The 110,861-nt window shown below is 63.4% G+C and carries 118 protein-coding genes, 2 tRNA genes and 1 pseudogene (2 of these 121 running past the window's edge); 64 read left to right on the top strand and 57 right to left on the bottom strand.

Annotated features, from left to right (window positions below; all coding sequences use genetic code 11):
* Together LZ538_RS08040 and LZ538_RS08035 are read left to right on the top strand one after the other, a co-directional pair.
* Positions 1-458, top strand: the 3' end of a protein-coding gene (locus LZ538_RS08040) for an NAD-glutamate dehydrogenase (protein ID WP_249831467.1). 4,180 nt of this gene lie to the left of the window's left edge; 458 of the gene's 4,638 nt are visible here — the last part of the coding sequence; its start codon lies beyond the left edge, outside the window; it ends in the stop codon at positions 456-458.
* A 2-nt stretch (positions 459-460) separates the two neighbouring features.
* Positions 461-1,321, top strand: coding sequence for an ATP-grasp domain-containing protein (locus tag LZ538_RS08035; RefSeq protein WP_249831466.1), 861 nt, complete (start codon positions 461-463; stop codon positions 1,319-1,321).
* Here LZ538_RS08035 and LZ538_RS08030 read toward each other — a convergent pair.
* The 5 genes from LZ538_RS08030 to LZ538_RS08010 are packed head-to-tail and all read right to left on the bottom strand — an operon-like array spanning position 1,295 to position 7,134.
* A complete protein-coding gene (locus tag LZ538_RS08030) occupies positions 1,295-1,534 on the bottom strand; it encodes a ribbon-helix-helix domain-containing protein (RefSeq protein ID WP_249831465.1) in 240 nt (79 codons plus the stop codon). The genes LZ538_RS08035 and LZ538_RS08030 overlap by 27 nt on opposite strands.
* Positions 1,534-2,256, bottom strand: a complete 723-nt coding sequence (gene phbB / locus LZ538_RS08025; protein WP_249831464.1) for an acetoacetyl-CoA reductase — start codon at positions 2,254-2,256, stop codon at positions 1,534-1,536. Before phbB ends, LZ538_RS08030 begins: the two co-directional genes overlap by 1 nt.
* 32 nt (positions 2,257-2,288) lie before the next feature.
* Entirely contained in the window at positions 2,289-3,296 is a 1,008-nt protein-coding gene (gene hemH, locus LZ538_RS08020) for a ferrochelatase (protein ID WP_249831463.1), read from the bottom strand.
* Positions 3,293-5,473 carry a molybdopterin cofactor-binding domain-containing protein gene (locus LZ538_RS08015; RefSeq protein ID WP_249831462.1) on the bottom strand — a complete coding sequence of 727 codons (2,181 nt, stop codon included), beginning with the start codon at positions 5,471-5,473 and terminating at the stop codon, positions 3,293-3,295. Before LZ538_RS08015 ends, hemH begins: the two co-directional genes overlap by 4 nt.
* The gene (locus LZ538_RS08010; protein ID WP_249831461.1) at positions 5,470-7,134 is read right to left on the bottom strand and encodes a class I adenylate-forming enzyme family protein; all 1,665 of its coding nucleotides are present in this window, start codon (positions 7,132-7,134) and stop codon (positions 5,470-5,472) included. The genes LZ538_RS08015 and LZ538_RS08010 overlap by 4 nt, the downstream gene beginning before the upstream one ends.
* Before the next feature lie 34 nt (positions 7,135-7,168).
* Here LZ538_RS08010 and lgt point away from each other — a divergent pair, with 34 nt between their 5' ends.
* The 5 genes from lgt (at position 7,169) to LZ538_RS07985 (ending at position 11,748) form a co-directional block, all read left to right on the top strand.
* Positions 7,169-8,077 (top strand): prolipoprotein diacylglyceryl transferase, encoded by a 909-nt coding sequence (gene lgt / locus LZ538_RS08005; RefSeq protein ID WP_347402748.1) that lies wholly within the window; start codon positions 7,169-7,171, stop codon positions 8,075-8,077.
* A complete protein-coding gene (locus LZ538_RS08000; protein WP_347402747.1) occupies positions 8,074-9,051 on the top strand; it encodes a class I SAM-dependent methyltransferase in 978 nt (325 codons plus the stop codon). The genes lgt and LZ538_RS08000 overlap by 4 nt, the downstream gene beginning before the upstream one ends.
* Complete coding sequence (locus tag LZ538_RS07995; RefSeq protein WP_249831459.1) at positions 9,048-9,557, top strand: GNAT family N-acetyltransferase; 510 nt, start codon at positions 9,048-9,050, stop codon at positions 9,555-9,557. The genes LZ538_RS08000 and LZ538_RS07995 overlap by 4 nt, the downstream gene beginning before the upstream one ends.
* On the top strand, positions 9,554-10,318 hold the full coding sequence (pgeF, locus tag LZ538_RS07990) for a peptidoglycan editing factor PgeF (protein ID WP_249831458.1): 765 nt from the start codon (positions 9,554-9,556) through the stop codon (positions 10,316-10,318). Before LZ538_RS07995 ends, pgeF begins: the two co-directional genes overlap by 4 nt.
* 137 nt (positions 10,319-10,455) lie before the next feature.
* A complete protein-coding gene (locus LZ538_RS07985; RefSeq protein ID WP_249831600.1) occupies positions 10,456-11,748 on the top strand; it encodes a cystathionine gamma-synthase family protein in 1,293 nt (430 codons plus the stop codon).
* A gap of 3 nt (positions 11,749-11,751) precedes the next feature.
* Here LZ538_RS07985 and LZ538_RS07980 read toward each other — a convergent pair whose 3' ends face one another.
* The 4 genes from LZ538_RS07980 to LZ538_RS07965 all read right to left on the bottom strand — a co-directional run bounded on the left by LZ538_RS07980 (position 11,752) and on the right by LZ538_RS07965 (position 15,165).
* Positions 11,752-12,429, bottom strand: coding sequence for a class I SAM-dependent methyltransferase (locus LZ538_RS07980; RefSeq protein WP_249831457.1), 678 nt, complete (start codon positions 12,427-12,429; stop codon positions 11,752-11,754).
* 95 nt (positions 12,430-12,524) lie between these two features.
* Positions 12,525-14,354, bottom strand: a complete 1,830-nt coding sequence (locus tag LZ538_RS07975; protein ID WP_249831456.1) for an SGNH/GDSL hydrolase family protein — start codon at positions 14,352-14,354, stop codon at positions 12,525-12,527.
* A gap of 146 nt (positions 14,355-14,500) precedes the next feature.
* Positions 14,501-14,941 (bottom strand): DUF2165 family protein, encoded by a 441-nt coding sequence (locus LZ538_RS07970; RefSeq protein WP_249831455.1) that lies wholly within the window; start codon positions 14,939-14,941, stop codon positions 14,501-14,503.
* The gene (locus LZ538_RS07965; protein WP_249831454.1) at positions 14,938-15,165 is read right to left on the bottom strand and encodes a cupredoxin domain-containing protein; all 228 of its coding nucleotides are present in this window, start codon (positions 15,163-15,165) and stop codon (positions 14,938-14,940) included. Before LZ538_RS07965 ends, LZ538_RS07970 begins: the two co-directional genes overlap by 4 nt.
* Before the next feature lie 309 nt (positions 15,166-15,474).
* Here LZ538_RS07965 and LZ538_RS07960 point away from each other — a divergent pair, with 309 nt between their 5' ends.
* Both LZ538_RS07960 and LZ538_RS07955 read left to right on the top strand, forming a co-directional pair.
* Positions 15,475-15,918: a hypothetical protein gene (locus LZ538_RS07960; RefSeq protein ID WP_249831453.1), complete on the top strand. Its 444-nt coding sequence runs from the start codon at positions 15,475-15,477 to the stop codon at positions 15,916-15,918.
* Between the two features lie 218 nt (positions 15,919-16,136).
* The gene (locus LZ538_RS07955) at positions 16,137-16,400 is read left to right on the top strand and encodes a hypothetical protein (RefSeq protein WP_249831452.1); all 264 of its coding nucleotides are present in this window, start codon (positions 16,137-16,139) and stop codon (positions 16,398-16,400) included.
* 533 nt (positions 16,401-16,933) lie between these two features.
* Here the strand turns inward: LZ538_RS07955 and LZ538_RS07950 are convergent.
* The 8 genes from LZ538_RS07950 to LZ538_RS07920 all read right to left on the bottom strand — a co-directional run bounded on the left by LZ538_RS07950 (position 16,934) and on the right by LZ538_RS07920 (position 22,240).
* Positions 16,934-17,917 carry a fatty acid desaturase gene (locus tag LZ538_RS07950; RefSeq protein WP_249831451.1) on the bottom strand — a complete coding sequence of 328 codons (984 nt, stop codon included), beginning with the start codon at positions 17,915-17,917 and terminating at the stop codon, positions 16,934-16,936.
* 41 nt (positions 17,918-17,958) lie between these two features.
* Positions 17,959-18,222, bottom strand: a complete 264-nt coding sequence (gene infA / locus LZ538_RS07945) for a translation initiation factor IF-1 (RefSeq protein WP_249831450.1) — start codon at positions 18,220-18,222, stop codon at positions 17,959-17,961.
* A 283-nt stretch (positions 18,223-18,505) separates the two neighbouring features.
* Positions 18,506-18,772 (bottom strand): hypothetical protein, encoded by a 267-nt coding sequence (locus LZ538_RS07940; protein WP_249831449.1) that lies wholly within the window; start codon positions 18,770-18,772, stop codon positions 18,506-18,508.
* A gap of 13 nt (positions 18,773-18,785) precedes the next feature.
* Positions 18,786-19,028, bottom strand: a complete 243-nt coding sequence (locus LZ538_RS07935; RefSeq protein WP_249831448.1) for a cold-shock protein — start codon at positions 19,026-19,028, stop codon at positions 18,786-18,788.
* Positions 19,029-19,413: 385 nt separating this feature from the next.
* Positions 19,414-19,548, bottom strand: coding sequence for a hypothetical protein (locus tag LZ538_RS13265; protein WP_283937663.1), 135 nt, complete (start codon positions 19,546-19,548; stop codon positions 19,414-19,416).
* 141 nt (positions 19,549-19,689) lie between these two features.
* Complete coding sequence (locus tag LZ538_RS07930) at positions 19,690-20,361, bottom strand: HAD family hydrolase (RefSeq protein ID WP_249831447.1); 672 nt, start codon at positions 20,359-20,361, stop codon at positions 19,690-19,692.
* On the bottom strand, positions 20,358-21,122 hold the full coding sequence (locus LZ538_RS07925) for an NTP transferase domain-containing protein (RefSeq protein ID WP_249831446.1): 765 nt from the start codon (positions 21,120-21,122) through the stop codon (positions 20,358-20,360). The genes LZ538_RS07930 and LZ538_RS07925 overlap by 4 nt, the downstream gene beginning before the upstream one ends.
* Entirely contained in the window at positions 21,119-22,240 is a 1,122-nt protein-coding gene (locus LZ538_RS07920) for a CDP-alcohol phosphatidyltransferase family protein (protein ID WP_249831445.1), read from the bottom strand. Before LZ538_RS07920 ends, LZ538_RS07925 begins: the two co-directional genes overlap by 4 nt.
* 93 nt (positions 22,241-22,333) lie before the next feature.
* On the opposite strand from LZ538_RS07920, the gene LZ538_RS07915 reads away from it, so the two are divergent.
* The 4 genes from LZ538_RS07915 to LZ538_RS07900 are packed head-to-tail and all read left to right on the top strand — an operon-like array spanning position 22,334 to position 25,792.
* On the top strand, positions 22,334-23,437 hold the full coding sequence (locus LZ538_RS07915; protein ID WP_249831444.1) for an ABC transporter permease: 1,104 nt from the start codon (positions 22,334-22,336) through the stop codon (positions 23,435-23,437).
* Positions 23,434-24,237, top strand: a complete 804-nt coding sequence (locus LZ538_RS07910; RefSeq protein ID WP_249831443.1) for an ABC transporter ATP-binding protein — start codon at positions 23,434-23,436, stop codon at positions 24,235-24,237. Before LZ538_RS07915 ends, LZ538_RS07910 begins: the two co-directional genes overlap by 4 nt.
* Entirely contained in the window at positions 24,237-25,190 is a 954-nt protein-coding gene (locus tag LZ538_RS07905) for an MlaD family protein (RefSeq protein ID WP_249831442.1), read from the top strand. Before LZ538_RS07910 ends, LZ538_RS07905 begins: the two co-directional genes overlap by 1 nt.
* Entirely contained in the window at positions 25,187-25,792 is a 606-nt protein-coding gene (locus tag LZ538_RS07900; protein ID WP_249831441.1) for an ABC-type transport auxiliary lipoprotein family protein, read from the top strand. The genes LZ538_RS07905 and LZ538_RS07900 overlap by 4 nt, the downstream gene beginning before the upstream one ends.
* A 2-nt stretch (positions 25,793-25,794) precedes the next feature.
* Here LZ538_RS07900 and pepN read toward each other — a convergent pair whose 3' ends face one another.
* Positions 25,795-28,419, bottom strand: coding sequence for an aminopeptidase N (gene pepN, locus LZ538_RS07895; RefSeq protein ID WP_249831440.1), 2,625 nt, complete (start codon positions 28,417-28,419; stop codon positions 25,795-25,797).
* Between the two features lie 155 nt (positions 28,420-28,574).
* Between pepN and LZ538_RS07890 the strand changes: the two genes are divergently transcribed.
* From LZ538_RS07890 to LZ538_RS07880, 3 genes are read left to right on the top strand one after another with little or no spacing between them, the layout of a single operon-like run.
* On the top strand, positions 28,575-28,835 hold the full coding sequence (locus LZ538_RS07890) for a DUF2171 domain-containing protein (RefSeq protein WP_249831439.1): 261 nt from the start codon (positions 28,575-28,577) through the stop codon (positions 28,833-28,835).
* Position 28,836: 1 nt separating this feature from the next.
* On the top strand, positions 28,837-29,160 hold the full coding sequence (locus LZ538_RS07885) for a hypothetical protein (protein WP_249831438.1): 324 nt from the start codon (positions 28,837-28,839) through the stop codon (positions 29,158-29,160).
* Between the two features lie 44 nt (positions 29,161-29,204).
* Complete coding sequence (locus tag LZ538_RS07880; RefSeq protein WP_249831437.1) at positions 29,205-29,639, top strand: hypothetical protein; 435 nt, start codon at positions 29,205-29,207, stop codon at positions 29,637-29,639.
* On the opposite strand, the gene LZ538_RS07875 is transcribed toward LZ538_RS07880, so the two are convergent.
* Together LZ538_RS07875 and LZ538_RS07870 are read right to left on the bottom strand one after the other, a co-directional pair.
* The gene (locus LZ538_RS07875) at positions 29,623-30,063 is read right to left on the bottom strand and encodes a DUF4112 domain-containing protein (RefSeq protein WP_249831436.1); all 441 of its coding nucleotides are present in this window, start codon (positions 30,061-30,063) and stop codon (positions 29,623-29,625) included. The genes LZ538_RS07880 and LZ538_RS07875 overlap by 17 nt on opposite strands.
* A 1-nt stretch (position 30,064) precedes the next feature.
* Positions 30,065-31,543: an ABC transporter substrate-binding protein gene (locus LZ538_RS07870; protein ID WP_249831435.1), complete on the bottom strand. Its 1,479-nt coding sequence runs from the start codon at positions 31,541-31,543 to the stop codon at positions 30,065-30,067.
* Positions 31,544-31,646: 103 nt separating this feature from the next.
* Here LZ538_RS07870 and LZ538_RS07865 point away from each other — a divergent pair, with 103 nt between their 5' ends.
* From LZ538_RS07865 to LZ538_RS07855, 3 genes are all read left to right on the top strand, one after another.
* Positions 31,647-33,617, top strand: a complete 1,971-nt coding sequence (locus LZ538_RS07865) for a transglycosylase domain-containing protein (protein WP_249831434.1) — start codon at positions 31,647-31,649, stop codon at positions 33,615-33,617.
* A 148-nt stretch (positions 33,618-33,765) separates the two neighbouring features.
* Entirely contained in the window at positions 33,766-33,924 is a 159-nt protein-coding gene (locus tag LZ538_RS07860; RefSeq protein ID WP_249831433.1) for a Flp family type IVb pilin, read from the top strand.
* A 284-nt stretch (positions 33,925-34,208) separates the two neighbouring features.
* The gene (locus LZ538_RS07855) at positions 34,209-34,457 is read left to right on the top strand and encodes a hypothetical protein (protein WP_249831432.1); all 249 of its coding nucleotides are present in this window, start codon (positions 34,209-34,211) and stop codon (positions 34,455-34,457) included.
* A gap of 37 nt (positions 34,458-34,494) precedes the next feature.
* Here LZ538_RS07855 and LZ538_RS07850 read toward each other — a convergent pair whose 3' ends face one another.
* From LZ538_RS07850 to LZ538_RS07830, 5 genes are all read right to left on the bottom strand, one after another.
* On the bottom strand, positions 34,495-35,337 hold the full coding sequence (locus LZ538_RS07850) for a hypothetical protein (RefSeq protein WP_249831431.1): 843 nt from the start codon (positions 35,335-35,337) through the stop codon (positions 34,495-34,497).
* 4 nt (positions 35,338-35,341) lie between these two features.
* Positions 35,342-36,052, bottom strand: a complete 711-nt coding sequence (locus LZ538_RS07845; protein WP_249831430.1) for a C39 family peptidase — start codon at positions 36,050-36,052, stop codon at positions 35,342-35,344.
* Positions 36,053-36,126: 74 nt separating this feature from the next.
* Complete coding sequence (locus LZ538_RS07840) at positions 36,127-37,185, bottom strand: hypothetical protein (protein ID WP_249831429.1); 1,059 nt, start codon at positions 37,183-37,185, stop codon at positions 36,127-36,129.
* Positions 37,186-37,222: 37 nt separating this feature from the next.
* Positions 37,223-37,810 (bottom strand): hypothetical protein, encoded by a 588-nt coding sequence (locus LZ538_RS07835; protein WP_249831428.1) that lies wholly within the window; start codon positions 37,808-37,810, stop codon positions 37,223-37,225.
* Positions 37,807-38,175 (bottom strand): hypothetical protein, encoded by a 369-nt coding sequence (locus tag LZ538_RS07830; protein WP_249831427.1) that lies wholly within the window; start codon positions 38,173-38,175, stop codon positions 37,807-37,809. The genes LZ538_RS07835 and LZ538_RS07830 overlap by 4 nt, the downstream gene beginning before the upstream one ends.
* Positions 38,176-38,543: 368 nt before the next feature.
* On the opposite strand from LZ538_RS07830, the gene LZ538_RS07825 reads away from it, so the two are divergent.
* On the top strand, positions 38,544-38,843 hold the full coding sequence (locus LZ538_RS07825; protein ID WP_249831426.1) for a helix-turn-helix domain-containing protein: 300 nt from the start codon (positions 38,544-38,546) through the stop codon (positions 38,841-38,843).
* A gap of 145 nt (positions 38,844-38,988) precedes the next feature.
* On the top strand, positions 38,989-40,191 hold the full coding sequence (locus LZ538_RS07820; RefSeq protein ID WP_249831425.1) for a transporter family protein: 1,203 nt from the start codon (positions 38,989-38,991) through the stop codon (positions 40,189-40,191).
* Between the two features lie 167 nt (positions 40,192-40,358).
* On the opposite strand, the gene LZ538_RS07815 is transcribed toward LZ538_RS07820, so the two are convergent.
* Together LZ538_RS07815 and LZ538_RS13420 are read right to left on the bottom strand one after the other, a co-directional pair.
* Positions 40,359-41,357 carry a hypothetical protein gene (locus tag LZ538_RS07815; protein WP_249831424.1) on the bottom strand — a complete coding sequence of 333 codons (999 nt, stop codon included), beginning with the start codon at positions 41,355-41,357 and terminating at the stop codon, positions 40,359-40,361.
* A gap of 123 nt (positions 41,358-41,480) precedes the next feature.
* Positions 41,481-41,546: pseudogene (locus LZ538_RS13420) on the bottom strand (SEC-C metal-binding domain-containing protein); the annotation flags it as partial.
* 123 nt (positions 41,547-41,669) lie between these two features.
* On the opposite strand from LZ538_RS13420, the gene LZ538_RS07810 reads away from it, so the two are divergent.
* The 3 genes from LZ538_RS07810 (at position 41,670) to LZ538_RS07800 (ending at position 43,251) form a co-directional block, all read left to right on the top strand.
* Positions 41,670-41,885, top strand: a complete 216-nt coding sequence (locus LZ538_RS07810; protein ID WP_249831423.1) for a hypothetical protein — start codon at positions 41,670-41,672, stop codon at positions 41,883-41,885.
* A 38-nt stretch (positions 41,886-41,923) separates the two neighbouring features.
* The gene (locus tag LZ538_RS07805) at positions 41,924-42,382 is read left to right on the top strand and encodes a hypothetical protein (protein ID WP_249831422.1); all 459 of its coding nucleotides are present in this window, start codon (positions 41,924-41,926) and stop codon (positions 42,380-42,382) included.
* A gap of 200 nt (positions 42,383-42,582) precedes the next feature.
* A complete protein-coding gene (locus tag LZ538_RS07800; RefSeq protein WP_249831421.1) occupies positions 42,583-43,251 on the top strand; it encodes a recombinase family protein in 669 nt (222 codons plus the stop codon).
* A gap of 340 nt (positions 43,252-43,591) precedes the next feature.
* Here LZ538_RS07800 and LZ538_RS13260 read toward each other — a convergent pair whose 3' ends face one another.
* From LZ538_RS13260 to LZ538_RS07765, 8 genes are all read right to left on the bottom strand, one after another.
* The gene (locus LZ538_RS13260) at positions 43,592-43,813 is read right to left on the bottom strand and encodes a GDCCVxC domain-containing (seleno)protein (RefSeq protein WP_283937662.1); all 222 of its coding nucleotides are present in this window, start codon (positions 43,811-43,813) and stop codon (positions 43,592-43,594) included.
* A gap of 330 nt (positions 43,814-44,143) precedes the next feature.
* Entirely contained in the window at positions 44,144-44,833 is a 690-nt protein-coding gene (locus tag LZ538_RS07795; protein ID WP_283937661.1) for an aquaporin, read from the bottom strand.
* Positions 44,823-45,332: an arsenate reductase ArsC gene (locus LZ538_RS07790; RefSeq protein ID WP_249831420.1), complete on the bottom strand. Its 510-nt coding sequence runs from the start codon at positions 45,330-45,332 to the stop codon at positions 44,823-44,825. The genes LZ538_RS07795 and LZ538_RS07790 overlap by 11 nt, the downstream gene beginning before the upstream one ends.
* Positions 45,329-45,778 carry an ArsI/CadI family heavy metal resistance metalloenzyme gene (locus LZ538_RS07785; RefSeq protein ID WP_249831419.1) on the bottom strand — a complete coding sequence of 150 codons (450 nt, stop codon included), beginning with the start codon at positions 45,776-45,778 and terminating at the stop codon, positions 45,329-45,331. Before LZ538_RS07785 ends, LZ538_RS07790 begins: the two co-directional genes overlap by 4 nt.
* Complete coding sequence (locus LZ538_RS07780) at positions 45,775-46,113, bottom strand: ArsR/SmtB family transcription factor (RefSeq protein ID WP_249831418.1); 339 nt, start codon at positions 46,111-46,113, stop codon at positions 45,775-45,777. The genes LZ538_RS07785 and LZ538_RS07780 overlap by 4 nt, the downstream gene beginning before the upstream one ends.
* Positions 46,114-46,768: 655 nt before the next feature.
* The gene (locus LZ538_RS07775; RefSeq protein WP_249831417.1) at positions 46,769-48,313 is read right to left on the bottom strand and encodes a site-specific integrase; all 1,545 of its coding nucleotides are present in this window, start codon (positions 48,311-48,313) and stop codon (positions 46,769-46,771) included.
* Positions 48,314-48,408: 95 nt separating this feature from the next.
* A tRNA-Ala gene (locus LZ538_RS07770) sits at positions 48,409-48,484 on the bottom strand.
* 68 nt (positions 48,485-48,552) lie between these two features.
* Positions 48,553-48,873 carry a TIGR02300 family protein gene (locus LZ538_RS07765; protein WP_249831416.1) on the bottom strand — a complete coding sequence of 107 codons (321 nt, stop codon included), beginning with the start codon at positions 48,871-48,873 and terminating at the stop codon, positions 48,553-48,555.
* 147 nt (positions 48,874-49,020) lie between these two features.
* Between LZ538_RS07765 and cmk the strand changes: the two genes are divergently transcribed.
* Entirely contained in the window at positions 49,021-49,647 is a 627-nt protein-coding gene (cmk, locus tag LZ538_RS07760; RefSeq protein WP_249831598.1) for a (d)CMP kinase, read from the top strand.
* Here the strand turns inward: cmk and LZ538_RS07755 are convergent.
* Both LZ538_RS07755 and LZ538_RS07750 read right to left on the bottom strand, forming a co-directional pair.
* Positions 49,644-50,951, bottom strand: coding sequence for a L,D-transpeptidase family protein (locus tag LZ538_RS07755; protein WP_249831415.1), 1,308 nt, complete (start codon positions 50,949-50,951; stop codon positions 49,644-49,646). The two genes, cmk and LZ538_RS07755, sit on opposite strands and share 4 nt — an antisense overlap.
* Positions 50,952-51,052: 101 nt before the next feature.
* Positions 51,053-51,619: a CAP domain-containing protein gene (locus tag LZ538_RS07750; protein ID WP_249831414.1), complete on the bottom strand. Its 567-nt coding sequence runs from the start codon at positions 51,617-51,619 to the stop codon at positions 51,053-51,055.
* Between the two features lie 149 nt (positions 51,620-51,768).
* Between LZ538_RS07750 and LZ538_RS07745 the strand changes: the two genes are divergently transcribed.
* Positions 51,769-53,367, top strand: a complete 1,599-nt coding sequence (locus tag LZ538_RS07745; protein ID WP_249831413.1) for a putative bifunctional diguanylate cyclase/phosphodiesterase — start codon at positions 51,769-51,771, stop codon at positions 53,365-53,367.
* A 205-nt stretch (positions 53,368-53,572) separates the two neighbouring features.
* Here LZ538_RS07745 and LZ538_RS07740 read toward each other — a convergent pair.
* From LZ538_RS07740 to LZ538_RS07730, 3 genes are all read right to left on the bottom strand, one after another.
* Positions 53,573-53,659: transfer RNA gene (locus LZ538_RS07740), tRNA-Leu, on the bottom strand.
* A gap of 54 nt (positions 53,660-53,713) precedes the next feature.
* A complete protein-coding gene (locus LZ538_RS07735) occupies positions 53,714-53,950 on the bottom strand; it encodes a helix-turn-helix domain-containing protein (RefSeq protein WP_249831412.1) in 237 nt (78 codons plus the stop codon).
* On the bottom strand, positions 53,950-54,459 hold the full coding sequence (locus LZ538_RS07730; RefSeq protein WP_249831411.1) for a hypothetical protein: 510 nt from the start codon (positions 54,457-54,459) through the stop codon (positions 53,950-53,952). Before LZ538_RS07730 ends, LZ538_RS07735 begins: the two co-directional genes overlap by 1 nt.
* 59 nt (positions 54,460-54,518) lie before the next feature.
* Between LZ538_RS07730 and LZ538_RS07725 the strand changes: the two genes are divergently transcribed.
* From LZ538_RS07725 to LZ538_RS07705, 5 genes are all read left to right on the top strand, one after another.
* Positions 54,519-55,709 (top strand): retropepsin-like aspartic protease, encoded by a 1,191-nt coding sequence (locus LZ538_RS07725; RefSeq protein ID WP_249831410.1) that lies wholly within the window; start codon positions 54,519-54,521, stop codon positions 55,707-55,709.
* 57 nt (positions 55,710-55,766) lie between these two features.
* Positions 55,767-56,723: a complex I NDUFA9 subunit family protein gene (locus tag LZ538_RS07720; RefSeq protein ID WP_249831409.1), complete on the top strand. Its 957-nt coding sequence runs from the start codon at positions 55,767-55,769 to the stop codon at positions 56,721-56,723.
* A 4-nt stretch (positions 56,724-56,727) separates the two neighbouring features.
* Positions 56,728-57,540 carry an undecaprenyl-diphosphate phosphatase gene (locus LZ538_RS07715; protein ID WP_249831408.1) on the top strand — a complete coding sequence of 271 codons (813 nt, stop codon included), beginning with the start codon at positions 56,728-56,730 and terminating at the stop codon, positions 57,538-57,540.
* Positions 57,541-57,610: 70 nt separating this feature from the next.
* A complete protein-coding gene (locus LZ538_RS07710) occupies positions 57,611-58,054 on the top strand; it encodes a hypothetical protein (protein ID WP_249831407.1) in 444 nt (147 codons plus the stop codon).
* Between the two features lie 33 nt (positions 58,055-58,087).
* The gene (locus LZ538_RS07705) at positions 58,088-58,759 is read left to right on the top strand and encodes a glutathione S-transferase family protein (RefSeq protein WP_249831406.1); all 672 of its coding nucleotides are present in this window, start codon (positions 58,088-58,090) and stop codon (positions 58,757-58,759) included.
* 2 nt (positions 58,760-58,761) lie between these two features.
* Here LZ538_RS07705 and LZ538_RS07700 read toward each other — a convergent pair whose 3' ends face one another.
* Together LZ538_RS07700 and ubiG are read right to left on the bottom strand one after the other, a co-directional pair.
* Positions 58,762-59,799, bottom strand: coding sequence for a rod shape-determining protein (locus LZ538_RS07700; RefSeq protein WP_249831405.1), 1,038 nt, complete (start codon positions 59,797-59,799; stop codon positions 58,762-58,764).
* 132 nt (positions 59,800-59,931) lie between these two features.
* On the bottom strand, positions 59,932-60,651 hold the full coding sequence (ubiG, locus tag LZ538_RS07695) for a bifunctional 2-polyprenyl-6-hydroxyphenol methylase/3-demethylubiquinol 3-O-methyltransferase UbiG (protein WP_249831404.1): 720 nt from the start codon (positions 60,649-60,651) through the stop codon (positions 59,932-59,934).
* Positions 60,652-60,693: 42 nt separating this feature from the next.
* Between ubiG and LZ538_RS07690 the strand changes: the two genes are divergently transcribed.
* The 8 genes from LZ538_RS07690 to LZ538_RS07655 all read left to right on the top strand — a co-directional run bounded on the left by LZ538_RS07690 (position 60,694) and on the right by LZ538_RS07655 (position 71,129).
* The gene (locus LZ538_RS07690; RefSeq protein ID WP_249831403.1) at positions 60,694-61,926 is read left to right on the top strand and encodes an aspartate kinase; all 1,233 of its coding nucleotides are present in this window, start codon (positions 60,694-60,696) and stop codon (positions 61,924-61,926) included.
* Positions 61,923-62,981 (top strand): NAD(P)H-dependent flavin oxidoreductase, encoded by a 1,059-nt coding sequence (locus LZ538_RS07685; RefSeq protein ID WP_249831402.1) that lies wholly within the window; start codon positions 61,923-61,925, stop codon positions 62,979-62,981. Before LZ538_RS07690 ends, LZ538_RS07685 begins: the two co-directional genes overlap by 4 nt.
* A gap of 59 nt (positions 62,982-63,040) precedes the next feature.
* Positions 63,041-65,308, top strand: coding sequence for a phosphoenolpyruvate--protein phosphotransferase (ptsP, locus tag LZ538_RS07680; RefSeq protein ID WP_249831401.1), 2,268 nt, complete (start codon positions 63,041-63,043; stop codon positions 65,306-65,308).
* Between the two features lie 65 nt (positions 65,309-65,373).
* Positions 65,374-66,201, top strand: coding sequence for a helix-turn-helix domain-containing protein (locus LZ538_RS07675; protein WP_249831400.1), 828 nt, complete (start codon positions 65,374-65,376; stop codon positions 66,199-66,201).
* 67 nt (positions 66,202-66,268) lie between these two features.
* Positions 66,269-67,183: a tetratricopeptide repeat protein gene (locus LZ538_RS07670; RefSeq protein ID WP_249831399.1), complete on the top strand. Its 915-nt coding sequence runs from the start codon at positions 66,269-66,271 to the stop codon at positions 67,181-67,183.
* A 17-nt stretch (positions 67,184-67,200) separates the two neighbouring features.
* On the top strand, positions 67,201-68,196 hold the full coding sequence (gene tilS / locus LZ538_RS07665) for a tRNA lysidine(34) synthetase TilS (protein ID WP_249831398.1): 996 nt from the start codon (positions 67,201-67,203) through the stop codon (positions 68,194-68,196).
* Positions 68,197-68,245: 49 nt separating this feature from the next.
* Positions 68,246-68,470, top strand: a complete 225-nt coding sequence (locus tag LZ538_RS07660; protein WP_249831397.1) for a hypothetical protein — start codon at positions 68,246-68,248, stop codon at positions 68,468-68,470.
* A gap of 61 nt (positions 68,471-68,531) precedes the next feature.
* Positions 68,532-71,129 (top strand): AMP-binding protein, encoded by a 2,598-nt coding sequence (locus LZ538_RS07655; RefSeq protein ID WP_249831396.1) that lies wholly within the window; start codon positions 68,532-68,534, stop codon positions 71,127-71,129.
* On the opposite strand, the gene LZ538_RS07650 is transcribed toward LZ538_RS07655, so the two are convergent.
* From LZ538_RS07650 to LZ538_RS07635, 4 genes are all read right to left on the bottom strand, one after another.
* Positions 71,126-72,337, bottom strand: coding sequence for a threonine synthase (locus tag LZ538_RS07650; RefSeq protein ID WP_249831395.1), 1,212 nt, complete (start codon positions 72,335-72,337; stop codon positions 71,126-71,128). The two genes, LZ538_RS07655 and LZ538_RS07650, sit on opposite strands and share 4 nt — an antisense overlap.
* A complete protein-coding gene (locus LZ538_RS07645; protein ID WP_249831394.1) occupies positions 72,330-73,448 on the bottom strand; it encodes an NAD(P)/FAD-dependent oxidoreductase in 1,119 nt (372 codons plus the stop codon). Before LZ538_RS07645 ends, LZ538_RS07650 begins: the two co-directional genes overlap by 8 nt.
* 63 nt (positions 73,449-73,511) lie before the next feature.
* A complete protein-coding gene (locus LZ538_RS07640; protein ID WP_249831393.1) occupies positions 73,512-73,970 on the bottom strand; it encodes a hypothetical protein in 459 nt (152 codons plus the stop codon).
* A gap of 20 nt (positions 73,971-73,990) precedes the next feature.
* On the bottom strand, positions 73,991-74,482 hold the full coding sequence (locus LZ538_RS07635) for a hypothetical protein (RefSeq protein WP_249831392.1): 492 nt from the start codon (positions 74,480-74,482) through the stop codon (positions 73,991-73,993).
* A 168-nt stretch (positions 74,483-74,650) separates the two neighbouring features.
* Here LZ538_RS07635 and LZ538_RS07630 point away from each other — a divergent pair, with 168 nt between their 5' ends.
* The 4 genes from LZ538_RS07630 to LZ538_RS07620 all read left to right on the top strand — a co-directional run bounded on the left by LZ538_RS07630 (position 74,651) and on the right by LZ538_RS07620 (position 76,685).
* The gene (locus LZ538_RS07630) at positions 74,651-75,694 is read left to right on the top strand and encodes a rod shape-determining protein (RefSeq protein ID WP_249831391.1); all 1,044 of its coding nucleotides are present in this window, start codon (positions 74,651-74,653) and stop codon (positions 75,692-75,694) included.
* A gap of 165 nt (positions 75,695-75,859) precedes the next feature.
* On the top strand, positions 75,860-75,991 hold the full coding sequence (locus tag LZ538_RS13255) for a hypothetical protein (protein WP_283937659.1): 132 nt from the start codon (positions 75,860-75,862) through the stop codon (positions 75,989-75,991).
* Positions 75,984-76,172: a hypothetical protein gene (locus LZ538_RS07625; RefSeq protein WP_249831390.1), complete on the top strand. Its 189-nt coding sequence runs from the start codon at positions 75,984-75,986 to the stop codon at positions 76,170-76,172. Before LZ538_RS13255 ends, LZ538_RS07625 begins: the two co-directional genes overlap by 8 nt.
* A 261-nt stretch (positions 76,173-76,433) precedes the next feature.
* On the top strand, positions 76,434-76,685 hold the full coding sequence (locus LZ538_RS07620; protein WP_249831389.1) for a hypothetical protein: 252 nt from the start codon (positions 76,434-76,436) through the stop codon (positions 76,683-76,685).
* A 31-nt stretch (positions 76,686-76,716) separates the two neighbouring features.
* On the opposite strand, the gene LZ538_RS07615 is transcribed toward LZ538_RS07620, so the two are convergent.
* Positions 76,717-77,685 carry a L,D-transpeptidase family protein gene (locus LZ538_RS07615; protein ID WP_249831388.1) on the bottom strand — a complete coding sequence of 323 codons (969 nt, stop codon included), beginning with the start codon at positions 77,683-77,685 and terminating at the stop codon, positions 76,717-76,719.
* A gap of 229 nt (positions 77,686-77,914) precedes the next feature.
* Between LZ538_RS07615 and LZ538_RS07610 the strand changes: the two genes are divergently transcribed.
* The 3 genes from LZ538_RS07610 to LZ538_RS07600 are packed head-to-tail and all read left to right on the top strand — an operon-like array spanning position 77,915 to position 78,828.
* Positions 77,915-78,292, top strand: a complete 378-nt coding sequence (locus LZ538_RS07610) for a hypothetical protein (protein WP_249831387.1) — start codon at positions 77,915-77,917, stop codon at positions 78,290-78,292.
* Positions 78,285-78,575 (top strand): DUF5985 family protein, encoded by a 291-nt coding sequence (locus LZ538_RS07605; RefSeq protein ID WP_249831386.1) that lies wholly within the window; start codon positions 78,285-78,287, stop codon positions 78,573-78,575. The genes LZ538_RS07610 and LZ538_RS07605 overlap by 8 nt, the downstream gene beginning before the upstream one ends.
* Entirely contained in the window at positions 78,556-78,828 is a 273-nt protein-coding gene (locus LZ538_RS07600; RefSeq protein WP_249831385.1) for a DUF5985 family protein, read from the top strand. The genes LZ538_RS07605 and LZ538_RS07600 overlap by 20 nt, the downstream gene beginning before the upstream one ends.
* A gap of 10 nt (positions 78,829-78,838) precedes the next feature.
* On the opposite strand, the gene LZ538_RS07595 is transcribed toward LZ538_RS07600, so the two are convergent.
* Positions 78,839-80,113 (bottom strand): cation:proton antiporter, encoded by a 1,275-nt coding sequence (locus tag LZ538_RS07595; protein ID WP_249831384.1) that lies wholly within the window; start codon positions 80,111-80,113, stop codon positions 78,839-78,841.
* A gap of 424 nt (positions 80,114-80,537) precedes the next feature.
* On the opposite strand from LZ538_RS07595, the gene ftsH reads away from it, so the two are divergent.
* Positions 80,538-82,490, top strand: coding sequence for an ATP-dependent zinc metalloprotease FtsH (gene ftsH, locus LZ538_RS07590; RefSeq protein WP_249831383.1), 1,953 nt, complete (start codon positions 80,538-80,540; stop codon positions 82,488-82,490).
* 62 nt (positions 82,491-82,552) lie between these two features.
* Positions 82,553-82,927 (top strand): hypothetical protein, encoded by a 375-nt coding sequence (locus LZ538_RS07585; protein WP_249831382.1) that lies wholly within the window; start codon positions 82,553-82,555, stop codon positions 82,925-82,927.
* A gap of 1 nt (position 82,928) precedes the next feature.
* Here the strand turns inward: LZ538_RS07585 and LZ538_RS07580 are convergent, their stop codons facing one another.
* A complete protein-coding gene (locus LZ538_RS07580) occupies positions 82,929-83,960 on the bottom strand; it encodes a DUF3667 domain-containing protein (protein ID WP_249831381.1) in 1,032 nt (343 codons plus the stop codon).
* Between the two features lie 57 nt (positions 83,961-84,017).
* Between LZ538_RS07580 and LZ538_RS07575 the strand changes: the two genes are divergently transcribed.
* The 9 genes from LZ538_RS07575 to LZ538_RS07535 are packed head-to-tail and all read left to right on the top strand — an operon-like array spanning position 84,018 to position 90,388.
* On the top strand, positions 84,018-84,677 hold the full coding sequence (locus LZ538_RS07575; protein ID WP_249831380.1) for a nicotinate-nucleotide adenylyltransferase: 660 nt from the start codon (positions 84,018-84,020) through the stop codon (positions 84,675-84,677).
* The gene (gene rsfS / locus LZ538_RS07570) at positions 84,658-85,041 is read left to right on the top strand and encodes a ribosome silencing factor (protein WP_249831379.1); all 384 of its coding nucleotides are present in this window, start codon (positions 84,658-84,660) and stop codon (positions 85,039-85,041) included. Before LZ538_RS07575 ends, rsfS begins: the two co-directional genes overlap by 20 nt.
* Positions 85,042-85,046: 5 nt before the next feature.
* Entirely contained in the window at positions 85,047-85,892 is an 846-nt protein-coding gene (locus LZ538_RS07565) for a serine hydrolase (RefSeq protein ID WP_249831378.1), read from the top strand.
* On the top strand, positions 85,893-86,315 hold the full coding sequence (locus tag LZ538_RS07560) for a 23S rRNA (pseudouridine(1915)-N(3))-methyltransferase RlmH (protein ID WP_249831377.1): 423 nt from the start codon (positions 85,893-85,895) through the stop codon (positions 86,313-86,315).
* Positions 86,316-86,318: 3 nt separating this feature from the next.
* On the top strand, positions 86,319-87,500 hold the full coding sequence (locus LZ538_RS07555; protein WP_249831376.1) for a murein hydrolase activator EnvC family protein: 1,182 nt from the start codon (positions 86,319-86,321) through the stop codon (positions 87,498-87,500).
* Positions 87,501-87,537: 37 nt separating this feature from the next.
* Positions 87,538-88,875: a S41 family peptidase gene (locus LZ538_RS07550; RefSeq protein ID WP_249831597.1), complete on the top strand. Its 1,338-nt coding sequence runs from the start codon at positions 87,538-87,540 to the stop codon at positions 88,873-88,875.
* A gap of 3 nt (positions 88,876-88,878) precedes the next feature.
* Positions 88,879-89,403, top strand: coding sequence for a disulfide bond formation protein B (locus LZ538_RS07545; protein WP_249831375.1), 525 nt, complete (start codon positions 88,879-88,881; stop codon positions 89,401-89,403).
* Positions 89,400-89,936, top strand: a complete 537-nt coding sequence (locus LZ538_RS07540; RefSeq protein WP_249831374.1) for a demethoxyubiquinone hydroxylase family protein — start codon at positions 89,400-89,402, stop codon at positions 89,934-89,936. Before LZ538_RS07545 ends, LZ538_RS07540 begins: the two co-directional genes overlap by 4 nt.
* Before the next feature lie 47 nt (positions 89,937-89,983).
* Positions 89,984-90,388, top strand: a complete 405-nt coding sequence (locus tag LZ538_RS07535) for a hypothetical protein (protein WP_249831373.1) — start codon at positions 89,984-89,986, stop codon at positions 90,386-90,388.
* Between the two features lie 3 nt (positions 90,389-90,391).
* Here the strand turns inward: LZ538_RS07535 and LZ538_RS07530 are convergent, their stop codons facing one another.
* Complete coding sequence (locus LZ538_RS07530) at positions 90,392-92,152, bottom strand: DUF885 domain-containing protein (protein WP_249831372.1); 1,761 nt, start codon at positions 92,150-92,152, stop codon at positions 90,392-90,394.
* Between the two features lie 11 nt (positions 92,153-92,163).
* Between LZ538_RS07530 and LZ538_RS07525 the strand changes: the two genes are divergently transcribed.
* The 5 genes from LZ538_RS07525 to LZ538_RS07505 all read left to right on the top strand — a co-directional run bounded on the left by LZ538_RS07525 (position 92,164) and on the right by LZ538_RS07505 (position 98,673).
* A complete protein-coding gene (locus LZ538_RS07525; RefSeq protein ID WP_249831371.1) occupies positions 92,164-93,699 on the top strand; it encodes a peptide MFS transporter in 1,536 nt (511 codons plus the stop codon).
* Positions 93,696-95,096, top strand: coding sequence for a peptide MFS transporter (locus LZ538_RS07520; RefSeq protein ID WP_249831370.1), 1,401 nt, complete (start codon positions 93,696-93,698; stop codon positions 95,094-95,096). Before LZ538_RS07525 ends, LZ538_RS07520 begins: the two co-directional genes overlap by 4 nt.
* Entirely contained in the window at positions 95,093-95,920 is an 828-nt protein-coding gene (locus tag LZ538_RS07515; protein ID WP_249831369.1) for a DUF1206 domain-containing protein, read from the top strand. The genes LZ538_RS07520 and LZ538_RS07515 overlap by 4 nt, the downstream gene beginning before the upstream one ends.
* A gap of 61 nt (positions 95,921-95,981) precedes the next feature.
* Positions 95,982-97,226, top strand: a complete 1,245-nt coding sequence (locus LZ538_RS07510) for a putative DNA modification/repair radical SAM protein (protein WP_249831368.1) — start codon at positions 95,982-95,984, stop codon at positions 97,224-97,226.
* Between the two features lie 19 nt (positions 97,227-97,245).
* Entirely contained in the window at positions 97,246-98,673 is a 1,428-nt protein-coding gene (locus LZ538_RS07505) for a UdgX family uracil-DNA binding protein (protein WP_249831367.1), read from the top strand.
* On the opposite strand, the gene LZ538_RS07500 is transcribed toward LZ538_RS07505, so the two are convergent.
* From LZ538_RS07500 to LZ538_RS07485, 4 genes are all read right to left on the bottom strand, one after another.
* Positions 98,670-100,763, bottom strand: a complete 2,094-nt coding sequence (locus LZ538_RS07500; protein WP_249831366.1) for a TonB-dependent receptor — start codon at positions 100,761-100,763, stop codon at positions 98,670-98,672. The genes LZ538_RS07505 and LZ538_RS07500 overlap by 4 nt on opposite strands.
* A gap of 110 nt (positions 100,764-100,873) precedes the next feature.
* Positions 100,874-104,290, bottom strand: a complete 3,417-nt coding sequence (locus LZ538_RS07495) for a chromosome segregation SMC family protein (protein ID WP_249831365.1) — start codon at positions 104,288-104,290, stop codon at positions 100,874-100,876.
* A 22-nt stretch (positions 104,291-104,312) separates the two neighbouring features.
* Entirely contained in the window at positions 104,313-105,065 is a 753-nt protein-coding gene (locus LZ538_RS07490) for a thioredoxin domain-containing protein (protein ID WP_249831364.1), read from the bottom strand.
* A gap of 5 nt (positions 105,066-105,070) precedes the next feature.
* Positions 105,071-105,604 (bottom strand): DUF721 domain-containing protein, encoded by a 534-nt coding sequence (locus LZ538_RS07485; RefSeq protein ID WP_249831363.1) that lies wholly within the window; start codon positions 105,602-105,604, stop codon positions 105,071-105,073.
* 45 nt (positions 105,605-105,649) lie between these two features.
* Between LZ538_RS07485 and LZ538_RS07480 the strand changes: the two genes are divergently transcribed.
* A complete protein-coding gene (locus LZ538_RS07480; protein WP_249831362.1) occupies positions 105,650-106,645 on the top strand; it encodes an A/G-specific adenine glycosylase in 996 nt (331 codons plus the stop codon).
* A gap of 73 nt (positions 106,646-106,718) precedes the next feature.
* Complete coding sequence (locus LZ538_RS07475; protein ID WP_249831361.1) at positions 106,719-107,384, top strand: c-type cytochrome; 666 nt, start codon at positions 106,719-106,721, stop codon at positions 107,382-107,384.
* A gap of 2 nt (positions 107,385-107,386) precedes the next feature.
* On the opposite strand, the gene LZ538_RS07470 is transcribed toward LZ538_RS07475, so the two are convergent.
* The 3 genes from LZ538_RS07470 to creD all read right to left on the bottom strand — a co-directional run.
* On the bottom strand, positions 107,387-108,289 hold the full coding sequence (locus LZ538_RS07470) for an LOG family protein (protein ID WP_249831360.1): 903 nt from the start codon (positions 108,287-108,289) through the stop codon (positions 107,387-107,389).
* Between the two features lie 58 nt (positions 108,290-108,347).
* Complete coding sequence (locus LZ538_RS07465) at positions 108,348-110,048, bottom strand: hypothetical protein (protein ID WP_249831359.1); 1,701 nt, start codon at positions 110,046-110,048, stop codon at positions 108,348-108,350.
* 100 nt (positions 110,049-110,148) lie between these two features.
* A protein-coding gene (gene creD / locus LZ538_RS07460) for a cell envelope integrity protein CreD (protein ID WP_249831358.1) crosses the window boundary here: on the bottom strand, positions 110,149-110,861 show its 3' portion. 697 nt of this gene lie beyond the right edge of the window; the window shows 713 of its 1,410 coding nt (coding positions 698-1,410); its start codon lies beyond the right edge, outside the window — the gene reads right to left on this strand; it ends in the stop codon at positions 110,149-110,151.

Raw genomic sequence — 110,861 nt, 5'->3', positions numbered from 1 at the left:
CGGCTCGCCGTGATCGCCTGCTTGCGATCGGTGCAAGCGAAGACATCGTGCGCAACCTGGTTCGGCTTTACGAGCTTGACGGCATCTTCGGCGTCGCCGCGCTTGCCGCCCGCCGCAAGACCGACGAGCTTGCGCTCACCCGGGCGTACACGCGTCTCGGTGAGGCTCTCGGCCTCGACTGGGCGCAGCAACAGGCCGCCCGCTTCACGCCTACGGACCAGTGGGAACGACTGCTTGCTGCTGGCCTCGAGCGCGACTTCGAGCAGTTGCGGCTGGAGTTCATGGCCCGGCACAAGAACGGGAGCCCCGACGTAGTCGTCGAAGAGTGGATCGAGAAGCAGCGGCCGCGGATCGAGCAATTCCGCCAGTTGGTCGCGCGTGCGCGGGCTGAGGGCCATGCGAGCGCCGCGATGCTCGGCCAGATCGCAAGCCAGGCTCGGATCCTTCTCGCCCGCTAGCTTTGCGAGTCCTGATCCTCGTTCCACCGGCTGATTATCACACCGAGTGGCGATGGGCGTTCGAGCCACAGGCACAGGCCATCGTGGATGCGGGGCTGACCGTGGAGCATATGCCCTGGACGGAGAGCCGCACCTTCGCCGGTTACGACCTGGTCCTGCCGCTCGTCGCCTGGGGTTATCATACGCGGTTCGCCGACTGGCTCGCGCTTTTGGACCGTTTCGATAGCGAGGGGGCACGGGTCGCAAATCCCGTAGAAATACTCCGCTGGAACAGCGACAAGGCCTATTTGTCGGAGCTCTGCGATAAAGGCATTCCGACCGTACCGAGCCTGGCTTTCGCCTCGCTCAGCGAGCAGGCGCTTGCGCTCGCTCGTGAGCAATTCTCATGCGCCGAGCTGGTGGTGAAGCCAACGGTGTCGGCAAGCGCCTTCGGCACCTTTCGGCTCGGCCCTGGCGACCCACTGCCCGAACAGGTGCGGGGATGGCGCATGCTCGTGCAGCCATGGCTCGACGCCATCACAGAGTCGGGCGAATATTCTCTGATCTACTTCGGCGGCTCATTCAGCCACGCGGTGAGCAAGGTGCCGATTGCCGGCGAATTCCGCGTGCAGCCCGAATATGGCGGGATCATCCAGAAATGCGATCCGCCGACGGGCTCGATGGAGCTTGCTGAGGCAGCGCTTCGGGAAGCGCCTGGTGCAACGACCTACGCGCGGGTCGACATCGTGGTCGGCAATGACGGAGACCTCCAGGTCATCGAGCTCGAGCTGATCGAGCCGGCATTGTTCCTGGATCGGGAACCGAAACCGTGCGCAGCTTTCGGCGCCGCGGTGCGCTCAGCCTGCGAATGCGCGGCCGAATAGCCACTGGCGAATTGCAGAGGTCAGGTTCGGCGGCCGCTCCGCTTCCAGCCGTGCCGCGTCGATTTCCGCGACAAGGGCATTGAGCGGAACTGCTCGCTCTTTCGCCGCCGCCTCAAGCGCGCGCCAGAAAGCAGGCTCAAGGCTGATTGACGTAGCGTGGCCGGCGATCAGGACGGAGCGTTTCCGCGGCGGAGCGTAGTCCGGCTCCGCCATCAGTACATGTGTTGGCCACCGTTGATCGACAGCGTCGACCCGGTGATGAAGCCTCCGTTCTCGTCAACCAGGAAGGCGACGCCGCGCGCGATCTCGTCGGCCTTGCCAAGCCTCCCGACGGGAATGCGCGCAACGATCTTCCCCAGCACTTCCTGAGGCACCGCCGCGACCATGTCGGTGTCGATGTACCCCGGGGCTATCGCGTTGACCGTCACGTTGTTGCGCGCGCCCTCCTGGGCCAGCGCCTTGGTGAAGCCGTGGATGCCGGACTTGGCTGCGGCGTAATTCACCTGGCCATATTGCCCGGCCTGGCCGTTGATCGATCCAATGTTGACGATTCGTCCGTATCCTCGCGATTGCATGCCTTCGAACACCGCTTTCGCCATGTTGAAGCAGCCGCCCAGGTTGGTGTCGATGACGTCCTGCCACTTCTGGTGATCCATGCGCTTCATCGTCGTGTCGCGGGTGATGCCGGCATTGTTGACGAGGACGTCGACGGGCCCAAGTTCCGCTTCGACTTGGCGCACGCCTTCCTGGCATGCGTCGAAATCCGACACGTCCCATTTGAACGCGCGGATCCCGGTCCGGTCGGTGAACTCTCGGGCGCGTTCGTCATTGCCGGCATAATTTGCCGCGACCTGCATCCCCATGTCCTTCAGAGCGACACTGATCGCTTCGCCAATGCCGCGCGTGCCGCCGGTGACGATCGCCACTCGAGCCATGCTTGTCCTCCTGTTGCTTGCGTGAAGCGCGCTTAGGTCTGCGGCAGCCAGCCTGCAAGTTCACGAACGATCAGACGTTCAAGCATGTCGATGCTTTCCGGCGAATCGTTGAGGCAATCGAGCAGCGCGAAATGCTCGCCTCCGGAGGCAATGAAGCTGTCGCGCCCGCGAATGCCGAGCTCTTCGAGCGTCTCGAGGCAATCGGCAGAAAAACCCGGCGCAGCGACGGCGATGCGAGTGGCACCATCGCGCGCATAATTCTTGAGCAGTTGGTCCGTTGCGGGCTCCAGCCATTTTGCCCGGCCGAATCGTGACTGGAACGCGACGTCGACAACGCGCCCGAGCGCTTCACTTATGAGCCGCGCGGTCTTCTGGCAGTGGCAATGGTAGGGATCGCCGCGCTCCAGCGTGCGCTGCGGCATTCCGTGGAAGCTCAGCAATAGGCGCTGCGGCTCGAAATCGAGCGCATCAATCTGCCGCTGCAAATTGGCGCGCAAGGCTTCGATGTAAAGCGCATCGTCGTAATATGGCGGGAGCGTCCGCAGCGCCGGTTGCTCTCGCATATCTGCGAGCACGGCGAACACCGCGTCGTTCGCGGTCGCGGTCGTCGCAGCGCAATATTGCGGGTAGAGCGGCACCGCGAGGATACGCTTACATCCCGCTTTTACCAGCTTGTGGATGCCGGCGGCGATCGCGGGATTGCCGTAGCGCATTGCGTGTTCGACATGAGCGCGACCGGCGAGCCGTTCGCGCATCGCGTGGGACTGGCGGCGTGCGATCGCGGCGAGCGGCGAGCCCTCGTTCGTCCAGACTTGGCTATAGGCGTGAGCGGATTTACGCGGCCGCGTGCGAAGGATGATTCCGTGCAGGATTGGCTTCCACGCAAGCTTGGGAATTTCGACCACGCGCGGGTCGCTGAGGAACTCAGCGAGATAGCGGCGCACCGCGCTCGCACTGGGCTCGTCCGGCGTGCCGAGGTTGATGAGCAGTACGCCGATCTTAGGTTCGAGCACCGGCGGATGATCGGCCGGCCTGCTCATGCAGCCGCCATCAGGTCGAACGGGAGATCGCGCAGCCGTTTGCCAGTGCCCGCGTGAATGGCGTTGGCGACTGCGGGCGCAAGCACCGTCGTTCCAAGGCCGCTGATGCCGCCCGGAGCTTCACTGCTCGGGATCAGCTGCACCCTGATTTCGGGGGTGTCGGCGATCCGCGGCAATCCGACACCACCCATGCGGCGAGAGCGCGGCATGCCGGCCACCCACTCGGGCGAAGCCGCCGTAGCCTGCGCCAGCGCCCAGATGAGTCCCGCCTCAATCTGCTGGGTTGCAATCGCGCTATTCACGACGCGGCCACAGTCCACCGCAGCGATGAGTTTGTGAACCTTGATGCGTTGCGCTTGGTCGATGCTCGCCGTCGCCACCAGGCCGATGTTCGAACCGAATGCGGCGCATCCTGCCATGCCCATCGTGCTGCCTGCTCCGCCGCCGTCCCAATTCGCGAGCCGCGCCGCCGCCTGCAGGCACCGCGCGAGGCGCCCATTGGCCCCGAGCAGTGACATTCGATAGGCGAGCGGCTCCATGCCTGCGCGGTGTGCCAGCTCGTCGATGAAGCTCTCGGTGAAGAAGCACATTTCCCGCTGCGGGCTTCCTCGCATGTAACCGGCGCGCAGAGGGAGGTCGGCCTTGATCGCCTGCACGCGCAAGTTCGTAATCGAATAAGGCGGAACGGCAGTGTCGAGCGCGGTCCGCCCGAGCTGCGCGGGAAGTTCGGAATCGGTGAGCCGCGCGAGGGCCGAACCAAAGCCGTCGGCTGTCGCCACGCGCATTTGCCAGGCAGTGGGGAGGCCGGCCTGGTCGAGAAGGGCGGTCATCCGTCCCATCGCTCCAGGCGAGACGGCATCGTGGTTCTGGCTCACCGATTGCGAGAGAGTGAGCTGGACTGGCCGGCCTGCCCGACGCGCGAGTTCAACCGCGATAGAGCCAATCTCATTCTCCATGGCGCGTCCGGCCGGATCGCCAACCGGAAGCGGGTAGAGGATTACATCTTTCGGAGACAGGTTCGCGTTGGCCGCGATTGAGGCGCGCATCAGGTCCGGTGCCTGGCAGCCCGCCCACAGCTCGATGGACCCGTTGACCGATCGTGCAGTAGCGCTGGCCGGCTCAAGTCCCAGATGCTGGCCCGGACCTACGTAGTAAGTGGCGGTGAGCGCGCGGGCGTCCCGCGTGGCTGCATCATAGCCGCCGCTCGAGAAATATTCGTGCGGGTCGCCGGAGCCCAGCGCATCGGCGAACAGATCGCGCAAGGGCACAGCTGTTTGCGCGCCAGAGAACACCGGGTCAGCCTGCTTGAGCGCCCGCTCTGCCCGGGACCAGGAATCCGCGACGACGGCTATCCACTGACTCGTCGCGGCAACGTGCCGCACGTCGGGCGCGCTCGCGGCTGCGTTGCGATCGAAACCGCGCAGTTCACTTCCAGGCGGCGCAAGCCTCGCCGAAGCATAGAGCAGACCTGGAAGACGGACGTCGCTCGCGAACCGGAGGCTTCCGTTCGCCTTGGCGGGCCCATCGATCCGCTTGAGCGGCCCCCCGAACAATCGCGGCCGCTTTGTTTGGCGCCGCGTTGCGCTCCGCGGCGGTGCGCGGCGCGCAGCCTCTTCAGCGACGTCTCCGAAGCCGATGGTCTGGGTCGCACTGACGATGAACCCGTCGGCTGCTTCGCATTCGGTTGGATCCACGTTCCACCGATCTGCGGCGGCCCCCACCAGCATCGTCCGAGCGACGGCCGCTGCCTCCCGCATTGGCTGCTCGAAAGCTCGCACCGACGTGGAACCGCCGGTGATACGCGTAAGTCCCTCCCTCTCGACAATGTGCGATCGCAGGACGCCCAGCCCGTCGAGCCAGCCTTCACCTTTGGCGAGCGGATTGCCATAGTCGCCGCTCAAGGGCGCCGGCTCGACACCCACCATCTCCCACGTCGCGCCCAGCTCATCCGCGACGATCTGGGACAGGGCTGTCCAAATGCCCTGGCCCGTCTCGGCTTGCGGGACGGCCACGGTGATTTTGCCGGTTCGCGCGATCTTGATGAAGTTTCCGAACGCTTGTTCGCCCTGTTCGACTGCGAGATCGCTGGAAAGCGTGCGCGGCCAGGTCGCAAAGGCGACCACGAGGCCAATCCCCACGCCTCCGCCAATCAGCACTGTTCTGCGGTCGATGCTCAATGCGCGTACTGCGCCTTCAGGGCGCGGCGGTCGATCTTGCCCGTCCCCAGCCGCGGAAGGGGCTCCGGCGACACGATGATCCGGTCCGGGACCTTGAAGCGGGCGATCCGTCCTTCGAGGAACTGCCGGAGGGTCTCCTCGCTGAGTTGGGCGCCGTCGCGCGGATAGACGATCGCGATCGGCACCTCGCCCAGGCGCTCGTCAGGCGCCCCGAATACCGAAACTTCGGCGACATCCGTGCAGGCGTAGCATTCGGCTTCCACTTCAGCGGCGGAGATGTTCTCGCCGCCGCGGATGATGATCTCCTTCTTGCGGTCGACGATGAACAGGTAGCCGTCCTCGTCGAGATATCCGACGTCGCCGGTTCTGACATATCCATCCGCGGTGAACAGCGCCCTGGTCGCCTCCGGGTTGCGCCAATAGCATTTGATGTTGATGGCACCGCGGATTGCGATTTCGCCAACCTGGCCGATCGGGAGATGCTCGTCGCTGGCGCCCAGAATGGCGGCCTCGATGTACGGAACCTGCGCGCGACCGGTCGAAGCCGGCTTCTCGGCATAATTGCCCCAGAAGTTGCTGAACCCCGCCGCGTTGGTCTCGGTCAACCCGTATCCGAGCGCCGGCTGAGCGTTCGGGAATTCGCTCTTGAGTCGTTCGACATGGCTGACTGGCCGCGGTGCCCCGCCGGCAGTGATGTCGCGCAGCGACGTCAGGTCGTATTTGTGCCGGTCGGGGTGGGTCATCAGCTCCAGGCTCATCGTCGGCACGCCGACGAAATAGGTGATCTTCTCTCTTTCGATCAGCCGGAGCGCCTCGCCCGCATCCCATTTAGGCATGATGACCATGCAGCGGCTGACTACGAAGCTGTTCAGCATCACCGGGACTTCGCCCGTGACGTGGAACAGCGGCACGCTGAGCAAGGTCCGCGGGGGCGAAGCCGGTGCATTGCCGTCTTCGGTGAGGACCCCAAGCAGCACCATCAGGCCAGTCGAATAAGCGTAGGTCGCGGTTGTCACCGCCCGATGCGTGGAAAGCGCGCCCTTCGATTCTCCGGTCGAGCCCGAGGTGAACAGGATCGTCGCGTCGTCTTCGGGAGCGATATCGGGCAGTTCGACTTCGTCTCCGCTGTTCAACAACTGGCCGAGTGCCTGCTCGATCGGCAGCTCAACGGGAAAGCTCATGATGTCGTAATCGCTGCAACGGGCCGCGATGCGCGTTCCGCGCGCCGCGTCCGCTAGGATCAGCCTCGGCTCGGTAAGGCGGATCGCGTGCTCCATTTCGTGCGCTTCCCACCAGCCGTTGAGCAAGGTGGCGATCGCTCCCGCCTTCACGATGCCCATATAGCCGATGACCCACGCCGGGCAGTTGCGCATGGCGATTCCCACCCGGTCGCCCTTCGCGATCCCGTGCGCGACGAGGCCTTTCGCCACCCGCTCAGAAATCTGATCGAGTTCGGCGAAGGTGAAGCGCTCATCGCCTGAAACCACCGCTTCCGCGTCTGCATTAAGCGCACAGAATGTCCGCAACAGCGAAGGGATCGTCGCCGGGAAATTGGTCACTATGGCCTGTCCGCGCTCGTCTTTGCCGATGACGAGGCGTCCGCCGGGAGCCGTCAGGGTCTCAAGAATCTCGTCGTAACGACGATCGAGTTCGCTCGGCACTGGCCCTCCTTTGCCCTTTGCGATCCCGCACCTTATGAGACGCTGTCCCATCAGGGGGAAGTCCTTGCAAGAAGCCACCAGTTCCCAGTTCGTCGCGTTTCCGGATCTTGGCTTGTCGCCGGTCGCGCTGTCCATCGGCCCATTCGACCTGCGCTGGTACAGCCTCGCCTACCTCGCCGGTATTTTCGTCGGCTATTGGTATCTCTTGAAGCTGATCGCCAAGCCCGGCTCCCCGATGGATCGCCGACACGCTGACGACCTCGTTTTCTACGCCGCGCTCGGCATCATCCTGGGCGGTCGTATCGGCTACGTGCTCTTCTACAATTTGGGCTACTACGTCCAACATCCGCTCGAGATCGTGAAGCTGTGGGACGGCGGCATGTCGTTTCATGGCGGCGTTGTCGGCACGTCGCTCGGGATCTTCTATCTCGCCCGCAAGGAGAAACTGTCGTGGTTGCGGATCCACGACTACGTTGCTTGTTGCGTTCCGTTCGGTCTCTTCTTCGGGCGCCTGGCTAATTTCGTGAACCAGGAATTGTGGGGCGCGCAGACTCAAGTTCCCTGGGCTGTCCGGTTCGTCGAAGTCACCCCTTATGGGAGCATCCTCGGTCCGCCGCGTCATCCGAGCCAGCTTTATGAGGCGATCCTCGAAGGGATCGTCCTGTTCGCAATCCTTGCCTGGATGTTCTGGAAGACGCAGGCGCGCTACGAGCCTGGCAAGCTCGTGGGCGCATTCCTCTTCTTCTACGGCCTGTTCCGCTTCGGCATCGAGTTCATCCGCGAATCCGATCAGCAGCTGATCGGCTTTGCGCAGGCGACCGGGCTGCACATGGGTCAGTGGCTTTCCTTGCCGATGATTCTCTGCGGGCTGTACCTGATGTTGACGGCGAAGCGTCGCCGCGTGCGCGTAGAGCCGACCTTGGGCACCGCCAGCGTCTCGTGACGCCGTTCGAGCGGGCGCTTCGCGATCGTATCCGGGCGGAGGGGCCGCTGAGCGTCGAGGCCTATATGGAGGCCTGCAACGCTTATTATTACGCAACGCGCGATCCGCTAGGTAGCCGAGGCGACTTCACCACCGCGCCCGAAATCAGCCAGATGTTCGGCGAATTGATCGGCGCTGCGCTTGCCGCGGCGTGGCAAGCGGCGGGCGCACCTTCGGACGCTGTTTATGTGGAACTGGGGCCCGGCCGCGGCACGCTCGCCGCGGACGCCCTGCGGGTGCTCAGGTCGGCCGGCTTCACCGGCGATGCGCATCTGGTCGAAACCAGTCCCATGCTGCGCAAGGCGCAGGCGGAGGCGGTTCAGGGCGCCCGCTGGCATGAGGCGATCGCCGACCTCCCCGAACGACCGTGGCTGCTCGTCGCCAACGAATTCCTGGACGCGTTGCCGATCCGGCAACTCGCTGGCGGCAAGGAGCGCCATGTCGTGGTCGCCGGCGGAGGGCTGGCGTTCGACCGGGACGGCGAGATCGACGAAGAATCGCCCGCGCGGGAAGCTGCCGCGGGCGACGTCGCACGGCACCTTGCGAGCCATGGCGGCCTGGCGCTGATCGTGGACTATGGCCACGCGCGCACCGCACCGGGCGATACGCTGCAGGCCGTTCGCGGGCATCGCTATGCTCCGGTTCTCGATCGGCCGGGTGAGCAGGATCTCACCAGCCATGTCGATTTCGAAGCGATCGGTCGATCGGCGGTGGATGCGGGCGCCGCCGTCACGCCCCTGGTCAGCCAAGGTGAATGGCTGAACCGGCTGGGTATTGGCGCGCGCGCGGCCTCGCTTGTCGATGCGAATCCCGAGCGCGCCGCGGAGCTCGCCGCCGCCGTGCAGCGGCTGACGGGAAAAAACGGGATGGGTGAGTTGTTCAAGGTTCTCGCCATTCATTGCCCGGACTGGCCGCAGCCGGCAGGGTTCGCATGATGATGCTGGACCGTGACGCTACGCTGGCCGACACAGCCGCGCTCGTGGGATTGTTCGAGCAGGTGTTCGACGAGACCTTCGCGCACCTTTATCGGCCCGAAGACCTCCAGGCATTCCTCGAAGAACATGGCGCAGAGCTTTGGCGCGAGCAGCTTCAGGACCCGTCATTTGCGATCCATGTCGTCGAGGAGGCGGGACTGCTCGCCGGCTATTCGAAGCTCGGTCCGCTGCGTCTCCCGGTGGAACCCCGCGCGCCGGCGATCGAGCTTAGCCAGCTCTATGTCGCCAAGGCCTGGCACGGGAGCAGCGTCGGCAGGACCTTGATGGATTGGACCATCGCCGAAGCGCGGCGCCGCGGCGCACGCGAACTCTATCTGTCCGTCTATACCGACAACCCGCGCGCCCGCCGTTTCTATGGGCGTTACGGATTCGAAGAGGTCGGTCCCTACAAGTTCATGGTCGGCGAGCAGGCCGATGACGACATCATCCTGAGGCTCGACCTGTGAACGTCGAGATCGTGCGCGCGACGTCGCTCGGCGCCCTTCCGCACGGCTTCTTCGGCCGCCGCGGCGGAGTATCGGCAGGCGAGGTCGCCGGACTGAATATAGGCTACGGCAGCAATGACGATCGCGCCGCCATCGCGGAAAATCGCCGTCGCGCCGTGGATGCGCTCCTGCCGGGCGCGAAGCTTGTCACCGTTCATCAGGTCCATTCGGCCGATGTCGTCTTCGCGAGCGCAGCCTGGCCGCAGGACGAACGCCCCCATGCGGATGCCATGGTGACGGACCGCCCGGGCCTGCTGCTCGGCATTTTGACGGCCGACTGTGCACCTGTCCTTCTCGCCGATGAGGAGGCGGGGATCATCGGCGCCGCCCACGCCGGCTGGCGCGGCGCACTCGGCGGCGTGACGGATGCAACGGTGGAAGCGATGGTGCGGCTAGGCGCCGATCGGAATGCGATCGCAGCGGCGGTCGGTCCCTGCATTGCAAAGGCTTCCTATGAGGTGGACGAAGCTTTCCGCGACCGCTTCCTGGCCAGCGACGAACTGAACGAGCGATTTTTCACGCGCGGTGAGAACTCCAAGGCGCACTTCGACCTCGCATCTTACGTCGTCCACCGGCTGCGGGCCGCAGGGGTCAACACCGTCGAGGCGCTACAGCTGGATACTTATGCCGCGGAAAATCGCTTTTACTCCTTCCGCCGCGCGACTCATCGCGGCGAGGCGGATTACGGGCGTCAGGTCTCGATGATCGCGCTTCCAGCCTGAAGCGAACGAGCCACAAGCCAGTCTTATCGATAAACGCCGCGCTGTTGATTGGCGCAAGTCGGCGGCAGGCGCTAATGCCCGCGCCGAAGAGGAGATGAAGCTTGTCCGAAGAGTTCGACGAAACCGAGTTTGACCCCATGCCGTCCAGCCGGCGGCCGCCGCGGCAAACGCCGACGACCATCGGAAACCACAAGCTCAAGCCTGCTACTTTGATGATGGGCTACGGGTTCGACCCCGCGCTTTCCGAAGGCTCGCTCAAGGCGCCGATATTCCTGACCTCGACCTTCGTGTTTGAAAAGGCCGCGGACGGGAAGCGCTTCTTCGAAGGGATTACCGGCAAGCGGCCCGGCGGTGGCACTGCCGAGGGCCTCGTCTACTCGCGCTTCAACGGGCCCAACCAGGAAATCCTCGAGGATCGCCTGCGGATTTGGGAAGACGCCGAATCCGCGCTGACCTTCTCCAGCGGCATGACGGCGATCGCGGTGCTGCTCCTCGCGCTGGTGCGACCTGGCGACGTCGTGATCCACTCCGGACCCCTCTATGCGGCGAGTGAGACCATCATCGACAAGATCCTCCCGCAATTCGGCGTGCACTTCGTCGACTTCCCGGCCGGCGCGACCCGCGAGGAGCTCGATGACGTGATGGCGCGCGCCAAGGCCAAGGGCCGCGTCGCGGTCATCTACCTCGAAAGTCCGGCCAACCCGACTAATCAGCTGGTCGACGTCGAGGCCGTACACGCAGCCCGGCAGGCCGCGTTCGGCGATCAGGATGAGCTTCCGCCCATCGCGATCGACAACACCTTCCTCGGACCATTGTGGGCGAAGCCGCTCGAACAGGGCGCGGACATCAGCGTTTACAGCCTCACCAAATATGCCGGCGGCCATAGCGACCTCGTCGCCGGCGCTTTGGTCGGCAAGAGGTCGGTGATCGACAAGGCGCGCATGATGCGCAACGTTATGGGCGGCATTTGCGACCCGAACACCGCCTGGATGCTTTTGCGCAGCCTGGAAACGCTGGAACTTCGGATGACCAAAGCAGGCGAGAGCGCTGCGAAAGTCTGCGCCTTCCTGCGAGACCACCCGAAGGTCGAGAAGATCGGCTACCTCGGCTTCCTCGAGGAAGGTTCCCGCCAGGCGGACATCTATCGCCGCCATTGCACCGGCGCCGGTTCCACTTTCTCGCTCTACCTTAAGGGCGGCGAGAAGGAGGCCTTCGCTTTCCTCGACAATCTCAGCATCGCGCATCTTGCGGTCAGCCTTGGCGGCACGGAGACGCTGGCTAGCGCGCCCGCCGCGATGACCCATTTGTCGGTCCCGGACGAGCGCAAAAAGCAGCTCGACATCACCGACAACCTGCTTCGCATCTCGATCGGCGTCGAAGACCCCGACGATCTTATCGCCGACTTCGCGAACGCGCTCGACGCGGTGTGAGCGTTACGGGGTTCGCGACAGCCAGAAGGCCATCCCCGGAAGCGGGAATTTCGGATTGTCGGGATTGAGGAAAGTAGGAAGCGCCCGCTCGAGCGCGAAGTGACCGGCGAAGATGCGGCGGACCCAGTCCGTGCGCAGCTCCATCTCTTCGAGGAGATCGCTTACGGGCCCTTCGCGAAAGGCCTTCATGAACAGCATCATCCTCGCGTCCGGCGCTGCGAGCGACGCAATGTTGCGGACATAATCGGCGACGAGATTCTCGGGGATCTGATGGAGGCAGCCGCGGTCGATGAGGATGTCGAATGTTCGGCCTGGCAGCGTCTGGGTGCACAAATCGGCTGCGATGAATTCGATGGGCCGCGAAAGGTCCGCGTGCCTTTTGGCGGCCTGATCCAGGGCCCCTTGCGCTATGTCGACGCCGGTCGCCTCGTATCCGCGCTCGGCGAACCAGGCGGCAATCTCGGCCGTGCCGCAGCCCAGGTCCAGCATGCGCCCGCTCTTGGGTAGCCAGCCAGAAGCCACCGCGTCGATCACCTCCGTGGGCGTCGGCCGATCGGCCCAGCGCGCGTCGGAGGCCGAGATCCAGCGATAATCCCACCGCGCTTTGAGCAATTGCGCGGCCTCTTCCTTATCCGAAGGCCAATCGCGGCGATTCACGAAGGACAGGTCGCTGTTGCTCACGGCTACGCCCAACCCAAGCGCGTCTTCATGGCGGAAACATCGCAGGGGCGACTCGTCTGCGCAATGGCCCGCTGCCTTTCGCAGGAGGGTCGGCCTCAGCTCACGACAAAGTCGGCGGAAGTAAGCTTCACGTTGGTGCCGTAAACCTCCGCGAACTGCACGGGCGCCTGTACGCCATTGCCGTCAGGGTCGTAGAACAGCTGATGGGTCACGGGGTTGTAGATGATCCGGTCGTCGGAATCGTGAGCTGCGGCACCGGTGTAAAATGCCCCTGCCGCCAGGTTCCCCGCAGGCAGAGCCGTGAAGACCTGGTCGTCCAGCCTGATGGTGTCGTGACGCGCGTTGTAATCCTGGATCCGGTCGACATTTCCCGCGCCGAGCGCGGATGAGAAATAGAAGGTGTCGGCGCCGCCTAGGCCCCACAGCTGGTCGGCGCCGCCTCGGCCATCGATGAGATTGCCTCCCGCGTTTCCGGTAACTGACTGGGCAAGCTCATTGCCGATCAGATTGATCGACGCCGTGCTGGCGGCGTTTGCAGCTGCCAGCGCCTCGATCGACGATCCGGCCGAAAGCGTATAGCTCACGGTCGACAGCAGCTGATCGGTGCCGCCGTTCGCGCCTTCGAGCACCAGAGTGCTGGCACTGGTCACCCGGTAGACATCGTCGTGAACCGACTGGTTCTGCGCCTGCACCGTGTAAGCGCCCGTGAGGCTCCCGACGCCCGACAGCTCGAGCGTGTAAGTGCCTGCTGCCCCGGTCGTGAATTGCAGATGGGAATCGAGCCCCACGCCGCCATCGTCATCGACCGACACCGAGCCGTCCGGCCCGACAATCCGCAGCTTCGGATCGGCAAGAACCTGGGAGCTTACGAGGCCCGGCAGCTTGCCGGAGCTAAGGCCGAGCATCTCGAACGTGTAACTGCTGTTCGCGGCAAGCGCGAAGCTGAGCTTGTCGACTTCGCCCACGGCCGAAATCGTGCCGGACAGCTTCATGTTCGGCGTGGCCAGCGGGAACGCTTCGCCCGCGCTTGTGCCATTGAGGCTGTCGAGCATGTAGGCGGCAGCCATGGCGTGGAGCTGCGCAGTCGGATGCACAGCGTCGAAGAAGACCAGAGAGCTGGTGTTTAGTGGATAGACTCCGCCGGGATAGAGCTGCGCCATTTCTCCCAGGACGCTTCCGGCCATTTCGGTGAAGCCGACAAAATGGAAGTTGGGCGAGTTGATCTGGCCGAGCCGGTCACGGATCAGGCCGTCGAGCAGCTCGGCATAATGGGTTGCGACGGCCCGCCGCTGAGCTTCATCGGGCGATCCGTTGTAATAAGGCTGGATCCCGATGTCCGGCACGCCGAGCGCCAACACGTTCTTGCCGCCCATCGCGATGACATCGTTGATCTCTTCGACCCACTCGTCCGCAGCATCCGTCAGGATCGCGATTGCGGTCGCTTCATCGACCCACGGCGCGCTCTTCGGGACCAGGTCGTGAACGTCGTTGGCCCCGAAGACGAAAAGGTGAAGCGCGTTGGGATCCGCGTGGCCGTCGACTGCGTCCCGGAACGCGTCGGTTTGGTCGTCCATGTCCGGAACCGCCTCGTCACCCTGGCGGATCTGCCCTCCGCCATAAGCGAAGTTGAGATTCTTGCCGCTCGGATCCGAGAAGAAACCGAAGGAAATGCCGAGGTAAGGATCGTCGTAGCCGAACGGGAAGACCGGCTTTGTCGGCATTCCAACGAACTTGTTGCTCAGCAGGTCGGCGAATGTGTAGCCGTCGGTGAAGCGGCCCTTGTAATACCCCTTGTCCGCGGTCGGCGCGCCGCTGGGCAGGTCCGTGAAGGGGAAATAGTCGTAGGTTTGTGCGAGTTTCAGCGCATTGCCCGCGTCGACGAGGCTGTCACCGAATACGTACACGCCAGAATACGCAACGCTCATCGCACTTCCCCCCGATCTCGAGTGCAAGGACCGAGTCGGGATGCTGACTCAAAAACCCATAATCTACAATATGTTAATTGGTTAACGCTGCCCGTGACCCGCCCCTCGGGACAGCTATTGTCCTCGCGCCCGACGGGCAACACTCCCTAGTCCGTAGTTCCCCATACGAAGAGGATTGTCAGTGCCGAGGTCGTGCCGAGCGCAAACGACTTCGCCAGCGCCACCCCGCCGCTGTCGGTGCCCCATTGGAAGAGACCGCCGCCGACCATCAGCGATAATGCGAACCACGAAAGAAGAGACAGGCCGCCGGCCCAGACCGCCGTCGTTTTCGCTTCCCTGAATTGCTCAGTCGAGCCGTTCCTGGCGGCGAATAGCTCCCACGCGCCTTTTAGCGCCGTCACTGCAAGCGCGAGTTGGCAGAGGGTGATCAGTGCGAACCCGGCCCAGCTTGCGGCCGGCGGAACGTTGGCGGCTCCGGCCGCATCCATCTGCTCGCGCATGGCGCCGATGCCGGCGAGATTTTGAAGCGTGTACATGAGGGCAGTCAGCCCGATCAGCGACACCAGCAGGCTTTTGAAAATCCTCATCCCCGTTGTCCTTCGCAAACCGTCACCGAGCGGGAGCGATACGAACCGGCTTCGTTCTGATCGGCAATCAGGAATGTCCGCCGCCGACCACTAGCCGAGCCGTTCCGGTCAACGATAATGCCCGTCATGTGCGGGTGCAGGGAACAGAAATAGCCGAATTGCCCCGCCTTGGCGAAGGTGAATGAGAAACGGTCGCCGGTATCGAGGACCTTCGACTTGAACACCCATCCTTGGAGACGACGGTATGCGGGTATAGGCCGTCTTGGCGGGCCACTGACGCGAGAGCTCCTCCAGCGTGCTAATGTCCGCAATGGGTGGAAAGCAGACACTAATCCAACTGGCGAAGCCTCTACGTACATAAATCACACCAAGTCCACGTTAAAATTCAGGTAAATAAAGTTAGGAGATCAACGTTAATTGGCGTAAGGCCCGTTACGAGGCGGCTTTGCAAAAACTTATCGGCGCTCCAGTCGATGTGACGGCTCGGTCCCTAGTTGCGAGGCGCTTATGCTGTCGCAGCACGGAGCAATCAAATGAGCAAGATAATATTAACCGCGCTTGGCGCGGCACTAATGCTTACGACGGCTATTCCCGCTTCAGCTCAGGAACTTCCATTAGTCGGTGGCGATTATTGGGACGTCGCCTCCATCAAAATCGACGACGGCCATTTCGCCGATTACGCAGATTTTCTGGTGAGCGATTCCCGCAAGCAGAACGAATACGCAAAATCTAAGGGCTGGATCAAAGCCTATTACATTTTGAGCAACAACAATAATCGCAAGGATGAACCGGATCTTTACTTGGTTACGGTGAGCGACCGTATTCCGACGCCGGCCGAACAAATCGCTCGCAACAAGGAAATGAACGCATATCTGCAGAGCGACGATCGCAAACAGATCGCCGGCAGTGGCCACCGCGCCACCTATCGTCACATCATGGGCGACATGCTGCTTCAGCAGATGGTGTTGGCACGCTAATCGCGTTTTCGCGGGGGCGCCGCTCGGATGGGCGCCTCCCCTTCATTCGCATCGACGCTCGGGTGGCGGAGATGGGTCGAACGCGGACCTTTGGCACAGATGCTGTTGGGCCTTGCGGAATCGCGCCCGAGTTACCATTTCGAATCCTAGCGCTACCGTCTTAATCGAGCATGTTGCGCATGAGAGAGTAGCAACTCCCGCTCATGAAGGAGTTCGCTATGCCGGAACCGTCTTTCCTGATATCAGACGAGCCCACCGAGTTGAGCATAAGTCTGCTCGTCGGCAGCCTTAAAGCCGACTCTGCGACGAAGGCCGTCAATCCTAAGAACTACGCTCATCGAGCGCGCGTGATCCGCCAACAGACGGAATTGCTGGCCAAGAAAGTAGCCGGCGATGTGGCTGAGAAGAACCAGCAGTCCGCCAAGATAATACGAAAGGCGTCCCGCGCCCCTGATCACCGCGAAGAGGGCGGACAAGGATAGGTGCGAGTTACTCGCGATCTTGGCAGACTGTTTGCCTGGATGGCTGCACTTTTCGGTCCTTTAAGACCCACGAAATTCGAACCGCTTTCCCAGCCGAAACGGAGGGTCGAGCCTCACTGGGCGTACGCGCAAGATACTGTCGAAGGCTGTTTGGAGCGAGCCGCTTCGGACATGCAGGAAGCCGGCAGCGCGGTTCCACACGAGCGGAAGCAGCTAAGAAGGGGCGCGGAGCGATGGTCGCTGCGCGCAGAGATGCTGGAGCGGCTGGCGAAAAGCTTCAGGAAGCGGGCGGCGCTGGACGAGGCTTCTAGGCAGTATCATCGCGATAAGGCGCGGCAAGGCCCTCCTCCAGTCTGAAGGGTCACCCGACTGGCGTTTTATCGGGGGATCGTTGGCGCTCCCGAATATGGCGAACTCCAATTCCGCGTGCCCGCTCCACGCTCGATAAGCGTCCGCAATGGGTCGAAAGCTGACGCTAGCAATCATGAAGCACATCAAGGTCACAAAGCAGTGATCGCGTAACCCAGGAACGGCTAAAGATCGCGAAATCCGACCAACAACCGGCGGCGCTCGTCCCACAGGGCCAACTGCCAGCAGCTCAAGCTCTGGCGCAGAGTGATGACCCTGGCGATCCCATCGAGTTCCGGAGCGGCGTCTAGACAGGCCTGAAGCCGGTAGTTCGGAACCCGGCTGCACAGATGATGTACATGATGCAGGCCGATGTTCCCGGAAAACCACTGAAGTAGCGGCGGAAGCTTGAAATATGAGCTGCCGCTCAGGGCAGCGACATGGAAGTCCCAGTTGCCGTCGCGCTCCCAATGCGCATCTTCGAACTGGTGCTGCACGAAGAACAGCCAGTTCCCAATCCACGAGGCAATGATCATAACGGGGAGATAAGTCCCGAAGACCGGGCGGGCGCCGAACAGGGCGCAGGCTAGGCCGATCGCTACGAGCAGCGCGAGATCCAGCGACAGGATGCTGCGGAGCGACTGACCGTTCTGCAACTCGTGACCCTTCGGAAATCGCTGGAGCAGGATGAAGTTGATCGGCGCACCGAGCATGACCATCACCAGCGGGTTCCGGAAGAGTCGGTAGGCGAGCTTCCTGAGAGATGACGAGGCCCGATATTCCGCAACGGTCAGCGTCCCCACGTCCCCCCGTCCGCGGCGATCGAGGTTGCCTGTGGAAGCATGGTGCGCGGCATGGTCGCGCTTCCAGCTGTAGTAGGGCGTGAGCGTCATGATGCTCAGCGCGCGGCCGACGAAATCATTGGCGGCTCGCGATCTGAAGTACGAGCTGTGACCGCAGTCATGTTGAATGATGAAGAGCCGGACGAGCAGTCCGGCCGCTGGGATCGCCAGCAGCAGGGTCAGCCAGTAAAGATCAATCGATGCCCACGCCATGACCGCAAGCAACGCGAAGAAGGGCATAGCGGTAGTGACCAGCTGAAAGATGCTTCGCTTGGTATCCGCGCCATAAGTGGTGAACCGGCGGGACAGCATCGGTCCGAGCCCCACTGCGCCCCGCGTTTCGTCAACGTCCCCTCGCTCCGACACGGTCACCGACGAAAGCTTCGCCGCCTCGGCCCTGTCGATGTGCCGGCAAGCTTCTCCCGATAAACGATCCGGCCCTTGGACAGATCGTACGGGGTCATTTCGACGTGAACGCGGTCGCCGACAATCGACCGAATGCGATAGCGGCGCATCTTGCCGGCGGTATAGGCGATAATCCGACACTGATTGTCGAGCATGACCCCGAACCGTCCGTCCGGCAGAATCTCGTCCACTACACCTTCGATGGTGAGCAATTCTTCTTTGGCCATGAGGCTATCATCCTTCTTCGACGAGGTGCCGCCCGATCGGCGAATGGCCATGGGCAGAAAGTCAGGGGCCGTACTGCTTGAGGCTTTGACGTACCATGGCATCGAGAGCTCGATCCTCCGCGGCGGAGTCGTCGCGTCGTTTCTGCGCTTCCCTGTCTTCGCGTGCGCTCCGCTGCTCGTCCGTTTCTGAGAGTCGTGGCTTTCGCATTAGGCCTCCGTAAGAAATGAACATCGAACAGATAGGCTGCCGGCACTCACCGCTGATGAGCGCCGGCACTCGCACTTACGTCTCGTTGGCGTTTCGATCGTACAGCGTCGAAAGCGCTGGAGCCGGGACGGGGGTGTTTCGGCGAACGAATGCCTCAGCCTCTCGCATGGTGCGAAAGGACCGACAGAGCTCGACGAGATGCGGACGTGTCAGGATGACCGTGTATTGCAATTCCGCTCCTGGTGCGCGCACAACGCGTCCCGAGCTGGAGCTCATGTGGCCGCCCTCAGCGGTGCTGATTTGCCCGCCCTCATTGTCCCAGGATTCCGTGTCGGCGTTCATGTAGGCCGCCGGACTAAGCGTCCGATGCCGGTTGCGCCTCAGTTGAGGCTTCCGCCAGCTTCAGATTCACGGCGCTCGTCTTGCCGCGCTTGTCCTGCTCAAGATCGTACGACAAGCGCTGGTTCTCGACGAGGCTCCGCATGCCTGCACGCTCGACAGCGGTGACGTGAACGAAGGCGTCATTGCCGCTCCCGTCCGGCTGGATGAAGCCGTAGCCCTTGCTTTCATTGAAAAATTTAACGGTGCCTGTCGGCATGTCATGATTCCTTCGTTGGGAAGCCGAGAGTCGGCGTCCTTCTGCGCTAGGAGTGCGAGATGGAAGGAATGAGGAGCCGCAAAGCGCCAAAGACCGTCAATTTGCGACTAGTAGCAAAGTATATATGGACGCAATCACCAAGAATTGTAAGGTCGCTTCAAAATAAAAGAATAGCGTCGAGAAAATCGTACCGATGTGCCGGATGAGCACATCGCGCGGATTTTCTGCCTGTAGGCCTACGCGGCTGAGAGACCAACTGTGCTCCCGCTTACTAAAATGGAGCGGCGCATGGATTTGAATTATCTGTATCATGGCCATCAGGTTTCGCTTTTCATGGCCGAGGACGCTGATTGCGAGCAGTCGCGCCGCGCTCACCGCGAGCTCGCTAACGGCCGGTCGCCAGCGCCTGGCTTGCCGGCTCAACGAACATCGTCGGCGGCATCATGCAAACTTGCGTGCGGCGCTGCAGAGCGCGCGCTGCCTGAGCGACGGACCTGTGCATCCGGACACGTTCGATCACTGGAATAGCCTCGTATGCGCCGCCAAGGCGGAACATGGGGCCATGGAGTCATTCAAGATTCGCACGCTCAAGAGTGACCTTCAGCGCGAAATAAACGCGCACCGATCACTCGGCTAATGGCGGCAATGGTCGAAAGCGGTCTTAGTTCCAGTCCACGACTTGCCAGCCACGCTGCTGCGCGAGCCTGCGCAATTTGCCGTGCGGGTTCACCGCAACCGCCTCGTCCGCCCATTCGAACGCGGGCTGGTCGGAAACATGGTCGGAATAGAAGCGCACGTGCCCGTGCACCCCTTTCAGCTCCGACTTTTCGACCCATTCGGCAATCATTCGAAGCTTTGCAGGACCATAACAATTGTCGCCTGCAATCTTCGCGTGAACGCGCTCGTCGAGCCCGATGATCGAGCCGGTGCCGATGACATCGTCGAAGCCGAGGCGCTCCGCGATCGCCTCGGCGTACAGGCGATAGGATGCGGTCGCGAGCACCAGCCGCCTGCCTTCCGCCTTGTCGCACGCAAGCGCCACGCGAGCGCCTGGACGGATGTTGGTTTGGGCCTGTCCGTCGGCGAAGCTGTCGACCAGAGGTTTCAGGTCGCGCGGATGGATGCGGTGGCCCAGCAGCAGGCGATGATTGATCTCCTTGAGCCGGGCACGGTCGATCAGGCGCCCGACGTAGGCGAGCATGGACAGCGCCACGAGCGGAAGGAAAAGCAGCCGCCATGGCGCCCGCCGCGTGGCGCAGTGCAGCAGGAACGGCGTGTAGGTCGCGTGCCGCGTGATGGTCCTGTCCATGTCGTAGATGGCGAGATTGCTCATGCGCGGCCCTCGATGATCGCTTCCGCCAGCGCATGATCGTCCGGCTTGTCGACATCGACGCCGGCGAGCGGGTTGCTGAGCCGGACGCTACCGACCTTCAGATTGAACCTGCGCCCGAGCCGCCCGAGCGCCTGGTCGACGGTGAGCAGCCTCAACGCGACGCCAAGCAAAGTGGGCAGGCCGAGCATCGAGACGATCCGCCAGCCTTTCTTGCGGTCCTGCTCCACCGAGCGCCAATATTCGATGACCGGCGCGACCCGGGGGGAGCGGAGCACGAAGAGGTTGGCGCCCGTGTAAGCCCCGCCGCGAAATTTCAGCCAGGTGCGCCTGGTGCCGGGGAGCCGCCGCAGCAGCGAGCTTTGCTCGACGAGGCCCACCGCGAGATCGCGGCCTTCGGCGCCGTCGCAGAATTCATCAACTGTGGCGGTATCGAGCAGGGCATGGTCGGCGGTCGTGACGAGCAGCGGCCATTGGGTTGACGGGTCCCAGCACAGGTCCAGCATCGTCGAGGCGATTGTCGCCGATGACGCGCGAACCTTCACACGCTCGTCGTCGGGCAAGGCCGCTTGTATAGCATCCGGCGCCTGCGTCAGGACCATGACCGAGCCGATCCGGTCGCTGTCCAGGAGCGCTCGTACGGGCCTCGACACCATCGGCTCCCCCGAAACCGGGATCAGGGCCTTGTAAGCCGCGCCATGGCGCTCGGCGAAAGCGTCGCGCCCCGGCCTTGAGCCCGCGAGCACGACGGCCGTGTAGGTCACGCTTCCAGCCAGGAATTGATCGGACGCCCGCGCGCGGCCTGCTCGGTCGCCTGCGCGAAACGCACCGCGTGGAAGATGAGGCTGATGATCGTCCACCAGGCGACCAGCACGAGCCCCGCGTCCGGCCTGGCGAAAAGCAACGCTCCGACCAGGATCACCATGTTGGGGTTTCGCCGCGCCGTGATCAGGCGGAACTTGCTGTCGATCGGTCGCCAGACATGGATGTGCATTCGGCCGAAGCGGCGCATGAACGCGCCCTCGATCACGCGCTGCGCGACATAGCCGCCGATGATCGCCCACAGCACCATCGTCGCATAGACGGGTGAAAGCGGGCGCCCGTATTCGGCGAGCCCGTGCGCCCAGGCCCACCACCAGAATGGCGGGTGGATGAGGTCGATCCCATGGTCGAACACATTCCCCCATTTCGAGGAGGCGCCGGTGCAGCGGGCAAGCTTCCCGTCGACCGTGTCGAGCACCATGAAGACGAAGCCGGAAGCGACCCCCCACCAATATTCGCCGCGCCAGAACAGAACGAAGGCGAGTACGCAGAAAATGGCGCCGATTGCGGTGACGAGATTGGGCGTCATCCCAGCCTGTGCCGCCCAGCGCGTCAGGTAGAATGCAGGCTTGCGCCACAGATATAGCGTCAGGACGTCTGTGACGCCCTTGTAGGCCGCGTCATAGGCTGCGCGTTCCACCGGCTCTGGGTCGTTCGGGTCGAGGGGGAGCACAAAAGGGCGGTCGCGCTTTCTGAGCTCCGCATAACTGAGCTGTGCGGTCTCGGCGTCGAGTTGCTCGTAGCCTGCAACCGGGTCGCCGGCTTCCAGCGCGGCAGCGATTGGGCCGGCGTCCTCCCCCGAAGGCACATGGGCCATCACCGGCTTTCCGGCGAGCGTCAGGACCGTTCGCGGACGCGACCGCAGCGCCTTCAGCCACGCGGGGTCCCAGGAATAAGCCAAGCTCGCGAGGAGGGCCGGTCGCCGATTGCCGGCTGCATCCGCGCACTCAAAACCGGCGTTCGTCGCAAGCCTGCAGGCGCGATCGCGGGCCTCGAGACCGAATGGACGCGCGGGGTTGGACCCGACAGGTACGAACAGGATCGACGCTTCATCAGCCATGTCCGGCGCATAATGGCGGCGAACGGGGCAGGGAAGGCCCGCTCTAGCGGCGTCTTGCCCACGGAGTTCATTTCGCGCACTACTTCGCGCGACATGGCCGACGTTAACGGGACCAGTGACGATCACCAGGGAGAGAGCGTGTACCGCGTCGCGGGCGCGCTCACGATCACGCGGGCGGCGACCACGCAGCGCGAAATCGACGCTCTTCCCGACCCGCTGACCATCGACCTTAGCGAAATCGACCGCATGGACACGGTCGGCGCATGGCTGGTCTATCGGGCCGTCCGCGATCGCGGCGCAAAAGTCGTTGGCGCCAGCCGGGACGAGGTGAGCTTGCTGCACCAGGTCTCGGAGTTCGACGTGCCGGCCAGGGTGAGGCCGGAGGAGAGCTCCAGCTTCACGCGCGTCCTGACCGAGCTTGGGGAGTGGGTCGCGGACGCGGGCTCGACCTTGCTCGGCCTCCTGGGATTCTTTGGCGCAACTCTGATCGGCTTCGCCAACCTGATCCGCCGTCCGAAGCGCTTCCGGGTCAATGCCGTCGTCCAGCGTTTCGACGTGGTCGGGGTTCGCGCGCTCGGCATCATCGGCCTGATGAGCTTCCTGATCGGCATCGTCATCGCGCAGCAGGGCTCGGTCCAGCTCGAGCAGTTCGGCGCCGAGGTCTACACGATCAACCTCATCGGCCGGATCACCGTGCGCGAGCTTGGCACGCTGATGACCGCGATCATGGTCGCCGGCCGCTCCGGGTCCGCTTTCGCGGCCCAGCTGGGGACGATGAAGATCACCGAGGAGATCGACGCGATGCGCACCATCGGCGTGTCCCCGATCGAAGCGCTTGTCATCCCACGGATGATCGCCGCCGTCATCATGATGCCGCTGCTTGCCTTCTGGGCGATGCTCATGGCCTTGCTCGGCGGCGGGATCTTCGTCTGGCTTTCGCTCGAAATCCCCCCGCTGACCTATGTCCAGCGACTTCAGGAGGTGACGCCGATCACCGACCTTTGGATCGGGCTCATCAAGGCGCCCGTGTTCGGCTTCATCATTGCGCTGGCCGGCTGCTTCCAGGGGATGCTCGTCCAGGGCAACAGCGAGGAAGTCGGGCTTCGCACCACGACCGCGGTCGTGCAGTCGATCTTTCTAGTGATCGTGCTCGATGCGGTCTTCGCCGTCTTCTTCAGCTCGATTGGATGGAGATGACGACAACTACCAAGAACAACGAACCGATCATCACGGTTCGCGGCCTGCGCAACACGTTCGGCGAGCAGGTCATCCATGAGAATCTCGACCTTGACGTGCGCCGCGGCGAAATCCTCGGCGTGGTCGGCGGTTCGGGCACCGGAAAATCGGTGCTGATGCGCTCCATCATCGGCCTTCAGACGCCCGATGACGGGGAGATCGAGGTTCTTGGCGAAAGCATGATCGGTCGGAGCGAGGACGAAGCCAAGAACATCCGCCGCCGCTGGGGAATCCTGTTTCAGAACGGCGCTTTGTTCTCGACCCTGACAGTAGCGGAGAATGTCGAGGTCCCGATCCGCGAATATTTCCCCTACATCCGTCCGCCGGTGATCGACGAGATTGCGTCATACAAGATCGCAATGAGCGGCCTGCCGGCGAATGCGGGGCCGAAATATCCATCCGAGCTGTCGGGCGGCATGAGGAAGCGCGCCGGCCTGGCCCGCGCCCTCGCGCTCGATCCGGAGCTGCTGTTCCTCGACGAGCCGACCGCCGGTCTCGACCCGATCGGCGCGGCGGCTTTCGACGAGCTGATTGCGTCGCTTCAGAAGAGGCTCGATCTGACCGTGTTCCTGATCACGCACGATCTCGACACGCTGATCACGATTTGCGACCGGGTTGCCGTGCTTGCGGACCGAAAGGTCATCGCAGTCGACACGATACCCAACCTCTTGGCTTTGGATCATCCTTGGATACAAGAGTATTTTAACGGACCGCGGGGGCGTACTGCGGCCTTGAGTCATAAAGAGGGGGCGGCCGCTTAGTGGAAACCCGGTCGAACTATGTGATGGTTGGCGCGGTCACGGTGGCGTTGCTCGCCGGCGTCCTCCTGTTCATCGTCTGGCTCGCGGGGCTCTCGAACAAGAGCACCAAATGCTACGACATCTACTTCAGCCAGGCCGTCGGCGGCCTCAACAAGGGGTCGAACGTGACCTTCTCGGGCGTTCCGGTCGGGCAGGTCGACAAGATTTCGCTCCTGCCTAACCGGCCGGAATTCGTCTGGGTCCGAATCAACGTCGACGAGCAGACACCGGTGCTCCAGGGGACGACCGCGCAGATCAAGGGCGTCGGTTTCACCGGCGTCAGCGAGATCCAGCTCGACGGCGCCGCGCGCGGAAGCCCGCCGATCCGCCAGGTCGGACCGCAGGGCTGCCCGGTGATCCCGTCCAGCTCGGGCGGTCTCGGCGCGTTGCTCAACAGCGCTCCGGAGCTGATCGATCGCATTCAGCGCCTCACCGAGCGACTGACGGAGCTGCTCAGCGACAAGAACCAGAATGCGATCTCCGACATTCTCGAGAACATCGATGCGACGACCGAGGTCCTCGCGCAGCGTGCCCCGGACCTTGCCGACGCGATCGCCGATACGCGGATCGCGGTCCGCAACGCCGGTGTCGCCGCGCAGCGCATCAGCGTCCTCACCGACAACACCAACCGGCTCGTCGTCGAGCAGGGCGGACCGGCGGCACAGGACCTGCGCAAGGCCATCGCTTCGGTCCAGCAGGCATCCGACAATCTCAATGCCATCATCAGCGATGCGCGGCCGGGCGTGCAGAATCTGTCCAAGTCGACGCTTCCGGAAGCCAATCGCCTTGTGCGCGAACTTCGAGAACTTTCGCAGTCGCTGCGCGGCGTCACCGATCGGGTGGAGCAGCAGGGGATCGGCGGTACGCTCGGACCCGAGAAGCTGCCCGACTACAAGCCAGGGAAAAGCAAATGAAGTCGCTGCTGCGTATCTTGGGGTCCATTGCAATGGCGACGACCGTCGGAGCTTGCTCGCTCAGCGGACTGCTTGGCGGCGGGGGAAAACCTCCGGCCTACATGCTGACGCTGACACCCGAGGCACCTGACCCCGGGGCGATCGTGCGAACGGCCAATGCCGGCCAGGCGGTCACCATCGCGGTTCCGCAAATCCCGAAGGAAATCCGCACGGTTCGCGTGCCAGTACAGGTTACGCCGACCGCAGTTCAGTATGTGCCGAACCTGCAATATATCGATACACCCGACAGGCTCTTTGCGGCGCTTGTCGCGGAGACCGTTCGCAGGACCACGAACCGCGTCGTTCTCGATCCAGCGCAAGCGGCGCTCGATCCGGGCCTGACCGTGACCGGCAGTCTTCAGCGATTCGGCTACGACTCTTCGTCCGGCCAGGTGGTCATCACTTATGACGCCTCACTTTCGACGCAGGGCGGATCGCATGTCGAAAGCCGTCGTTTCACGGCGACCGCCGCTGCTGACGGCACTGCCGACACCGTTGGCCCGGCGATCAATCGGGCGGCCAATCAGGTTGCCGGCGAAGTGGCGCGCTGGATCGGCGGCTGAACTCAGGCGAGCGACTTGCTCGCCTGTTCGTAAACGTCCTTCGATAGTCCGCGCGCACCGACGATCCGTTCGAGCGACTCGCGCATCAGCTCGCCTCGCTTGGGTTCGAACCGGCGCCAGCGGCCGAACGGCGGGATGAGGCGCGCTGCGACTTGCGGATTGAGCTTGTCCGCGTCGAGGATCATGTCCGTCAGGAAGCGATAGCCGCGGCCGTCCGGAGAATGGAACGCCCAATGGTTGTACCCGAACGTGCCCGCGAGCGCGCGGAGCCGATTGGGATTGCCGATCCGGAAATCGGGGTGATGGGCGAGCCGCTGCACCTCGTCGACCGTTTCGCGGCGCTGCGCCGCGGCTTGGAGCGCGAACCATTTGTCGAGCACAAGCGGGTCGTCGTGAAACCGATCGTAGAAGGCCGCCAGCGCCTGATCGCGCTCGGGCGCGTCGAGCGAAACCAGAGTTCCGAGCGCGGCCTGCCGGTCGGTCATATTATCCGCGGCCATGAATTGGCGGTGCGCGAGCGTCGCGCCGACCCGTTCGTCACCGGCCGCAATCAGGGCAAGTGCGACGTTCCGCAATCTGCGAACGCCCTTGGCCGCAGGCGAAAGATCGTGGCCCGGCGCGCCAGAGGTTCCGTAAGCTGATGCCAGATCGTCACGAAGCTCATTACCGATCGCGCGGCGGAGCGCTTCGCGCGATTCGTGCACTGCGTCGGGGTCGACCACGTCCAACCGGTCCGCGATCAGCGGTTCGGAAGGAAGCAGGATGGCCTCCGCCTTGAACGCCGCGTCCAGTGCGTCGGACCGCAGCGTGGCTCCCACCGCGCGCGTGACCGGCTCCAGGTCCGCCGCCGCGCCGGTCGCACTCGCGACCAGCGCGCACATCATCAACTCCTGCAGCGCTTCGTAGCGGCTGAACGGATCCGTATCGCACTGAGCAAGCCGCTCCAGCTCTCCGGGGCGGCGATCGACGGTCAGGACAATCGGCGCCGAGAAGCCACGATTGATCGACAGCAAAGGCGGTTCGGCGACGTTCGCGAATTCGATCGTCGCCTGCGCCTTTTCGAGGAGCACGAGCTGCTCGGCAGCGATTTCCGCGCAGCTGTCTTCACCGATCAGCGCCGTCCGTAGCGGGATCGGCATCGGCGCCTTGTCCGGCTGCCCGGGCGTCGGGTCTACCCGCTGCTCCAGATGCAATGTGGCCGCACGCGTTTGAGGGTCGTGCTGCAGCCGTGCCGAAACCTTGGGAGTGCCGGCCTGCGAATACCAGATCTTGAACGCCGACAGATCGACGCCGCTGCCATCCTCGAGCGCCTTCACGAAATCGTCGCACGTGGCTGCCTCGCCGTCGTGCCGATCGAAATAGAGATCCGTGCCGGCCCGGAACTTCTCCGCGCCCAGCACGGTCGCCATCATCCGGATCAACTCGGCACCCTTGTTGTAGACGGTCGCCGTGTAGAAGTTCGAAATCTCTATGTAGCTGTCGGGCCGGACCGCGTGCGCCAAGGGGCCCGCATCTTCCGGGAACTGCGCCGCCCGAAGCACGCGCACGTCATCGATCCGCTTGACCGGAGCGCTTCCGATGTCGGCGGAAAAGCTCTGGTCGCGGAAGACGGTGAAGCCTTCCTTGAGGCTAAGCTGGAACCAGTCGCGGCACGTGATCCGATCGCCGGACCAGTTGTGGAAATATTCGTGCGCTACGACGCGGGAGATGTTGTCGAAGTCTGCGTCCGTAGCGGTTTCCTGGTCGGCGAGAACATAGGCCGAGTTGAAGATGTTGAGGCCCTTGTTCTCCATCGCCCCCATGTTGAAGTCGGCGACGGCGACGATGTTGAACAGGTCGAGGTCATATTCGCGGCCGTAAACCTTCTCGTCCCACGCCATGGCGAGCTTCAGGCTCTCCATTGCGTGCGCGGTCTTCGGCAGGTCGGCCTCGCGCACCCAGATATTCAGCGCGACCTTGCGGCCGCTCATGGTCGTGAAGCTGTCGCTGTTCGCCTTGAGGTCGCCGGCGACGAGGGCGAAGAGATAGCTCGGCTTGGGGAAGGGATCCTCCCATTGCGCCCAATGCCGCCCATCACCTTCCTCGCCCGCGGCGATGTTGTTCCCATTCGACAGCAGGATCGGGAAGCGGTCTTTGTCCGCCTCCATCCTTACGCGATATCTGGAAAGGACATCCGGACGGTCGGGGAAGAAGGTTATCCGGCGGAAGCCCTCCGCTTCGCATTGCGTGCAAAGGATTCCCCCCGACGCATAGAGGCCCATCAACTTGGTGTTCGCCGCCGGAGCGATCTCCACTTCCGTCTCGACCATCGCTCGCGAGCCCGGAAGGTCCAGGACCAGTTGCTTTCCATCCAGCCCCGGTTCGACTTCCCGTCCGTCGACGCGAGCGGAAATGAGCGTCAGCTCATCGCCGTCGAGCCGGAGCGGCCGGTCGTGGTCGCCGTTGCGAACAATCTCAAGGCTCGCGCGGACCCTGGTGCGCTGGGGATCCAGATCGAAGTCGAGACTGATCTCCGGCACGAGCCAGTCGGGCGGACGATAGTCCTCGCGCCTGGTCGCGACATGGGTCGGGGAGGGCGGCGCCTCCGGAGGGGTGAGGACTTCGGGAGTAGCGCGGACATCAGCCATAAAGCCGGGCACTAGCACGAACGCACGGCCTAACAACCCGACATGCGGCGGCCCATCGTGACATGGACGTCGAGCGGCCGTAGATTGGCGATGTGGCGTGCATCCCGCGCCGCGAGCGAAGCGTTAGGGGAGGCGAGCAAAGGAGGCTTGGACCTATGAGCGGCTTCGAAGACATTCGCGAACATATGGAAGTGATCGGCGCGGACGGCGTGCACATCGGTACGGTCGATCGAGTCGAGGACAACCGCATCAAGCTTATTCGCGCGGACAGCGGCGTCGCGCACACCGAGCATCACCACTTCATTCCCCGCGGATTGGTCGCGGAGGTCGAGGGCGACAAGGTTCGCCTGACCGCCAAGGGCGACGTGGTCGCAGACCTCTTCGAGGAAGAAGAGAGCGGAGGTCCGATCGGTTGATTTGAGCGACGACGATCTCTCCGAACCGAAGGTCCTGGGCAGTTGGACGCGTGCGGAGGATTACGTGCGCTCACTTGCCCTGCGACGGACGGCGCGACGCGCTCGCGAGCCCAGGGGCAGGACCCAGCCTGAGACTCCGCGTTTCTCACTAAGCACCTTGCCCTTCCTGCTGTTGATCGGTGCCGTGACCTTGCTTGCGGCAGCAATCATCATCGCCGCCTGGCCGGGAAACCGCCCGGCGCCGCGTGCGCCGCAAGTCGAGCAACGGGAAGTCGGCACCGCTCCGAGCGGCTGGTTCGAGGAAGCGAAGCGCGAGTTCCACTGAGGCTGATCCCGCATTACAGATCCCTCAGCGGGAGGGGATGATTCATGCGGAAGTTTGTCGTGGCCGCCGCCAGTGGCTTCTTGGTCAGCTGCGGTTCGGGCGAGGGCGCCGTCGAGAACCAGGCTGAGGCAAGCGCGAACGCCGCCGCTTCTCAGCCGAAGCGGCCAGCTTTTTGCTTCTTCAAGGACGAAGAGACGAAGGGCTGGACCGCGAGCGCGGGTGCCGACGGGGATGTCGTGGTGAAGGGCAAGGCCTATCGATCAGACCCCCGCTACATGGCGCAGCTTGGCGAGCCGGCCGTGACCGGCACGACGGCCGAGATCACGCCGACGATCGTCCTGAACAATACCGGCTTCGCGGCACCCGAGAATTGGTGGGACGTCAGTGCGACTATCCCGAACAGTTCGGCAGTGACTTCGGTTAGCGTGCGCTGCGGGAAGAAGGTCCTCGCGGAGCTTCCGGTCAAGCGGAAGGCGTAACTTCGCGCGCAGGCCTGGCCTCGCCTTCGATCATTGCGCCGGCGGCGTGATGCTTGTCGAGGTGGCGCTTGATGATCCTCAAGTTGCGCGTGTTGGAACGGAAGAGGAAGTCGGGAACCGCTCCGACCCAGGGGATCATGCCCAGCAGCCAGTCGAACCCGATATTGCCGCCCATCTTGGCGAGCTGCCATTTCGACATGCCGAGATTGCGGGCTTCCCAGGCCAGATAGGCGCCAATCACGGCGCCCGCGGTGCTTCCGAGGAACGGCACCAGATCGAGGATCACGTCCAACCCGACCGTACGGTTGGTGCCCGGGATCACGAACAGGCGTTCGAGTATCCGCTCCATGCCCTCGACCCGCTGGCGCACCGATGCGGGATCGCTTGCCAGGCTCGGAAAGGCGCTGCGCGGTTCCGGGTCCATTCTATCCTCCAGGACTGGTCTTCTGCTCCAGGCCTGTCAGCGTGTGGCGCGCGTAGCGGTTCCCGGCAAAGCCCTCGATCCGGGATCCGACCAGCGACCAGCGTACCGGCGCGGCAAGCGGGATGAAGGCCAAAGCATCATCGAGCCGCGCCGCCGCCTGCACCAGCAACGCAGCGCGCTGCGCCGGAACGGGCGCCGCCCGCGCCGACGCCATCAGCTCATCAGCTTCAGGATCACAGATGGGCGCGATTTCACAGCGAAAACGCCGAACGTACCATGCGGGTGAGCTCGAGGGCGCAACGTCGTCGACGAGGACGAGATCGGCTTGCCCGGGGCTATTCGCCCTTTGGATCGTGAAGCCGAGCGCGCCCCAATCGAGCATGAGCCGGAGCAGGAGCACGTCGGCCCCGGGGCCCTGGGGCAACCCGATGCGCAGCACCGGTTTTTCTTCCGCTCCAAAGAGGCGGCGCGCCTCCGCCGCAAGGCTTGCGCTTCGCTCGGACAGAGCCGTCGTGGCCCAGACCGGTTGAGCGATCGCCGGCACGCCTTCCAGTCCAGGCTCCATGATCGTCGCGCGCGGAGTAAGGCCCGGCACGTTCAAGGTCCGCACGAGGAGGTCGCGATCGATTGCCTGGCTGAGGAGTCGCCTGACGTCCGGCTCGGCCAGCGGCCCATCCTTGCGCGTGGGAACCAAACCGAACAGGCCCGACGCCGGATCGAAGCGAAGGCTGCCGCGAGGGAGCTTCACGCGCCGCGCGATCGGCAGGTCCGCGAAAGTCCCCCCGAGAACCAGGTCGGTCTGACCCGCTGCAAAAGCCTGGACCGCCGCCCCGGCCGTTGCCCCGCCCACAAGCACATCTTCTTCCGTCTTCGATTCATCCTCAGGCGAGACGATCTCTCGTTTCAGCAGGAGGAGGCCTCGCTGGGCCGTCGGCGATTCAGAGAACGGACCGGTTCCGTGGCCTTCGCGAAGGACCGCCATTTCCGGCTGGGCAAGCAGCGGCAGGAGGTTCGGCCGCGGCGCGACGAGGCGGATTTCAATGACGCGGTCCGTCATCGCGACCACGTCCTCGACCGCTCCGAGCGCATCGCGCATGGGATTGCGGCTGCGGCCCGTGAGTTGCCGCTTCAGCAGGCGCGCGACCTGCTTCGCGGTGATCTTGCCTCCATTGGGCCAGTCGCCGGGCGCGAGCCGGAAGATGTAGCTGAGCCCGTCGTTGCTGACGTTCCAGCGTTCTGCCAGCCCGCCGACGATATTGCCTGCCGCGTCGAACCGGACGAGGCCCTGAGCGACATTGGACAGGAGCAGGGCGTCGCCAGCGGGCAGGGGCCCTGCCGCCGGGTCGCGCAGCTTCGGTGGGCCGCCGATGACGGTTACCTTGACGCTGCCCTGGGGCTGCTCGCGGCATCCGCTCACCGCGGACGGTACGGCGATGACCAGCGCCAGCGTCACAAATCGGCGGAAATGCTTGACCCGCATTCCGTCCGTTTAGCCGCAAGCAGTCGTTCAGCAAGCGTCTGGCTAAATCTTGGGAACTGTCTTACTAGGGTAAGTCAGCAGTGAATTCCCCAGGGTAGAGGGCGTGGCGGAACGGGACTCGATTTGGAGCCGCGGCGGAGTGCCGATCGAAGAGCTGCCCGACCCGCTGGCGCCGCATCTGGATCCGCAGCCCAGCGCGCCTCCGCCGGAGAAGGGCCGACGCAGGCGATGGCCGATCGTGCTCTACTCCATCGCTGGAGTGCTGGCGCTGCTCCTGGCGTGGCTGATCGTGACTGCGCCTTTGTCGCGCGCGCTCGATCCCCTCGACGACCCCGCCTTGCTGCTCCTGTCCTCGGAAGGCCAGCCGATCGCGCGCCGGGGCGCGATCAAGGAAGCGCCGGTCGACGTCGCCAGGCTCAATCGGCTAACGCCCGCGGCGTTCGTGGCGATCGAGGACAGGCGCTTCTACCGGCACTGGGGGATCGACCCGCGCGGTATTGGACGCGCCTTCGTCGCCAATTTTCGCGCCGGCGGAGTTCGTCAGGGCGGGAGCACGCTGACTCAGCAGCTGGCGAAGACCAGCTTCCTGTCGAGCAACCGAAGCATCAAACGCAAGGCGCAGGAAGTCATCATCGCCTTCTGGCTGGAAGCGTGGCTGACGAAGGACGAAATCCTCTCGCGCTATCTTTCGAGCGTCTATTTCGGGGACGGCGTCTATGGACTGCGCGCTGCCGCCCATCATTATTTCAATCGGGATCCCGAGGATCTGAACCTGGCGCAATCCGCGATGCTCGCCGGAATCGTCCAGGCGCCTTCGCGGCTTGCGCCGACGCGAAACCTCGCCGGTGCACAGAAGCGCAGCCGCCTGGTGCTGAAGGCCATGGCGGACACGGGCGCGATCAGCGCCTCCCGAGCTCGCGCCACGGCGCCAGCCCGTGCTCGGACCGTGGTGTCGAAGGTACCCACTGGAACTTATTTCGCCGATTGGGTGGCGCCCGCGGCAAACGACGCGTTCGAAGCCGACTTCGGCGAGGTCAAAGTCCGTACCACTTTGGACCGCGACCTCCAGCGTTTGGCCATCAGGGCCGTGAATCGAGCGGGGATCGGTGATGCGCAGGCGGCATTGGTGGCTATGCGCCCCGACGGACGCGTCGTCGCGATGGTCGGCGGCAAGAGCTACAAGGACTCGCCGTTCAATCGGGCCACCCAGGCACGGCGGCAACCAGGCTCCGCATTCAAATTGTTCGTATACCTCGCCGCTCTTCGTGCGGGATGGACGCCGGATAGCATGATCGATGACGAGCCGATCACGATCGGCGGCTGGTCGCCCGTCAACAATGACGGAATCTACCGCGGGCGCATCACGGTGCGGGAGGCGTTCGCCCGATCGAGCAATGCGGCGACAGTGCGGCTCTCGGAGGCAGTCGGGCGCGGCAACGTCGTGCGTGCCGCTCGCGATCTCGGCATCTCAACCCCTTTGCCGAATACGCCAAGCCTGGCGCTTGGGACGGCGGGGGTCAGCTTGCTCGAGCTCACATCCGCTTACGCCGCGATCGCAGGAGGCCGCTATCCGGTGCGCGCCCGGGGGCTTCCCGAAGACAGCGGGCAGCCCGGCCTGTCGATGCTGTTCGGCAATGGCGGGCGCCTCGATCGCCGCCGCGATTGGGCGCCGATGCTCGACCTACTGTACGCTGCGGCCAATGAAGGCACCGGCCGCCGCGCGGCGCTTGCAATTCCCACCTACGGCAAGACGGGAACAACCCAGGAGAGCAGGGACGCCTTGTTCGTAGGCTTTGCCGGCAATCTCGTCGTCGGCGTCTGGGTGGGACGCGATGACGACAAGTCGCTCGGCAAGGTTAGCGGCGGCACCGTGCCGGCGCGGATCTGGCGCAGCTTCATGACCTCCGCCATGGCCGTCGACGGCTCGCGCGGGCCGGACCTCCCGGCTGACTTCCGAAAGGATCGTAACGAGGAGAAGGAGCTGCAGAGCCCGCTTCCGCCGGACTGGAGCGATGGCACGAAGCGCATACGCGAATGGGTCCGGAGCCTTCAGCACCTTGTCGAGCAGCGCTGAGACGCCGCTCTAATCCTTAATTACTGGCAACCTGCAGCTTTAAAACTTTCTCAACCAGTCGGAGCGTAAGCCCTCGATCAACCTACGCGGGGTTTAGTTTGCGCAGGTCGGGATGCTCTTCCCTCGGGGAGCCTTAAGGAGACCAGTAATGGCCAAGTTTCTTAAGCTGCTGAAGAACTCGAAGGGCGCGACTGCCATCGAATATGGTCTGATCGCTGCGCTGATCGCGGTTGCCGCGATTGCTGCGATGCAGAACATTGGCACGAAGCTCGGTACGACGTTCAATAACGTTTCGAACTCGCTCTAAGCTTAGTTCGTCACGCAAAAGGGGCGGCGGCGCGAAAGCGTCGCCGCCTTCTTTGTGCCCGCTGTGGCTGCAAGCCCACAGGGCCACGGCGAATGCACGAACCTCGTCTCAATGCGCTTGCGGACGGTTGCCCCTAGATGCGACACCCCCGTGAAATGAGGCGCGTTCTAGTCGCATTTGCCGTGCTCTTCTGGGCGTCGTCAGCCGAGGCGCGCCCTAGCGCCCCGCTATATGATTCCAATTACCTGAACATCGGTCTGGGTTGTCAGTGGCAGCAGAAATGCATGGCGCAGCAGCAGAAGGCGATGAACAAAGCGCTCAAATACGTCCGCAAGCACGATCTGCCGGCCTGGCGGATCCACATGTGCAACCGCAATGCCGCCAGGACCCGCTATCGCGTGGATTGGGTCGGGTTCGAAAACTGCATCAGGAACACCGCGCTGCGCGATCCGCCGCCGCGCGCAGTCAGAAAAGCGCCGGCCAAGCCCGCACATGGCGAGATCGCGTCCCGCTCGCGAGGCGAACGCGGCTAATCAAGGCCGAGCAAGGAGTCCGCTGTCGGAACAAGCTTTAGAAGCCTCCCGTCTTCATCGCTTCGAGCGCGCCTGACACGTTCAGCTGGCGAGCCCCGGCAAGGCTATCGACCCCGATCGTAAGGCTCATGCCATTGCGAACGAGGTTGCCGTCGCCGTCGATCACGAGCTGCTGCGCCATGCTGCCAAGGTTTCCGTTCATGCTCTGGCGGACGGCGCCATTCTGATCGGTGATGGTCAGGCCAAGTTCGTTCGCTGAGAAGACGAAGCGAACCGTTTCGCCGCCACCCAGATCGTGGAACTCCTGCCCCGGCCCGGTGATCTCCTTCATGCCGCTGATGTCGGCCTGCACCGACCCCGCAGGCACGATTTGAATGCGCATGTCGTTGCGCGCCACATTATCGGAACCGGCGATCTGCTGGCCCTGAGTCGCGCCGTTGACACTGTCGAGTGACCCTACGGGAATGGCCGAACCGCCGTCAGGCAGCGCCACATACCCGCCAGCGGCCTCTGTCCCGAAGCCTTTGACGTCCATCGTCGTGTCGGCGCAGGTCGAGCAATCTCGCGACCAGCTCACAAGTAGATGCGGGGTCGCGCCATCCAGCGTTCCCGCGCCCTTTGCGAAGTCGACGTTGAATAGCAGGACGGCCGAAGTCGTGACTCCGTCGCCACCCTGCCAGCTGGAGGCCATCTGCACTCCGAAATAACTGATGCTGTTGGGCGCGATGAACTTGCCGCGCATCTGCGCCAGTTCGCTGTCCGCCACAGGCTTACCCACGTCCTCGAGCCCCGACAGGGTGACCGCCGCTGTTGCTGGTGAAGCGGTCGCGAGGCAGACGACGATTGCCGCGATAACAGCGAAGGGAGTGAGCGCCCTCATAGCCCTAGAACCTGAAGCTGTTCACGGTCGATAACCCGAAATCGGTAAGATCTGCGGCCCAGGTTGGAGAGCGCTCCTCGAAAAGCCTTCGTGCGCTGAGCGGCGGGGGTGGGTTCGCAAGTGCGCTCGACGGGTCGTAACCTTCGCCGACGACAACGAACACGACCTTGTTCCAGGCCGTCTCGAAGCTCTTTCGGCTCATCACACGATTGCCGAGCGCCGGATCGCCGAGCTGGACGTAATCGTCGCCGGCTTTGCGGATGACCGCGAAATGGTTGTAGCCGCGGATATTCAAGAGGACGACGCCAGGAACCTTCAGTTGGCGTAGCGCGTCGAAGTCGACCTGGAAGCCTTCGCCGGCCATTCCGACTTCGGCGACATAACGCTTCATGTCGAGGAGCGAGAAACCCTTCTCCTTTACCACCTCCGGGTCGGAAATTTTGAGCATGTTGACGAGGACTTGCGCCTCCGTCGTGTGCTTGCCGTATCCGGCATTGAAGATGGTCGCGAGCGCTGCGGCGCCGCAGCTGAAGTCCGTCCGCTGACGGACCAACCCGTCGAACTGCATGTCCTTCCAGCTGCGAACCGGCTTGGAGACGATCAGGTGGCTGCCGGACGAGGTGGGGCCGAACCAGATGGGCGCCTTCCCGCTCGGCTGAGCGCCAGCCGCGGCGGTCGTCATCAAGAATGCGATTGCGGGCAAGGCACGGTGCATTGCGGTTCCACGGTCTCGTTGGCGAAAGGGGTGGGAGGGGTGCACGGGGGGCACCCCTCCCGACAGCAAGCGGATCAGCTGGGGTCGGATCCGCCGCCGGTTCCGCCGCCGCTGCCGCCGCCGAAGTCGCCGGAGACCGCAGCCGTCAGAGAATTCTGCTGCTGGTTCCCAACGCCCGCTGCGACGTTGACGCCAATATTGCCGGCGCCCGTGATTGCGCCGCTGGTCGCGTTGTTGATCTCGTCCTGGATCTCGGCATAGTTGCAGGACGAAGTCTGCCACAGAGCGGCGTTCGACTGTGCCAGAACGGCATTCGATGCGACCGCCAGGGTCATCAGGTTCTGCTGCTGATTGAATGCGCCAGCCGCGACGTTCACGCCGATGTTGCCATCGCCCGCGACCTCGCCGGTCGTGGCCGTGTTGCGGTCACGGAAGTTGTTTCCGCCGCCGCCGGCTTCTTCGTCGTCCTCAGGAAGAGTGTCTTCGTTGAGCCCGCCATAGCTAGTGCCCGTCAACGACTGGTAACCCGTCGTGTACGCAGACGCCCATCCGCCATCGCCATCGCCATCGGGCAGCAGCGACGGATCGTCACCGTCATCGCTCGCGTCCGCTGCGGAAGCGCTGACTGCGATATTGGCGCTATTCTGCTGCTGGTTGTATTGACCCGCAGCAACGTTCACGCCGACGTTGCCGTCTGCATCTATGTCGCCGGTCGTCGCGTTGTTGATGATCGGTGCGAAGAACCCGGCGCGGATCTGGCCCTGGAAGACGCCGTCAGTCAGGTTGTCGTTGGGGTCCTGACCGGCTTCGCTCCAGCCGGGGCCGAAGATCGGGTCGACATAGCCGTTTTCGCCGTTCAGCTCATTCTCTTCGCGGAACGCCACGTCGCTGTCGCTCATGATCTGCTTGGCATCCGTGACTGCAACGGCTGCGCTGTCAGGGTTCACGACACCGTAGACGAGCACGCCGCCGAAAATGCCGGTGGCGTCGAGACGATAGAAATGATCGTAGATCGACGTATCGACATTGTTCGAGAAGGTGATCTCGCCACGGCCGGTCTCGCTTGCACTGGCAGCGGTCGGCGCGATGGCCAGCGCTGTAGCGACGCCGGCCAGCAATAAGCATTTCCTCATTGTCATTCTCCTTTCACTTCCCACGTCTTCTGCTCATTCAAGGTTGCGCCCCGTCCACGGTGGACAGGGCGAAGGTGTTGGCGGAGGAATTCCTGTCGCCCCCGATCAGGCTGACCTGAACAAGCCCGGAGCTGTTGGCGAACGCGCCCTCGCCGATGGCGGTGGATCGTTCGGCAACAGCTCCCGGTTTTTCAGAGCCTCCTGCCGGTCCATTGGGAGCGCGCGTTTGGCTGAGCGCTGCGTCAGCCAGGGCGACGCCCTTCATTCCGAATGCGATTGCGGCGATGTTCGCCTGCTGGTTTCCCGAGCCCGCTACGCCGTTCACGGCGATCCAGCCGGAGGAGCCCGCGAAGCTGTTTGGGCCAATCCCTGCGTTCAGCGAGCCGGCCGAATCCGGCGTTGGGCTCGTGGATTGCCGCACCGAGGGCACCGCCACTGCAATGTCGCCGAGGGCTATTCCTCCGACATTTGCCTGCTGGTTGAAGTTGCCGGCAGCGACGTTCACTCCTGCAACGCCCGACACTGAGCCAGACTCGACCTGGGCGCTCGCGCCCGTGTCGCTCGCATGCGCCGGGTTAGCGCAAAGCGCAGCCGCTGCCGCAAAGAGGAGCGCCCGCACCCTCATCCGCCGCTTCCTGGCAGGGCGCTCATTGCACCGCGAAGGGCGCCCAGGCCGGTTCCAACAGCGCCGCTTATCGCCCCGCCAAGTGAGCCACCCGTCGCTCGTTCGGTCGCGCTTCCGCCCAGGCCGGGTTGCGGGCGCATCGTTTCGTCGATTGCGGAGCGCACCATCTGGCCTGCCTCGTGAGCGGGCAGCTGGCCGGTGATCGAAGCGGCTTCGCCGTCGCTGAGCACTCGCGTAATTCCCGCCGTGCTGGAAAACACGCTCTGGGGAGGCGCCGTTGGTGCGGTGACCGCCGCGCCGGCGCCGGGGATTATCGCGTTGCGCGGCGGCACCATCCTCAAGATCAGAAGGTTGCCGGGGACCACGGGCTGAGCCCCTGGCTGGGTTGAGCCGGGGAGTTCCGCACTAGCTCTCGCCGCGAGTCCCGAAAGCGCGACTCCGACCGCTAAAGACCTGAAAAAGAAGCTATCCGCCAGCACGCCAAGAACTCCGAATGCGTGCTGACAGTATTCAATGCCTAAAAGACGCCCGCCATCCGAACGATTTCGTGCCCCTTCGTGCAGGCAAGGTTTCTTGCGGCCTTCGCTAAGTAAAATTACCCAATAAAGGCGCGGACCCTAACCAGGGTAAATAAATACTTAACAACTATAGCCTTTTCTGCCATACCCTAACTTTCGATAACCGGGGGGCTCTGGCGTTCAGTGGCGCTCCCCCGGGGGCAATGGAGCGATCGATGATTCATTACGGGGAAATCGACGACACTCCGCATCTAAGTAGTAGAGAGCGGGAGATTTTGGAGCGAGTTGCTTGCGGCCAGTCAGCGAAGGAAGTCGCAGTTGCGCTCGGAATTGGCCATCGCACAGTTGAGCGTCATATCGAGAATGCGCGTTACAAGATGCGAGCCAGAAACAAGACTCACATGATCACCAAAGCCGTGATGTGTGGTGAGCTTGTCTTCAACTCCGAAGTCGAAGTGAAGGTGGAGGCGAATGACGAAGGCCCTCCCTTCATCGCTGGCGGAGATTCGATCTAATATCAGTCGGCGCTTGTAGGCGGGGGCAATTATGCGCGCACTTCAACGACGGGGCCTGATTGTAGGCATAGCTGCGACTACCTTCCTCTCCTCCCACGCCCAAGCCCAGTCTGTTGACCCAAGTATCCAGACCCTAAAGACGGAATTGAACGCGCTTCAGGTTGAGCAGGAGCAATCCAAAAAACGGATCCAGACGCTTGAGGCGCGAATCCAGGCGCTTGAGGCGCAGGGAATTACTTCCGGTGGACCATTGCCGGACTCTGAAACGGCGGCCATGCGCGGCCGCGGAGTGGGGCAGGCGCCGCCGGGCGCTGAGCCAGCCGTCGGAACCGAGCAGGCCAGCGTCGAGAACGAGGAAGCCGATCGCAAGACGCCGGCTCCGACCGAGGTCGTCGAAGCGGTCACGCAGGCAGAGCAGGGTCACTTCGGAGAGCACATCAACATCGAGCCGGGGATTACCTATTCGCACTTCAGCAACGCGGCCCTGAACCTCAGCGGCTTTCTGGCGCTCGATGCCATCTTCCTGGGCCTGATCAGCATCGACGAAGTCCAGGCCGACGTTCTCACCTACGATCTTACGGCCCGGATGGGGCTAACCCCGCGAATCCAGGCGGACGTGAACATTCCCTACATCTTTCGGCGGTCCAACTTCCGTTCGGGCGGCGCGGGCGGCAACGCATCGGGTCTCGCCGAGCGCACGATTACCGAGCACGGCTTGAGCGATGTCAGCCTCGGACTGAGTTATCACCTTTTCCGTGAGACGGCTTCGCGGCCGGATCTGGTCATCAATGGGCGAGTGAAGGCGCCCACCGGCGAGAGTCCTTTCGGCGCCGAGCTGGTCGTTGTTCCCGGCACCCAGGGCAATCTCAAGGTGCCGTCGAAGCTCTCGACAGGATCGGGCGTTTGGGGAGCGTCAATAGGCGCGTCGCTGCTCAAGACCATCGACCCGATGGTCGTTTTCGGGAGCCTCACCTATTTCCGAAACTTCAAGCGCAGCTTCGGCGATCTGGACGAGGCTCCGGGCGATCAGAGCGGCCGCGCGGATCTCGGAGACGCCATCCAATATGGGATCGGCGTGGCATATGCCCTCAACGACCGATCTTCGCTAAGCATGTCGCTGACCCAGCGCTTCGTGAAGCACGCCAGGCTACTGCTGAATCCTCCTGAGGGTCAGGAGAGTGCGGGTTGGCAATCTGTAGTGGGAAGCCAGGCGAATATCGGCGTGCTCAACGTCGGGGCGACCTTCTCGCTCAATCCGAAGCTGACGTTGCTGTTCAACCTGGGAGCAGGCCTCACGGACGACGCATCGGACATGGTCGTAAGCGTTCGCTTACCGTACCAATTCTAAAAGGGTCAGAAGGCGAAACCGCTGTGCAGGCATCCTGCGTTCATGAAGGGGAATGGTGGAGCCGAGGGGGATCGAACACCTGACCTCTAACCGTTGGAAAACAAAGTACTTTTCTAGAGCGACTGTTACTGGTGGAACACCTATATGTAACAGGTCAGCTCCATCGATCAATCGGACGTATCCAAGTCAAACTCATGGGGGATGGCCCCGTGCTGCAACAATGAGTGAAAGAGACCAACTATGTCCGGATGGCGGGCTTGAAACACAGCCTGACCCTTTGGAGTGGCATAGGCCTCAATCTTAAAGTCAGGCTCGTTAAGTGCGGAAAGAACATAGGCCGCGCCCTTAGCTCGCGCCTCATCAGCCAAGTAGTGGAATGGCGTGTTTGTGAAGAAGAGGTATGCAGGGGGCCAAGGGCTTGATGGAACCTGCCGCTCCTCCATCTCCCTTACAATCACTGCAACCTCATCCAGCCAGCTTACCCCGAGTACTCCACCGTCGCGAGCGGGGACGTTTACGTCGACAAAGATGATGCGCTTGCCGGTAGCCCGTTTCTTCAGCGCCTTTTGTAGGAGGCGTCGAACGTCCGCACGCACTAGAGCCAGATCGACGGGTTCCCCTGGCCTTCCAAGCACGCCCGGTCGATGCCTGCTCTTCGCCTCAACGGAGTACAAATCCGCTCCCGTGGCCCGGCAAATAGTGAACTCGCAGTGGCTCGTAGTACGGTCTGTTTCATCCTCAAGCGTAATTTGAAACCCAGCCCGTACGCAGCTCGCGGCCACTGAGACCTCGTATAGTGCGCCTTGGAAGTTATCGCGCTGCTTCAACCTGGCAATAAGGCGCTCTTGAAGCAGGTCCGCATACTGCAATGTATAGAGGTCGTAAGCGAGCTGTAGGTAGTGGGCGACAACCCCCTCTGGGTGGGCGCTGTAGATGCCACCCGGTCCCGGCTTCTTGCGACCCTGAAAGTCGCATAGCTTGCCGTACCACTGAATGATCGGATGTCGCTCCTTGTAGGGTTTGGCCAGTTCGGCATTGCCCCAATCTGGCGACATGACATGCTTGATGTACTCAAAGAGATAGTCGTGGAATGTCCGCCAGCGCGTGGAGCTGTACATTCGGTCACCCAGAAGAACGACGCGGTGGCCTTTGATGACGGCAGTCATGGGAGGTCTTACGGCCCCGTATTTCGATGACCACCGCTCTTCGGCACGTCGCTTGGCCCCAAACGCCTTGAGCGCGCCTGCCAGTTGCGGCCGAGTGAGGTCACGACCCTCGATCAGTGTCTGGCCACAGCAATGCTTGTGCTTGCGTCCAGACCCGCAAGGACATGGCTCGTTCCTCCCGATCTTCACGCCCTAAGTCTAACGAGACTAGCGTTGTCGTACAGCCATCGCAGATGCTTCGCCTACTTGCGCTCTAATGAGCTTGCAGGCAGGCTTTTACCGCTCGGTTATTTTAGCGCGTGGGAGATACGGATGCCGATTATTCCAACATGGGAGATGCGGGACGCGAGTGATGCAGACGCACGGTTCATTGGACTGGCAGCAGCCATCCGCACCTATGGTGAGCATGGCGTCTTTGATGGTGACGTAATGAGGAAGTACGTGGGGCAACTGGCTCAAGACGACACGTCGTTGATTGCCCGCGCAATGTCCGTTGCTCAATGGGTAGCGGGCCGGGAGAAGTTCTAAATCTTACCCAGTCGGCACCTCGCTTGAGGGAGGCGTGTATGAAGTATGGTCTCGCAGCAGCAGTCGCTTTCCTGTCGAGCGTGGCCTCTGCACAAACGACCACCACTAATTGTACGACCTATTATTGGGGCAGCACGCAGTGCGTCTCCCAAACGCCGCAACAATCCTCCGGCGTAAACTGGGGACTGATTAACAACCAGCAGACCCCGAACGCAGGCCAGAGCTTCATGGACGCCTATCAACGGGGGTTGCGTGATCGAGCTGCGCGCGAAGCTGCCCAACAGCAAGCTCAAGCGGCCGCTGCGGAAACTGCGGCAGCTGAAGCCCAGGCGCGGGCAGTCGATGCTGCTCGACAAGCCGATGAACTGCACAAGGCCCAGTCCCTCGAAGCAGCTAAGTTAGTGACCGCTGGTGACTGCGCAGGCGCCCAACAGTACGCGTTGTCGGTCGGCAACTTTGTTCTCGCGCAACAGGTGAAGGATTACTGCGCCAAATAGCCCGGTGGGGCGCGTCTGCACTCAACGACCTGCACCTGATGCGCTTACGCGGGAGGCCAACTCCTACCGATAAGAGTGTTTATCCCCCATGGGGGCTTGGCTTCAACCCTCCGTCTCGCGAGTGTCCAGAATAGCCTAACGTCCGTTTGACAGTTATGGACAACTCCTGTAGCTGCGCTCCGACAGCGACGGGAGACTGTATGCGTACAATCAACTACTACCGTGTCTCGACGGCCAAGCAGGGCCGCAGCGGCTTAGGGCTGGAAGCCCAGCGAGCAGCCATCTTGGACTTCTGCGCTAGTCGTGGATGCGAGCCGCTAGGCGAGTACACAGAGCAGGAGAGCGGAAAGCGAGATGATCGGCCGGAGTTGGCTAAGGCGCTCCATCATGCGAAGGTCACCGGGTCCACACTGGTTATCGCCAAGCTGGACAGGCTTAGCCGTAACCTCGCCTTCCTTGCTGCACTACAGGATGCCGGGACCAAGTTCGTCGCAGCCGACATGCCGGAAGCCAACGAGCTGACCATTCACATCATGGCAGCCATGGCCCAGGCTGAGCGCAAGGCCATCAGCAAGCGAACTAAGGAAGCCCTAGCAGCAGCAAGGGCAAGGGGGACCAAGCTCGGCAATCCGATGGGGGTCAAGGCTTTCGGTGGCTATAAGGGCAATCGGGCTGCGGTCGCCGCGATTAAGGCGAAGTCGATTGCCTTTGCAATGGATGTGCTGCCCATCATCCAAGCCATCAAGGCGGACGGTCACAGCAGCCTAAGAGCTATCGCCAAGGAGCTGAACGGGCGGGGGATAGTGACAGCGCGAGGGGGGAAATGGGGTCCGCAGAGCGTCAGCGATTTGCTCCGGGCGGCAACCTGACGGTCAGCAGCTCGTCAGAGCCGATTACAGCCTCGCCACGACCATTATCGGACGTTCGCGCCACCCGGATAGCCGCGCCGCTCTCCGGCACCCCACGGCCGGAAAAATCGCCTCTCGTCGTCTGCCGACTTTGGGACTAGAACGGACGTCTGGAACTTCGGAGATACGCTATGAAACTAACGCCACTTCTAGCGGCTGTTGCGCTCGGTTTTGCTGGCGTGGCTCAAGCTGCTGACATGGATTGCTGCAAGGATGGAAAGTGCGCTTGCTGCCAGCATAAGACTGACACCCAGCCTAAGCCGGAGCAGCCTAAGAGCTAACCGCTAGCCCCTGGTGGGCGTCAACAGCAACTTCCTGCGTCCTTGCCAGCTCGGCCATCTTGAATAGGAGGGCAAGGAACGTCCGCATAAGAGCAGAAGACGCAGCAATCTCCGGGTAGAGCGCGTAGCACTGCGCCACAGTGCTTGCAGTCATAGAAGAACTGGCAGGCATCCGTGGGCATAGTCTCGGTCGTCACCCCGCCACACTGTGGACAGGTGATGGTGCTGCGCAACTCAGGCATAGACCTTCGAAAGAACTAGGAGGATGAGGCCAATCGCAGCGACGCCAGTAACGGTCCAGCGAAACAATGGCCTCGAGCCGATCGAACCCGCAGCGCAGGTACTGGAAGCCCTCCAAACGATAGCCACGCTCCCAATGAGCGCAAAGAGCGATACAGCGGTTAAGGCAGAGGCGTGAGGCTGCGATACTGATACGATGGGCGCTAGCCATGCAGACCCTAACCCAAGCGCAGCAAGAAATAATGGGAGGGCGCAGCAGGCCGCCAGACAGAAGGCGGAAGCAACACCGCCCGTAGCGAGCGCGACTGCACCAGTGGATTTCGCTCCATCATTCATAGGTTGCGACTAGCCCGCTCAGGTGGGAACAACAATCCACCCATGACGGCCCCGGCCGCAGCTCCCACCAGCTGCGAGATGATGAAGGCTGGAGCATCATGGGGGTCAATGCCGGAGAAGCTATCGGTAAGGCTTCGTGCCACGGTGATCGCAGGATTTGCGAAACTGGTTGAGGATGTGAACCAGTAAGCTGCCGTGATGTATAAGGCCACGCTAGCTGGCACCCAGCTTGGACGATGCCGCACCGTCCCTATGATAGTGAGGATTAGGCCGAATGTAGCCATGGCCTCGCCCGTCCATTGCCCGAGGCCCGTCCTCGCTCTCACTGAGAGTTGAAACAGGGGCAGGTCGAACATGAGGTGAGCGACCCAAGCCCCGAGGATGCCAAACACAAGCTGGGTAAGGATATACGCGCCGGCATCTGGCCATGGCAGCTCGCGCCTTGATGCGGATACCAAAGACACCGCGGGGTTCATGTGAGCGCCCGAGATTGGCCCTAGCATGGTGATAAGTACGAATAGCATGGCTCCAGTGGCCAGCGTGTTGCCGAGCAGTGCAATCGCACCGTTAGACTGGGCCAGGTGTTCGGCCATGATGCCAGAGCCGATCACGGTGGCGAAGAGGAAGAAAGATCCTGTCCCCTCTGCGGCCAAGCGTCGTCCAATCGAGGGTCGGTCACGCTGCATTAGGAGCGCGGTCGTCGGACCTTCCAATCTCGCGGAGGCGGGTCTGCAAGCTCAGCTCGTCAATGCTCTCCAATGGCAGAGCCAGGAACAAGCCAATGCGCCGCTGGAGCGCGTAGAAGGCATTGCGGAAAGCCTGAGGTTGTCGCTCATCCTCGACAGCGGCTGGGTCCTCAATGCCCCAATGCGCGGTCATCGGCTGCCCCGGCCAAACTGGGCAAACCTCTCCGGCTGCGTTGTCGCAAACGGTGAAGACGAAATCGAGCAGCGGCGCTCCGTCTGCTGCAAACTCGTCCCAACTCTTGGACCGATAGCCATCGGTTGTAAAACCCAGCTCGTTGAGCAGCCTCATAGCCTCCGGATGCACTTCGCCCTTGGGGAAGCTACCTGCGGAGAAAGCACGGAAGCGACCTCCACCGTCCTTGTTGAGAATAGCCTCGGCCATGATCGATCGGGCTGAGTTCCCCGTGCAGAGGAACAGCACATTGTAGGGGCGGGTCATGCCGCTGCCGCCTTTGGCAAGCAGCACTTGTCGCCAACGCTGTCAGAAAGGGTGCCAAGCGCAGGGCTGTCGCCGTAGGTAGTCGCCTCGCCATTCGTGAAGAACGCTTCCCACACGACACCATCAGGGTCGGCAATCCAGCTCTTCTCGGACTTGGCATAGCAGCAGGTCGTCTGGCCTTCCTCAAGCACCGGGCGGTCTGCGGCCTTCAGACGACCGTACACCTCGGACAGCTCTTCAGTGCTTTCCACCTGGATACCAAGATGCTCGATACCTTTGCGAGCGTGGTTGCCTTCCGAAATAGCGAAGTTCACCCGTGGGTCGTCCAACATCCACTTGGCGTAATCGTCCTTCAGGACCGTCGGCTGTGCGCCGAACAGCGTCGAGTAGAACTGGATGGAGTTGGCGAGGTCGTTGACCCCGACATGGACGTGCAGGCGCTTCATGCAGACTTCCTTTCTTGGGCAGGTTCGCAAGCCGCATCGGTGCCGCAGTCGGCCCCCGCGCAGCAGTTTTCCATGAGGTAGCCAACTAGGTCGTTCATGACTGCGTAGTTGGCGGTGTAGATTAATGACCGTCCCTCTCGGCGCTGTTCTATCAAGCCCGCCCGAAAGAGGTGCGCTAGGTGGAAGGACAGCGACGAGTTCGGGACTGACAGGGCCTCAGCGAGAGAACCTGCCGAGACGCCAGCCTCGCCAGCCTGAACAAGCAAGCGGAACAACGCCAAGCGATGCTCATGGGCAAGTGAGCCGAGTGCTTCGACGGCAGTCTGCGGCTTCATCAGCGCGGCCCTGCCCAATGGATGGCACTGGCACAGCACGGTGGTGGTGGCGGGGTGATGATGATGTCCCACAGGGCTGACATGAACTTGAGCATGAGGCGCATGATATGACCTTTCGAGAAAACTCGAAATGACACCCCCCGCATCACCTGTCAATGACATTTCGAGAATACTCGAAGGGAAAGCCTGCCATCCTGCGAGCTGAGGACAGCTTAGCGACGCGACTTCGCTTTGAGCGACATTTACGTTTGAGAACAGAGACTTACATGAAGTCCTACGGAAATCTCGCCATAATCCAGTAAACCACTGATAAACCTATACATTTAAATCGGTACCGTCTCGAGCAGGAAACCATTTTCTCTGCTCAGTCGGGGACGACTTAAATCATCATGACGCTTGGGAGAGGCCGCTTTGCGGTTGGCGTCACCGGGCTGCCTTCAAGACCGCTCAGCGACCCGACGGTTCATGGCGCACCGGCACATCCACCCTGTATCTATTTCACGGCCCTAGGCTGGAATGGCTTACCTGCCATCGGATACAGGGGGGAGAGCCGGACTGCTTCACCCCGCTAGGCCCGCTCTGGTTCATATATGGATAGTAAGAATAGCAGCTCTCCCTTTGAGAGAGACATCTGTCTCATCTCTGGGACAAATCACTAGGCAGCCACTTGGACTGATGGTGGGCTGGGCAACCTTAGGCCCGGTACCTTGTAGAGACGCATGGCTTCCACCAGCCAATAGAGGTTGTACCCAGCACCATAGTCGTCATGGACGTCCTTGCTGCTGTGGCCGACTAGCTGCCGTTGGATGCCCTCGGGAATGTCAGGGCGGCGCACGTAGTCAGTGAACGTGTGGCGGAAGGAGTGGAACACCATGCGCTTGTCGGAGACTAGGCAAACCTTCCGCAGATAGGTGCTGAACCATTGCCCCCACTTATGAGTGAAGTTCCCGAACGGACCGCGTGTGAGTTGATGGAACAGCCTCTCCTGGTTCTGATCTTTCATGGCTTGGGCAAAGGCAATAAAGCCAAGCCGCTCAAGCTCTGGGTGGATGGGGACAAGGCGTTCACTAGCCGCGTTCTTCAGCTTAGGGCCGTCGTCCCCCTCAACCTCAATCAGATGAAGAAACCAACTAGACTGCTCCCGGTCATCGGGGTCGGGGTAGGTTAGGCGGACCACATCGACGGGACGGAGTTGGCCAAGCTCCTCCATTCGAGCGCCCGTGAAAAGTGCAAGTAGCGGTATCCAGTAGGCTGCTTCTCCACGACCCTGCGCAGGGCGCTCCCCATTAGCGAAAACGGGACTACCGAAGATCGCATTGAGCGCCTGAAGGTCGAACGGCTTGCGCTTGTTCTTCGCAGCCTGAGGGTCCTTAATGGTGACGCGATGGGCTACATTCGTCTCGGCGTGGCCATTGTCGGTTGCCCATTGGAGCAACGTGCGTAAGCGGCTTAGCTTCATCTTGATGTTGCCGGGGTTCTGCCCCTCCTCAAGGAGCTTGTTCTTGAAGGCGAAGGCATCCTGCCGAGTGATCTGGCTGACCGGCTTTCGGCCCACTCGCTCATAGAACCAGTCTGCGACCGATCGATGCATCTGAATGGTCTTTCTGGTCGGCTTCCGCTCAGCAGCCCAACCGTCGATAATCCCGTCGTCTAGCCACACGGGCGCGCCAGAAGGTTCCGCAGGCGTCGAGTTTGGCGATGACGCAGCGACGGCCTGCATGGCCGCTAGGCGTGCTTCGGCGGCGGCTGCGCGTTCCTCCTGCTCCCGAATAAGGTCCTTCATGGCTGCATACCGTTGTGGCATCCGCGCCGTGGAATACTTCAGTCGTTCTCGCCACTCGTCTCGGTAGTGCCGACGATCTGCGCGCCGCCTCTCCCGTTCGGCATCCTGCCTCGCTGCGAACTCCGCTTGCTCCTGTGCGAACTCACCGAGCCATCCACCATCAACCGGCGCAGCAGGGGCCGCTTCCGTTGGTGCATCGGCTGCAAGGTTGGCCCGCGCCTCGTCAAAGAGGCGATCAGTCATCCGAACGTAATCAGGGAGGAGCCGCTTCGCATCGGCGCGGTCCTTTGTCCCGAGCGAAATCTTGAACTCAGTTCGCGGTTTGCCAGTCTTGGTGAGTAGATAGGGGCGCAGTTCAGAAGGAACGACGCGCCGGAAATAATAGGTCGAGCCGACTTGATCGAGGTACGTACACATGGGGTCCTACATCCCTGTTACAGATGTAACACCCGCTTGGGATAAGTGTCTGATTTCCGGGTTTTTCCTAGGCCCTGCTAGGGCTTAGGGAAGGTTGGTGGAGCCGAGGGGGATCGAACCCCTGACCTTCGCAATGCCATTGCGACGCTCTCCCAGCTGAGCTACGGCCCCACGTCCTTTCGCCCTTAGGCGAAGTTTCCCCCGCTGGAAAAGGGGGAAATCGCGGCAATCACGCGACTTTAGACTTCGTCGTCTTCGCCCGCGGTTTCAACCCCGAGGTCCTCGTCTCCGGTATTGAGATCGACTTCCTCGTCGGCGCTGACCTCCTCGTCCTCGTCGATCGCCAGATCGTCCGCGGCGAGCTCGTCGTCCTGCTGGGTTTCCTTGGCCTGCGGCGCCGCCGCTTCGAAGGCCAGCGGCTGCTTCGACTTCAGCACCGGCTCGGGAATGAAGTCCGTGCCGCACGTGATGCAATGCACGGGGTCCTCGTTGCCGAGGTCGTAAAATCGGGTCGAGCACTTGGGGCAAGTGCGCTTGGTGCCCCATTCGGGCTTCACCATTTTCGGTCAACTCCAGTTGCAATTGGCGAGCGGCTCACGATGGCGCCCGGCATTCGGCGGCGCGCCTTGCCATAGGGATTCGGCCCTGTCAAAGCGCCCGCCTTGGAACAGCAGCAATCATCCGCCGACGCTGCCGCACGAGGACCGATCGTGATCGCCGTGGATGGGCCGGCGGCGAGCGGCAAGGGAACCATCGCACGCGCGCTCGCTCGGCACTTCGGCCTCCCTCACATGGACACTGGCCTCCTTTACCGCGCGGTCGCGCTCAACCTGTGGCGATGGGGCGGCGACCCCGCCAGCGAGTTCGAGGCGCTGCGCGCCACGCATGAGCTCAACCTCGATCCGAGCGATCAGGAACTGCGAAGCGAGCCCGTCTCGAAGATCGCGTCGGCGGTTTCGGCCTACCCTTCGGTGCGCGCGGCGCTGTTGGAGCGGCAGCAGGATTTCGCGGGCCAGCCGGGCGGAGCCGTCCTCGATGGCCGCGACATCGGTACGGTGATCGCGCCGGATGCGGAGGTAAAGCTGTTCGTCACCGCCTCTGCCGAGGTGCGCGCCGTGCGACGGCAGAAGGAGCTCGACGGGCGCGGAATGCACGTTCGCTTCGAAGACGTGCTCGCGGATATCCATGCACGCGACGAGCGGGATTCGAGCCGTGACGCCGCGCCTCTCCGCGAGGCAGCCGACGCGTTGCACCTCGATACGAGCGAGCTCGATGTCGACGAGGCCATCTCGGCCGCGATCCGGCTGGTCGAGGAAAAGCTGGCTAAAGCCTAATTGGCGGTCGTCGTCGGCGAGACTGCCGCGGTCTGCGGCAGGCCCGCATCGAGACCGTAGACGTCTTCGCCGAACGCAAGCTGGCCGTCCGACACTGTCGCCGTCAGCGACGTGACGTAGACGGGCACGCCCTTGTCCAGCTGCACATGCTGTTCGGGCTCGCTGCTCGGTGGGACTGGCTCTCTCCCGAGGAGCCAGCGCGCGAGGACGTCGGCATGCTCCAGCCGGATGCAGCCCATGCTCAGCGTCCTTTTGTCCTTCGCGAACAATTGCTTCTTCGGTGTGTCGTGGAGGAAAATGTCGAACGGATTGGCAAAGCCGAACTTCATCGCGCCCATCATGTTCGCGTCGCCCGGAAGCTGGCGCAGGTAGACGGGCGCCTCTCCGGCCACCACGGCCTTCCAGTCGACGCTGTCGGCATCGATCCGCTCGCCCTTCGAGCCCAGCGCGGACCAGGTCTCGTACCGCGCGGCTTTGAGGTAGGAGACGCCGCGCTTCAGCACGACCGGCGCAACCCTGCCGCGAGCAACGTCGTCAGGGATGTTCCAATAGGGATTGAAGGTGACATAATGGATCGTGCTCGCCAGCAGGTGCGACGGCGAGCTGGTCTTACCGACGATCACCTTCATCGAATCCACCGGCTTCCCGTTCTCCAGCATGAAGAGATGCGCACTGGCCACATCGACCAGGATCGCGCGGCCCGTCGCCGGGATGAGACGAAGCCGATCGAGCGTCGCGCGTACTCGCGGATCGGCTGCCGCTCCTTGCGCGATCGAAGCCTCTCGGAGCTGCGAGTAGAAAGGATTGACCGCGGCGATCTCGTCGACGTGCGCCGACAGCGACCCCGCCCGCCGCGCGTCCGCCAAAATCTCATTGGCAGAAGGGACTTGCGGCCGGAGCGCAGTGTCGCCGTAGCTGACGCCCTCGACGGGGCGGCGCAGCGTCCGCACATAGCTTACCCAGGCATTCGAGATGACCCGGTCGTCTTCCGGCTGTCCGCGTGCGATCGCAGCCTCTACGGCGGCGGCGAGTTGAGCCCCGTTATCGAGCCCGTCAATCGGCGCCCTGCGGAGGATGTCGGGTAGCTTCCACGCCGCCGTCTTCGTGTCCGCATCGCGGAGCCAGACGAGAGCGCCCGGACGGCTTGCGTAGAAATCGTCGACCGCGCTGGCGCTGCTCGATGCCGGCGCGCCGAACTGGCTGGAGATTGCGGATGTGTCAGGCGAGTCTGCTTGGGCGGCGGCGGGCGCAACTAGCACCGCCGCGCAGATGCCGCCCGATAGCCAAAGTCGCCGATGCCCCATGGATCAACCTTGTTGAATCCCGCGAGATTTCGTGGCGGCGAATAGCGCAGCGCGTTCGCGAGCGGGAGACGGGAGATTCCCTGACGAGACGGCAGGGCAAATCATGGCCTGGCCAGCGCAGCCGTCGTGAACACCGGCTTGCCGTCGATATTGCCTGGCGGCGAATAGCGGCAGATCAGATAATCCCAGTCGGCCGAATAAAGGGCGCACCCGACATGGGTCGTCGTCGGCCAAACCATCTGGGTGTAATGCGCGACGTCGGCCCAATTGCCGGTGCGGCTGACCGTCGGGAATAGCCCCGGCTGGAGGAGTTTTTTCTCGCGGCTCCACATGTCGACCATCTGCTCGGGGCTGAGCGTCCCGTGGAACGCCATTGCGAGGTTCTCGCGCTGCCCGGGACGGGTTTCGCGGGGCGAGTGGACCAGACGCCGCAAGCTCGCAAGGGTGGGGCCATAGGTCGCTGCGGACGCCGCGAGGGCCGGGTCCCACTGCAGCGGAGCGTGACCCACCGCGATCCGCTCCCGATTCTGGGCCGCAAGCAGTCGCTGCGCCAATTCTCCGGTCGCGCCGGGCAGGGCCATCGGCATCATGACCACCGGTGTCTGGGCGGCGGCCACGGCCGATCCGCCGAGCACGAGCAGACTGGCTGCGAGAATCCTCCTGATCATTCACGGGAGGATCGCTTCTTATTGCTAAATTGTGGTCAGCAGAGGTGGTTAAGGCCTGTTTGCAAGCTTCCTGAGCGGGGCCTGCAGTAGGACAATCTTCATCTATGTTAGATACCCAGGGTCCCTCAACTCTAGTTGCGGGTGGGACGTTGAAGGGACCGACGAACAAGGCAGTTCGCATCGCGAGCAGCCATATCATTACGACTTGCGCGACAATCGCCGCGCTGTTGATGTTCGTTGTCCTCGGAAGCCAGGTGCTTTCTCCGGCCTTCGCTCATGCCCATCTTCCCGAGAACGCCGACACGCTGAAGGTCGCGTTCCTGCTCAACATCGCGATCGTGCTGTTCGGATGGCGGCGGTCCAAGGATTTGGGTGAGGCGCTCGCCGCCTACGAAGAGGCAGAGAAGCTGGCGCGGCGCAATGCCAACACCGACCCCACCACCGGACTGTCGAACCGGCGCGAGCTGATGCGCAGTCTCGAAGACACGATCGAGGCGAAGAAGAGCGGCGTTGTCCTCCTCCTCGACCTCGACCACTTCAAGCGCGTCAACGATCTGCACGGCCATCTCGCTGGGGACCACCTGCTGCGGTTCGTCGGTGAGGTGCTCGTCAAGTCGGCGCCCGCCGGATCCTGCTGCGCGCGCATCGGGGGCGACGAGTTTGCGGTCATGCTCGAGGGCATTGGAAGCGCAGAAGCCGAGCGCGTCGCCAATGCCATCCTGCGCGGCTTTGCAAAGCCGGTACCGGTCGACAAGTCCGAAGTCCGCGTGTCGGTCTCGATCGGCCTTGCCGCGATGGCCGGAGCGATGCGCGAGGAAGACGTACTTCGGCAGAGCGATGTCGCTCTCTATGCCGCCAAGCGCGCGGGCCGCGATTGCTTCGCCTGGTTCGACCGTGAGCTGGAGCGCGAGCTCAGCGAGCGGCTCAAGCTCGAAGAAGACATTCGCTTCGGTATCCAGAACAAGGAGTTCGTCCCCTTCTTCCAGCCACTCATCGATCTGGAAACCCGCGAGCTGGTCGGGTTCGAAACGCTCGCGCGCTGGCGATCCCCGACCCGTGGTTTCGTCGAGGCCGAGGCCTTCATCGAGACGGCGGAGTCCACCGGGCTGATCGGTCCCCTGACCATGATGATCATGGAGCAGGCGCTGACCGAGGCCCGCTCCTGGCCTCAGCATCTCAAGCTTGCGGTGAACGTCTCGCCCGTTCAATTCCGGGACAAGACGCTTGCGGAGCAGATCACCAAGGTTCTGACGCGCACAGGCTTCGCCGCCCACCGGCTTGAGATCGAGGTGACCGAGGGCTCGTTGCTCGAAGACCGCGACCAGGTCCGCACCATCATGCAGAGCCTCAAGAACCTCGGGATCAGCATTTCGCTCGATGATTTCGGGACCGGCTATGCCTCTTTCGCGCAGGTGAACACGCTGCCGATCGACCGCATCAAGATCGACAAGAGCTTCATCAGCACGATTGTTAAGAGCGAGCAGACTGCGGCAATCGTCAACAGCATCGCGAGCCTGGGCCATACGCTGAAGGTTCCGATCACCGCGGAAGGCGTCGAATCCGAGCAGATCCGCAACGAGCTGAAGAAGTTCGGCTGCTCCGAAGCCCAAGGCTGGTTGTTCGGCCGAGCCGTCTCGGCCGACACCGTTCGCACTTTCCTTGGCATGCGCGAGCCAGACGATGCGGCCGACCCGCTGCCCGATCCGGAAGACGCCGTGCGCTTCACGCCGAGGCTGCGCCGCCGCTGACTACTAGGGCTTCCGCCGGACCGCCCACACGAAGGCGGAAAGGCTGCTGATCAGCGCGGCAAGGGCAATCAAGAGAGCTGGATCGAGAACAAGCATGACGTGCGACTCCGGTCCACCATGTTCCCTATTTGTTCCCTCAGTTCAATAGGAAAATGCCTATTGCCGGCTCCCGATCGCGCTGGACCCTGAACTCGACGATTGGGGATGGTGCCCAGGAGAGGACTCGAACCTCCACGCCCTTGCGAGCGCCAGCACCTGAAGCTGGTGCGTCTACCAATTCCGCCACCTGGGCACAGTGTCAGCTTGTAGGCAGGCGGCGGCGCTTAGAAGGTGCGGCGGCGGCCTGTCAATCCGCTTGTGGCGCGAGCGATTTGGCCCTGTCTCCATCATAATCCAGGATGTCGCCGGGCTTGCAGTCGAGGTAGTCGCAGATCGCCTCCAGCGTGGCGAAGCGGATGCCCTTCACCTTGCCTGACTTGAGCAGGGAAAGGTTGGCCTCGGTGATGTCGATTGCCGCAGCAAGGTCCTTGGATCGCACTTTCCGAAGCGCGAGCATCACATCGAGACGGACGATGATCGGCATCAGACGAATTCCCGCATCTCTTCGTCCAGCGCGCGGGCGCGCTCGAGAAGCCGCGCGAGCAGGAAAAGCACCAATGTGACGCCGACGGTGAGCACCTCTCGAAAGTCGATGCGGACCGCCAGCCGCAACTCGCCGGTCGCCGGCTGGCCCAGGAGCTCGGCGACGATCGGGGCGGTCAATGAGAAAAGGGCCATCAGCAGCAGCCAGAATGCGAAGCTTCGGAACTTCCCGATAACCGTGGAGGAGAACATCTCGCCCGAAGCGATCCGGCCCAGCATTTGGGTAAGCTGAAACAGCGCGATCATCAGCAGCAGGATGCGCACGTCGCCGATCGGCCGCGCCCAGGCGGGCGGTCCATGCTCCTGCGCTTCGACGCGGACGGGTCCGAGTTGCCCGCCCAATCTCGCGGAGAGATAGAAAAGCAGCATCAGCGCCATCGCGGCAAAGACGGCCCAGCGCAGGCGGGCAGCCGAACGGAAAAGCGGGGCGCTTGTTGTATCGCTTGACACAATTATCGTCCTACAATAATCAATTGTCATCTTACAACGAATCATTTTGGAGTCGCAAGATGAGGAAGTCGATAGTTGGACTGCTTGCCGCCGCAGCGCTGGTTGTTCCCGCGGGCATTGCCGTTGCCCAGGCCCAGGAAGAGCGGCTGGCGCCCCCCAAAGTCACCTTCCTGAGCGAGGAGCATATGGTTCCGTTCGAACTGTTCCGCGGGAATCGCGTCGTCGCTCCAGGCAAGATCAACGGCCATGCGACGCAGATGATTCTGGACACTGGGGCGAGCGCGACGACCGTCGACAGGGCCTTCGCGCGCTCCATCGGCCTGCCCGAAGGCCGCAAGGTCGATGCTCGTGGGGCTGGCGGCGTCGTCGAAGCCGAGATCGTGCCGAACGTGACGCTGGAGGTCGGCGGCATGCGGTTCGAGAACATGACCGTCGCGGTGATGGACCTGCAGCCCGTGGCGCGGGCCATCGGCCGCCCGATGAACATCGTTCTCGGCCGCGAATTCTTCAATTCGGCGGTCGTCTCCATCGACTGGGGCTCGAACCGGCTTCGGGTGAGCTCGCACGCGGCGTTCAAGCCAGCTGCCGCGTCGACCGCCGTCGCGCTGACCAAGCGCGGTCCGTTCAACACCATTCCGATCGCAATCGCGGGCGCGGAGCCGATTCCGGCGCTGCTCGACCTCGGCAACGGCGGTGCTTTGTCCTTGCCGCGAAGCTACTGGGGCAAGCGCGCAGACCTTTCGGGTCTCCGCTACGCCGAATCCCGCCTCGGCGGCGTCGGTGGACTGCACCCCGCCAGGGTCGCGCTTATACCCAGCGTACAGCTGGCAGGGACGACGGTCTCAGCCGTGCCGGCCACGCTTTCGGATTCGGGCAATGACGAAGATCCTGAGAAGATGGCGAATGTCGGGATCGGCCTGCTCAAGCAATTCCATGTCGACCTCGATCTCGGTCGCGACCGGATCTATCTCGCCCCCCGCAAGGACGCGTCGCCGTTCGACCGCGACCGCTCGGGAACGCGCCTCGATCTCGCCGGCGATCGGCTGAAAGTTGCTTTCATCTCGCCGCAAGGCCCCGCCAAGGCGGCCGGCCTGAAGGAAGGCGACGAGATCGTTGCCGTCGACGGCCGGAAGGTCACGGCCGACTATTACTCACGCAGCGACTGGACGCGTGGGCCGGCCGGCGAGGCCGTCACGCTGGAGCGGGCCGACGGAACCAAGGTCACCGTCACCCTGCAGGATTATTACTGACGCGGCCTAGCTCTCCCCGCTTGTCAACGACGAGCGGGGGGAGCTATCGCGCCGCTCATGATCGAGCGTGCGGAAGAGCTGGTAACCGTCTTCGGCGGCGGCGGATTCATCGGCCGCTACGTCTGCGAATTCCTGATGAAGAGCGGGGCTCGCGTGCGGGTCGCGCAGCGCAACCCCAAGCAAGCCTATATCATCCAGCCGTTGGGACAGGTCGGCCAGTTCGGCTTCGTGCAGGCCGACGTCACCAATGCCGAAAGCGTCGGCCGGGCGCTTCGCGGAGCGACTTCCGCAATCAACCTGTGCGGTGTGTTCGGCCGTGCCATGCAATCGGTTCACGTGGATGGTGCTCGCAATGTCGCCGAAGCGGCGGCGGCCGAGGGCGTGAACTCGCTCGTGCACGTGTCCGCCATCGGCGCGGACCCCAACTCGGAGGCGGTTTACGGCCGCACCAAGGGAGAGGGCGAGCAGGCCGTCCGCAAGTCTTATCCAGGCGCAACCGTCATCCGGCCATCGGTCGTGTTCGGGCCGGAAGACGAGCTGACCAACCGCTTCGCCGCCATGGCGCGGCTGCCGGTGCTGCCCGTGCTCGCGGCGAAGCGTAATTTCCGACCCGTCTATGTCCGCGACCTCGCCCGGGCGATCGCCAAGGCGGCGCTGGAGCCCCGGACCCATGCCGGCAAGACCTATGAGATCGGCGGCCCTCGCACGATGAGCATGGAAGAGCTTCACCGCGCTGTCCTCGAACTGACGGGGCAAAAGGCCGACATCGTCAAGCTGCCGGACGTGGTCGGGAAATTCATTTCCTGGTTCGGCTGGCTGCCGGGCGCGCCGCTCACGCAGGATCAATGGCTGATGCTTCAGCGCGACAACGTGCCGGCGAAGGGCTCAGCGGGGCTCGAAGCTTTCGGCATTGAGCCGACGCCGCTGGCGGCGGTCGGTTACGAATGGCTCGGCCGCTTCCACCGTGGCGGCAAGTTCGCGGGCCGGCGCATCAACCTGACCGCGACGTCGTAGCAGCGTGCCGATCCTCCTGATCGCGATCATCCTCGGCATCGTCGAGGGCGTCACCGAGTTCCTCCCGGTCTCCTCCACCGGCCATCTGATACTGGCGACGGAGCTTCTCGGCTTCGACGCGGAGAAGTGGGGGGCGTTCAACGTCATCATCCAGCTCGGCGCGATCCTCGCGATCGTGGTCCTATACTGGCGCACCTTCTGGGCAGTTCTTGAGGGCCTGCTGCGCAAGAATCCGATGTCGTGGCGATTCGTGCGCAACATCGTCATCGGCTTCGTTCCTTCGGCAATCCTCGGCGTCCTCTTGATCGACAATATCGAGGCGCTGCTCGGCAATGCCGTTGTGGTCGCCTGGGCACTGATCGTCGGCGGCTTCGCGATCCTCGCCATCGAGCGTTTCGCCAGGCCCGGCGAGATTGTGGGAGTGGCGGAAATGCCGCTGAGGACGGTCGCCGGCGTTGGCCTGATCCAGTGCCTGTCGATGATTCCCGGCGTCAGCCGATCGGGTGCGACGATCCTCGGCGGGCTGTCGCTCGGCGTCGAGCGCCGGACCGCGGCGGAATTCAGCTTCTTCCTCGCTATTCCGACGATGCTGGGAGCCACGACGCTGGAAATCCTCCGGCATCACGATGCGCTTCTCGCGGGCGCCGGAGACGTGGGCTTCGGCACGGTCGCAATCGGCTTCGTCGTCAGCTTCATCGTCGCGATTGTCGTGGTCAAAGCCTTCGTCGCCTATATCTCGCGGCACGGCTTCGCGCCCTTCGCCTGGTATCGGATCGTCGCCGGAGCGGCCGCGCTCGCCTGGCTCACCTTGCGCTGATTTATCTCGCGTTCAGCTTGGGCTAAGATGATCCGCGCTTAATTTCAGTCACTTGGCTGGAGGGTAGGTCATGCGTGCCGGATTGCTGATTGTTCCGTTCCTCCTCGGCGCTGCGCCGGTGGCCGCACAGGCGCCTAGGGCCGCGGCCCCGCAAATGCAGGTGCCGCCAGAGCTGACCGACCCCGCAATGACGCAGAAGCTGGCCAACTCCATGCAGGCAATATCGAAGGCGTTCCTCGACCTCCGTGTTGGCGAGGTCCAGGCTGCTCTCGAGGGACGGCAGGCCACGCCCTCCGAAAGGAAGATGACCGTGCGCGACCTTGGCCGGCGCGACGACCCGAACTTCGAAAAGGACCTGCAGCAGCAGGTCGCCAATGCGAAGCCGATGATCGACCAGAGCATGAAGGCGCTCGCCGCTGCGCTCCCCGCCATGATGCAGGGGATGCAGCAGGCGGAAAAGGCGCTTGAGCGCGCCGCGGCAAATATGCCCGATCCAACCTATCCGAAGCGCTAGACGCTAGGCCCGCAAACGCTAAAGCTGGCCACGATGTGGCAGCTCTTCCAATTCCCGCTGTGCCCCTTTTCCCGCAAGGTCCGCTTGGTCCTTGCCGAGAAGGGGGTGGCGCATGAGCTGGTTCGCGAGAATCCGTGGGAGAAGCGGGATGAGTTCGTCGACCTGAACCCCGCCGGCGAAACTCCGGTGATGGTCGATGCGGACCAGGGCATCACCCTCATCGGTTCCCAGCCGATTGTCGAATATTTCGACGAGACGATGGACCGGATGCCGATGATCCACGGCAACGCCGTCCTCAGGGCGGAGATCCGGCGAATGACCGAATGGTTCGACATCAAGCTCTATCGGGAAGCGGTCGAGCCTTTGATGAACGAGCGCATGCGCAAGCGGCTGGTGAACCGGGAGTCACCCGATACCCGAATCCTCCGCGAAGCCATGCGCACCGCGTCGGAGCATCTCGACTATGTCGATTATCTCCTCGACCATCGCCGCTGGCTCGCTGGCCCGGGGCTCAGCCTCGCCGACTTCACCGCGGCGGCGCACCTCAGCGTGATCGACTATCTCGGCGCGCTCGACTGGCGCGGCCACAAGCAGACCAAGGATTGGTATGCCGTGATGAAATCGCGGCCTGGCTTCCGGCCTTTGCTCGGCGAGCGGATGGAAGTGATCGTTCCCCCGTCGCACTATGACAAGGTCGATTTCTAGCTTCAGGCCGCCATCAAGGCTCCACGAAGCACCTGCTCCTCCAGCGTCTGCCCGGCGCCGAGTGCGACGCAGCTCATCGGATCGTCGGCGATGCGCACCGAGAGCCCCGTCGAGTCCTCGAGCACGGTGGCGATGTCGCGCAGAAGCGAGCCGCCTCCCGTCATCGTAATGCCCTGGTCGATGACGTCGGCCGCGATCTCCGGCTGCGTGTGCTCGAGCGCGGTGCGAACGACCTCTACGATCTGGCTTACTGGCTCGGCCAGTGCATCGGCGACTTGCGCCTGGCTCAGCTCGATTTCGCCGGGCACCCCGCGCGTGACATCGCGTCCGCGAACGTAGGTCTTCGAACCCTTACCGTCAGGCGGCCGCACTGCGGCGCCGACTTCCATCTTCACCCGCTCGGCGGTCGCCTCGCCGATGAGGAGATTGAAATTGCGCCGGACGTAGGACGCGATGGCATCGTCCATCCGGTCGCCGCCCACGCGCGCGGACCTGCAAAAAGCCAGCCCCTGAAGCGAAATAACGCCGACTTCGGTGGTGCCGCCGCCGATATCGACCACCATCGACCCGATCGGCTCGGCCACGGGCAGGCCCGCGCCGATCGCGGCGGCCATCGGCTCCTCGATGAGGGACACGCGGTCCGCCCCGGCATTGCTGACCGCGTCGCGGATCGCGCGCCGCTCGACCGAGGTCGCGCCCGATGGGATGCAGATGACCACCTCGGGGCCGCGCGAAAAACGGCTGGGCCCGGCGTGAGCCTTGCGGATGAAATGCTTGATCATTTCCTCTGCGACTTCGAGGTCGGCAATGACCCCTGCGCGGAGCGGCCGGACTGTCCTGATGTTGTCCGGCGTCTTGCCCATCATCAGCTTCGCGTCGTCGCCGACGGCGCGGACTTTCCTGGCGCCGTTGACCAGCTCCATCGCGACGACGGACGGCTCGCTGGTGACGATGCCCTTGCCGGAAACGTAGACGACCGTGTTGGCCGTACCGAGGTCGATCGCGATGTCGCGCGACGCAAAATTCAGCAGTGATCGCATGATGTTTCCCCAGCCCCGGAATCGAAAAAATCGAATCCCTGTCAAAGGCTTAGACCTGCCGGGAGCAGAGGAAATATGGTTAACAGACGTTAAAAGCGGGGCGTTGGTTTCCCACGTCAAAGCGAGCGTGAATTATTGGCGGACGGCGGCCACGAGATAGTTGAGGCGGACGTCGTCGCTGAGGTGCAGTCCGCGGGTCGGCGACCAGGCGATCCCCTCGACGTCCAGGCATGCGAGCCCGGCGTCGGCGAGCAGGACGTTCATCCGTTCCGGGCCGATGAATTTGTCGAAATCGTGCGTGCCCTTGGGGATCTGGCCGAGGCCTTCGCCCAAGGTGATCATCATCAGTCTCGACCAGTTGGTCGCGTTCGGCGTGGACAGGATCAGCAGACCGTCGGGCGCGAGCCTCTCGACGAGTGCGCCAATGAATGCAGCCGGGTCGGCGACATGCTCGATAACCTCCATGGCGGTGATGAGGTCGAACTGGCCCACCAGCTCCTGGACGTCGCCCGCGCGGTAATCGATTGCGAGGCCCATTGCCGCTGCATGCGCCCGGGCGGCGGCGACGACTTCCGCCGAGGCATCGAGGCCCGTAACTTCCGCTCCAAGCCGCGTCAGCGGTTCTGCCAGAAGGCCCGCGCCGCAGCCCACGTCCAGCGCTTTCCTGCCCTCTAGCGGGGCGCGGCTGCACTCGTCGCACTGCCAGTGCTGGTCGATCATGTCCCGGATGTACTTGAGGCGCACCGGGTTGAGCTTGTGCAGCATCGCCGATGCGCCCTTGGGGTCCCACCAGTCGTCGGCGAGCTTGCCGAAGTGTTCGGCCTCTTCCGGCACAATGCTTGTCTGGACCATTCGCGCCTCCTAACAGGACGCCGCCTTTCACCCAAGGAGCCTATGTCCCGCATCGTCATGAAATTCGGCGGCACGTCGATGGCCGGCATCGAGCGCATCCGGAACGTCGCCGAACGGGTTCGACGGGAGGCGGAGGACGGCAACCAGGTGCTTGTGGTCGTATCCGCCATGGCGGGCGAAACGGACCGCCTGGTCCAGCTGTGCCGCGAGGCGGCGCCGCTGCACGACCCGACCGAATATGACGTGGTCGTAGCATCCGGCGAGCAGGTCACCGCCGGCCTCCTTGCAATGACCCTTCAGGCAATGGGCGTGAAGGCGCGGAGCTTCATGGGCTGGCAGCTCGTTCGCGCTTCCGGCGTGCACGGCAACGCACGCGTCGAGGCGATCGAAGCGGCGACCCTCGACGAGGCGCTGAGCGGCGGAACGGTGGCGGTGATCCCGGGTTTCCAGGGCGTCTCGACGGACGGGCGGCTCGCGACCCTGGGACGCGGCGGCTCCGACACCAGCGCTGTCGCGATCGCCGCAGGCGTAAAGGCCGATCGCTGCGACATCTACACCGACGTCGACGGCGTCTATACGACCGATCCGCGCATCGTTCCGCGAGCCCGCAAGCTCGCCCAGGTGACGTTTGAGGAAATGCTGGAGCTTGCGGGGGTCGGCGCCAAGGTGCTGCAGGTGCGCTCGGTCGGGCTTGCGATGCGCGAGAACTTGCCGCTTCGCGTGCTTTCGGCCTTTGAGGACAAGCCGGGCACCGACATTGTCGCCGAGCTTTCAGGAGAGCAAATGGAACGCAACCTCATTGCCGGCATCGCTGCGGACCGCAACGAGGCCCGCATCACCCTGACCGGGGTTCCGGATCAGCCGGGCACGGTGGCGGCCGTCATCGGACCGGTCGCCGAAGCGGGTATCCAGGTCGACATGATCGTTCATGCGGCGACCCCGAACACCGGCTCGTCAGACCTGACCTTCACCGTTCCGCGCCCGAGCCTTGCGCAGGCAATGTCCGTGATCGAGCAGCGCAAGAGCGCAATCGGCTATGCGGATGTCATCCATGACGATGCCGTCGCAAAGGTCAGCATCGTCGGTGTCGGCATCCGCTCCAATCCGCAGCTCGCCGCGCAGATGTTCGATGTACTGGCGGAGCGGCAGATCAACCTGCTCGCCGTGTCGTCGAGCGAGATTAAGGTCAGCGCACTGATCGCGGAAGAGCAGCTGGATCTGGCCGTGCGCGTGTTGCACACGGCGTTCGGCCTCGACGAGGAGCAGGCAGCATGAGCGGCGAAGGGCTGATCGCTGAACCCCGGGCCGTCCACGCGTCGGTCGGGCACGCGCGCCTCAAGGAGCTGATGCATCGCGGCACAGAGTTTCTCGGCTGCGACGTCGCGATCATGGGCGGCGCGATGAGCTGGGTCTCCGAGCGCAACCTCGTCTCCGCGATCTCGAACGCCGGCGGTTTCGGGGTGATCGCGTGCGGCGCCATGTCGCCCGAGCTTCTCGACACCGAAGTCGCGGCGACGAAGGCGCTCACGGATCGTCCGTTCGGCGTCAATCTCATCACCATGCACCCGCAGCTTTCGGAGCTGATCGACGTCTGCGCCAAGCATGACGTCGGCCATGTCGTTCTGGCGGGGGGCCTTCCGCCCGGCTGGGCCATCGACAAGATCAAGGCCAGCGGCGCGAAGCTGATGGCGTTCGCGCCCGCGCTCGCGCTGGCGAAGAAGCTCATGCGCTCCAAGGTCGATGCGCTGGTGATCGAGGGGATGGAAGCGGGGGGGCATATCGGGCCCGTCTCGACGTCCGTCCTGGCCCAGGAGATCCTGCCCCACGTTTGCCACGACATTCCGGTTTTCATCGCCGGCGGAATCGGTCGGGGCGAGGCCGTCGCGGCATACCTCGAGATGGGCGCCGTCGGGGTGCAGATCGGCACCCGGCTGGTCTGTGCCCATGAGAGCATCGCGCATGCCAATTTCAAGAAGGCGTTCATCCGCGCGTCGGCGCGCGATGCGATCCTTTCGGTGCAGATCGACCCGCGCCTCCCGGTGATCCCCGTGCGCGCGCTCAAGAACCGGGAAACCGAACGCTTCGCCGCCAAGCAGCGCGAGGTCGCGGACCTGCTCGACAAGGGCGACGTCGAGATGGCCGAAGCGCAGCTTCAGATCGAACATTATTGGGCAGGGGCCTTGCGCCGTGCAGTCATCGACGGCGACGTCGAGACGGGCTCGGTGATGGCCGGTCAGTCAGTCGGCATGGTCACTCGCGAGGAGCCTGTCACCGCGATCATCCAGGAATTGGTCGACGAGGCGGCGGCGGCGCTCGAAAGCCGCGGTTGACGCTCAAAACCGCTCCCGCTGCGTGACACGGTAGCGTTGCATCTGATAGCGCGTTCAACATGCCGTTGACCGCCGCCGCGTCCGCTCGTGAGATATTGACGGGCCTTCACGCGGTGATGGCGGCGCGCGGCAATGCCCAGTCCAAGCTGGACCGCGTCGTCGACCTGATAGCCGATAAGATGGCGAGCGAGGTCTGCTCGATCTACCTGCTCCGCGACGGCAAGCTGGAGCTCTTCGCGACGCACGGCCTGCGCAAGGAGGCGGTGCACGTCACGCGCCTCGCAATGAGCGAGGGTCTCGTCGGCACGATCGCCGCGGAAGGCCGTATCCTCAACCTGGCCGAAGCGGCCGATCATCCGGCCTTCGCCTATCGGCCGGAAACAGGAGAGGAGCGCTTCCACAGCTTTGCCGGTGTCCCGATCGTTCGTCTCGAAAGCCCGATAGGGGTTCTGGCAGTCCAGCACGCGGAGCCGCGCCGCTACGCCGACGTCGAGATCGAGGCATTGCAGACGGTGGCGATGGTGCTCTCGGAGATGATCGCCGCCGCGCGGCTGGTCGATGGAGCGCGGCGCGGACGCCTCCGCAGCGCCGGCCCGCTGCGCCTTTCCGGCCTCAAGCTTGTCGCCGGGATGGCGAAGGGCGAGGCGGTCTTTCACGAGCCTCGGGTCGTGGTCGAGCATACGGTCGCAGAGGACATCGAGGCGGAGCGCGAGCGCGTCTACGGCGCCTTCCGCAAGATGCGCGAGCAGATCGACAATATGGCCAAGGAGGCCGAGTTCGGAACGGCCGGCGAGCATCAGGAAATCCTCGAGACCTACCGCATGTTCGCCTACGACGAAGGCTGGTCGAGGCGAATCAACGAAGCGATCGACAGCGGCCTCACCGCCGAGGCTGCGATCGAGCGCGTCCAGCAGCGCACGCGCGCTCGCATGCTCGAAATCGACGACGCCCTTCTCCAGGAGCGGATGCACGATCTCGAGGATCTGTCGAACCGGCTGTTGCGGATCGTGTCGGGACGGATGGGTACGGCGGCGCAGACGGGCCTGCAGCGCGACACGGTGCTGATCGCCCGCAACCTGGGGCCCGCCGAGCTCCTCGAATATGATCGCCGGCGCCTCAAGGCCGTGCTGCTCGAGGAAGGATCGCTGACCTCGCACATGGTCATTGTCGCGCGCGCCATGGGTGTGCCGGTGATTGGGCGTCTCAACGACATCCGGCACAGCGTCGAAGAAGGCGAGGCGATCCTCGTCGACGGCGACAATGGAAGCATCATCATCCGCCCGAACCGTGCCCTGCTGTCCGGCTTCGAGCATCGCATGGCGCTCAGCCAGAAGCGCCGCGCCGAGTTCGCGGCAGGGCGCAGCCTTCCCGCCAAGACAAAGGACGGGCTGCGCGTGAGCGTCATGGTCAATGCCGGCCTCGCTGAAGATGCCGCGGCGCTCGGAATGACGGGGGCCGACGGGATCGGCCTATTCCGCACCGAGTTCCAGTTCCTGATTTCGGCGACCCTGCCGGGGCGGGAACGGCAGCACCGGCTCTATTCTAAGGTGCTGGACGCGGCGAAGGACAAGCCGGTCGTGTTCCGCACCGTCGACATAGGTGGAGACAAGGCGCTCCCCTATCTCAGCGACGTGCACGACGAGGCGGAGAACCCGGCCATGGGCTGGCGCGCGCTTCGTTTGTCGCTGGAGCGTTCGACCTTGATGAAAGCGCAGGCCCGCGCGCTCATCGAAGCATCCGGCGGCAAAGTGCTGCGCGTGATGTTCCCGATGGTGTCGGAGCCGTGGGAATATGAGGAAGCGCGCGCGCTGTTCGAGGAACAGGTCGAATGGGCGCGCCACGCGCATCGCAAGATTCCCAAGCAGATTGAGTTCGGGGCGATGCTGGAGGTGCCGAGCCTCGCCGAGATGCTCGACCAGCTGCTGCCGCGTGTCGACTTCCTCTCCATCGGCACCAACGATCTGACGCAATTCCTGTTCGCAGCCGATCGTTCGGAGCCGCGGCTTGCGCAGCGCTACGATTGGCTGAGCCCGGCAATCCTTCGCTATCTGAAGCGGGTGCTCGACCTTTGCCGCGCGCACGACGTGCCCGCGCGCATCTGTGGCGAGATGGCAGGCCGACCTTTGGAAGCGATGGCGCTGATTGGGGTCGGCGCGGAGAATTTCTCGATCACTCCTGCGGGGGTGGGGCCGGTCAAGGCGATGATCAGGTCGCTGGACGCATCGGCGGTCCGAAGCCGTGTCGAGCAGCTGCTGGCGCGGCCCCCGAAAGACATGCGGCGCGCGCTCAACGACTGGGCTCGGCGGCACTCCGTAACGATTGGTTGACCGTGGCGGTTGACACCACCGCCCCAGCCTTCAAACAGGAATCCCGGGGCTTACAGGGCGAGGCGATGGACGAGGAACTACCCCAGACTGATATTCCAACGGTCGGGGAGCGCCTGCGCGCCGCGCGCGAGGAAAAAGGGCTCACTCTCGAGGATATCGCCGCGCAGACGCGCATCCCGAGGCGGCATCTTGAAAGCCTGGAGACGAGCGAGTGGGACAAGCTGCCTGCTCCGACCTACAGCACGGGCTTTGCGAAGAGCTACGCGAGCGCCGTTGGCCTCGACCGGACCGAGATCGGCGAGCAACTGCGCGCCGAAATGGGCGGCCAGCGCGCCGCCGTTACGAACACCGAGATATTCGAGCCGGCCGATCCTGCCCGGACGATGCCGAAGTGGCTTGTCCTCGGGGCGATCGCGGCGGTCATCGTGATCGTGCTCTTGATGAGCTATCTCAACGAGAGGTCGCTGGATTCCGGCAACGAGCCTTCGGCCGCCGAAGTGACAAAGCAGGAGCCCCCTGCGCCGCAGCCGGCTCAACAGCCGCAGCAGGCACAACCAGCTGCCACGGCCCAGGGCCCGGTCGTGCTGACCGCCACCGGTCCAGCGTGGATCCAGGTCACGGACCAGGGCAAGACCTTGTTCTCGGGTGAGCTGGCTCCGGGCCAGAGCTTCACCGTCCCCGCGACAGCTACGGCGCCTTTATTGAAGGCGGGCAAGCCTGAAGCGCTCAGGATCAACGTCGGCACCGCCGTCGCACCGCCGGTGGGGCCTCCGGGCAAGGTCGCATCGAAGGTCAGCCTTCTTCCGGCTGACCTGATGCGCGGGCCGGGTGCGCCAGCGCAAGCGGGTCCGGCGACCGGTGCCCCGCCAGCGACCGGCAACACGGCGGGCTAGGCGGATTCATCCCTCCGCAAGCTGCGGCGGGCCACAGTCGCAAAATCAAAGCGTGGGGAATCTCATTGTGAAGTTTCGGGTTCGATATGCCGCCGTCGCGCTTGGCGCGATGATCTCAATATTGCCGGTATCGGGCGCGCTTGCGCAGCGGCCGCAGCCGACGCCCGAGCAGCGGATCGAGCGGCTGGAACGGCAGATCCAGCAGATGCAGCGGCAAATATTCCCGCGCGGGCGCCCTGCTGATACCGCCGGCTTCAGCGATGAGCCCGCGGCGACGCAGTCCTCCGTCGCGTCTCTCGATCAGCGCCTTGACGCGCTCGAGCGCCAGATGGCGGACATCCTGCGCATGTCGGAGGAGAATGGTAACCAGCTGCGGACGCTTACGTCAGACCTGCAGCGCGCACGGGACGAGCAGCAGCAACGGATCAATGCGCTGGAACAGCGGATCGCCGACGCAGCAGCGACCGTTCCGGTGATCTCCGAACCCCAGCCCGCCGCGCCGAAGCCGACCACGCCAAAGCCGGGCACGCCAAAACCGGCGACGACTGGCACAACCGCCGCGACTGGCGGACCCGACGCGGCCGTTGCCCTCGATGCTGGCGAAGAAGCCTACACCGAAGGGTTCAAGCTGTGGGAAGCCGGCCAGTACGATCAGGCGATCAACTCGCTGCGCGCATTCACTTCGGCCTATCCGAAGCACCGCCGCGCTTCTTACGCGAACAACCTCATCGGGCGCGCGCTGCTGGACAAGGGCCAGCCCCGCGCCGCCGCCGAGGCCTTGCTCGCAAATTACCGCAACAATCCCAAAGGCGAGCGCGCGCCGGACAGCCTTTACTATCTCGGGCAGTCGCTCATGCGGCTCGGCCAGCCGGCGCAGGCCTGCAAGGCTTATCAGGAACTCGACGCCGTCTATGGCGCCAAGGTTCGCGCCGACCTCAGGAAGCAGTTGGACCAGGCGAAGGCGAGCGCAAACTGCAGCTGACGTGCTAGTGCGCGCGGATGGCAATTGCCGCTGAGCTGATCGATCGCTTCGCCCGGGAGCTTGACCGCCGAGTAGCTCCTGATGCTCGCCTCGGCCTCGCCGTATCCGGCGGTGCGGACAGCCTTGCGATGCTGCTGCTCTCGGCGGAAACCCGCCCGGGGTCGATCTGCGTCGCCACCGTCGATCATAAGCTGCGCCCGGAAAGCGCCGAGGAAGCGCGCTTCGTCGCGGGTGTCTGCGCGGGCCTGGATATCCCCCACCAGATCCTCGAGGTGCAGTGGGCCAGGAAGCCCGACGCCGGGCTTCAGGAACGAGCCCGCAACCAGCGCTACCGGCTTCTCGGAGAGTGGGCGAAAGGGTGCGGCGCCGCCGCCTTGCTGACTGCGCATCATGCGGACGACCAGGCCGAGACATTCGTCATGCGACTCAACCGTGGCGCGGGCATCAAGGGACTCGCGGCCATGCGTCCGGTCGCGCCGGTGCCTGGATCCCGCGGTGAAGGTCTCAACCTGATTCGACCCTTGCTCGGGTGGCGCCGCTCGGAACTTGAGGAGGTATGTCGTTCAGTCGGCCTCGAACCCGTCGCGGATCCGAGCAACCGGGACGAACAATTCGAACGCATTCGCGTCAGGCGGGCCTTGGCCGAGATGGCCTGGCTAGACCCCCTCGCGATCTCCCGTAGCGCCGCTAATCTCGCATCGGCCGATGCCGCCCTGCACTGGGCAACGACGCAGGCATGGGAACAGCGCGTCACGACGAACGATGAGGACATTCAGTTCGATCCGGCCGGTTTGCCCGAGGAGATTCTGTGGCGGTTCGCGCGCCGTGCGGTGCTTCAGCTGGCGACCGAGGGAGAAGGCGTCGACCTGCGCGGGCGGGAGCTCGATCAGCTGCTTCCGTTGCTCCGGTCCGGCAAGCGCGCGACCCTGCGCGGAGTGCTCTGCAACGGCGGGAAAACGTGGCGCTTCATTCCGGCCCCGAACCGGACTCGACGGACCCGCAACAGCCGTTAAATTCGCGTTTGCCGACTCGGGGTTTCTACGATCGGCGGGGGAGGAATCCGTGGAATCGGATGCACGTTTCTATCGCCGCCGCGCGAATGAGGAGCTTGCGGCTGCCGGCCGCGCAGTCACGCAGGCGGCGCGGGAGCGACGCATGATCCTGGCGGGCATCTTCCTCGACCGGTTGAAGACTCTTGAAACTTGCGGGTCGTCCGAAATCGATTTTGCGACTGCGGCGGGAACGCCTGCATTCGATTGGCGGAATGGATCGCGCCGAAGCTTCTGAAGTTCCTCGGGCCGCAAGCGCGACCGTTGCGGACATTCGCGCGGGAACGTAGCCTAATCCCATGGGGGCTAAAAAAGCTGAGCTGACCGTATACGAGCGGTTCGCATCGATCGCCGATGCTTACCCATCGGAAGTCGCTTACTCGAACGCCGATGTTTCGCTCAGCTACGCGGAGCTCGCTGCGCTGGCCGCGACCGCTCGAGCGCAGATACTTGCGATTGGTCCGTCGGCACCGGGCTTCGTCGCCATCCTGACGGCAGATCGGGTCAATGCATTGGTGGCGATGCTGGGCGTCGCGGGTTCGGGCCACGCCTACGTCCTCCTCGACGTCAACGATCCCGACAAGAGGCTGGGGCATATTCTCAACGAAGTCAGGCCGTTTGCGATCATGGCAGATCAGGCCCTGATGTCGCGTGGCGAAAGCCTGGCCGCCATCGGCGCGGGCATCATCGATCTCGACAGCCTGAAACCGGGCGACGAACCGGAGACGGCTGGACCGGCCCTTTCGCCGGACAGCCTTGTCTATGTGTCCTACACGTCGGGCTCGACCGGTCAGCCAAAGGGCGTCTGCCAGACGCACCGTAACCTCTGTTTCTATGTCGACGCCTACATTTCGGCGATGGAGATTGGCGCACGCGATCCAATCTCCTGGCTGTTCGCGCATGGCGCGAGCGCGTCGAACATGGATATCTACGGCGCTCTCTTCACCGGCGCGCGATTGTGCGCGTTCGAGGTGAAGGACGAATCCTTCGCGGCCATGGCCCGATGGATCGACGAGCAAGGCATCGTCCTTCTTCACACCGTGCCCACCGTCGTGCGGGAGCTGTGCGGCGCGATCGGCGAGCGCAAGGTCTTCGACAGCGTTCGCGTGGTCGATTTGGCGGGTGAGATGCTGTTCGCCAGCGATGTCACCCGGATGCGTCCGCATTTTCGCGCCGACTGCCGCATCCTTAATCGGCTCGCGGCGACCGAGGCGTCTTTCATCAGCAGCCTCGAAGTCACGAGCGCGCACGAGAAAATCGAAGGCCCGCTGCCTGTCGGAAAACCGCCCAAAGGCGTCGAGATCGGGATCGTCCGCCAAGACGGAAGCGTCGCCGACGTTGGCGAAAGCGGAAACATCGCAATTGCCAGCCCGCACATTTGCACCGGCTACCTCAATCGCGCCGATCTCGATGCGCAGGCCTTCGCTGATGTCGACGGACGGCCGGTCTGGCGGCGCTACCGGAGCGCCGACCTCGGCTTCATCGACGAGGCCGGAAATCTCAATTTCATTGGCCGTTCGGGATCCCGCATCAAGCTTCGCGGACAGGCCGTCGACCTCGCCGAGGTGGAGGCGGCGCTCTACGAATGCGCCGGGGTAACCGGGGCGGTGGTCCTGCCGCGCGGCGGATCGGGACAGGAAGTGCAGGAAATCCTCGCTTACGTGACTGGCGGCGCCGACGGTGAGCATCAGGTCGGTGACATCCGCAAGACGCTGGCGACTTTGCTTCCCACTTATATGCTTCCCGGCGGCTACGTTTTCCTCGACGCATTTCCTTATACGGCGACCTCCAAGGTCGATCGCAACGCGCTGGCAGCGCTCAACCTCGACGAGGTGCGTTTCCGCCCTGGCTATGTTCCTCCGGAAGACGAGATTGAGGAGAGGGTCGCGGCGATCTTCTCGGAAGTCCTCAACCAGCCATCGGTCGGACGCCTGGACGATTTCTTCCTGCTTGGCGGGGATTCGCTGAGCCTAGTCAACTTGCAGATTCTCGCGACCGAGAATTTCGGCTGGCAGTTCTCGGAGCTGCACGAGGATGCCACGGTCAAAGGCGTCGCGGCCTGGCTGCGCCAGCATGCAACCGACGGCGAAATCCATACGCCGATCCTCTTGCCGATCAGGACCGAGGGATCGTCGCCGCCCTTGTTCGTGGTTCACGGACGCAGAGGGCAGGCCCATGTCGGCCCACATTTCATCGAGCTGCTGGGCGAGGATCAGCCACTCTATGCGCTCCAGGCCCGCGGGCTCGACGGCAAGCAAAAGCCCCACGAGACCCTCGAGGCGATGGCGGCGGAATATGTGCGCGCCATCAAGACCGTGCAGCCTGAGGGTCCCTACTTCCTCGGCGGGTTCTGCGCCGGTTGTTATGTGGCGCTGGAGATGATCCGTCTGCTCCATCGAATGGGCGAGAAATTCTATCGTCCGCTGCTGATCGACCCGCCGTTTCTCAATCGCACGCAACAGTCCGACGACCAATGTTACGAAGAGCATTTGCTGGAACAGATGGCACGCCGCGCCGTCGTCGGCGACTGGAACATCGATATTCACGACACCAGCGCCGTGAAAGCAGCAATAGACGTCGGGCGCGCGATCGAGCGGGCTCTTCGCGTCTACGATCCCAACCCGCTACCCGTCACATCCATGATCATCGCAACCAGGGAGCGTTGGTTTGTGGATGGAAACGTGCAGCATGTTTTCGGCAAGCAGGCCGAAGTGTTCATGGTCGATGGAGGCCACGGCGAGATGCTGTCCCCGGACAATCAGGAGTTCGCCGGCATTCTGAAAAACTGTCTCGCTCGCGTGCGTCAGATTGATCGGGAATACCGCGCCAAAATGCAGGCGAACCGCACAAACCGGGGTACGGTCGAGCAAAGAGCGCATCTCCGCAATCGGGTCTAGGCAGGCAGATCAACCGGCTGCCCGGCTTCCACCCATTCGTCGGCACCTTTTTCCCACCATTGATCGATGGGAGCGGGGGTGGCGCCCTCGCGGACACTTCCAGTCAGGTTCACCAGGATCTTCTGGTCAGCTAGCGCATCGCTGCTCTTTGCCAGCTTGATCAGCCCGGCGACGGCGGTCGCTGCGGAAGGGCAGATCTTGATCCCCTCATCTTCGAGCACAAGCGCCTGCGCTTCGCGGATTTCCGCGTCGTTGACCGAGTTCATGGTCCCGCTGCTTTCGACGACGATTTCGCGGATGATCGGGTAAGCCTTGGTCGGGTTTCCGCGCAGGATCGCTTCGGCAATCCCGGTCGGACGCTTAACGATATGATGAGGCTGGATGGTTGTGCTGCCCTCTTCCCAGGCGTGCACCATGGGCCGGCAGCTTTCCTGCTGCACGCAGAGCAGGCTCGGCACCTTGGCGGCCGCGCCGATCGTGACGGCTTCCTTGGCGGCCTTGTAAACTCCGTGGACCCCCATCGCGCTCGATACCGCTTGCACGTACCAGTCGATCGACCGGGAGACCTGTTCGAGCGCTTCCAGCCAGGGCAGCTTTAGGCCCTCGCGCCGGCCAAGGTTGAAGAAGCCGCGCTCGGCAACGAGCCCATTCTCCCGCGCATAAGTGATGGAATGGTCGCCCGCGTCGACGAAGCTCGCTTCCCTGAGCACATGATGCCGAACCTGCGGCGTCGCGGCATAGTGGACGCGGTCCTTGAAGTCCTCCGCGGTGAACAGCTCCATCTGCATTTCCGGGATCTGCCCCATCGCCTGCGCGTAGCTTGTCGAGCTGTTGCCGGTCGAGGATGTGCAGAAATGCCGGACACCTCCTTCATAGAGGAAGGGCAGCGCCACGGCCGCCATCCGGTCCTTCGTCGTGCCGGTGCGGTTTTCGGTTTCGTCCTTGAGGTAAAGATGGTTGAGCCCAAGCCGCAACCCGAGGTTGCGGGCGTGAACGGTGCGCGTCCTTATGCCCGGCGCGAGGAGGGACTGGTCCCGCACGGGCAGCAGGTCGAAATAGCGTTGGTGAGGATCGTCGCTGTCGCGCAGCCTGACCGAGCCGAGATCGTAGCGAGCTTCGATGAGGCCGCCGCAATCGCAGAAGGACGCGAAGGTCGCCGACTGGTCCGAGCCGCAGTCCTTGCAGATGAGCCTGTAGCTTTCAGCCATGGTCGGCCGGCCGATCAGGTGACACTGTCGCGAATTCGTTGAGCGCCGCCTCGGCGCCGATCATTCTCGCGACGATTTCCGCGGTCCACGCCGATAACAAGATGCCCTTGCCCCCCAGGCCATTGATGATCCAGCCGTTTGCGTAATTAGGCGTCTGCCCGACTGCGGGCAATCCATCGGCTGTGGCGGGCCTTGCGGCCGAAGAACGAGCGACCACTTCAGGCGCTTTCCACCCCGGCATGAGCGAATGCGCCCCGGCCAGTAGTGCGCGCTCGATCGTCTCGCTCGTTTCGCCGAGCGGACCGTCGGCGCGAACGGTTCCACCGATCCAGAAATGATCGCCGTCATGCTGATAGATGGCCGTCAGCCCGTTGCTGACATCGGCCAACGGCGGTGCATCGCTTGATCTGACCAGCAGGAGATCGCCGATCGCCGGTGTCACCGGGACGATCTTGCCGGGTGACCAGCCCGCGATCGGGTCGTCAGACCTGGAGCCGGTAGCCATGCAGAGATGACGGATCGCGACCGCGCCGTGTCCCCAGTCGATACTCTCGATCGCCCTGTCTCGCGTCGCCACCGCCTTCAGCGTGCCGCTTATGATCTCCGCGCCCATCGACCCGGCGACGGCGAGCAACGCCTGCCTGTACCGCTCGGCATCCACGCGTACGTTGCCCCTCGTCATCAGTCCGCCAACCCAGGATTCGCCCACACGCGCGTCCCATCGGCCTATTTCGGCCGGGTCCATCCATTGCGCGGAGAAGCCTTCCAGCTCGTTATACTTGTCGGCGAGACTCCTTAGCTGGACCGCCTCCTGCTCGTCCTTCGCGAGGAAAAGACGGTCCACCACGCGCCAGCCGAAGTCGGTACCCGAACGCGCTTGGACATATTCGTGATGCTCGGCATGCAAGCGGAAGGCGTCGCGGTAGAAGCCCTCCATCGCTCCGGGAAATCCGGGCCCGTGCAGCGGGTTGATGCCGCCCGGGTTCCAGCCCGTCGCGCGTCCGGGCCGCGCATCGTCGACGACCAGGACCGCGTGCCCGTCGCGTGCAAGCCGGTAGGCGAGATAGGCACCGGCAATGCCGGCGCCAACGATGGCAATGGGATCCTTCAAGCCGCCCCCTGCCGGGACGGTTATAGGAAAACCGCTGTTTTGCGAATCCTCGGCCCGTGTTCGCTACATCTGGTTCGTCGTCGGCGATCCCATGTTCTGGTCGCCGCCGGTGACAGATCCCCCCGACGCAATCTGCTGCTGAACGGCTTGAGAGAGCTGTGAAGACGTCGTTGTCGCGGTGCAACTTGCGTGGCCGTTGGCTACGGACGCCGCCAGCGCGCTCACCGATACGCCGCACACGCTGGCGGCGACGTCGATCGGCACCTGAGCGGTGACGGGAATATTGTCGCGATTCACATTCAGCTCGACCGACAGGTTGTTGAGAACATTCTGGAGGTTCACGCTGACCAAAGTCGGGACGCTGGTCCCGCCCGTTCCGGAACCGCCACTCGTTCCGGTCGGCGAGCCGGCGGCAGTGTCTCCGGCCGAGACCGGGGCCGCGGACTGCGATTTGCATCCGCCGATGGCGAGCGATGCGGCGGTTGCCGCCGCGATAGCCAACTTCCAGGAAGTTGCTGACATTCCGATCCTCCCGTTGAACTTTACTGCTGTGGAGTTGTGGTGCCGGGCGCCTCGGTCCCCGGCTGCGGCGTGGGCGAAACCAGGGGTTGCGGCTGCTGCGTGGTCGTGCCCGTATTGGTTTGCGCACCCCCGCCGACATTGCCGTTCGCGGCTAGCTGCTGCTGGATATACTGCTTCAGTTCCGGCGAGATGCTGTTGGCGGTGCAGCCCTGGCTGGATCCGCCGCCTGCGCCGATCGACAAGATGTTGATCGATACGCCGCACACATTTGCAGCGACCGTGATCGGGATTTGGGCGTTGATCGGGATGTTCGCCTTGTCGATCTTAAGGTCGAGCGCGAGATCGTTCAGAACGTTCGAAAGATTTACGTTAACCAGCGATGTGGTGACGCTGCCGACCCCATCCGCGACTGCTGAACCGGCGCTTTTCACGCCATCCGCAGCACTCGATGCTGTCTTGCAGGCGGAAAGCAACGCGATTGCGCAAAGCGCGACGCAATATTTAGTACGCATATACTAATCCCTCTGTTCGTCGCGCTAACGCATCGAATTGCCTTTGGGTTGCGCAATTCGGTCAAGTCGATGGGGCGAGCAGATACCCTATTGAATCCTCAGCAGATTTCCCGATGCCAACAGGCACCTCGCTGAGCCACCAATGCGCTCCTCGGGACAGCAGCCGCCATGGACTTCAACTTCTTCGGCTCGTCAGGCGCATCCGGCCTCGCAATTGACTTGGGGACGGCCAACACACTCGTATATGTCCCTGGGCAGGGCATCGTCGTTGACGAACCGTCCGTCGTTGCAATCGAGGCCGTCGACGGCGTTCGCCGCGTGTTCGCGGTGGGTCGCGACGCCAAGATCCTGACCGGCAAGACGTCGGACAATATCCGGACGTACCGGCCGCTGACTGGCGGCGTGATCAACGACCTCGAAATCGCCGAGGCCATGATCCAGCATTTCATCGCGAAGGCCGACGGCGTGCATTCCAGGGTGTCGCGCGGGCCGGAGATCGTCATATGCGTGCCGTCCGCGGCGACGTCCGTCGAGCGCAGGGCGATCCGGGCGGCCGCGCTCAATGCCGGCGGGCGGGAGGTATGGCTCGTCGATGAGCCTCTCGCGGCGGCCATCGGAGCTGGCCTGCCCGTCGCCGAACCGATCGGTGCTATGGTGGTCGACATTGGCGGCGGGACGACGGAAGTGGGTATCACTTCGCTGAAGACGCTGACCTACGGCACGTCGGTGCGCATCGGCGGCGACAAGATGGACGAGGCGATCGCCTCTTATGTCCGCCGCAGGCACAATCTGGTGATCGGCGACGGCGCGGCGGAACGCATCAAGCAGCAGATCGGATCTGCTGCTGCCACGCCTGAAAGCGCCCACATCGTGGGTCCGGTACGCGGGCGCGCCGTATCAAGCGGATGTCCGCAAGAGATCAGCATCAGTCAGCAGGAGATCGCGGAGGCCCTTCGCGAGCCTATCGACCATATCGTCGAGACTGTCATGAGCGCCCTTGAGCACGCATCTCCGGAAATTGCGTCCGACGTCATCGACCAGGGCATAACGATGACCGGCGGCGGCTCGCTTCTGCGCAACATCGACAAAGTGCTTGCGGACGAGACCGGGCTCCAGGTTCGCGTGACCGAAACCCCTCTTCTCTCCGTCGCGTTGGGCGCAGGCAGGATGCTGGAGGACGCGGAGTTCCGGGGCGCGCTTTGCGCGGCGTGAACCGCGGGAACGGGTTGGGAATATCTCCCAACTCTCGGCTGAAACGCTTCGGTGTCGCCCGGCAATTCATCGGAAAAGCAAGCTTTTCCGCCATTGGCACGGCCTTTGAATAGCTTCCATCATGGCCCGCAAGTGATGCGGGACAACAAAAATGGGAGAATTCAAATGTCGGTTCAGTCCTCGTCCAAGCGCACGCTCGTTGCCCTCGTCGCCGCCTTCGCCATGAGCACGCTGGCGGTCGGCGCTGCCGTCGGTCCGGCCCAGGCCAGCACCCTCCAGGCCCCGGTCAATGGCTGACGCCGCAATCGTCGACGCCACGCTGCTGGTCCGCACTGAGTGCCTTCCCGAGAATCGCGACGCTGCACGCGAAAGCCGTCGTCCTGGCTCGGAACTGCTGCCGCGTGTTGCGGGCATGATGATCGCGACCACCTCCGCCACCTTCATTACTTTGGTCGGAGGCTACAGCCTGCTGTTCTAGATCGAAGGTCTCATAAGGGATGCGGCCCGGCGGAGGGGTATCGCGCCGAGCCGCATAGGGCATGAGGGCTCGCCTGCTGGGATGGGAAGAGCGAGTCCCCGGGCAATTATACGCGATTCGGAAAAACAATGGAATTAAAGTGGGTTAGGGGCTTTGCGGCCGCTGCCTGCCAGGTCGCGTTTCGCTGTCGCAATCGGCGCAGGTGCCGTCGCAATCGGTGAAGCGGGCACAACGCGCGTCGTTAGTCTGCGGCTAACGAACATGACCGTCGATGAGCTGAGAACCGAATTGTCCGCCATCCTGGCCGCGGAGGAGGAACCCGCCGCCAACTGGGACGTCATCGAGTTCCTTTCCCAGCGCATCTACGCGCGGCTGGCGGATTACGGGACGCCGCCCGGTTTCCCTCGCGAGCAGGTGATGAATTACCTCGCTGGCTTCCTTCAGCGCCGCCTCGACTGGCGGTTCGGCGAAGAGCAGCGAAAGTGGTTGCGGGCCTATCTCAGCGAAGTCTAGCCTCGGCCTTGGTCCTCGCGATCTTTTAGGCTCAACCCTCGAAGACGGTTTCCCGCGTGCCGGGTAAGCCCGATCGCAGGCTCGCTGGCGTGACGACGACGATGCTCCCGGGCCGCAACACAGTATGAAGGTCATGGCGGAACTGCGTGGGGGCATCGAAATGCTCCGCCTCATTCGGCTTCGTAACCGTCCCTTTCCCAGTCTCGGAAAAGTGCAGCTTCACCCAATGCTGCCCGCTGTGGTCCCACGATTCCAGGACATAGGCTTCTGCTCCGACCACGTTGCCGCGGACGTAGACGGGCGCCGATCCGATCTTCGCGCCGCCTTTCATCACGACCGCCTGATGGTCCGCCTTGCTGACGACGACCGAAACGATCGCGTCCCCGTTCAAGTCCGGCCCGCGCTCCGGATGCCATTCGTATTTTGCGTTTGCGAGGGACGCTCGGCTGCGCGCCGCCTCAACTTCCAGGTCCGGCGGCGAAGCTTCGTGGGGGAAGTCGGGATGGCTCGTTATGACCACGGTCATCCCGACCGCCGTCTCGCCGAACAATAGCTTGGAAAAGGCGAGGGGCAGTCGGACGCATCCATGCGAGGCGGGATAGCCAGGGAGGTTCCCGGCGTGCAGCGCGACGCCCTTCCAGGTGAGGCGCTGCATGTTGGGCATCGGCGCATTGTTGTAGGTCTTGGAAAAATGGTTCTCGTTCTTCTGCAGGATGGTGAACACGCCCGTCGGCGTTTCATGTCCCGTCTTCCCCGACGACACGGTCGACGCGGCAATAGGTACCCCGTTGCGGAAGAACAGCAGCCGCTGCGTATGGAGATTGACGACGACGAGGGCCGGGCCGCTCAGCGCTCGCCCCGGCTCCCAGACATATTGCCCGGGCTTCAGCTTTGTGGCGACCTTTAGGATGGGACGGCCGTTCAGCGCGACCTGCTCGGCTGCTGCGCTGCCGGAAAGGAGGAGCGCCGCGGCAATGGGCGCGATCGACATTTGCTTCATTGCTGATGGCTGTTCCGGGCCGGCCGCAATGTCAGTCGGGTAAATCACTGAGGCGTTCCACTGGCCGGAACTGCGTGTGCTTCCGATCCCATTGCAGGCAATTAAACTGTGCGTCCGCTTTCGACCTATTGGGGCCGTTGAGAAGGCGCGAGATGGAGCAATGGTTGCCATTGGAGGATCGGGATTTTAGGGAACCCGCTATGCAGTCTGTGCGGGCGGTACGGAGCGCGTGAGTAGCTCCGACGAAGAAACCCTTCGTTTCATCACGGCCAGCTTCCCGTCGGTTTGGGCGCTAGAGCTACTGCTGATGCTCAAGCGCCGCGATGGTAGCTGCGCCCGGCAAGATCTGATCGCTAGGCTGCGAGGTAGCGAAGCTGTGGTGTCGAAGGCACTTGAGGCCCTCGTCGCCGTCGGGCTCGTCTCCATGGAAGGCGACGAAGCCGTCTATGTGCCAGCAAACCGAGGCGCTGAAGCAAGCGTTGATCGCGCTGAGGATCTCTATCGCCGTCGGCCTAATACGGTGTGTCGTGCAATCGTAAGAGCGCGCACAAGCGGCGCAGCAGCATTTGCGGAGGCATTCAAGCTTCGGAGTGGATCGAATGACTGAAGCCTTTCCCGCCGCAGTTTATTTGCTTTGCCTACTGACCAGCGCCGCCTGTGCGTGGTTATTGGGCCGAAGCTTCCAACGCACCGGCATGCGCCTGCTACTGTGGAGCAGTATTTGTTTCATTTTCCTGGCAGGGAACAACCTCGTGCTGGTGTTAGACCTCATGGTCTGGCCGGACGTTGATCTTAGCCTAGTGCGACTAGCCCTGTCCTTAGCGGCAGTTTCATCATTGATTTGGGGCTTCATTTGGGAAGGTGAAGAGGATGGAAGTGACAGCTTATAGCTTCCTCTCGGGCGCAGTAGTGTTTGGGTTCTTCGTCGGCTCGTTGCTCTTCGTGCGCGCTTGGCGGCGAACTCATGACCAGTTGTTCGTGGCGTTCGCGCTGGCCTTCGGACTTCTGGGTGTTGGGCAGGCTCTCCTGGCTCTTGCCAATATACCCACTGAGGAGCGTGGGTCGATATTTGTCCTCCGGCTGGCAGCATTCGGCCTGATCTTGCTTGCCGTGTTGCGGAAGAACCGGCAGCCCTCCTCATAACTGGTCCGTTTCAACTCCCCTCGCAAGGCCCGAACCGCCTGAAAAATGGTCCTATAGTGATGCCTTGGACGATTACGGAAAATAGCACGACGACATAGGTTGCTGCGAGAATGATGGACCGTCCTGGGCCATCTGGTAGGGACAGTGCGAGGGCAACCGATATTCCGCCTCGCATGCCGCCCCAGAGTAGTACCGGCAAAGACAAACCTTCCGTCAGCGCAATCCACTTGAGCGCAGCCAGTGGTGCGGCAACTGACAGAGCGCGGGCCAATAGCACCAAGGGAACGGCAATCGCGCCAATCAAGACAAGCCGACCATCCGGAGCAATAGCAATCAGTTCCAGCCCGATCAGCAAAAACAGGATCGCATTCAAGAGTTCGTCGACTAGTGCCCAAAACTTAAGCACGTGGTCTCGTGTTTCTTCGCTCATCGCGAACGCAACCCCTGCATTGCCAATCAATAGGCCCGCCACCGCCATTGCAACCGGTCCGCTAACGTGGAGCCAACGTCCCAGGGAATATCCTCCCATGACCATCGCGAGAGTGATCATCAATTCAACGTTGTACTCGTCGATGCTACGCATCGCCCAGAAGCCAATCGAGCCTACAGCCAGTCCCAAAAGCACTCCGCCTCCTGCTTCCAGCGCAAATGACTGCATTGCGGACATCGCCGTGAAAGGCTCGGAGCCGGTGGCTGCCGCCAATAAGATAGCAACTACGACAACTCCCACTCCGTCGTTGAAAAGGCTCTCGCCCGCGACCGTCGCTTGCAAAGTCGGTGGGCAGGCTGCGCGTTTGAGCACGCCCATGACAGCAACCGGGTCGGTCGGGCTGATCAAGGCTCCGAACACGAAGCACCAGGATGGCGGCAAGGGAACTCCGATTGCCCAGGTGAGGAAAAAGAATCCTCCGCCGACGATCAGCGTCGAAAGAAGAACGCCGATCGTGCTCAATACGAGGATGGGCCATCGGCCGCGCTGCATGTCACCCCAATCGACATGCAAGGCCCCGGCAAAAAGCAGGAATGAGAGCATGCCGTCCATGAGTGTCGTCTCAAAGTCGATTCCAGCGAGGAACGTGCCTACCATTGCAGACAAGTCGCTCGCTGGAAGCAGGTAATCGATGGCGATGACCATCAGAGATGCCACCGCACCCATGACTGTCATCGCTACAGAGGAGGGCAAGCCAATAAGTCGATGATTGAGACATGCCAGGACAGCGGTCAGAACGACAAGGATAGCGGCGGCGTCGAAGGCGCTCAGAGCAAGTCCATGCATGCCTTTCATTTGCGGGCGATTATCGAGAAATGCCAGCTACGGATTTCGTCAGAATTTCCGCACGCATGGCAGGCGTTCAGAATCGTCTGTCCTACAGCTGCCGTTTCATGCCACCGGTCGATCATGGCTCCCGTTCGTCTACTAAGCACTTGCCGACCCCGGAACGGCACGAAGTGGAAGGACCCCCGTTTCTTCCACTTTCAGCCGAAAAACTGCTGGCGCGACCGCGCGACGCGAAGGTCACAAAAGAGTCAACTTCGCTCGGCTCGCTACGACCTTGCGGCCGGATCCGATCCGCGCGGGGCACCGGCAACTTCGTGATTTTCGACGGACTGCCGGCACGGTGCGTTCACCACTCCCTAAGGGCGCATTGTTATTGAAGGGGATGCGCCTATTTTAAGGGGCACGCGCCTTTTGCGCTTTTGAGAGAGCGATGGACGAGAAGAACAAGAAGCCCGGAAACCCCTGGACCAAGAGCCTGCTGATATGGGTCGGCATCCTCTTCGCATTGGTCTTGTTCGTTCAGATGATCGACGGCGGCTCCCGCTCGGCCACGGGCCAGGCGATCGCTTATTCGGAGTTCGTGAAGCAGGTCGACGAAGGCAATGTTCGCACCGTCACCATGGCGACGGGCTCTAGCGGCAACGCCACGATCACCGGCAAGCTCGAGAGCGGCGAGGAATTCCGGACGACAGCGCCCGCGGACGCAAACGTCTCCGATCGGCTGATCGGCAAGGGCGTTGCGGTGCAGGTGAAGGCCGAGGAGCAGTCGAGCATCTGGCTTTACATGCTCTACAACTCGCTGCCCTTCCTGCTCATTCTCGGCATCAGCTTCTTCGTGATGCGCCAGATGCAGAAGAATGCCGGCTCCGGGGCGATGGGCTTCGGCAAGAGCCGCGCGCGGATGCTCACCGAGAAGCACGGCCGCGTCACCTTTTCCGACGTCGCCGGCATCGACGAGGCTCGTGAGGAGCTTCAGGAGATCGTCGAATATCTGAAGGATCCGGGCAAGTTCGCGCGGCTGGGCGGCAAGATCCCCAAGGGCGCGTTGCTGGTCGGTCCTCCGGGCACCGGCAAGACCTTGCTCGCACGCGCGATCGCGGGCGAGGCGGGCGTGCCATTCTTCACCATCTCCGGCTCGGACTTCGTCGAGATGTTCGTCGGCGTCGGCGCCAGCCGCGTCCGCGACATGTTCGACCAGGCCAAGAAGTCGGCGCCCTGCATCGTTTTCATCGACGAGATCGACGCCGTCGGCCGCCATCGCGGCGCGGGCCTCGGCAACGGCAACGACGAGCGCGAGCAGACGCTCAACCAGCTGCTGGTCGAGATGGACGGTTTCGAAGCCAATGAAGGCATCATCATCATCGCCGCGACCAACCGGCCCGACGTTCTCGATCCTGCGCTTCTTCGGCCCGGCCGCTTCGACCGCCAGGTCGTGGTGCCGCGTCCGGACATTGAAGGCCGCGAGCAGATCCTGGGCGTCCACATGAAGAAGGTGCCGCTGGCGCCCGACGTCGATCCCCGTGTGATTGCCCGGGGAACGCCCGGCTTCTCCGGGGCCGACCTCGCCAACCTCGTCAACGAGGCGGCCTTGCTCGCCGCGCGCCGGGGCAAGCGGCTGGTCGCGATGCAGGAGTTCGAGGACGCCAAGGACAAGGTGCTGATGGGCACCGAGCGCAAGTCCATGGTCATGACCGAGGACGAGAAACGCATGACCGCCTACCACGAGGCGGGCCATGCCGTCGTCGCGCTGCACGAGCCGGCGTCAGACCCGATCCACAAGGCGACGATCATCCCGCGCGGCCGCGCTCTCGGCCTCGTCATGCGCCTGCCGGAGCGGGACAATTACAGCTACCATCGCGACAAGATGTACGCGAACCTTGCCGTCTCCATGGGCGGGCGCGTCGCCGAGGAGATCATCTTCGGTTACGACAAGGTGAGTTCCGGCGCGTCTTCCGACATCAGCTATGCCACCGGCCTTGCCCGCGACATGGTCACGCGTTGGGGCATGTCGGATGAGCTTGGGCCGCTGCAATATGCGGAGCAGGATGAGGAAGTGTTCCTCGGCTATTCGGTCAATCGCCAGAAGAACATGTCCAACGAGACCGCGCAGGCGATCGACAAGGAGATCCGCCGCATCGTCGAGCAGGGCTACGACCGCGCCAAGCACGTGCTTACCGAGCATGCCAACGAGCTGGAGACGCTCGCCCAGGCGTTGCTCGAATATGAGACGTTGAGCGGCGACGAGATCAAGACGGTCCTCGCGGGCGGCTCGATCGACCGCGGTGGCGTAAGCGGACCGTCGATCCCGGCTGCGGGCTCGTCGATTCCGAAGGCCAAGCGGCCGAAAGCCGGCATTGGCGGTCCCGCTTCCGCGGGAGCCTAGCGCCGGTTCAACAGCCGTTCACGCGGCCGCGCTGAATCCCTCCTTACAAACGGGGAGGGCTCATGCGCGTCTTACTGGCTGTACTCGTGACTGCCGCGTCTTCAGTGGCGGGCGCAACAGCCCCGATCACCGCGGGGGAATTCCTGGCCCGCGCCGAGCCGCTGATGCAGAAAAGCAAGGTCACCTTGCTCTTCTCTTCCGAGGCCAAGACCCTGATGAAGATTGTCGGCGAAGCCGCGAGGAAGACGCGGGTTAGGGTCGAGGCCGACCGTGCCGCCGGCCGTCCGACCGACACTTGCCTTCCGAAGGGCAGGGCTTCGGTCAGTCCGGACGAGCTGCTGGCCTATTTGCGCTCGCTCCCGCCGCAGCGCCGCGGCGAAAGTTTCGACCAGGCGTTCGGCGGCTTTGCAGCGAAGAAATATCCCTGCCGGGGCTGAGTTAGGACATGCCCACGGCGGCGACGACCAGGAAGAATAGCCCTCCGGCGATGAACGCGAATGTCGTCAGCAGGATCGTCCGCCACCACGTCCCGAAGCGACTGAGCTCATACGCACCTTTCAGCTGGCGATACATGTGGAAGGGCGGGACGAAGAAGAGGAAACCGGCGATCGAGCTCGCTCCAGCCGCCACCAGCAGTCCCGCAGCGATGACCAGCATCATCATGAAGGAGAGCGAGTAGGTTACGAAGACCGCGTGGTCGTAGAGGTTGTGACGACGGCGGAAGGGGAACAGCAGCCAGAGGAACGGGACCGACAACGGGATCAGCAGCCAGCTGAACTTGGACGCCGCGTCCTGCATGTTGGTGACGACAAGCTCGGGGTTCTTTTGGGCCTTTCTCACCGCGTTGCGGAGCCACTGCGGTGAATCGCGCTGCATGTCGCCTTCGATCGCGATGTCTCCGCGGCGGACCTTTTCGAGCTGCGCGAGGTCATGTTTGTCGGAAGCGATCTTGCGGTCGAGGTTGGCGACGGGCTTGCCGGCTTTCGCTTGTTGCGCCCGAAACTTCTCAAGCTTTGCGATATCGGCCTTCTGCTCCTTGGCCGCCACATCGAGGCTCGACCCGACGACGCTGGGCTTTTCTCCACCGAGCGCGCCGGTCAGATTGAGCACGGCAAACGTCAGGAACACGGTGAACAGGTAAAGCGCGATGGGCGAGATGAAGCGGGCGCGTTCGCCGGCGATGTACCGCCGGGTCAGTTCGCCCGGCATCCAGGCGAGCATCGGCAGCGTCCGCCAGAACTTGCCCTCGAAATTGAAGAGGCCCGCAACGAAGTCCTGGAAGAAACCCTTGAGCGAGCGGTGAACGTGCGATTTCTGGCCGCAAACCGCGCAGAATGGGCCGACGAGCCTGGTTCCGCAGTTGAGGCAGGCGCCCTCATGGGTATGGCCGGTGTCGCCGGCTTCCGGCTCCACGGCTCGAGCCAGCATTGCCCCGGTCACAGCGTCGCCGACAGCTTCGAGATCGCCCATTTAATACCCCCGGGCATCATATTAGGAGCGACCAGCCCGCCATGCTAGCTGCGGAGGATGGCGCGCATCGGCCTCCTCGGCGGTTCGTTCAATCCGGCCCACCGCGGCCACCTGCGCATCAGCGAGCATGCCATGCGCGTGCTTGGGCTGGACGAGGTCTGGTGGCTGGTATCGCCCGGAAACCCGCTGAAGAAAGGGGTGAAGGACATGGCGCCGTTCGAAGCGCGCTTCGCCTCTGCCAAGCGCCTGGCCAGCGGTCGCATTCGCGTCAGCGACTTCGAGCAGCGTGAGGCCACACGCTATACGATTGATACGATTGGAAAACTGCAGAAGCGCTATCCGCACTATCAGTTCATTTGGTTGCTTGGAAGCGACACTCTGCCAAATTTTCACAAATGGCGTGATTGGAGGAACTTAGCTCGAAAAGTGCCGATTGCGGTGATTCGGCGGCCCGGTTATGATTCAGCTGCCCACGCGGCGCGCGCGATGGGCTGGCTGCGAAGGTTTGTCCGACCTTCCAGCCAAGCGAGCCGTTGGACGCAGTGGAGTGCACCGGCGATCTTGATGCTTCGCCTGCCGCCTGACCCCACTTCATCGACGGCCATCCGCGCGCTCGACCCCAATTGGCAACGCCGCGGCACTTCGAGCGTTATGCGTCCGAAACAGTCCAGGCCTGCCTCAATCGCCAGGAGACAACTTGACCGAACGTCCCGCTGAAACAGCTGCAAACGACGTCGAAGACCTCCACCGGCTCGTGCTCCAGTCGCTCGACGACGACCAGGCACAGGAGGTCGTTTCCATTCCTCTCGCCGGCAAGTCCAACATCGCCGACCATATGGTGGTCGCGTCCGGCCGCTCGACGCGGCAGGTCGCTTCCATGGCGGTTAAGCTTGCAGACAAGATCAAAGAGCGATTTGGCCGAACGCCGCGGATCGAGGGACTCCCTGCAGCCGACTGGGTGCTGATCGATGCCGACGACGTAATCGTCCACATATTCCGTCCCGAAGTAAGAAATTTTTACAATTTGGAACGAATGTGGGCATTTGGCGATGATTCCATGAGTGCTGCTGCACGCGGGTGAGGGCCATGCGCTTTATTGCTATCTTCCTGTCGCTACTGGCGCTGTTCGCGCAGCCCGTTTCTGCGGCCTCGTCACCTTACTTCCAGTCGCTTGAGCAGCAGCTTTCCTCGCTCATCTCGAACAAGTCCGCGGACGTCGGCGTCTATGCGCTCGACATGAAGAGCGGCGAGAATGTGAGCGTCCGCGGGGACGTCGCATTTCCCATGGCGAGCACAGTCAAGGTCGCCATAGCCGCGCTTTACCTCGCGCAGGTCGACCATGGCCGCCGTTCGCTGGACGATACGATCAGTGGCGTGTCTGCGCGGTCGCTGCTCGAGCGCATGATGATCCACAGCGACAATCGGGCGACCGATATGCTGCTCGCGGACCTAGGTGGACCGAGGGTGCTGGACAATTGGTTGCGCGAGCAGGGCGTCACCGGGCTTCGGGTCGACCGCACGATTGCCCAGCTCCTCGCCGACAAGCGTGACCTGTGGGACCGTCGGGACTCGGCCACGCCCCATGCGATGGTTTACCTGCTGACGAAGATATATCGGGCGGAACTGATCAAGCCCGAAAGCCGTGATTATCTGCTCGATGTGATGGCCCGCTGCCAGACCGGCAAAAACCGCATCAAGGCCCTGCTGCCCTTCGGCACGCCCGTCGAGCACAAGACCGGGACCCTCAACGGCTACACGAGCGATGTCGGCTTCATCAGCCTGCCCGACGGCCGCCGGGTCGCAGTGGCCATGTTCGCCCGCGGAGGGAATGATCGGCCGCGAGCGATCGCCGAGGCCGCGCGCACCATCTACGACGGGTTCCGGTCGGTGCTGACCTGGAACTTCACGCCGGCGCTCTCCACAACAAGGTAGATGCTTCTCCACATCGTGGCTCGTGGCAAGATCGGCCGGTCGGCCGAAGCCGAATTGGTGGACCGTTATCTGAAGCGCATCCCTTGGCCCACGAAGCTGAGCGAGCTGCCCGAAAAAGGCGGAAATGTCGCCGCGCTGCCGACGAACAGCGTCAGCGTGGTCCTCGATGAGCGAGGATCGACGCTGTCCTCCCTGGAATTCGCTCGCAAGCTCGAGACATGGCGGGACGAGGGCAAACGCGAGGCACGCTTCCTGATCGGCGCAGCGGACGGTCACGACGATGCCGAACGCCGCTCCGCGGATCTGCTGCTGTCGTTCGGCTCGGCGACGTGGCCCCATCTGCTGGTCCGCGCGATGCTGGCCGAGCAACTCTTTCGCGCAACATCGATCCTTGCGAACCATCCCTATCATCGCGAAGGTTAGGGCATGAGGCACCTATACCTCCTTCTTATTGTCGCCCCCGTATCGCTGGCGGCGAGCGCTCCGGTCGTGCCTCCAGGTGAAACACTGGATCGGACTCTCGATCGGGCGGAGAAGGAGCAGGCGCAGGCAGAGGCGCGGGCGGCACAACTGGAGTCGTCCGCGAAATCGGCACGGGGCGAGGCGGCGCAGCTTCGAGCCAAGCAGGCCTCGGCAGCTGAAGGCCTCGCTGCGGCCGAAGCGAGGCTCACCGCCGCTGATGCCCGGCTCCGGCTGCTGTCCGCGAACATCGAAAGTCGGAAAGGAAGACTGGCAAAGGAGCAAATGCCGGTCTCCAGCCTCCTCGGGGGGTTAGCACTCATGGCCGGCAAACCGCCCCTGCTCGCGGCGGCGGACCCGCGGAGCGGAGACGAACTGGTGAAGCTTCGAATCCTGCTCGACAGCACTGTGCCGGTGATCCGCGCCCGCACGGCGGCGCTGTCGCAGGAACTCCGTCGCGGCGAACAGCTAGAGCAGGCCGCACGCGAAGCGCGAGGCGAGCTCGCCAGGAGCCGGGAGCAACTTGGCGAGAGGCGCCAGCAATTCGCGGAGCTCGAACAGCGTGCTTTACGGCTCGCAGCCGGCGCGGAAGGCCAAGCACTGATCGCCGGCGACGTGGCCCTCGCGGCCGGGGAGGACATCCAGGCGCTTCAGACGTCGCAAGGTAGCAGGGCGGCAGCCAATGCCCTCGCTGCATCTCTCGCGGCACTTGGCTCCGCTCCACCGCGCCCTGCCGCGGGAGAGGGCGCGAAGCCGCATTTGCCCTTTGCTTATCGCTTGCCTGTCGAAGCGCCGCTCGTGGAAGGAATGGGATCGGTCAGCGCCGCCGGCATCCGCGCGAGAGGCATCACCATGAATACGCCCCGCGGCGTTCCCGTCGCCGCGCCCGCTTCGGGAGTGGTGCAATTCGTGGGACCGTTCCGCGACCATGATGGGATACTGATCATCGATCATGGAAAGGGATGGATGACGTTGCTCCTCAACGTCTCCTCATCTCTTCGAAAAGGCGACAAAGTCGCGCTGGGACAAGACGTTGGTCGAACGATCGGCCCGCTGGGCGTCGAATTGTCCCAAAATGGACACCGCTACTCGCCAGCTCTCATCGCAGGTTCATCTCAGAGCCTGTCAAAGGGCGGAAAAGCCGGGTAAACGCTTGCCCGAGCTCATCAGGACGCGACCTATGAAGATGAATCGTAAACTGCTTCCGCCACTGGCCCTTGTGGGCGCGCTCGCGCTCGTGCCGGTTACGGCAAGCTCGTTCGCGGCAGCCGACACGACCAATTACCAAGAGCTCGAGAAATTCATGAGCGTCTATGAGCGGGTGAAGGCGAATTATGTCGAGCCGGTCGACGACCATACGCTCATCAAGGGCGCGATCGACGGCATGCTGGCCGCGCTCGATCCACATTCGAGCTATGTCGAAGCCTCCGACTTCGATACGCTTCGGACGACCACCGACGGGAATTACGGAGGCCTCGGCATCACCGTTTCGACCGAGGATGGAGCGGTCAAGGTGATCGCTCCAACCGAGGACACGCCGGCCTGGCGCGCAGGCATCAAGTCGGGCGACTTCATCACGCATATCAATGGCGAGCTCGTCTACGGCCTGACGCTCGACGAGGCCGTCGAGAAGATGCGCGGCCAGCCAGGCACCAGCATCAAGCTGACGATCGTCCGGCCCGGCCGCAACAAGCCGTTCGACGTCGCGCTCGTTCGCGAGCGGATCGAGCTCCGTCCCGTCAAATGGGAGATCAAGGACGGGATCGGAATCATCAACATCAATACCTTCTCCGGCAATGTCGCGGACCAGACGAAATCGGCGCTGCTGTCGATCGACAAGGCGACGGGCGGAAAGCCGCTCGGCTATATCGTCGATCTACGTTCAAACCCCGGCGGGCTGCTCGACCAGGCTGTCGAGATCAGCGACGCATTCCTCGAAGGCGGCGAGATCGTCTCGCAGCGCGGGCGCGATCGCAACGACATCGAACGTTATTACGCGCGGCCGGGCGACATGGCCCATGGCCTGCCGGTCATCGTGCTCGTCGACGCAGGAACCGCGTCAGCTTCAGAGATCGTTGCGGGCGCGCTGCAGGATCATCGCCGCGCCATCGTCATGGGCGAGAAGAGCTTCGGCAAGGGCTCGGTGCAGACCGTCGTCCAGACCGGCCCCCAGGCCGCCCTTCGTTTGACGACCGCGCGCTATTACACGCCGTCGGGCCGCTCCGTGCAGGCCGGCGGAATCGATCCGGACATCGTCGTTCCGCAGCTCTCCGACGAGGATTACAAGGATCGCCCGCGCATCCGCGAGGCGGATCTTCGGCGTCACCTGCTTGCGCAGGCGAAGGTCGAGGACAAGCTTCTCGAAAATGACGACACGCCCGATCCGCGTTTCGCAATGACGTCTGCCGAGCTCGAGAAGAAGGGCATCAAGGACTTCCAGCTCGACTATGCGATGAAGACGCTGAAAAGGCTGGCGGCGCCACCCTACATCGCGTCCGCGGCCGGAACGAAGAAGTCGAAATAGTCTATGACTGACGCGGCCGCCGCCACCTTTCGCGGCCCCGAAGCCATGCGGCCGTCAGCGATCGCCAGGCTGATCGCGTTGTTGCTGCCGCTAGCGCTGCTCGGCAGCGCGCTCGGCTCGCAATATCTCGGCGGCCTCCACCCGTGCGAGATGTGCTACTGGCAGCGCTGGCCGCACGCCGCGGCGATCCTGTTGGCGGCGCTCGCGTTCACCTCACCCTCGGATCACTCGCGGGCACGCGCGCTGACGTCGCTTGCCGCGGCAGCGATCGCCATATCGGGCGCGATCGGCGTCTATCATGCCGGCGTCGAAGCCAAGATTTTCGAGGGCATCACGACCTGCACGGCTTTAGCTTCGGGAGGAAGCACGGCGGACCTGCTGAAGCAGATCACCCATGCGCCGCTGGTGCGTTGCGACCAGGTGCAGTTCAGCTTCCTCGGGATTTCCATGGCCGGATGGAACGCCATCCTATCGCTGGGTGGCGCAGCACTGATCGCCTTCCTGCTGACGAGGGATCGGCAGGCATGACGAGCTGGAGGCCCGGCGACAGACGGCCCGACCGTGCATCGATGCTACGGGTTAACCAGGCGGGCGAATATGGCGCGACACGGATCTACGCGGGCCAATTGGCGGTGCTCCGGCGTAATTGTCCAGAAGCCAAGCTGATCGCGCGCATGGCCGCGCAGGAGCAGCAGCACCTCGACCGTTTCAACACGTTGATGGGCGGCCGACGGGTACGTCCGACGGCGCTGCAGCCGATCTGGAATGTCGCGGGCTTCGCTCTTGGCGCAGTTTCTGCGTTAATGTCGGAAGAAGCGGCGCTCGCCTGCACGGACGCCGTCGAGACCGAAATCGACCGTCATTATTCGCAGCAATTGGAGCAGCTCGGCGAGGACGATCCCGAGCTTTCCGCAGATATCGAGGCCTTTCGCGAGGACGAACTGGAGCATCGCGAGACCGCGCGCGAGGCTGGCGCAACCAACGCCGTGGGTTATCCTGTATTGACCGCGGCGATCCGTGCTGGATGCAGGGTAGCGATAGAATTGTCGAAGCGAATCTGAGGGAACCGGTCGGCGGGCTTGCCCGCTTAACCGTCGAAAGGAAGACGATGAGCAAGCTGACCATGATGCTGAGTGCCGCTGCAACCGCAGTCGCGGGCATCGCCGCGCTGCCGGCGCCAGCGACGGCGCAAACCCAGACCGTGGGCGAAATCGTGGTCTATGGCACCGACCCGTGCCCCCGCGCGACCGACGATACGGTCGTCATCTGCCGCCGGCTCCCGGAAGCGATGCGGTATCGCCTGCCCGAGCAATATCGGCCGGGAGCGACGTTCCAGGAGAAGCAATCCTGGACGAACAAGGCGCGTACGGCCGCTACCTTGGGCAATACCGGCATTGGTAGCTGCACTGCAGTCGGCCCCGGCGGGACCAGCGGCTGCCTGGTGCAGGAAATCGAGCAGAACAAGCAGACCCGCAAACAGGAGCAGCAGGCGACCACCGCTCCGGAACAATAGGTCTTAGTTTCGCGCCTTCTCGCTGACGATCCATGCGTTGATCTGCGCTTCCAGCGTGTCCAGCGGAACCGCACCCTGTCCAAGCACCGCGTCATGGAAGCGCCGAAGGTCGAACTTCGGTCCCAGCTCCTGCTCCGCGCGTGTCCTGAGCTCACGGATTTTCAGTTCGCCTAATTTGTAAGCGAGCGCCTGTCCCGGCGTGGAGATGTAGCGGTTGACCTCGGCATCGATATTCGCGTCAGTCAGCGTCGTATTGTCCTTCATGAAGGCAACTGCGCGCTCCTTGCTCCAGCCCTTTGAATGCATTCCGGTGTCGACGACGAGCCGGGCCGCGCGCCACATCTCGTAACCGATCCGGCCCATGTTCTTCTGCGGGGTGTCGTAGATACCCATCTCGATCCCGAGCCGCTCCGAATAGAGGCCCCAACCCTCGACGAACGCGGTGAAGAAGGTCCCGTATTTGCGCCATTCCGGGAGATCGAGCTCCTGCTGCAGCGAAATCTGGTTGTGGTGACCCGGGACGGCCTCGTGCACCGTAAGCGGCGGGAGCTCCCACAATGGGCGCTGGTCGAGGTGCGTTGTGTTCACGAAGTAGGTTCCCGCGCGGCCCGCGTCCGGGCTGCCGTCCTGATAATAAGCCGTCGTATTCCCTTCCGCCGTTTCAGCCGGGATTGGCTTGATCCCGTACGGCAGGCGCGGAAGCTTGCCGAACAGGCCCGGCATTTTCCCGTCGATGGTCTTGGCCATCAGCGCGGTGGCCGCGAGCAGCTCTTCAGGCGTCTTCGCGAAATATTTGGGGTTGGTTCGCATGTCGGCGATCATCGCCTCCCGGGTGGCGAATCCCGCCTTGTGAGCGACGTCGTCCATTTCCGCGCGGATGCGGGCGACCTCCTTGAGGCCGAGGTCGTGAATCTGGTCCGGCGTGAGGTCGGTGGTCGTGTAGTTCCGGACGAGATAGGCGTAATATTCCTTGCCCTGAGGCATCCCCGAAACGCTGATGTCCTTCAGGCATCGCGGCAAAATGTCGCGGCCGAACGCCGTTCCCAAGTTGGTGTAGGCGGGGTTGATCTGCGTCGCGATCACGTCGCGAGCGCGCGCCTGCATTGCGGCCCAGTCCCCGGCCTCGATGGCGGCCGGACGAGCCGCCGCAAATGGCTCGTAAAAGCGCGACTTGGCAGGATCGGCGGCAACGACGCCGCTGATCGACTGCGGGAGCGAAGTCACTGTTACGCAAGGCTGCGCATAGCCTTTGCGCGCCGCTTCAGCGCTCATGGCGCCATAGGCGTCGAGGCGCGATTTCACGAGGGAAAGACGGGTGAGATAGTTCTCGTAATCGGAGCGCGTGCGCAGGGATACCGAGGTTACCGCGTCGACCAGATAATTATGCAGGCTGCCGTTCGACGAATAGAAGATCATGCGCTGGCCGAAACGGTTGGCCTCGACCGCACTTTCGAGGCTGCGGCGCAGGATCGCGTCGTTGGTTTGGTCTGCGGGCGTCAGGGCGGCCGCCGGAATGGCGTTCAGCCGTTTGAGGAAATCGGCGGCCTCTCGAGCCTGACGGTCGAGCGCGGCAACGCCGACCTCGTCCAGCTGCGCGTCATAATCGTGCACGCCCGCCCTGCTTGCGAGCAACGGCGATTCCTTGAGCTGGGTCGCCCAATAATCGTCCATCAGCTTGTGGAAGTCCTCGACCGGCCCCGCGAGGACCGGCGTGGAAACGGCAAGCGATGCTGCTGTGCAAAACGCGAAGGTCAGTCGGCGCATGATCATCCCCCATGTCACCCGCCAAGGCTCAGGCGGAAAATCGACCGGCGCAGTGTTGCGTTCTGCCGGGGGTTGCGCAAGCGCAACAAATCGGTGTTGCCCCGCGCCAAGCTCTGTTAGCCAAGGCGACTGAGGGAGATCAGCCGCTGTCGACAGTTCCCGCCAGCCCGGTCGACGCACCGGGACTCGAAAGACGCGAACTGTTCGGGCACCCCAAAGGCCTCGCTTTCCTGGCGTTCACCGAAGCCTGGGAGCGTTTCTCCTATTACGGCATGAGCGCCCTGCTCGTCCTCTACATGGTGAACCAGCTGCTGCTTCCCGGCCATGTCGAGAATGTGGCGGGCTTCGCGACTTTCCGCGGCATGATCGAAGGCACGTTCGGCCTGATGTCGACCCAGGCGCTCGCGTCGCAGATCTTCGGGCTTTATTCGGGATTCGTCTATTTCACTCCGGTGCTTGGCGGCTGGCTCGGTGACCGCATCGGCCAGCGAAATGCCGTCGTGCTCGGGGCGCTGTCGATGAGCGGCGGGCACCTTGCAATGGCGTTCGATCGGAGCTTCCTGCTCGCACTCCTGCTGCTCATCATCGGGTCCGGCCTGCTCAAGGGCAACATCTCCGCCCAAGTCGGCAGCGTCTACCCGCCCGATGACGAGGAGCGGCGGTCTCGGGGCTTTGCGATCTTCAGCACCGGAATCAATTTCGGTGCCGTCGCAGGCCCTTTGCTGTGCGGATACCTGGGTGAGCGATTCGGCTGGCACGTTGGCTTCGGCGCCGCCGCTCTGTTCATGCTTGGCGCGCTCGCGACCTATCTCAGCGGCTATCGTTACCTGCCGGCACGCGTCGAGCGAAAGTCGCGTGGCACTGCTCCTCCGCTGACCGGGAAGGACCGCAAGGTCGTGCTGGCGCTCCTGGTCGCCATGGCGATCACCGTCCTGCCTCAGATCGCTTATTACCAGCTGGCCAACGTGCTTCCGGTCTGGCTGCAGGGGCATGCGAACATGAGCGCCGGCAAGTTCGAGATTCCGATCCCCTGGTACCAATCTATCGACCCGTTGTTCAGCATCATCGGCCTGCCTTTGCTGTTCGCGCTGTGGAGCTGGCAGGGCCAAGGTGCCGGCGAGCCTTCCGAAATGCGCAAGATCGCAATTGGGTCGTTCATCTGCGGCGGAGCCAACCTGATTCTGGTTGCCGCGATCCTGCTTTCTACGGGACAAGTGCTGTGGATATGGCCATTCCTCTACTGCGCGGTGCAGGGCATCGGCTTCATGTATTTCTGGCCGCCCTTGCTGTCCCTCGTATCGCGCGTCGCTCCGGCAAGGATCAACGCGACGATGATGGGTTCATCCTTCCTGGTCCTGTTCGTCGCCAACAATCTGATCGGCTCGATCGGCACCTTCTACGAACGGATGTCACCGGCCGAATTCTGGGGCATGCATGCGGGGATCGGCGCGGCCGGCGGTGTGCTTGCATTGCTGTTCGGCCGCACGATGGGCCGTATTTTGGAACCGCAGCCAGGTGCGGGCTCGAGCGTTAGGAGCAAGTCATGACAGTTGCCGAAGCCACGCCTGATTTCGAACAGGGAAGGGATGACGACCGCGCATTCCTGGGCCACCCGAAAGGCCTCGGGTTTCTCGGTTTCACTGAGGCCTGCGAGCGCTTCTCTTATTATTCCATGCAGACACTTCTGGTGCTCTACATGGTCAATTACCTTCTCGTGCCCGGGCGCATGGAGAAGGTCGTCGGCCTCGACTGGCTCAACGCGCATGTCTACCCGGGCCTGTCCGGGCAGCCTTTGGCTTCCGCGATTTTCGGCACCTACACGGCGCTGGTTTACGCGACGCCGATCCTTGGCGGGATCATCGCCGACAAATGGCTGGGCCGGAACGTCACCCTGATCGTTGGCGGTGTGCTGATGGCGATCGGCCACTTCCTGATGGCGATCGAACCGGCATTCCTGTTCGCGCTGCTCGCCCTTCTGCTGGGCGTCGGCGCTTTCAAGGGCAATATCGCGACGCAAGTCGGCGGGCTTTACGGGCCGAACGACCTCCGCCGCGCGATGGCGTTCCAGATCTTCTACATCTTCATCAACGCCAGCGTGATCATCGCGCCGTTGATCTCCGGCACGCTCGGCCAGAAGGTCGGCTGGCATTATGGGTTCGGCTGCGCGGGTGTCGTCATGGTGCTCGGCCTGGTCATCTATCTTTCGGGCCAGCGCTACCTGCCGGCCGAGGAGCGCAGGGAGCGAGCCTCGAACGAGTCCGCCGTGCGCGAAAAGCTTACGAAGGACGACTGGGTCTGCCTCGTCTCGCTTTTGCTGCTGATCCCGGTTTTGGCGATCGCGCTCCTCACCAACCAGGAGATCTTCAACGCCTATCTCGTTTGGGGCGACCAGCAATTCGACCTGACGCTGCTCAACAACACGAGCAGCTGGCTGATCACCGTCGACGCGACGCTGAGCTTCTCGATGCTCGTCGCTGTCGCGGCCTTCTGGAAATGGTGGGGCAAGACGCGGCGCGAGCCTGACGAGATCAGCAAGATGATCATCGGCAGCGTGTTCACCATCGCGGGTGGCGTCTGCCTGTTCATGGCCGCGCTAACGCAGCCGGCGGGCGGCAAGATCAGCCTGTTCTGGCCGATCATGTTCCACCTGCTGAACAGCATCGGGTTCGCGCATATCCTGCCGATCAGCCTCGCGCTCTTCTCGAAGATCGCACCGAAGCAGATCACCGCAACCGTCATCGGCCTTTATTATCTCGCCTTCTTCGCGGCGAACGCCGTGGTCGGCTACATTGGCGGCCTCTATTCCAGCCTGCCTACGACCACCTTCTGGCTGATCCACATCGCAAGCGCCTCCTTCGGCCTCGTCGCGTTCGTGATCTTCAAGATGGTGCTCGGCAAGCGCATGACGACCGGACCACGCGAGCAGGCCGCCGCATTGTCGTGAACCCGAGCGCACCGCTGGATCGCGCCGCCGAGCTCGCGCGCGAGAGCCGCTTCCTCACGCTGTGCCGCGTCGGCTTCCTTGGCCGAGGCATATTATACATCCTGATCGCCTGGCTGGCGCTCCAGACCGGGCGGACCGAGGACCTGACCGGCGCCCTCGAATATCTCGGCCACGGCTCGGGACGCATCCTGCTGATCGTCATCGCGGCAGGCCTCGCGGCCTACGGGCTCTGGAGACTCGCCGATGCCGCGTTCGGCATCGAAAATCCGGGTCCCGACGGCAAGGCGCTTCGCAAGCGCTCGGCGGCGGGGTTTATCGGCCTCATCTACCTCTACCTTTCCTACAAGGCCGTACGGATCATCCTCGCCGGTCATGCCGGGACGATGAACGCGCAGGAGCAGGCGGACACGGTTCTCGATCTTCCCGGCGGCGCCGTCGTGCTCGGGATCGCCGCGGCGGTGCTGGCGGTCGCGGGCCTCAATCAGTTCAGGAAGGCCGGCAAGTGCACCTTCCTCTACAATCTGGATTACCGCGCTCAGGCTCCGCTCGCCAAATGGCTGGGGCGTATCGGATATGCCGCGCGCGGAGTGATCTTCCTTACGATCGCTTACCTGATCGGCAAGGCGGCTCTCGATGGAACATCGAACGAAGCCGGCGGGATGGAGCAGGCCCTCGATTTCTTCTCGGGACCCGTGCTGTGGGCAGTCGCGCTAGGCCTCGCATTGTTCGGCGCGTTCAGCATCATCGAGGCGCTGTTCCGCCGAATTCACGAGCCTCCGCCGCCGGAGGAGATCAAGCAGAAGGTCGAGCGTAAGCTTACCTGATTTGTACCGTATTCCAGCCATTTGGCTGGACTCCGGAATATCCGGAACATAATAGGAACACATGGCCCAGCTCGATGTTCAGGCGAAGCTCGCGATCCTTGCCGACGCCGCCAAATATGATGCGTCCTGTGCGTCTTCCGGAACGGCCAAACGCAACAGCCGCGGGGGCAAGGGCGTCGGCTCCAGCGAGGGCATGGGCATTTGCCATGCTTACGCGCCTGACGGCCGCTGCATCTCGCTCCTGAAGATCCTGCTGACGAACAGTTGCATCTTCGACTGCGCCTATTGCATCAACCGCAAGAGCTCCAACGTGCGTCGCGCGCGGTTCACAGCCCAAGAGGTCGTCCGTCTCACGCTTGAATTCTACAAGCGCAATTACATCGAAGGCCTGTTCCTTTCCTCCGGCATCATACGCTCGTCGAACTATACGATGGAGCAGATTGTCGAGGTCGCGCGCAGCCTTCGCGAGGACCACGACTTCCGTGGCTATATTCATTTGAAGACGATCCCCGATGCCGATCCGGAGCTGGTGCGGCAGGCAGGCCTTCATGCCAATCGCGTGTCCATCAATGTTGAGCTTCCCACCACCAGCGGCCTTACCCGGCTCGCGCCCGAAAAGGACGTGCGCCAAATCGAAGGCGCGATGCGGGAGATGAAGGCGTCGATTGCCGACGCCGACGACGCGGCGAAGCGCTTCAAGTCAGCGCCCAAATTCGCCCCCGCCGGCCAATCGACGCAGATGATCGTGGGCGCCGACGCCGCCAGCGACGCCGACATCGTTCGGCGCTCGAGCAGTCTTTACGACCGCTTCGGCTTGAGACGCGTTTATTATTCGGCGTTCTCGCCCATCCCCGACGCGAGCGCGGTCCTCCCGCTGAAACGTCCGCCACTGATGCGTGAGCATCGGCTTTATCAGTCCGACTGGTTGATGCGCTTCTACGGTTTCACGTCCGCTGAGGTTCGGAGCGCGACTGACGCGCAAGGAATGCTGCCGCTCGATATCGATCCGAAACTCGCATGGGCGCTGAAATTTCGAGACGGCTTCCCCGTCGACGTGAACCGCGCGCCCAAGGAGATGCTGCTGCGTATCCCGGGTTTGGGCACAAAGGCGGTGGACCGCATTATGTCATCCCGCCGTTGGCGGAAGCTCCGGCTGGATGACGTCGCGCGTCTCACATTGTCGATCGCTAAAGTCCGGCCCTTCATCACTACCCTGGACTGGCGTCCGACTTTTCTCACCGATCGCACCGACCTCCGCATGCTCGTCGCACCCAGGCAGCAGCAGCTGGAGCTCTTCACGGCCTGAGGTGCTGCGCGAAGGTCCCATGATCGACGCACATCGCGTCATGCTTTCCGCGCCGGACGATTTCGAAGGCTGGCGCGATGCGGCGCGCGACCTTGCGGAAGCCGGCGTGCCGGCAAGCGCGGTGGTGTGGCAGGTCGAGGGCGGCGACGCAGATTTGTTTGGTTCCGCCGTTCAGCAGCGCGCCGCGCCAAGCTTCCCGGTCCCGCGCGAATTCGTGAACCTTGCGCGCAACGTGATCTGTTATTCCGACCGCGAGCGCTTCGCTTTGCTCTACGCGATGCTGCTGCGGTTGAAGTCGCACCGCCGCGCGCTCGACGACGAGGCCGATCCTTTGGTTCGCCGCCTTGCCGATTTCGCCAAAGCGGTGCGCCGCGACATCCACAAGATGCACGCCTTCGTCCGATTTCGCGAATTCGATGGGCGGTTCGTCGCCTTCTTCGAGCCTGAGCATCACATCGTTCGCAGGGCGGCGAGCTTCTTCGTCAACCGGTTCACCAACATGCGCTGGTCGATCCTGACCCCGGAGCTTTCGATCCATTGGGACGGCGAGACGCTCGCTGAAGGCCCGGGCGCAACGCGCGCTGACGCGCCGGCGGGCGATCCGCTCGAGGAGATGTGGCGCACCTATTACGCGTCAATCTTCAATCCGGCGCGACTGAAGGTCGGCGCGATGCTGAAGGAGATGCCGAAGAAGTATTGGCGCAACATGCCGGAGACCTCGCTCGTTGAGCCCTTGATCGCGAGCGCGAGAAATCGGGAGCTGGAGATGATCGACCGCTCAGTCGCCAAGCAGGGTCTCGAAGATGCGATTGAGGCCGAGCGTGCGCTGCAGCCGCGCAGCAATGTTCGCGCGTCGTGGGAAGCTCTGTTCCGCGAGGCGCGCGGGTGCACGCGTTGCCATCTCCACGAATGCGCGACCCAGACGGTGTTTGGGGAAGGGCCCCTCGATGCATCGATCGCATTCGTAGGTGAGCAGCCGGGTGACCAGGAAGATATTGCTGGGCGGCCCTTCGTAGGGCCCGCGGGCCAGCTCTTCGACGCCGCGCTGGAGAAGGCCGGAATCGACCGCTCCGCCGTCTATGTCACGAACGCCGTAAAGCATTTCAAATTCGTGCAGCGCGGCAAGAAGCGCATCCATAGCAAACCCAATGCTGGAGAGATCGAGGCCTGCCGCTGGTGGATCGAAAACGAGCGCGCGCTGATCAAGCCGCCGATCACCGTGGCGCTCGGCGCGACGGCGGCGCAAAGCCTTTTCGGCAAGGCGATGGCGATCGGCAAGAACCGCGGCTCCCCGCTCCAGCTGCAGGACGGCAGCGAGTGCTGGATCACGGTCCACCCGAGCTTCCTGCTGCGGATTCCAGAGGAGGATCGGAGGCGGGAGGAGCGCGCGCTGTTCGTGCGCGACCTTAAACGCATCAGGGCGCGAGCGGAGGAACTCGCAGCCTAGAAGCGATAGCCGACGGTCGCCTTGATCGAGCGCGGCGCGCCGGGAGCGATGTTGTTGTCGTTGTGGGCGGTCGGGAAATAGTCGGCGCCGAGCAGATTCTCGACATTCACCTGCGCCTCCATGCCGTTGGGCAACTTGTAGAAGAGCGCTCCGTCGACACGCGTATAGCCTGGAAGCGTGACCTGGTTGCTGATCGAAGCAAATGACTTGGAACGGGCAATCACGCCCAGCCCAATACCGATCCGGTCGGTCGCATCATAGCGGTTCCAGACAGCGAAGCTATGACGCGGGACGAGCGGGACTTCGCGTCCGGCGGGGGCCGCGGCCGTGGTCTCAGTGATCTTCGCCTTTTGCCACGCATAGCCCGCCGATACCTGCCAGTTGCTGGTGATGCTGCGCTCCAGGCCCAGCTCCACACCCTTGCTGCGCTGCGCGCCGGTCAGGACCGTCAGGTTCGTAATCGGATCGACCGCGCGCGTGTTGGTCCGATCGAGCCGGTATAACGCGGCCGTCGCTAGAAGGCCGTGCAGCGGTTCCCACTTCGCACCGATTTCGTAATTGTCGAACCGCTCGGGCTTCAGCGCTTCGGTCGCAACTGTCAGGCTGCCGAACTGGTCTCCGGACTGCGGAAGGTAGGACCGGCTCAAGCTGCCGTAGACGGACAGGTTGTCGCGCGGCTTGAGCACGATGCCGAGCCGTGGCGACCACAAACGGTCCTTTCGGCTGAACTCTCCGCCGCCCACGGGGCGCAGGTCGTCGACGTCGAGATCGAAACTGTCGAACCGTAGTCCGGCAACAATCTCGAGCCATTCAGCCGGACGGATCTGGTCCTGAACATAGACCGCCGCCACGGTCGCATGTGTGCGATTGTTGGCATCGCTCGCCGCCGGAAGGAAGGTGACGTCGGTGTCGACCGTCGGTTCGCTGAGCGGCACGTGGTTCGTTCCCGGCGCGAAAAATCCCGTCAGCCGGTGGTTGCGCGACTTCTGCCGGCCCAGCTCGAAGCCGAACAGCAAGGTCTGGTCGATCCCTGCAAGATGATTGTCCCAGACGAGGTCCGTCTGGCTGAACAGGTTCCGGCGGTCGTTCTGGTTGTTGTAGGCGTCGAGAATCACGACCCGGCTCGCCTCGTCGAGGTTCGATCCGTAGATGTTCTGGTAGAATTTGTCGTAGTCCGCGAACTGCGTGTGATTGCGGAGCTTTAGGCCTTCGCCGAACTGGTGTTCGACCGCAAAGGTCGCAACGTTCACGTCGGCTTTGGCAAAGCTTTCGTCGGGGTTGCCGAAGAATGTGCGGTCGAAACCTTCGAGCGGCCTGTCTCCATCCGCCGGAACCCCTCGGTCGGCAGTGCGGCGATCGTGGAAATATTCGTACGAGAGGTCGAACCGGGTGTTTGCACCGACTTGGATACCAGCGGTGGGGTTGAAGCCGTAGCGCTTCAGGTCGACGTGGCGGCGGAAGCTGTCACCGTCTTCATAGACGCCGTTCAAGCGAAGCCCGGCGCCGGTCGCGATCGGCTGATCCACGTCGGCAAGTAAACGAAAGCCGCCGAAGCCGTCGCCCGAGCCGGTGACGCTGCGATATGGATTGAGGCTCGAGCGCTTGAGCACGCGGTTGACGACCCCGCCGCCGCCGCCGCGACCGAAGATCATCGCATTTGGTCCCTTGAGGACCTCGACGCGATCGACGTTGTAGAAGTCCCGGAAATATTGTGCGTCGTCGCGAACTCCGTCGATGAAGAAGTCGGCCGTGCTGTTGTTGCCGCGGAGCGTCATCTGGTCGCGGTTGCTTTCGCCTGTGCCGGGGGTCGCGCCAGGAACAAAGGTCAGAAGCTCGGCGACCGAGCGCAGCTGCTGATCCTTGATCTGTCGCTCCGAAATGACGGTGAGCGCCTGCGGGATGTTGCGAATGTCCGTGTCGGTCTTCGTGGCCGTGCTGGTCGAGCGAATGCCATATTGAGGTCGCTCCCCCGTCACGACGATGACTGGGGCGTCAGCGGCGTCTGCTGCCTCAGCAGCTTCGGCCGCTAAGGCCGGTGCGGCAGTCCACGCTAAGGACGCGGCGTACGTAGACAGAAGCAGGCGGTTCATCACGTCCCCTGTTGAGCAATGACCGCCGACTATCGTTATTGATAGTCATTCGCAATAGCATTCAATCTACAGAATTCTCCGCCACCTCGAAGTATCTCGGTAATCGGCGTTTATTCCGCGGCGAGGAGCGTCTCGGCGCCACCCAGATCGACCGAGACCAGGCGGCTGACCCCCTTTTCGATCATCGTCACGCCGTAGAGCCGGTGCATCCGGCTCATTGTCACCGCATTGTGCGTGACGATCAGGTAACGGGTGTCGGTTTCCTGCGTCATGCGATCGAGGAGGTCGCAGAAGCGCTCGACATTGGCGTCGTCCAGCGGTGCGTCGACCTCGTCGAGAACGCAGATCGGGGCTGGGTTGGTTAGGAAGATCGCAAAGATCAGAGCCACCGCCGTCAGCGCCTGCTCGCCACCCGAAAGCAAAGTCAGGGTCGAGAGCCGCTTGCCGGGCGGCTGCGCCATTATCTCAAGCCCGGCCTCCAGCGGATCGTCGCTTTCAACCAATTGCAGGTGGGCCTGCCCGCCGTCGAACAGGGTGGTGAACAGCCGACGGAAATGGGCGTCCACTTTCTCATAGGCCTCAAGCAAACGGACGCGGCCTTCGCGGTTGAGGTTGCCGATCGAGCCACGAAGGCGATGGATGGCCTGCGTCAGCTCCTCGGCCTCCGCGGCGCCCTTGCCGCGAGCTTCGTCGAGCTCGGCGAGCTCCTTTTCAGCGATCAGGTTAACGGGGCCGATCCGCTCACGTTCTGCCACCAGCCGCTCAAGCTGCGTGGCTTCCACGTCAGCGTCCGCTACTTCCGTCGGGTCGAACGCAAATAATTCGGGCAACCGCTGCGGAACGCATTCGAACTTGTCGACGCTGCTTCGAGCAAAGTCGGAGCTGCGCGCTTGTTGCGCCTCCGCTCGCGCCGCCGCCGATGCTCGCCGTTCGCGCGCGTCCGCGAACCGTTCGTTGGCCGCGGACACTTCAGTTGATGCAATGACGACCGCTTCCTCAGCCTCCCGCTCTGCAGCAGCCGCCTCGCCAACGCGGACCTGGCTCTCGCTGTTGGCTTGCTCCAGCTCGCCTATGCGGCGGTCGAGCTCAGCAGGTTCCTGCTCAAGTTCATTGCGTTCGGCCGCCAGTTGCTCGCGCCGTTCGATGGCCTGAGAAAGCCTCTGCTCGGCGTCGCTTTGCCGCTTGCGCCACTCCGATTGCTCTCGACCGGCAGTCGCGTGCCGCTCGCGGTCCGACGCAGTTTCGCGCGAGCGCGTGGCGATCTCAGCGCGCTTTTCGGCAACCGTCGTAGATGCGGCGCCGGCTTTCTCACGGGCGGCAATGACTTCCTGCTCCAATGCCGCTGGGTCGGGAAGCGCGGTAAGCGCTCGCTCGGAAGCTTTTACAGAATCCAGGGCGGCCTCGATCACCGGACGGAGTTCGCCTTCGCGTTGCGTCAGGCTCAAGCGATGCGCTTCGATCCGCTCCAGCGCGGCGGTTGCGGCATCACCGGCGCGGGCTGCGTCGCGCGCGTCGCGTTCGGCCGCCAGCGCGGCATGGCGAGCCTGTTCGGCAAGTGCCCGCGACTGTTCCATCGCCGCCAACGCCTCGTCTCGCTGGGCCGCACATTCCTTGGACGCTTCTTCGAGCGACGGCAGATCGCGCGCGAGCTCCGCCAGGCGGTTCGCTCGAAGGAGCCGCTCTGCCGCCGCCGCGCCAGATCCGATCGCCACGAACCCGTCCCAGCGACGGAGCGCCCCTTCGCGGGTGACGAGCCGCTGACCGACCGCAAGCCGCTGCCCCGTGTCTTCATCGGCCACCGCGATCTGTCGCAGACGACGCAACAGCTCAGTGGGCGCGCTGACATGGTCCGCGAGGCACTCCGTTCCGGCGGGCAGCGCTGGGTCGCCATCCTGCAGTTCGCTTCCCTGCCACCGCCGACCTCCCTCAGCTCCGACGGCGGCGTCCGCGTCCTCACCCAGGGCAGCCGCCAGCGCTCGTTCATAGCCGGGCTGCGCCCTCAGGCTGGCGATGACTCCGCCGGCGCCATGTTCGAGCGCCCGGGCAAGCGCTTCATGCTCCGACTTGGCGGCGGAAAAGGTTGCGCGCGCCGCCGCAAGCCTGCTTTCGGCCGCATCGCGCTGTTCGGCGGCGCCGGCACGTGCCTCCTCGGCGGTAGCGCGCTGGGCCTCGGCCTCGGCAAGTTGTCGCGACGCGGCCTCAGCCTTTGCCTGAGCCTCGTCCCGGGCTGCCTCATGATCGACGCCCCCGCCGAGAGCTTCGAGCTGCTGGGCAAGCTTCTGCCGCTCCTGCTGCACGCGCACCGATTGCGCTTTCGCGGATTCAAGCGCCGCTTCCGCGACCCGGCGCTCCGCCCGCATCGCCGCCTGACGCGCGAGCAGTTCGGCAAGCGCCGCCTCGGCATCGCGGGAGAGGGCCTCCGTCGCCGTCAGCTCGGCCGCCAGGCGCGCAGCGATGGATTCCGCGTCGTCCAGCCGCTGCGTGATGACTTGGCGCTCTTCCTCCAGTTGCGCGATGGCGCGCGCGGCGTCCCCCTTAAGCGCTTCTTCGCGACCGATGTCCGCTGCCAGAGCCGCATCGAGCCGTTCGAGCTCCAGAAGCCGGCGGGCCACCGTGTCGCGCCGCGCTCGCGCCGTCGCGAGTTGATGGGCAAGCTCATGGGCCTGCTCGCGCATTTGCGTCAGCGCGTTGCGTTTGTCGGTCAGCAGCACGTTGGTGCGTTCCTGTGCTGCCTGGGCGTCGGCAATCGCGGTCTGGATGGCGGCGACCGCGTCGCCTGCTCCCCTCGCGTCGGCGAGCGCGGCCTCGGCCGCCTTTTCGGCCTCGGCCCAGCGCGCGTGAAGCAAACGCGCCTCAACCAGGCGTATCTGGTCAGTAATCTTGCGATAGCGCTCGGCCGCGCGAGCCTGGCGCCTCAATTGCGCTGCGCGTTGCTCCTGATCGTTGAGCATTTCACCGAGGCGGGCGAGATTGGCTTCCGTCGCTCGCAGCTTCTGCTCGGCGTCCTTGCGGCGCGCATGCAGCCCGGAGATGCCCGCAGCTTCTTCAAGAAGAAGGCGCCGTTCGACCGGCTTGGCTGCGATGACCGCCCCGATCTTGCCCTGGCTTACCAGCGCCGGCGAATGAGCGCCTGTCGCCGCGTCGGCAAACAGCAGCGAGACATCTTTCGCGCGCACGTCCCGGCCGTCGATGCGGTACGCCGAACCGGTCCCCCGCTCGATGCGGCGCGTGACCTCGCTCTCGCCCGCCGCGGAATTTTCATCCGCGTCCCGCTCAAGGAGAATCGAGACTTCGGCGAAATCGCGCGGTGGTCGCGTCGCGGTCCCTGCGAAGATCACGTCGTCCATCCCGCCGCCGCGCAGCGACTTGGGGCTGGACTCCCCCATCGTCCAGCGGATTGCTTCGAGAAGGTTCGATTTGCCGCAGCCGTTGGGCCCGACGACACCCGTCAGCCCCGGCTCGATCCGCAGTTCGGCAGGCTCTACGAAGCTCTTGAAACCGCTGAGCTTGAGCCTCCTGATCCGCAACTCTTTACCCCCCGTAGCCCCGCTAGCCGCGCTCGCCGAGCGCGTTGCGAAGCTGCGGCTCGAGCGCTTCCCAGGTCGCCGTTTTTTCGACCATCTTCCCGTTGATCACGAACGTTGGCGTGCCCTGGAAGTCCGGGAATTGCGTGGTCGCATCGCTGGTCATTTGCACCAGCTGGTTCACGCTGTTCTCGTTGGCCAGGCACTGTGCGCTCTTGGCCTGCGGGACGCCGCGCATTGCCGCCCAATCCTGGAATCCGGCGAGCTTCGCGACCTGCACGAACTGCTGGTTGGGCGGCAGGTTCTGGAGCTGCTCCAGTTGCGCCTGGTCCGTCGCCTGGATCTTCGCAACCCAGGTCGGCTGGTCCTTGTACAGGGCGCGGGTCAGCGGAAAGAAGCTCCCGGCGCCGTTGCAGCGCGCGAGCAGCGCCGCCGTGAGGTCGAACGGATCGCGGATATAATTGCGGAATTCCCAGCTGACCTGGCCCGTTTTCACATAGCGGTCGATCAGGGCCTGACCGCCCTTCTCGTCGAACTCCCGGCAATGCGGGCAGGTCATCGATCCGAATTCGAGCAGCTTCACCTTTGCATCCGGATTGCCCATCAGGAATCCGCCCTCTGGCGTGGCTGTTACAGTCTGCGTCCAGTCGCCTCCCTTCGGGGCCGCGATTGGCGTGATGTTCAGCGGTGCATTGGTTGCAGCGTCGCTGTCTTTGGAGTTGCAGCCGGCCATCGCGACGACGGCAATGGCGCAGGCAAGAAATTTCGTGGGCTTCATTTGTTTCACTTGCTCCGCTCGATCACGGGAATGGGTGTTTCGCCGTCTACAGGAAGCGACGGCGGCCCGCTGGTAGCGGCTATTCTCGCCGCAAGCGACTCCAAGCATGCGCGCAGCTCCGGGTCGGCGATCTCTCGCAACCCTTCGCCGAGATCCTTGGGCACCGGGCGCAAGTCAGGCCGCTTCGGTTTGAGCGCCTGCGCCTGAGGCTTTCCCTGCCTGAAGACGATCCGGTTGATCGCGGCATGACCGAAGAAACGGTTCACGCGCTCGACGATCATCGGCGTCAGATGCTGGATCAGTGGGGCGTGCGCGCCATCGACGAGAAGGGTCAGCACCCCGCACGATTTCCTGCCCGTCGGAAAACGAATGGATTCGGGCGATGACACCCTCGCATAGCGCTCGCCCACGATTTCGGCCCACCTGCTGACGATCGCGCTTTGCACGAAGCCGAATCGTCGAAAGGATTGTCCGCCGATATCGCCGACCAGGTCCCCGGCGCGACGCGTGCGGCAGCTCCTTTCAGGCTGGTCTTTCAAGGGCTTTTGCTTCGTCATCGGTGGCGAGCATGCCATAGCGGTTACGTGACCGCCAACGCCTCAGAGCGCCTGCTCCAACATTATGTGGATAACTTCCGGCGTCTTCCATGGCGCTCGGCCCCGGGCACGCCGCCGCCGCCCGCCTATCGTGTGTGGCTGAGCGAGATCATGCTTCAGCAGACGACGGTTGCCGCCGTTACGCCCCGATTCGAGCGATTCGTCACGAGGTGGCCGACGGTGGAGGCGCTGGCTGAAGCGAAGGACGAGGATGTCCTCTCGGAATGGGCAGGCCTCGGTTATTATGCGCGCGCTCGCAACCTGATCGCCTGCGCCAGAAAGGTTGCGCGTCGCGGAGGCTTCCCGGAGACAGCGGCGGATCTCCGCTCGCTTCCTGGGATAGGCGATTATACTTCGGCGGCGATTGCAGCGATCGCCTTCGGCGAGGATGCCGCAGCCGTCGATACGAACGTCGAGCGCGTCGTCGCGCGACTGCATGCCATTGACCGGCCCACCCGCGCCCAGATCGAGCAGCTCGTCCGGGACATGCTTCGGAGCGGAAGGGCGGGGGACCTTGCCCAGGCGCTGATGGATCTCGGGGCCACGATCTGCCGGCCGAAGAATCCACTCTGCGCGTCATGCCCAATCGCCGCCGATTGCGCGGCCTTTGCAAGCGGGATTCCGGAGCGCTTTCCCCTACCCAAGCCAAAGCGGGTGCGCCCGCTGCGTCATGGCGTTGCCTACTGGATCGAGCAGAGAGATTGCGTCTGGCTAGTGCGGCGCCCGGCAAAAGGGTTGCTGGGCGGCATGGCGGCATTGCCGGGCAGCGAATGGCAGGATGGACCGCTGCCGGTGAGGCCAGCGGTTCGCCACATCTTTACGCATTTCGCGCTGGAGCTTGGGATCGAGCGCCGTTCCTCTGCGATTGGCGACGGCTGGTGGCAGCCGCTGGACACACTTGAGGATGCAGGCTTGCCGACCCTTTATCGCAAGGCCGTCGCGGCGTTCCTGACCGACCGCTCGTCTCGACGCCGCGCCGCTTGAAGATGGGCAAAGTCGCCCCTAAAGGGCGGCCAATATCCAACCCTCTCGCATTCCGAGAAACCAGGGAAAATTCATGGACGATCGTTTCAACACCATTGCCGGCTGGGTGCTGTTCGCGGGCATTGTCGCACTCGGTTCGTCCATCGTAGCGAGCGAGGTGTTCCACAGCGAACGGCCCGAGAAGATGGGCTATCCGATCGAGGGCGTACAGCTTGAGGGTGAAGGTGGCGCGGCAGAGGCTGAGAAGCCGATCGCTTTCTACCTGGCGAGCGCCGACCCGGCCAAGGGCCAGCAAGTCTTCAACAAGTGCACGGCCTGCCACAATGCCGAGAAGGGCGGGGCGAACCAGCTCGGCCCGAACCTCTGGGGCATCCTCGGCGAGCCGGTCGGCAAGGGCAAAGGCTTTGCTTTCTCGCCGGCGCTTGCGGAAAAGGGCGGCAACTGGAGCTGGGATACGCTGGGCGCCTGGCTGCATAGCCCCAAGGCGTTCGCGCCGGGCACCAAGATGACCTTCGCCGGCATCAGCAATCCGCAGGATCGCGCCAACGTGATCGCCTTCCTCAACACCAAGAGCGATGCACCGCAGCCGCTTCCGGCTGCGCCAGCCGAAACCACGGACGCTTCCGCCGAGAAGCCCGGAACGGGTCCGAACAACGGCCCGCAGACTGCGGAAAAGGAGCCGCAGGGCAAGGGTCCGCCGACCGGCGAGGCCGCTCCCGCCGAGGCCAAGAAGCCCTAAGCCTAGCTCCCGTCGGCGACGGAGCTTTCCTCGTCCTTGTCCTCGCCGCGCTCGTAGAAGCGCGTGACGAAGTCCCAAGCCTCCTGCGCGTCCTCGCTCCAATGGATGAGGTCCAAATCGTGCGGTGAGATCACGCCTTCGTCGGCCAGCCCCTGGAAGTTGACCATGCGGCTCCAGAAGTCCTTCCCGAAAAGCAGTATCGGCAGGGGGCGAACCTTGCCCGTCTGAATGAGCGTCAGCAGCTCGAACAATTCGTCGAAGGTCCCGTAGCCGCCGGGGAATACGGCCACCGCGCGCGCGCGCAGGAGGAAATGCATCTTCCGCAGTGCGAAATAGTGAAACTGGAAGCTGAGGTCCGGAGTGACATATCGGTTGGGCAGCTGCTCGTGGGGCAAGACGATGTTTAGGCCGATCGTCTCCTCGCCCTCTTCGACCGCGCCACGATTGGCGGCCTCCATAATCGATGGTCCGCCGCCGGAGCAGACGACGAAATGGCGGTTGCCCTCTTCGTCCTTACCGCCGGCCCTGCTCGCGAGCCGGGCGAGCGCGCGGGCAACTTCGTAATACCGTGACTTGGCCTTCAATCTCTCGGCAACCGCGTGCTGCTCGTCATTCGTCGCCGCCGCGATAAGGGCGTCCGCTGCTTCGGGTGCTGGTATCCGGGCAGATCCATAGAAAACGAACGTCGAAGCAATCTTCGCTTCGTTCAGGAGCAGCTCGGGCTTAAGCAGTTCCAGCTGGAAGCGTACGGGACGAAGATCCTCGCGAAGCAGGAATTCGCTATCCTGGAAAGCGAGCTTGTACGCAGGGCTTTCCGTCTGCGGGATGGATGGGACGTGCTCGGCGGCTTTTGCGTCGACTTTCGACGACGGGAATATGCGCTTGGGCGGAAGGGGCTTGGTCATCGCAAGCCGCCTAGCGGCAATCCATTACAGCGTCACGTCCGCGGCCGGCCCCGAACAGCTAGCGCGGATCCGTGGTCATGGCGGCCCGATGGCCCGTCGCGATGCGCCAATAATCGATCCACCGCCGGCGGACGCCCTCGGCCTGCGTAAGGAGCGCCGCGCTCGGCCGGCGACCACGTTCGACGACGACCACGATGCCCGTGTTGAACCTTCGCTGCGAAACATGCACGCCAGGCAATCGTGGGCCCTCGGCCGCGATCACGTCACGGATCGTGACATTGACCCGGTTCGCCTTGAAAATCGCATGTCCGTCAACGTCGCTGCCGATCCGCACGAGATTATCGAGAATGAAGAAGCCGGGGACTTCGGCGGGTGAGGCGAGGCCCATCAAATAGAGGTCGAGGTAGGAATATCCGCTCGCCGGCACGAAGTAGCCGTCGCGCAATTGCGTATAGGTGCCATCAACATTGTCCTGCCACACGCCCCCACCCAAAGTGGAGGCTTCGAGCGGCAGCGAATAGGGGAAGGCGACCGGCGCCTGCAGGCCTGGCGCCCAGTGCGGCCACGGTCCCAGACGGATGGTCTTACCGTTGACCTTCGCGGTGGCATAAGCCGACCAACGGTGGCCGACTTCATGTCCCAGGTGTCCGATCGCGTAATTGTACGGGAGCGCCTGTCTGCCCAGCGAGGACCCGGCGAGCTGCGGGGTGTAGAAAGCGATCTCGTGACTGTTGGCGGCGGCTGCTTCGGGCGGCGGTCGCTTCTGCATTTCATTGGCGCCGACGAAGACCGGTTCGGCATAGCCCAGTTGAAATCTCCCTTTGGTGCAGCGGCTCTGGAGGATCTGCGGGGACTGGTCGTGCATCGTGTCGCCGATGCCGCTGACCTTGCCGCCCACCGGGCCGTCACTCGGCGGACTAGCCTCCTGCGTATCGACGCGAAAATCCGAATAATAAGCGAGGAAGTCGAAACGGTCACCGAGCGCGCGAATGACCGTGCAGGAAAGGTCCTGCGGCTTCGGCCTGGCGAGATAGTGGAAGGCTTCGTAAGGCGCCGGGAACGGCCCGTCATGCGGACTGACCGATGAAAATCGGACCGCGGCCGCGGGATCGCCGGGCGTCGGAAAGACGCCAACGATAGCGTCCTTCGCCGCGATCTCCTCGTACGACATGTCGATGGAGCCGTCGCGATGGATGACGGCCTGGAAGCGATTGGCGGTCTTGAACCAGGTGAAATCCAGGAGGCTGCCATAGGGCTCGGTCAAATCCCAGGTGATGACCGCCCGGTCCGGGAATTCCTTGAGGTAGCGGGGCCCGGACAATCGGGGCTTCAGGAACACGCTGATGACGGGTGCCGTTACGATCAGTCCGGCCGCTGCCTCCGCCAATTGGTCGAACCGGTCCAGCACGATCCCCGCCTCGGCGTGGCCGTAGGGGTCGGTCTTGACGCCGTCCTGCGCGCCGAACCGGATCGACCCGCTCGTCCCGACAAGGAATGTGCTCCACGATTGCCCTGCGAATGGAAATGCAAAGTTGTGCAATGTCGCCCGTGCGCCCGCGAGTTGAGGGCCGAAGTCCGGATCCCACCGTAGCGGCCCGTTCTCGACTTTGTAGCCGGAAGGCTGCGGAGTGAAGCGGAGCGTTCGCCCAGTGAGGTCGAACAGGTGAGCCTTGCCCAGAGCGCTTTCGTTCAACTCGACGACGATGAGCTTTCCGTGGGTGGACACCTTGCCGATCGAGCGGCCCGGCTCGCTCGACACCTGTGCACGCGCGGCTCCAAAGTCCAAGCACAGCAAACAAAGGAGCAACGCTGTGCGCCACCGGGCCATCGGGGCGGCCTAGCCGCAATCCGTTACAGCGTCACGATGCCTGCCCCTGCTCGCGCCGCGCGCCCCAGTCGATGCGCCGGGTCGCATACATGACCCCCGCGAGCGCCACGAACAGGAGTAGCGAGCCGATAAGAAGCGAATAAGCTTCGAGGCTCAACAGGATGTAGAGCACCGCGTAAAGCCCGACGAGCAGGCCGCCGATGAAGCCCGCTCGGCTCCAGCTACCCAGTACCGCCGCGGAGTAAGCGGTATTCAGCCCGGCGATCGCGCCCGCCGCGAGCACGTAGGCCGGCGTGAAGCCGATCACTTCGGCGAACGCGAGCAGCAGGACGAAGAAAAGGACCAGCGCGGCGCCCATCAGCAGATATTCGACTGCCGACACGCGGACTCCGCCGATCACGTCGAACATCAGCAACGCGAGAAATGTGAAGCCGATGAACAGGAATCCGTACTTCGCCGCCCGATTCACTTGGGAATAGAGATCGACCGGCTGGATAAGGCTGATCTGCGCCGTCTGAACGGGACTGGCATCCGCGGCTACAGGAGCAGGTGTTGCGTAGCGAGACGCAGGTGAAACGCGGTCGATAAGGTTGGAACCGCCCGCATCGCCTGTCGAAACCAGCGAACGGCCAAGCGCCAGGTTGCCGATCCGATAGGTGGCGTCGAAGCCGCCGTCGGACACCGCGCGGCTTGCCGGCAGGAACTCCCCGGCAAAGCTCGGGTGGGGCCATGAGGAGCGAACAT

It is taken from the genome of Sphingomonas hankyongi, assembly GCF_023516575.1.
GTDB classification, from domain to species: domain Bacteria; phylum Pseudomonadota; class Alphaproteobacteria; order Sphingomonadales; family Sphingomonadaceae; genus Sphingomicrobium; species Sphingomicrobium hankyongi.
This window is presented reverse-complemented; position numbering and strand designations above follow the sequence as displayed.

Bases quoted from the DNA above. Each gene is read 5' to 3' on its own strand.
- LZ538_RS07585 (WP_249831382.1), top strand. From the start codon at position 82,553: ATGCGCGTCTTACTGGCTGTACTCGTGACTGCCGCGTCTTCAGTGGCG.
- pepN (WP_249831440.1), bottom strand. From the start codon at position 28,419: ATGGCTGATGTCCGCGCTACTCCCGAAGTCCTCACCCCTCCGGAGGCG.
- LZ538_RS07710 (WP_249831407.1), top strand. From the start codon at position 57,611: ATGCGTGCCGGATTGCTGATTGTTCCGTTCCTCCTCGGCGCTGCGCCG.
- LZ538_RS07520 (WP_249831370.1), top strand. From the start codon at position 93,696: ATGACAGTTGCCGAAGCCACGCCTGATTTCGAACAGGGAAGGGATGAC.
- LZ538_RS07575 (WP_249831380.1), top strand. From the start codon at position 84,018: ATGGCGCGCATCGGCCTCCTCGGCGGTTCGTTCAATCCGGCCCACCGC.
- tilS (WP_249831398.1), top strand. From the start codon at position 67,201: ATGGCAATTGCCGCTGAGCTGATCGATCGCTTCGCCCGGGAGCTTGAC.
- phbB (WP_249831464.1), bottom strand. From the start codon at position 2,256: ATGGCTCGAGTGGCGATCGTCACCGGCGGCACGCGCGGCATTGGCGAA.
- LZ538_RS07910 (WP_249831443.1), top strand. From the start codon at position 23,434: ATGACGACAACTACCAAGAACAACGAACCGATCATCACGGTTCGCGGC.
- LZ538_RS07560 (WP_249831377.1), top strand. From the start codon at position 85,893: ATGCTTCTCCACATCGTGGCTCGTGGCAAGATCGGCCGGTCGGCCGAA.
- LZ538_RS07580 (WP_249831381.1), bottom strand. From the start codon at position 83,960: ATGGGCGATCTCGAAGCTGTCGGCGACGCTGTGACCGGGGCAATGCTG.
- LZ538_RS07765 (WP_249831416.1), bottom strand. From the start codon at position 48,873: ATGGTGAAGCCCGAATGGGGCACCAAGCGCACTTGCCCCAAGTGCTCG.
- LZ538_RS07540 (WP_249831374.1), top strand. From the start codon at position 89,400: ATGACGAGCTGGAGGCCCGGCGACAGACGGCCCGACCGTGCATCGATG.
- LZ538_RS07510 (WP_249831368.1), top strand. From the start codon at position 95,982: ATGGCCCAGCTCGATGTTCAGGCGAAGCTCGCGATCCTTGCCGACGCC.
- LZ538_RS07845 (WP_249831430.1), bottom strand. From the start codon at position 36,052: ATGCACCGTGCCTTGCCCGCAATCGCATTCTTGATGACGACCGCCGCG.
- LZ538_RS07595 (WP_249831384.1), bottom strand. From the start codon at position 80,113: ATGAAAGGCATGCATGGACTTGCTCTGAGCGCCTTCGACGCCGCCGCT.
- LZ538_RS07640 (WP_249831393.1), bottom strand. From the start codon at position 73,970: ATGTCAGCAACTTCCTGGAAGTTGGCTATCGCGGCGGCAACCGCCGCA.
- LZ538_RS07995 (WP_249831459.1), top strand. From the start codon at position 9,048: ATGATGATGCTGGACCGTGACGCTACGCTGGCCGACACAGCCGCGCTC.
- LZ538_RS07690 (WP_249831403.1), top strand. From the start codon at position 60,694: ATGTCCCGCATCGTCATGAAATTCGGCGGCACGTCGATGGCCGGCATC.
- LZ538_RS07985 (WP_249831600.1), top strand. From the start codon at position 10,456: ATGCCGTCCAGCCGGCGGCCGCCGCGGCAAACGCCGACGACCATCGGA.
- LZ538_RS07875 (WP_249831436.1), bottom strand. From the start codon at position 30,063: ATGGACCCGGAACCGCGCAGCGCCTTTCCGAGCCTGGCAAGCGATCCC.
- LZ538_RS07890 (WP_249831439.1), top strand. From the start codon at position 28,575: ATGAGCGGCTTCGAAGACATTCGCGAACATATGGAAGTGATCGGCGCG.
- LZ538_RS07505 (WP_249831367.1), top strand. From the start codon at position 97,246: ATGATCGACGCACATCGCGTCATGCTTTCCGCGCCGGACGATTTCGAA.
- LZ538_RS07635 (WP_249831392.1), bottom strand. From the start codon at position 74,482: ATGCGTACTAAATATTGCGTCGCGCTTTGCGCAATCGCGTTGCTTTCC.
- LZ538_RS07600 (WP_249831385.1), top strand. From the start codon at position 78,556: ATGGAAGTGACAGCTTATAGCTTCCTCTCGGGCGCAGTAGTGTTTGGG.
- LZ538_RS07920 (WP_249831445.1), bottom strand. From the start codon at position 22,240: ATGGCTGATGAAGCGTCGATCCTGTTCGTACCTGTCGGGTCCAACCCC.
- LZ538_RS07775 (WP_249831417.1), bottom strand. From the start codon at position 48,313: ATGTGTACGTACCTCGATCAAGTCGGCTCGACCTATTATTTCCGGCGC.
- LZ538_RS07530 (WP_249831372.1), bottom strand. From the start codon at position 92,152: ATGCGCCGACTGACCTTCGCGTTTTGCACAGCAGCATCGCTTGCCGTT.
- LZ538_RS07870 (WP_249831435.1), bottom strand. From the start codon at position 31,543: ATGCGGGTCAAGCATTTCCGCCGATTTGTGACGCTGGCGCTGGTCATC.
- LZ538_RS07620 (WP_249831389.1), top strand. From the start codon at position 76,434: ATGACCGTCGATGAGCTGAGAACCGAATTGTCCGCCATCCTGGCCGCG.
- ftsH (WP_249831383.1), top strand. From the start codon at position 80,538: ATGGACGAGAAGAACAAGAAGCCCGGAAACCCCTGGACCAAGAGCCTG.
- LZ538_RS07840 (WP_249831429.1), bottom strand. From the start codon at position 37,185: ATGAGGAAATGCTTATTGCTGGCCGGCGTCGCTACAGCGCTGGCCATC.
- LZ538_RS07955 (WP_249831452.1), top strand. From the start codon at position 16,137: ATGCCGGAACCGTCTTTCCTGATATCAGACGAGCCCACCGAGTTGAGC.
- LZ538_RS07535 (WP_249831373.1), top strand. From the start codon at position 89,984: ATGAGCAAGCTGACCATGATGCTGAGTGCCGCTGCAACCGCAGTCGCG.
- LZ538_RS07825 (WP_249831426.1), top strand. From the start codon at position 38,544: ATGATTCATTACGGGGAAATCGACGACACTCCGCATCTAAGTAGTAGA.
- LZ538_RS07735 (WP_249831412.1), bottom strand. From the start codon at position 53,950: ATGCCGATCATCGTCCGTCTCGATGTGATGCTCGCGCTTCGGAAAGTG.
- hemH (WP_249831463.1), bottom strand. From the start codon at position 3,296: ATGAGCAGGCCGGCCGATCATCCGCCGGTGCTCGAACCTAAGATCGGC.
- LZ538_RS07655 (WP_249831396.1), top strand. From the start codon at position 68,532: ATGGGGGCTAAAAAAGCTGAGCTGACCGTATACGAGCGGTTCGCATCG.
- LZ538_RS07755 (WP_249831415.1), bottom strand. From the start codon at position 50,951: ATGGGGCATCGGCGACTTTGGCTATCGGGCGGCATCTGCGCGGCGGTG.
- LZ538_RS07630 (WP_249831391.1), top strand. From the start codon at position 74,651: ATGGACTTCAACTTCTTCGGCTCGTCAGGCGCATCCGGCCTCGCAATT.
- LZ538_RS07490 (WP_249831364.1), bottom strand. From the start codon at position 105,065: ATGAAGCCCACGAAATTTCTTGCCTGCGCCATTGCCGTCGTCGCGATG.
- LZ538_RS07545 (WP_249831375.1), top strand. From the start codon at position 88,879: ATGACTGACGCGGCCGCCGCCACCTTTCGCGGCCCCGAAGCCATGCGG.
- LZ538_RS07725 (WP_249831410.1), top strand. From the start codon at position 54,519: ATGAGGAAGTCGATAGTTGGACTGCTTGCCGCCGCAGCGCTGGTTGTT.
- LZ538_RS07790 (WP_249831420.1), bottom strand. From the start codon at position 45,332: ATGACCCGCCCCTACAATGTGCTGTTCCTCTGCACGGGGAACTCAGCC.
- LZ538_RS07855 (WP_249831432.1), top strand. From the start codon at position 34,209: ATGGCGCAGCAGCAGAAGGCGATGAACAAAGCGCTCAAATACGTCCGC.
- LZ538_RS07815 (WP_249831424.1), bottom strand. From the start codon at position 41,357: ATGACTGCCGTCATCAAAGGCCACCGCGTCGTTCTTCTGGGTGACCGA.
- LZ538_RS07550 (WP_249831597.1), top strand. From the start codon at position 87,538: ATGAATCGTAAACTGCTTCCGCCACTGGCCCTTGTGGGCGCGCTCGCG.
- LZ538_RS07565 (WP_249831378.1), top strand. From the start codon at position 85,047: ATGCGCTTTATTGCTATCTTCCTGTCGCTACTGGCGCTGTTCGCGCAG.
- LZ538_RS07930 (WP_249831447.1), bottom strand. From the start codon at position 20,361: ATGAGCAATCTCGCCATCTACGACATGGACAGGACCATCACGCGGCAC.
- LZ538_RS07675 (WP_249831400.1), top strand. From the start codon at position 65,374: ATGGACGAGGAACTACCCCAGACTGATATTCCAACGGTCGGGGAGCGC.
- LZ538_RS07795 (WP_283937661.1), bottom strand. From the start codon at position 44,833: ATGCAGCGTGACCGACCCTCGATTGGACGACGCTTGGCCGCAGAGGGG.
- LZ538_RS07960 (WP_249831453.1), top strand. From the start codon at position 15,475: ATGAGCAAGATAATATTAACCGCGCTTGGCGCGGCACTAATGCTTACG.
- LZ538_RS07800 (WP_249831421.1), top strand. From the start codon at position 42,583: ATGCGTACAATCAACTACTACCGTGTCTCGACGGCCAAGCAGGGCCGC.
- LZ538_RS07780 (WP_249831418.1), bottom strand. From the start codon at position 46,113: ATGAAGCCGCAGACTGCCGTCGAAGCACTCGGCTCACTTGCCCATGAG.
- LZ538_RS07685 (WP_249831402.1), top strand. From the start codon at position 61,923: ATGAGCGGCGAAGGGCTGATCGCTGAACCCCGGGCCGTCCACGCGTCG.
- LZ538_RS07940 (WP_249831449.1), bottom strand. From the start codon at position 18,772: ATGAACGCCGACACGGAATCCTGGGACAATGAGGGCGGGCAAATCAGC.
- LZ538_RS07555 (WP_249831376.1), top strand. From the start codon at position 86,319: ATGAGGCACCTATACCTCCTTCTTATTGTCGCCCCCGTATCGCTGGCG.
- LZ538_RS07785 (WP_249831419.1), bottom strand. From the start codon at position 45,778: ATGAAGCGCCTGCACGTCCATGTCGGGGTCAACGACCTCGCCAACTCC.
- LZ538_RS07835 (WP_249831428.1), bottom strand. From the start codon at position 37,810: ATGAGGGTGCGGGCGCTCCTCTTTGCGGCAGCGGCTGCGCTTTGCGCT.
- LZ538_RS07500 (WP_249831366.1), bottom strand. From the start codon at position 100,763: ATGAACCGCCTGCTTCTGTCTACGTACGCCGCGTCCTTAGCGTGGACT.
- LZ538_RS07975 (WP_249831456.1), bottom strand. From the start codon at position 14,354: ATGAGCGTTGCGTATTCTGGCGTGTACGTATTCGGTGACAGCCTCGTC.
- LZ538_RS07805 (WP_249831422.1), top strand. From the start codon at position 41,924: ATGAAGTATGGTCTCGCAGCAGCAGTCGCTTTCCTGTCGAGCGTGGCC.
- LZ538_RS07525 (WP_249831371.1), top strand. From the start codon at position 92,164: ATGTCACCCGCCAAGGCTCAGGCGGAAAATCGACCGGCGCAGTGTTGC.
- LZ538_RS07705 (WP_249831406.1), top strand. From the start codon at position 58,088: ATGTGGCAGCTCTTCCAATTCCCGCTGTGCCCCTTTTCCCGCAAGGTC.
- LZ538_RS07850 (WP_249831431.1), bottom strand. From the start codon at position 35,337: ATGAGGGCGCTCACTCCCTTCGCTGTTATCGCGGCAATCGTCGTCTGC.
- ptsP (WP_249831401.1), top strand. From the start codon at position 63,041: ATGCCGTTGACCGCCGCCGCGTCCGCTCGTGAGATATTGACGGGCCTT.
- LZ538_RS07625 (WP_249831390.1), top strand. From the start codon at position 75,984: ATGGCTGACGCCGCAATCGTCGACGCCACGCTGCTGGTCCGCACTGAG.
- LZ538_RS07860 (WP_249831433.1), top strand. From the start codon at position 33,766: ATGGCCAAGTTTCTTAAGCTGCTGAAGAACTCGAAGGGCGCGACTGCC.
- LZ538_RS07810 (WP_249831423.1), top strand. From the start codon at position 41,670: ATGCCGATTATTCCAACATGGGAGATGCGGGACGCGAGTGATGCAGAC.
- LZ538_RS08030 (WP_249831465.1), bottom strand. From the start codon at position 1,534: ATGGCGGAGCCGGACTACGCTCCGCCGCGGAAACGCTCCGTCCTGATC.
- LZ538_RS07900 (WP_249831441.1), top strand. From the start codon at position 25,187: ATGAAGTCGCTGCTGCGTATCTTGGGGTCCATTGCAATGGCGACGACC.
- LZ538_RS07700 (WP_249831405.1), bottom strand. From the start codon at position 59,799: ATGCGATCACTGCTGAATTTTGCGTCGCGCGACATCGCGATCGACCTC.
- LZ538_RS07470 (WP_249831360.1), bottom strand. From the start codon at position 108,289: ATGACCAAGCCCCTTCCGCCCAAGCGCATATTCCCGTCGTCGAAAGTC.
- LZ538_RS13255 (WP_283937659.1), top strand. From the start codon at position 75,860: ATGTCGGTTCAGTCCTCGTCCAAGCGCACGCTCGTTGCCCTCGTCGCC.
- LZ538_RS13260 (WP_283937662.1), bottom strand. From the start codon at position 43,813: ATGCCTGAGTTGCGCAGCACCATCACCTGTCCACAGTGTGGCGGGGTG.
- LZ538_RS07880 (WP_249831437.1), top strand. From the start codon at position 29,205: ATGCGGAAGTTTGTCGTGGCCGCCGCCAGTGGCTTCTTGGTCAGCTGC.
- LZ538_RS07935 (WP_249831448.1), bottom strand. From the start codon at position 19,028: ATGCCGACAGGCACCGTTAAATTTTTCAATGAAAGCAAGGGCTACGGC.
- LZ538_RS07720 (WP_249831409.1), top strand. From the start codon at position 55,767: ATGATCGAGCGTGCGGAAGAGCTGGTAACCGTCTTCGGCGGCGGCGGA.
- LZ538_RS07970 (WP_249831455.1), bottom strand. From the start codon at position 14,941: ATGAGGATTTTCAAAAGCCTGCTGGTGTCGCTGATCGGGCTGACTGCC.
- ubiG (WP_249831404.1), bottom strand. From the start codon at position 60,651: ATGGTCCAGACAAGCATTGTGCCGGAAGAGGCCGAACACTTCGGCAAG.
- LZ538_RS07915 (WP_249831444.1), top strand. From the start codon at position 22,334: ATGGCCGACGTTAACGGGACCAGTGACGATCACCAGGGAGAGAGCGTG.
- LZ538_RS07615 (WP_249831388.1), bottom strand. From the start codon at position 77,685: ATGAAGCAAATGTCGATCGCGCCCATTGCCGCGGCGCTCCTCCTTTCC.
- LZ538_RS07750 (WP_249831414.1), bottom strand. From the start codon at position 51,619: ATGATCAGGAGGATTCTCGCAGCCAGTCTGCTCGTGCTCGGCGGATCG.
- infA (WP_249831450.1), bottom strand. From the start codon at position 18,222: ATGGCCAAAGAAGAATTGCTCACCATCGAAGGTGTAGTGGACGAGATT.
- LZ538_RS07650 (WP_249831395.1), bottom strand. From the start codon at position 72,337: ATGGCTGAAAGCTACAGGCTCATCTGCAAGGACTGCGGCTCGGACCAG.
- LZ538_RS07475 (WP_249831361.1), top strand. From the start codon at position 106,719: ATGGACGATCGTTTCAACACCATTGCCGGCTGGGTGCTGTTCGCGGGC.
- LZ538_RS07605 (WP_249831386.1), top strand. From the start codon at position 78,285: ATGACTGAAGCCTTTCCCGCCGCAGTTTATTTGCTTTGCCTACTGACC.
- lgt (WP_347402748.1), top strand. From the start codon at position 7,169: ATGAGACGCTGTCCCATCAGGGGGAAGTCCTTGCAAGAAGCCACCAGT.